The organism is Flavobacterium poyangense (assembly GCF_011751075.1).
Taxonomy (GTDB): Bacteria; Bacteroidota; Bacteroidia; order Flavobacteriales; family Flavobacteriaceae; genus Flavobacterium; species Flavobacterium poyangense.
In genome coordinates, this window is record NZ_JAALLN010000009.1 from 1 (window position 1) to 115,343 (window position 115,343).

The window sequence follows — 115,343 nt, forward strand, 5'->3', positions numbered from 1 at the left end:
TCGCTCTAAAGTGGAATCCTGACTATTATTTCTCATCGTAACAAAATTTATTAAAATTAAATTTTGTTACCGAAATAAGTAACCTTTACAATTTCGACGCAAGAAGAAATTACATCCAATATTCGGCAAAGTTTATGTGCTCAACTATTGCGATTTCTTCTTGCGTTGAAATGACAAGAGTACGGAAAACTTGAAACTTGAAACTTGAAATTTGAAATTTGAAATTTGAAACCTTGTTTTCCCAAACCTCTAAGATAAAAAAATAATGTTTTGCTTTTAGTTAATGCACCGTATTGTTTTTTAGCAGGCAACTAATAATTAGGAGTAAAAAAGAAAGTAGAGAAGCTCCGATTCTGATAAGATGCAGATTGTTCCATTTTACTTCAAATTTATCTCGTAAAACAGTGGCTTCCTGAAGCGTTATCGAGGTCAGATCTGTTTTGTCGAGCATATTGTTAAGTGGAATATTGCCCAAAAGAGTCACAAGAAAAACACCAGCAAAGTAAATAAGTGCGGCGCTAATGGTAAGCCAAAAGAGCGTAGTATCTGATTTGTGAAAATAAGCTGTTATAAAAGACAACAACATCGAACCGAAAATAATCAGAAAGAATGAGGGATTTAAAATGGTGCGATTCATATGTTGGAAAGCTCTGAGGTAATTTATAGCATCAAGTCTTCCAATTCCGGGTGTTATGGCATTGCCCCAGGTAAAAAAGATACCTGCCAGTAGTCCGGTAAGCAATGTTGCCAGTAGCAGAGTAATTGTTTTAGTATCAATGATTAGAGTGTCCATGATTTTTGCTTTTTAGTTAACAATGTAAATGTAGACCTATTATTTAAAAACTATTTGTTTGAGAAGGAATTGGATTTGTCTGAAAAGAATTTCTGGAGAAAGGAACTCTGTTTTTTTGTGAAATGATATTGGTGAGATGTTAGATGTGGGTTATGGGTTGTGAGACTTGATTTTGGGAGTCTTTTTTTTAATTTTATGGAAATTATTTTATGGTTTTTATGTTGTGTTTTGTAGTTGAATGTTAGTCCGAATAAAGTTAAATGTTATTCTGGTCGAAGTTGAAGGCTGCTCAGAGCGAAGCCGAATGTTACCCTGAGCGGAGTCGAAGGCTACGTAAGAAACTGCACTATTTTTTAGTTTAACAGATTATCCTTTAGGAACATCTAACTATTCAATTCCTTTAGTGATAAACGAGATTTAAACATTCTCCTTATTGATCCATTTTCCAACAGTTGGAGGTGTATAGTTCCTCATTTTATGCAACAGATCATCAATGGTATCGCTTACTAAAAGCATTTCCTGATTTTCGTTTTTTAAGAAACCTTTCTCAACCATAGTATGCGATAACTCTAAGAGAGAATCATAAAAACCATTGGTGTTTAATAGGGCAATTGGCTTTTTATGCAGTCCTAATTGTGCCCAGGTCAGCATTTCGAAAAGCTCGTCCAGTGTCCCGAAACCGCCCGGAAGTGCTATAACACCATCGCATAAATCATCCATTTTTGTTTTTCTTTCGTGCATGCTTTCTACTAAAATTAATTCGGTTAAGCCTTGATGTGCAATTTCTTTTGAGCGTAGAAAGTCTGGAAGTACACCAATTACTTTTCCGCCTTCATTCAGAACACCATCAGCAAGGGCCCCCATTAAACCTACATTTGCACCACCGTAAACCAATTCTATGTTTTGTTTGGCTAAGGTTTGTCCCAACAAAGTTGCTTGTTCTTTATAAATTGCTTCCGTTCCAAAACTGGAACCGCAGAAAACGCTTATTCTTTTCATACTGTATTTGTTTATTTTTTTAGTTCGTACACAAAATTATGACGGGAAGGTTCGTTGTAATAAGCTACGTTGAGTTCTTCTACTTTGATGGCACCCAGTTTTTCTATTGCTTTTTGTGAACGGTAATTTTCTGCTCCAATATGAAATTGAACCTTATCTACCACTTTAAAAACATAATCTAACATCATTTTTTTTACTTGTGAATTAAATCCCGTTCCCCAAAATTTTCTTCCGTAAAAAGTATAACCAATAAAAACACTTTTATTTTCAGGTTCATATTCATAAAAACGAGTGCTTCCGGCTATTTCATTGGTGCTTTTATCGATGATCAGAAAAGCGCCTTTGCTTTCCATTGCTCCTTCGAAAAAGTTTTCAAAAACGGCTCTCTCATAACGGTTTTTATTGGGGTGTTGCTCCCAGATTAAGGGATCAGAAGCGACTTTATAAAGGCGTTCAAAATCGGTTTGCTGTAGCGGTACTAATTTTACAAATTCGTTTTCTAATACTTCAGGCTGTAAATTTAAAAGTGATGTACTCATAATTATGATGTAATTTTTAAACTGTATTTTTTTGATTTGAACGGGCTAAGTTTTTTACTATTTCTTTTGGTTTTCTGTTTTTATGATTTGTTTAATGTACCTACTTTAAAGCATATCGAAATCCAAAAACGGCAAGATCTCCCTGCATAAAATCCAGATCTTCGGATCGTTTGAAACCTAAATTTTCATACATCTTCCAAGCTGTTTTCATGGCCAAAGTGCTGTGAATAATAAGTTGATTCAATTGGTTTGATTTGGCTTTGTTGATGCATGCTTCAGTCAGAAATTTGCCGATTCCTTTTCCGCGGGCTTTTGTGTCTACGCCCAATAATCTGAAACCTGCCGTATTTTGTTCCTGGGTTGCAATACCTCCCGAACCGTAATATTTCATGTTATTGAAATAAACCACAGCACCCAGAATGGCATCTTGATCGTCGGTGGCAACTAAAAGTTCTGTTTCGGGATGATTGGTAAAATCACCAATATTCGCTAGCATTTTGTAATAGTTAGGCTGCTCATTTTCTTTCGGGAAACCATCGAGTTGTGAATATACAAGAATAAGGAGTTTTCCTATCTCGTCAAATTCTGAAGGATGTGCATTTCGGATGGTACAGTTTGAAGGATTCATATATTGGTTTTTTATTTGAGATTTTTCCACCATTGTTGGAATTTTTGTTCTTCGTTTTTTAACTCAACGAATTCCCCAATCATTGGCGTTACTAAAGGAATCGGATTTATTTCGTTTTGATTCAATTCGGTTACTCTTTTCAAAGGTTCATCCCAGGGATGATTGGCCAAAGGGAATTTTGAAGAGTGTATCGGAAACAATCGCTTGGTTTTTAGGTCTTTTGCGGCTTGAATTACATTTTCGGGTAGGTTGTGAATGTATTTCCATTTTACATCATATTGACCATTATCAATCAAAGCAAGATCAAAAGGACCGTATTTTTCTCCAATAGCAGCAAAATGGGTATCATAACCACTGTCTCCTCCCAAATACATTTTAAAAGCTGGTGTTTGTAAAATAAAAGAGAGCCAAAGTGTATTGCAGCGTTTAAAAGCACGACCGGAGAAATGTCTTGTGGGTGCTGTGTAAAGTGTAATATTGGCATCAAGCTCTATTTTTTCATGCCAGTCTTTTTCAATAATGATTCCGGGAGAAAATCCCCAAAATTCAAAGTGAGAACCAACACCAAGACCACACACAATTTGTTTTGTTTTTGGCTTTAGTTTTTGAATCGTTTTATAATCCAAATGATCATAGTGATCGTGTGTAATCAAGAGATAATCAATTTCCGGAAGGTCATCAACAGTATAAATGTCGGTTCCTTTGAATGCTTTTGTAGTACCGGCAATAGGGGAGGCGTTACCGCTAAAAACCGGATCGACCAAAATTCGTTTTCTGTCGATCTGAATAAAATAAGAAGAATGCCCGAACCAGACCAAAACATCTTTATCAAGTGAGAGGTTTACCAAATCTGTTTTTATCGATGGTATTGGATTGACAGGGATTCGGTGTTCTTTTCTTTTAAATAAAAATTCGTATAATACTCCTGCCATTGTATATCCTTCGGTAAGATCCGGAGTAAAATGTTCATTTTCGAACTTTCCGTTTTTATAATTCGGTGATTTTTGAATTATTGAGAGCCTTTCGCCAGTTGGAGCTTTACCAAATCGTGCATCTTGTAAAAAAAGATAAACGGCTAAAAATAGCAGTAGTATAAGAGTGATAGTCATAGATTATTTAGGAGGGTATAATTTATTTAGGTATTCAACTGAAAGTGAAATCATTTCTTTAAGCACTTCAACATCAATATCTGTTAACTTTTTAATGTAGATGCAACCTTTTCCTGTTTTGTGCTTTCCAAACTTTGTCAGTAGTGTTTCTTTGTCATCAAAGGAAGAATAGAGATAAAGTGATATTGCCTCTTTTCTCGGTGAGAATGCAACCAGTGGAGCATCACCTTCACGACCGCTGGCATATTTATAATGATAGCTTCCAAAGCCAATAATGGCAGGACCCCACATTTTGGGTTCAAAACCGGTTTGTTCCTGCATTAATTTGACAAGTTCAAACGAATCATTTCGTTTCGTCATATCTTGAACAGCCGTAATAAAATCGTTAACACTGCCTTCCGTTTCTATTGTTTTGTTGGTAGCCATGACAGATTATTTTTCAGTTAATAAATCACTTTTTAATAATAAGGTTTTGATTTTAGTTTCAGTATGGTAAAATAAATCAGCATTCGTATTCATCTGATTCTCTAAAATGATCAAACTGACATCGCTCTTTGGGAAGTATAAATTTACGGAAGAAAAACCATCACCGAGACCAGAATGACCAATATATTTTTGGTTTGCCTGATCGACGATTCGGATTCCATAACCATAACCTTCTTTTTCTTTCCCGAAAAGATTATGTTGTGATTTGACACTATAGTGTATCATTAATTGATAGGTCTCCGGCTTCAGGATTTTTCCTTTGTGGAGATTATTGTTCCAAATTGAGAGATCGGTTACTGTTGAAATAATTCCATCGGCGGGAACGTTTTCGGGAGTAATTTTAGTTTTTTCAACTTTATTAAAGACGTTTTTATCATTTATATATCCCGTAACCAAATGTCGATTTTTGTTTTCATCATAACAGAAGGTATTTTTCATTTTCAATTCTTTAAACAAAGCATTTGCTACTTCGGAATACTTCTTTTTGGTGCTAAATGCTACGATTTGTCCGGCCAAAGAAAAACTTAAATCACCATATTTAAAATCGGTTCCGGGTTTAAAAAGTAATGGCTTTTGTAAATTGATAATACCATGTGTGTGATTTAGCAATTGATGAACCGTAACAGAATCTGCCCATGTTTGTGTTAGATTTGGAAGGTATTTTTTAATGGGGGCTTGTAAATCAACACGCCCTTTTTCAACTTCTTTTAAAAGTAAAACAGCTGTAATTTGCTTGCTGTTGGACATGATTTCAAATTGGCTGTTAAGGGTCAATGGCTTTTTTTTATCAAAATCAGCATAACCATACGCTTTAGAATAAACCGGTTTTCCCTTTTTTGAAATAAGAATTACACCATTAAATTTTGGTTCTGTAACTTTTATTAAACTATCTGTCTGAGTGAATAAAGGATCTCTTTTTTGTGAAAAGGAGTTGCAGCTTGAAAGTAAAAATAGAAAGGATAATAGAATTGAAGTTTTTAGGAGTTGAAGCATTTTTTAGGTCGGAGTTGTTTTTTTGTTTTAGTATTGGTCTCAGTGTCAGTCTCAGTTTCAGTTACAGTGTTTGCCTAACTGTTGGTAGTAGTTTTTGTTTTGTTTGTTTTTAAAACATTCCATTTTCATTAATCATTTTGGCGGGTACACTTTGTCCCAGATCCCAAAGTTCGACTATTTTTCCGGATTCAAATCTAAAGAGATGAATGACGGCCACACCCGAATCATTGGCGTTTTGTTTGATATGTGAATGTACGGCAACTAAATCTTTATCTGCTATTGCGTGATGAATTTCAATAGTTTTATTGGGATTCTGTCTGGATGATTCTTCCATTGCCAGCATCAGTGTATTAGCGTCTCCTTTAAAATAAACATTATGATGCTTAAAATTTTTGCCCACATAAAGACGAAATGCCTCATGCGAATGCCCTTTTGCAGCGAGTTTTAAAAAGTCTTTTGCAATATATTTCTTAGTCATGATTTCAAAGATTAAAAAGCTAACTAAGTTATGAAATAACTGTTTAAGAATTTAAAAAATTATCGCTTTATTAACTTTGCGTTTAAGCTTTTTAACCGCAAAGCACGCAAGGTTTTTTGCTGGTGTTAACCGCAATGCTCGCAAAGTTTTATGTGAAAAGTTGTCTTTCTCTAATCTTCGTGAGCTCCTATGTTTGCAGTGAAATTTTTTCACGCAGATTTGCTTCGCCAGTTCGCTATCGCTCGGGTAGCAGATTTATTCAGATTGTTTTTATCTGAGCACAAAACAAATATCGGCTTAATCTGCAAAATCTGCGGGCAAAAGACTTTGCTTTGTGTTAATGCTTTGTGGGCGTAAATCTTCGCGGGCTTTGCGTAAATCTTTGCGAACATTGCGGTTAAGCTTTTTATCCGCAAAAAACTTCAAAGAATAAGCAGAACTGACAAATCTGAATTAAAAGCTTTAGTTATAGAATTATTTTTCCGATAATCTTTTTTCGTTTTCGGTCTGTGGTTTGTCTTTACCGTTTGGTTGGCCTTTTCCGGTTGTAATTAGATTTTTTAGACTGTTTTGAATGTAATTGGTCCAGGAATCTCTGCAGATCTCAAAACATTCATAATCCGGAACCAAACCAACGTGCGTAAACCGCAGCTCTGTTTTATCCTCTTTTTTGTTGATTTCAAAAGTAGGTTTTGTGCCGGTCCATTCTTTTTTATCTTCGGTAAATTTGAAATAGTTTTCTTCTATCAGCCAGACTATTTTTTGGTTTGGAATCACTTCGATCAATTTTATTTTGCAGCGATGTACATCCTCGTAATGATAGTTAAACACCTCATTCAGTTGAGTTGTATTTCCTTCGATTTCTTCTGACCACCAGCCGCGAACATTTGTAATGGCATTAAAAACAGCTTCAGGGGAATGGTCCATTAGTAACGTTGTGGTAAAATCTTTTGCACTCATTTGGTATGATTTAGAAATTAGTCTTACAAATATACGTTCTAAAAATCAATGCGTTAGGGATGTGAAAAGACAATTTTGAGGTGGGAATCGGACAAAGAGAATTTTAGATTTTAGATTTTAGATTGTGGAGTGTAGATCTTAGATTTTGAACTATGTGCCAAAGACTAAATACTAAAAATCGAGGGACTAAGGATTCTAAAATTTAAAAAAGCAATTTTTCAATCCAAAATCCGATTAAAAACCGGATTTTGGATTGAAGCAACAGTTAGAATCTACTGTTTGAACTTGTGAAGTCAACTATTAAAGAAAGCTGATTCAGTTTTTTATTTTTTCATATTCGTGTTGATAACAGTCAGTACATTCGTCGAAGAGGTATAATTTGTTGTTTTTTATTTCAAATACTATGTTAGCAGGAGGGTAACCAATAATCATTTTTCTTAGGTCTCCATAACGCATTGATTTTTTGACTTCGATTGAATATGGGAATTCTGAAACTAGTTTTCCGTTTTCGTAATGTTTAATAACACAATTGCAAAATTCTAAAACAACTTTTTTATTTTCAGATTCGGGTGTCAGTACATGGCCTACGAACCCACCGGAAGCTTTTATCCAATTCCATTTTCCAATTAGTTGTGTATCAGTTGTGTGTTCCGTATTATTTGTTTTGTTCCCTCTCTCATTCAGTTTCGTTGTAGCAGTGTCGTCATTGTCGCAAGATAAACTGAGCAGTAGTGTGATAAATGCATAAGTTACTTTTTTCATTTCTTTAGGTTTTTGGTAAGATTTAACTTTGATTTTTTTATTCAAGTGGTTGATACATAGATGTTAGTTTTTCCGAATGGTTGCTTGGTAATTTTATATTTCCTTAATTTTAATCTTAATAGATAGTGATTGTTTTAAATCAAAAATCCGACCTGTTTTCACAAATCGGATTTAATAGTAAAAATTGAAATCAATTATTTTTTTGGACTTTTTGTGTTTTTTTCGGTGTCCATCATTTCCATGAGTTTCAGGCCAAGAAGTCCGCTTATAGAGCCATCAGAACCACCGTTACCGGTAATTAAAACATCCGGAATTACTTTGATGTTTCCTTTGCCAATTTCTTCGGTTACTTTGTATTTGGTGAAATTATCACCGCCCATAGCCGTAACTTGTAGCTGGTAAGATTCAGCTGTCGATTTACCAATCGCCATAATTTTTTCTGCCTCGGCTAAACCGGTTTTAGAAATTCTTTCGGCTTCGGCACTTGCGTTCAGTTTTGTGGCTTCGGCTTGTGCTCCGGCTCTGGCTTTGGTTGCTTCTGCTTCTGCATTCGCACGCATTTTTGTCGCTTCGGCTTCGGCATTTACATTTAATTTTAAACTGGTCGCATCTCCTTCTGCTTTTTTAACCGTTGCGTCTGCAGTACGCTGTGCGATTTCAACACTTTGCGAAGCGCGTACAATTTCTTTTTGCATATCGGCAATTGCCGTTTCTTTCTCCATTCCCTGACGCTGTTCTTGCGCCATTCTTTGGGTTTGATAGGTTTTTTGTTCTTCTTCCGCCAGTTTTCTGTCCGTAAGGGTTTTCATCAATGAATCCGGTGGAACGATATCTCCAATTAAGGTATCAACCGCATTTACGTTGTACTCATCTAATACCAATTTGATATGATTTTTGGCAGATTCCTGACGCTCTTTTCTGGTAGATAAAAATGAAATTACATCACTGTCCTGAGCAGAGTTTCTAAAATAGTTACCAATAGTGGGTTCTAAAACCTGAGAAACCAGATTGTTCATGCTTCCGAATCGGGCAATTACTTTTGGAGCTTCATTAGCGGGCACGTGAATAATCTGAGCAACATCCAGATTAAATGGGAAACCATCTTTTGAACGTACGGTAATGGTCGATAAATTTTTATCTAAATCATGAGATTCACTTCTTGCGTTTGCCCAGTTTAAAACCAGATTCGTTGTCGGAACCGGTTCCAGTTTTGTCGTGTATTTATTAAGGGCATATTTTCCGGGACCAAAAGGTTCCATCCAAACACCACGCTGTCCTTTAGAAACAATATTCCCGTGTTTGAAAGTGTCTCCTGTTACGTCCTGTCCGTCTTCACCAATATAGGAAATTACAACGCCAACATAACCAATTGGTACATCGGTCATCGGGTTTTGTTCGATCAGAATTCCCCAGGTATTGATGTAATAAGATCCGGCAAGCATTACCTGAGGTTGCAAACCACGATTTCCACCTTTGTCAAGGAAATGATCAAAATCCTGAAAGTTATTGTGTCCGTCGATAAATTTACCTGCAATTTGCCCTTGTGGAATTGGTTCGCCATCAAGGGCTGTCACAATACCGATCATGTTTTCGTAAATCTTAATCTGATCTGCAATAACAATTTCAAATAAGAAAGTATTAATACGATACGAACCAGTAGTAATAAAAGCGGTCTGACGTCCTTTTTGTCCTCCATTGTTTAAGAAAGCGGTGGCATCCTGAAAATTGTCGCTGTCTACTTTTCGGGCCAGAATTCGTCCGGTTGGGATTTCTTTTCCGTCTTTACTCAAAACGAGTCCGATTTTACCTTCAGGGATCAGGGTAAAACTTGTCATGTCAACGGTATATTGCCAAATCCACATTCCCCAGTACAATCCGGGAGCTAAGGTTTGTGCCTGAAAACCGGCTTCGCCTTTTGTGGCAATAATTCTGCCGTCGGGAAGTGATTTGTCGGTGCCAAACAGAACAAATTTCTTGGTTACAAGACCAATTTTATCTTCAGGAACAATCACCATTCCGAAGAAAACGCGAAGTACAAATTTGTAAAACAAGATGGAAAGTACAATCAGTAGAATCCACCAATAAGAAGTAATTTCAGTCATAATTATTTATAGTTTAGACTACAAACGTACTGCAAATGTTTCCTGTTAAAATGAAATTTTTTTAAAATTAACATTTACTTATTTTTAAGTAAAAATGTTTAAAAAAGGTCGATTTTATATCGTTGGAATTGTCAATTTGTGACACGATTTTTTGCCGTGTCAACTATGATTGGTATTTTGAGTTTTAACAATTTAAAAGGGCAATTGTTTTATTTTGGATAAGGTTGGATGAGGAATGGTTTAAATGGATTTTGAAATAAAAAAATCCGACTTGTTTTGCACAGATCGGATTTACTAATTAATTCAAGTTGCAGGTTTAGAAGTGTAAAATGTATATTGTAAAATGTATATTGTAAAATGTATATTGTAAAATGTATATTGTAAAATGTAAAATGTAAGCTTGGAAGCGTTACATATTGTTTAATCGCTGTTTCTACTTAATAATATTGTCTTTATGAGCGTTTGCCTACTATAAACAAAACTTACGGTGTTCCGCGTCTCACAACTCACATCTCACAACTCATAACTCAGAACTCATAACTCAGAACTCACAACTTGAATTAATTATTCCAGTTTTTTTATAATTTGAATCGCTCCTTCTTGTAGTCCTTTGAAATAATCTCCTTTTTTTAGTTCAGGAATTACAAAGGAAGTCAGGATGCTCTCTACTTCTTTGTCGCTAAGTTTGTTTCGTAATTTGTCTACTCCACGAATTTGTATTTGCCTTAATTGTTTGCTTATCACAAGTAGAATAGAAGCATCTATTTTTAGATTGGCATTCAGGTATTTGTCTAGTTCTAACGAATAATCGGCCAGTTCTGTGTAAGGACCCAATGTGGGCGTGGTCACAATAAGCATTTTATTGTTTGTTTTGGTCTCGCAGGATTTTAAGGCTTCTTGTAAGGTTTCAATCTGTTTTGGAGTCAGAATCTTTTCGAAGTCGTTTACATAATCGTATGATTTTGCGAAAATATTTTGGGCTTCTGTTTTGGCCTGTGCAAAAGAATTGGTAGAAAAAAGAACAGTAAGCGCAAGGATGAAAACTATTTTTTTCATAATTAGGATTGTTTTTTTCGGGTTATTCTAATTTCTTTAATATTTGCGTTACGCCATTTTCAAGGCCTTTGTAATAGTTTCCTTTTTTTAATTCCGGAACGACAAAAAGCGCTGCGATTTCCTCTATTTCCTTGTCGGAAATTTTACTGTGTAGTTTGTTAACACCCTGAATTCGCATCTGCCTCAATTTCTCACTCATAATAATTAAAATAGAAGCGTTTATCTTTAGGTCATTGATCAGATATTGATCTAAATCCAGCGTGTAGTCAGAAATATTGGGGTAGGGTTGTAGAGAAGAAGTGGTTACAATTATAATTTTATGAGTTGACTTTGTCTCGCCAGATTTTAATACAGTGTTTAAACCTTCTATTTGCTTTGGAGTGAGTATTTTTTCAAAGTCATTTACATAACTGTATGCTTTTGCAAAAACATTTTGATTTTTGGTCTGAGCAAATAAAATAAAAGGGAAAACTAAAGAAATTACAATAAGGAAAACTTTTTTTTTCATGAGGAAAAGGTTTGATTTGGGTGCGGCAAAATTAGCATTTTATTATTGTAAATCAGTTTATCAATTGGAGTTAAAAGTTAATTTTTAATGAATTTTTTATGGGTATTAAAAATAAAAAAATCCGATTTGCGTGGACAAACCGGATTTTAGGATAAAAATAATAACAAACGTCTGTAGAGACGCACAGCAAACGTTCGTAGAGACGCACAATAAATGTTTGTAGAGACGCACTGCAGTGCGTCTCTACAGCGGTGTTTTTATTGCAATAGGGACACACCATGAATTGATATTTCGGCTATTGAAATTGGGGCATTTTTCAGATTGTTTTTTAGAAACTGTGATGATTTCCTCCTTTTTTAATCCTGAATTGTAATAATAATTATTGTAATCTTCTGCATAAATCCATGCATCACTAGAGCCATTTTGCATAACGGCAGTATTGAAAATAAATAGGTTGGATTGTTTTGGGATGTAATAATTGGGATCGATTAGACAGCCCCAGAGATTTCCGAAGAATGTAGTAGTGAAGAGTAGGCAAAGTATAACAAACAAGAATGTTGTTACTATATATTTTCTGTATTTCATTAGATAAGATTTGGGTGTCAGGAAGGTATAAAAAAATCCGATTTGTGAAAACAAACCGGATTTTTAAATTGAAAAATTATATAACATTTTGTCGTGGAGACGCACTGCTGTGCTTCTCTACAATGCGTTTCTACCGTACATTCGTACGGCACTATTTTTTACAAGTGAATTACTTCGCCGTAAGCATCAGCAACAGCTTCCATAACAGCCTCGCTCATTGTTGGGTGAGGGTGAATTGCTTTTAGGATTTCATGACCTGTAGTTTCCAGTTTACGAGCTACAACTGCCTCAGCAATCATATCTGTAACACCTGCACCGATCATATGGCATCCTAACCATTCTCCATATTTAGCATCGAAGATTACTTTTACGAATCCGTCTGAATTACCTGCCGCTTTTGCTTTTCCTGAAGCTGAGAATGGGAATTTACCAATTTTTAATTCGTATCCTTTTTCTTTCGCTTGTTTTTCAGTTAAACCAACAGAAGCGATTTCAGGAGTTGCGTAAGTACAACCCGGAACGTTTCCGTAATCGATCGGATCTACATGTAAACCTTTAATTTTTTCTACACAGTTAATTCCTTCAGCAGAAGCAACGTGCGCTAAAGCTTGCCCTGGAGTTACGTCTCCAATTGCATAATAACCAGGGATATTTGTTTGGTTGTATGCGTTTACCAAGATTTTATCACGGTCTACTGCAATACCAACTTCTTCTAATCCGATGTTTTCAATGTTTGTTTTGATCCCAACTGCAGAAAGTACGATGTCAGCTTCAAGGATTTCTTCTCCTTTAGCTGTTTTTACAGTTGCTTTTACACCAGCACCAGTAGTATCTAATTTTTCTACAGAAGAATTAGTCATTACTTTGATACCTGCTTTTTTCAAAGATCTTTCAAATTGTTTTGAGATATCTTCGTCTTCTACCGGTACAACATTTGGCATAAATTCTACAATAGTAACATCAGTTCCCATTGAGTTGTAGAAATGTGCGAATTCAACACCAATTGCTCCTGAACCTACAATAATCATAGATTTTGGTTGTGTTGGTAATGTCATTGCCTGACGGTATCCAATTACCTTTACACCATCCTGTGGTAAGTTTGGTAACTCACGAGAACGTGCTCCTGTAGCAATGATAATATGGTCTGCACTATATTCAGTAACTTTATTGTCTTTGTCTGTAACGTCCAGTTTTTTTCCTGGTTTTAGTTTTCCAAAACCTTCGATAACGTCAATTTTGTTCTTTTTCATTAAAAACTGAACTCCTTTGCTCATTCCTTCTGCAACGTTACGGCTACGTTGTACCACTGCCGGGAAATCTTTGTCAAATTCAGTAACTTTTAATCCGTAGTCTGAAGCATGTTTCAAATAATCAAAAACCTGAGCCGATTTTAATAATGCTTTTGTTGGGATACATCCCCAGTTTAAACATACACCACCTAAGTTTTCTTTTTCAACTATCGCTACTTTAAAACCTAATTGTGAAGCTCTAATAGCTGTTACATATCCACCAGGACCACTTCCTAAAACAATAACGTCGTATTTCATTTTTTTTGCTTTTAGTATTACTACCGAAAATGAAGTTTTTTAGATCCGAAACTCATTTTCAATTTCTTTGTTATTTGTGCTTGCGAATTTAAGGAATTATTTTAAAAAATGTGAGAAGTAAGATGTGAAAAGTAAAATGTGAAAATGGGAGGTGTAAAAAGGTGGTTTCGCGGGATATTAAAAAGATTGGGTTGTGAGTTGTGAGATGTGAGTTGTGAGATGTGAGTTATGAGTTATGAGTTTTGCGTTGTATTAATAGAAAAAAGTAAAATGTGAGATGGCTTTTTTTAATTTTGTATCCCACATTTTACTTTTTACATCTCACATCTCACAACTCACAACTTCATAATTAAACCTGAATATGTCCCCAATTTTCTCCGCTGGCGATTCTTCTGATTTGCATTTCGCTTACGCCAAATTGTTTGGCAATCATTTTAAGACGTGTTTTTTGCTCGGGTCTGGCGAGTATTTTTTTGATTAACATTACCTTAGTAGTCGTCAGTTTTCTTCCATCGGCTTTGAGATTGTGCTCGATCAGATTTTTTTTGGCCTGGATTACACGTGGACTTTTACGACTGTGCGCCATCATTTCGGTTTTTGTCGCCCAACATAAGTTGTTGATGTCGTCGTTACTCCTGTTATAATCTAAATGTAAAACATAGGTTTGCTCTTCAGATTCTTTTGGGATGAAATAATGGGCAACCAGTTTGTATAAAAACAGGTATTTATTGATAATTTTGTCGTCTTTTTTGACTTTAAATCTAAAAGTTGGATAACCGTCGCTCAGGCCTCCCTTTAAGAGACGGCCATTTTCCATTTCGTCTGTAAAGCTGATTAAGCGGCCTCTGTTCGAAATGGCATATCTAAGTTGTAATGAGGCGTTTATTTCTATTTCTTTGAATTCTTCGTTTGGATAAAATCTTATTTGCGGCATTTTTTTTATCATTAAAATTTGTGTCTCAAATATAAATAATAAAGAAAAATGAAGAGCTATTGTGCTGGTTGTGAGACTCAGTTTTATGATTCCTATAACGCTATTTTAACTTTTTTAAGAATTTTTTTAGGAATTAGAACTTGCTTTGATTGTGCCGGATTTTGAATAACAACTATTTTCTAAGAAAAAAGGGTTTAGAGTGTTTTACTGATTGAGCCAGTTTTTAAAATTATTGATTTCTTTTTTGCTGATTAGTATAGGATCAGATTCTAAAGGAGAGGTCGTAAGTTTTAATTCGATTTTTTGATTCGAATGCTTGATCACTTCTTTTATAGTATTTCTGCTCACGATATATTTACGGTTAACTTTAAAGAACGTAACCGAATCCAGATTGTGAATAATATCGGTAAGTGTATTGTTGTACAAATAGCTGTTTCCTGAATTTACATAAATAAAAAGATGTTTACCCGAGGCTGCAAAATAGGTAATGTCATTTTCGTTGATAGAAACAAGTTTGTAACCGTGATTGACCAAAAAGTGACGTTGTACTTTATTGGTTTCAGGGTTTTCGATGGCAACAAGAGATTGTATGGTGGCATCGCTATTGAAAGTACTTTTTATTTTTTTGAACTTTTCGAGTGCTTCCAATAGATCTTCTTCCTCAAAAGGTTTTAAGAGATAGTCGATTGTGAAATGTTTGAAGACCGTTATCGCATAAGAATCATAGGCGGTAACAAAAATAACAGGGCAGGAGATTGTGGTTTTTTCGAAAATTTCAAGACTTTTTCCGTCGCCGAGATGAATGTCCATAAAGGCCAGGTCGACAGTGTTTTTGGCAAAAAAAAGAACAGCTTCTTTTACCGATTTCAGAATGGTGATTTCCGCGATCTGTAGAATATCTTGTTGCTCTAAAATAGATTTCAGATAACTCGACGCAAGATATTCATCTTCAACAATGGCAATTTTCATCTTCTTTTTCGAATATTAGGTTAGTTATACTTCTAAGATAGAAGCGGGTATTTTGGCTCTGCAAATATATTAGTTACGCTTAATAATTAATAAAATCGGATTGTTTTTTTATTGAATTTTTGTGAGATTCCGATTTGTTTTCGCATGATAAAAGTGAATCAACTGATTTATTTCTTTAATTATGGCGCAAAAAAAAAGTCCAGCGGTAAAGCTGGACTCTTTAAAAAACAAATAGGCATTATAGATTGGGGTTGTTCAATCTCGCGTTTGCCGGATAAATAATGGTGTAACGCGGATCATTTTGTATTAGAGTGTGAGTCTCTCCAGTGAAAGTATGAATGATTTGTTTTTGAGAGGTTCTTCTCAAGTCAAACCAACGTTGTCCTTCTACTGCAAACTCACGCTGTCTTTCGTCTAAGATAAAGTTGTTTAAACTAGTTGCATTCATTGCATTGATTGTACTTTCAAGCTGTGTGTATCCAGCCGGAGTATATCTGTTTTTGATAAAACTTAGTACGATTGTTTTAGCATCGGCAAGTTTGTCTAATTTTAATGAAGTCTCAGCTTTTGTCAGATACAATTCAGATGTTCTGAAAGTACATTTTTGGTTGATATTAGCTCCTTTTTGAATTTTGAAAAGGCTTCCGCTTTTTACAAAATATAGAGGGAAACGTAAATCTTCTGTTCTGTTGTAGGCTGCAAGTAGGTCAGTCGAAGCAAAAGAAGCACGTTGAAGACCGGTCATGTATCCTTCTTCCAAAGCTAAAATAGATTCTTTTGAATCGTATTTATTTGCAAGGACCGGAGTTGCTTTTAAGTCAACAAGATTGTTGTTAATTGCCAACGCTTTATTAGCAGCATCCAAGGATTTCTGCCATTGTTGCAGGTATAAATAGATACGGCTTTCGAAAGAGTACAAAGCAACTTTAGAAAAACGATAATTAAGACCTGTTGCCTGAGTGTCTTTGTTGATTAATTGTCCAGCCTTATCAGTATCTGAAATAATTTGATTGTAAATTACTTCAACGCTTTGAGGCATAAAAACCTGCTCTAAATCAATCTCAAGAGCTAATGGTACTCCTTTGTCTGATGCAGCAGTTGCTGGGTTGTAAGGTTTTCCGAAAAGGTTAATCAAATCAAAGTAAGCCATCGCTCTTAAAGCATAAGCTTCTCCCAATAATTGACTTTTTTCCGGAGAATCAGCTAGTTTAGATGACGCGTCATTGATAATTACATTCGTATAAAAAATTGCAGTATATAAATCCTGATATTGAAAAGCTTGCGTAAAACGATCCGGGTTAGCATCTTTCCAGGTATAAATGTCTTTGTAGAGATTAATTTCATCTCCATATTCATCCATACTTAATTCGTCAGTACGAACTGCAGTTAATGATTTATGCTCCGGATATGCGTCATATCCTCTTGTTAAAACAGCACGATATTGATCTAATGTTTCTGGAATTACTCGGCCCATAGGGGTAACATCGAGATAATTATCACAGCTTGTTATTGCAATTGCAGCAACAAAAAGTAGTATGTATTTTGAGAATTTTTTCATCTTTAATTTTGTTAGAAAGTTACATTACATCCTAAAGTGAATGATTTAGGAACAGGTTGCGCATAAATATTTCCGAAAGTTTCCGGGTCAAAGTAACCTTTATAATCAGAGCTGATTACGAATAGGTTTCTTGCCTCTACATTAAGTCTAATACTTTGAATGTTGATTTGATCTGTAAACGCTTTAGGGAATGTATATCCTAAACGTACACTGCTCAATCTCATATAGCTCATTTCACTAGTCCATGTGTCTAAATAGTTCATTGTTGGTATTGGATTTCTTGTCGAAAAATATTGATAAGCCATCCAAGAATCTCCTGTACCGGATGTCTTGCTTGTAATTCCAGGTAAGTTAGAAGACGTGTTTGTTGGAGACCATGCATCTAAGATATCTCTGGTGTAATTTTGCCCTCTGTCAACTAGTGTTCCGTTATATGGAGGAGTTCTTGTAACGGTTTGCTTGATATTAAAAGAAGCCGCGATAGCAAGATCAAAATCACCTACTTTAAATGTATTTGTTAAACCTCCTGTAAACTTAGGATCTCTGTCTCCTAAATAAACAAACAAGTCTCTAAATTCAGTCGGTGTTAATTTTGAGTCAGCAAATTCTCCAGGTAAGAATTCAGCCCAAGCGTCATATAAACCAAAGAAAGTTTGAGCATTTACAGTTTCTCCTTTTTTATTTACAAATAATGGATAACCATTTTCGTCAATACCGTTTGTTTTAAATCCAAATACAGCATTTACTGCGTAACCTTCCTGATTTGGTAAAAAACTGTTGTCTCTTACTGCAAGACGATCTACGTTACTTTTGTTGTGAGAGAAGTTAATACTTGTATTCCATTTAAAGTTTGGACGGTCGATATTTCTTGTAGACAAAGTAATTTCGAAACCTTTATTGGTTACTTGCGCCCAGTTCATGTTAGTGAATTCAAAACCATTTTCTAATGGAAGTGCTTTTAGACCAATTAAGTCTGTACTTTTTCTTCCATATACATCAGTTACAATGCTGATACGGTTATTAAATAAACCAAGATCCATACCTAAGTTGGTATTTTCTGTTTTTTCCCAACGTAATTTATCATTTGGAGGGCTCACAACATTAATAGTAGGTTCTGCTTGTCCCGGAAGGATAACTGCTGTACTGTTTGTACCAACTACATAAGGCGAAGTATTTTTGTCAATATTTCCTTGTAAACCATAAGAAGCACGAAGTCTTAAGTTAGAAATCGTTAGATTGTCTTTTAAGAAATCTTCTTCAGATACTGCCCAAGAAGCAGACGTTGACCAAAGTGGTAAATATTTGTATTTTGGATCTACACCAAATAAATCAGAACCATCATATCTAACACTTCCAAAGAAGCTGTATTTTCTGTTGTAAGTATAAGCAGCTGTTGCGAAGAATGATGCAAAAGCATTCTCATTTTTAGATTTAGCGTATGTTCTGTAATCAGATTCTTTAGCAAGACCGGCATTTGGGAAAACAATTTGCTGTGTAGTTAAATTATTCTCGTCAAAACCAAACCCTTTAGTGGCAATAGTTGTGTTGTAATTTCTTCTTAATTCATTACCAACCATTGCTTCAATTTCGTGTTTTTCTCCTATGGTTTTAGAGTAATTCACCATTGTTTTCAAGTTGTATTGAAAAAAGTCTGAGTTTGTATTTTGGATTACACCACCAACCGGAAGAAAGTAAAGTTGCTTACCACCGCTAAAGTAACTTGTTTTTTCTTTTAGGTTTCTTGTGTAATAAGTGTCTTTACCGGCGAATTTCTCACTAGCTGTATTATCTAACTGTAAACCTAATTGACTTGTTATTTTTAAATTTTTGGTAAATTTATATTCAGCATCAAACAACGCTTTTAAGGCTCTTGTTTTTAATTCGTGTGAAGTATTTGCTCTTTCTTCCAAGAAATTAAAAGGTACCTGACGCTCTGAATATCCTGTAATATCTTTATCGTATTTGTAACTTCCATCGGCATTGTATGGAGTTAAATATGGATTTACGTTTCTAGAGTACGTTGACGGACTTGTAAAAGCGTAAGAATCTGTTAAATAAGAAGAAGTTATATTTTGAGAGCCAAAAAGACTGATACCAACTTTAAATTTGTCAGTCATTTGGTAATTGTTTTTTAAGGTTACGTTGTAACGCTTGAAACCAGTTCCGATAGTTGTTCCTTTTTCATCATAGTAACCTAAAGAGAAGTAGTAATCAGACTTTTCTCCACCACCGGCTAAGCTTAAACCATGTTGTGTATTGATCGCCGTTTGGTATAACAGGTTACCCCAGTTGGTATTGTTACCTCTTAAACTGTTGATAGCTTGTTGTGTATTTGGACGCAAAGAAGAGAATCCACCGGTTCTGAAAGCATCTAATTCATTCGATCCGTTAAGGATACGAGCTATATCACCACCGGTGTCTCTATAGGTTAAGTCTGAACGTCCTGCCATATAAAGTTCTAAATCTACTTTTTCAGAAGAATTCATTAGGTTCAATTTAGAAAATTCAGGTCTTTGTGTAATAAAAGTATTGGTGTTAAAACTTACCACCATTTTACCGGCTTTACCTTTTTTAGTCGTTACTACGATTACACCATTTGCAGCACGTGCTCCATAAATAGCTGTTGCAGCAGCATCTTTTAAGATGGTAATATCTTTAATATCATCCGGGTTTAAGCCCGCAATAGAGTAGTTGTTTAAGACGTCGATATTGTCTTTGTCAAAGTTTTTAGGGATATCGTTTCCTTCTAATGGTAAACCGTCAAGTACCCATAACGGATCTTGTGCACCACTTAGAGAGGCAGTACCCCTGATTCTGATTTTTGCAGGTGCTCCCGGTGCTCCGGATGGTGTACTAACAGCAACCCCGGCAATTTGTCCAACTAACAATTGGTCAATACTCGAAACCCCTGTTTGCTGGATAGCAGCCATATCAATTTTTGTAATGGCAGAAGTAAGCTTTCTTTTCTCAATTTTTTGGTATCCTGTTACTACTACCTCTTGAAGTTTGGCAGTCTCAGATCTTAAAGTGATCGTATAATCTTTTTGAGATGTTGATAGCTCTAAAGTATAAGAAGTATATCCCATAAAGGTAACCCTAAGGGAAGTAACGTTTTTTGCTATTTTTAATTGAAACTTACCATCAAAATCGGTAGTAGTTCCAATAGTCTCACTTTGAATAATTCCGGCCATTGATGTTTTGCTGGAAATAGAATTGCTTTCGACAAAAATGGAAGCTCCGGGAATTGGAGATTTATCATTTTCGTCCAGAATGATTCCCGAGATAGTTCGGGTTTCCTGCGAGTATCCTGCGATGGCCAGGAGCAGCAGAAGAGCATGTAAAAATTTTCTCATGTTTTTGGGGGTTATTTATTAAAAGGTTGTGTTACTTAATGCTTTTTCGATTCTTTGTATTAAATCTGTATAATGGTTTTGAGTCGATTGATCTCCGGTATTCTTTTTTGTTTTTAGAAGTTGAAGTACTTTTGCAAGTTCTCCTTTTTTGTCAGAGGTCACTTCTGTAACTCTTTTTAAAGACGACTGATTGATGTTTCTTGCCATTTTTCCCTCATGCGCAGCAGTACACAAATGTGGCATGCTTAAGGTTTGTTGTATTTCAATTGTTTTTTTAGCGTCTGTTTTTTCAAATAATTTGCCGGTCGAAACAATCAGAACATCCACATAATTCTTTTGCGTCATACGTTCCAGAATAGATAACGGTTTGTTTAAGATTGTTGGAGCAAAAACCTGTTGATGCATTTTTCTGAATAACTCATTTACGGTAAAAACCTTTTCTTTGGTTTCATTACGCTGATACAATTCGTTTTCAGTTATTCTCAATAAACGGTCATCACTAAATAAATCGTACATAATACCATATTGTAATTCTCTTGATAAGGTATACGGAGTGTATTCGTAAGGTCCTAGAGGAGAATCTTTCAATGGATTTGTTTTATCTAAAATTGGATTGAAAAATAACCATTGTGGAATCGTAAGTACATTTTTAACCAGGTAGTCTGCTGCTCTTTTCTGCATCAAAGCAGGAACAGGAACATAACTCTGTTTGTTGTCACCGTGAACGGTTACATTTAAGTAAACACCTCCAATATTGTTTAATACATGACGGTTGTACATTTGCCACTGACCAATAGTTCCGATGTATAATTTGGCAGTTTCGTAGTACGACTGATCTTTATCGTAAGTCCAGTTTAAAACATTATCAACAACACGTTTTAAGTTTTTAATACCGTATTCGCTTGCTTTAACAGCATCATTTCCTAAATCTTCAGACTGAGAACGTGGATCTATTAAATTAGCTCCATCTTGTTGCTCACCATAAAAATAAATCGGATCGTTTTGGTGTGCCGTGATTAAAGCATTCTGTTTTAATTTTTCGTTCTCATTAGGAGCATACCATCTGTATCCCCATTCGATTGCATATTTATCATATTCACCAATTTTAGGAGTGATAGCGGTAACGTTATCTTCCGGCTGTGCTACGTAGTTGTAACGAGCGTAGTCCATAATTGAAGGAGCTGTTCCACCCATTTTTGCAGTAAATTCTTTAGAACGCAATGATTCAACATCATAAGCAAATGAAGAGCCCATATTGTGTTTCAATCCAAAAGTATGACCTACTTCGTGAGAAGATACAAATCGAATTGCTTCTCCCATATGCTCATCGCTAAACGTATTTCCTCTGGCTTTCGGATCAATTGGCCCGGTCTGAATACGCATCCAGCTTTGTAAAGAAGTCATTACATTGTGCCACCAGATAATATCAGCTTCAATAATTTCACCACTTCTTGGGTCAACCACAGAAGGTCCCATCGCGTTTGATTTTTGCGAAGCAGCATACGTGATAACAGAATAGCGCACATCATCAACATCAAAATCTAAGTCGGCAGCTGTTGGTTCTTTAGCAATAATGGCATTTTTAAATCCGGCTCTTTCAAAGGCAATCTGCCAGTCATGAACACCGTCAATAATATATTTTCTCCATTGTTTAGGAGTCGATGGATCGATATAATAAACGATAGGTTTTTTGGGTTCAACCAATTCTCCTTTTAAATAACGTTCTTCATCTTCCTTTTTAGGCTCTAATCTCCAACGGGTAATTAATTCTTTTTCAAGCATTGCCTGTTGGGCATCGGCAAAATACCAGTGTTTTTCTGTAAAATATCCAATACGGTCATCAGAGAAACGAGCTTTCATCGGAACTTTATCCAACAAAACAATATTACTTGTTACTCCAAGTGTTACAGATAATGAGGCTCCTCCTTCATTAACAGAAGTTGTTAACTGTGATTTTACTACCACATTTTTAGGAAACGATTTTAAACTTTCAATATAAGATAAGTCAGATTTTACAGAACCGCCAAAGCTAATGTTGCTTAAAACATCATTAAAGCTTTTTTGTTTTCCGTCAAAAATTTTGTTGACTTTAATAACGATAGAAGTAGAGTCATTGTTTTTGGTTTCAATGTCAAATACTTCTATGATAGATTCAGAAAAATTATCTTTAACTGAAGCTGTGATCGCATCATCTTTTGGAGAAGAAACTTGCGGAACATATGATTTTACCCAGACTTTCTTTGCGATGGTATCTTTATAGAAACTAATTACTTTATTTTCGTAATTCATTCCTTTGTTTAATCCCGCATCGTTTACCTGAAAAGGAACCTGAGATAATTTGTTTACAACCAGAAATTCTCTTTGGAATAAACTATCCTGAATTTCAAAATAGACATCAGTTTTAACCTGAATGATATTAAAGAGTCCTTTTTTTACGGTTCCCTTTTTTACAAGATCATTATACTTTTTTCCTTTTTTAGAAGAAGTTGTGTCTTTTGCTGTTTCGGTAGTGTTTTCTTTTTTCTTATTCTTTTGCGAATAAGCAGAAATCGGGCCTAATAAAAATAAAACTAATACGCAGATTACTTTTAAGTCAAACAGGATTGCCTTTTCCCTCATTTTGGTGTTAATTTTAGGTTAATTTTGTTCGAAAATATTTGTTTTCCTAACAAAAAAAAAAGGAATGGGAGTGAATGGCTTGTTTTTAGGAGTGAATGTCGATTAAAGGCAAAATACATACGAAATTATCCTCTTTTTCTGAGGCTTTGAAATCATTTTTAGAATAGTGGTTGTAAATACTTCTGAGGTAGTTTAATCCAAAATTAGTGCTTGGTTCTGCGTGCTGTTTTTTCTGAAGGTTATTGGTAATAATAACTTTATCTGTCTTAATAACAATAGTGGTACGCAACGGAATTTCCTCCGTAGCCATATTGTGTTTGATTGCATTTTCTACCACAATCTGAAGTGCTAAATAAGGTAGGCTTTTGGTTAAAGCCGATTCGTCTTCAACTTCGACAGAAAAAAACAGCTCATCTTTAAAACGGGTTTGTTGCAGGAAAATATATTTCTCGATAAACAATAATTCATCCTTGAGAAGGACAATGTTCTTTTCGGGCGGATCAATTAGGTAACGATAAATACGGGACAGGTTTAAGGTGAATTTCTGAGCCGTTTTTATATCATTGCCAATTAACATATAAAGAGAATTGAGCGAATTAAATAAAAAATGCGGATTGATCTGCTCCTTTAATTGTTGCAGTTGAATAAGGGCTTTCTCTTTGATTATTTTTTCATTCTCTACAAGTAATGTATTCTTTTCCTGAATGGCAATTTCTTTTTCTTTATAAGCTTTTCTGTTTGCATAAGTAAACAGATAGAAAATAAAGAGAAGCATTATTGTCGTAATCGAATATATTGCTGTTGTATATTTTTTTATGGAAGTAACATCTTCGTCATAAACATCTTCGGGGAAACTTACGCAAATAAACCATTTGACTCCTTTTATATCCATTTTTTTAGTAAAACGAATAACATCGAGTTTCAGATATTCCGACAGTGTAGTACGTTGAACATAATCCTTTTTTTTGGTGAAAATGGTATCAGAAGGTTGAATCGAAGAGATATCATAAACATTTTTGCCTATAAAAGTAGTTTCGGGATGATAAATACATCTCCCTTTTTGGTCAAATACAAAAGCATAATTTAGTGCGGTGGCATCTATCGTGGAAAAATAATTATGCAGTGCTTTTAAATTGATGTCATAGCCATAGCGAACAATGGTTTGGTTGGGAGTAACAGCTCTGAAATAAATTCTCCAAACCCATTCTTTTCCCTGCGGAATAATGATACTTATATATTGTGAAGATTTATTGTTTTTTGTGAAATCGCGAATGTCATTTTTTAAAACGTTGGAAGCTGTATCATTTCCGAAGTTAATTTCGCTTTCATTGATCTGAAACCAGTTATTGCTAATCAGCGGACTTGTGCTCTGAATTGAACTTAGTACTTCAAGATTCGATGACAGGTTTTTAGAAGGACTTATTTTTAAAACATGTTCGATTTGTCTTTCATGTTCCAGAAGTTTCGAAAATTCCTGAGTCATGAATTCCTGTTTTTTAATAAAATTCCGACGCGCATTCGATTCGTTCATTTTATCACTAAGATCCGTAATCATATTACTGATAAAATAAACCGAAATCACGGTAAGCACAATAGACATCGTGCCATAAATTAAAAAGGCTCGTCTGGAAGTGGTATTGCTAAAACTGAATTTCAAAGAAAAAGAATAGTTTGTGTATTAGTGAAAAAATTAATTCGCGACGGCAAATTGCGAATCGTACAGATTTTTGTAATAACCGTCGGTTTTGGTAAGGAGTTCCTGGTGCGTTCCTTCTTCAACAATCAGACCTTTATCCATTACGACGATTTTGTCCGCATTTACGATGGTGGCCAATCGGTGTGCAATAATAATCGAAGTTCGTCCTTTGGTAATGGTTTCCGTAGCGCGCTGAATCAATTCTTCGGAATAGGTATCAATCGACGAAGTGGCCTCATCTAAAATCAAGATACTCGGATTACTTACATACGAACGTAAAAAAGCGATTAACTGACGTTGCCCTGACGAAAGCATAACCCCACGTTCTTTAACATCAAAATCGTAATTGTCGGGAAGGCTCATAATAAAATCGTGTACACCAATTTTTTTGGCAGCATCTAGAACCTTTTCACGGGTGATTTCCGGATTGTGTAAGGTAATGTTGTTGTAAATGGTATCAGCAAACAAAAACACATCCTGTAAAACGACTGCTATTTGTTTTCGCAAAGAAGCCAGTGTGTAACTTTCAATATTGTGTCCGTCAATGCAGATTGTACCACTGTTAATTTCGTAAAAACGATTCAGAAGATTGATGATAGTTGATTTTCCGGCTCCCGTTGATCCTACAATAGCTACGGTCTGTCCTGAAGCTACCGATAAATCGATTCCTTTTATAACTTCTTCTTCCGGAATATAACCAAAACGCACTTCTTTAAACTCAATGCTACCATCAAAGACAGGTGCTTCAAGCGTTCCGGTATCCTGAATATGATCCTGGGTGTCTATAATATCAAAAACACGATTGGCGGCAATCATTCCTAATTGCATCTCGTTGAATTTATCCGCAATCTGGCGCAATGGGTTAAACAACATACCAATAAACATGGTGTATGAAAACAAATCTCCAAAAGTGGTGAAATGATCACCGTTTAAAATTCGGAAACCGCCATAAACAACCACTAATCCTAAAGTGATAGATGAAATAATATCGGCAATAGGGAAGAAGATGGAGTTGTATAAAATGGTTTTAATCCAGGCTACTTTGTGTTTGTTGTTGATTTCTTTAAAGTTTTCGGCTTCGATTTTTTCACGGTTAAAAAGCTGTACAATTTTCATCCCGGTAACACGTTCCTGAACAAAAGAGTTCATGTTGGCAATCTGCGTACGAACTTCTTCAAAAGCAACCTGCATTTTACGTTGAAAAATTCTGGTGACGTAGACCAAAATCGGCATGGCAACCACTACGATCCAGGTTAATTTCCAGTTCATGTAAAACATAAAGATCAAGACTACGATCATTTTCATCAGATCACTTATGATCATAAAAAGTCCCTGGCTGAAAATACGGGCAATAGATTCAATGTCAGAAACAGATCGCGTTACCAGTTGACCCACCGGAACCAAATCAAAATATTTCATTCTGAAACTCAAAATATGTTTGAAGAGTTTAGTTCGGATATCTTTTACAATATCCTGTCCAAGCCAGTTGGCCCAGTAGACAAAATAAAACTGAGAGAAAACTTCCATCAGTAAAACGACTCCCATTAATAGGATATATAGCAACAAACCATATTGGTCATGTGTCTTGATATAGCCGTCGACCGTTTGTTTTAATAAGTAGGGGCGGAGTGCTGCAAAAACAGACAGCGAAACAGCAAATATAATAACGCCGTAATAGCGCCATTTGTAAGGTTTGGTATATTTTAGAATTCGTTTGAATAAACGGGTATCAAATGCTTTTGCTTTCATTGTATGTTGGAGCTATTTACTTCGCTTGTTTCCTGCCTTTAGTTTCAGTTTTTTTAATTTCGGCACTATTTTTTAATATAATCATACGTTATATCGGTTAAGTACAGTCCGTGTGCCGGTACTGAAAATCCGGCTTTTTCCCTGCTTTTACTGGCGATAATCTTCTCAAAATCATCCAGCGTAATTTTGTGTAAACCAATATTAATTAAAGTACCTACAATAGATCGAACCATATTTCGCAAAAAGCGATTCGCAGAAATTGTAAAAACTAATTTGTCGTTTTCATTTTTCCAGTATGCTTCAAAAATCGTGCAATCAAAAGTGTTCACATCTGTGTTCACTTTTGAAAAACATTGAAAATCGGTATGATTCAGTAAGATTTTTGCAGCATCATTCATCAAAGCTACATCTAATTTTTGATTAAAGTACCAGCTCAACTCTTCCAAAAATGGATTTTTAACAGTGTTGATGTGATATTCGTACGTTCTTTTGGTCGCATCAAATCGACAGTGTGCATCATCATGAACCACAATAAGATCAAATATGGCAATACTCTTGGGTAAATACGAATTGAGTTTATGAACCAGAACCGGAATATCTATTGGAGTTTCAAGATCAAAATGAGCATACATTTCCTGAGCATGTACACCGCTATCCGTACGCCCGGCTCCCATAATATTTATAGTTGAATTTAATAAAACAGAAAGTGCCTTGTTTAAAGTTTCCTGTACAGAAGAAGCGTTTGGCTGAATCTGCCAGCCGTGGTAATGTGTTCCGTTATAGGCGAATTGAATAAAATATCTCAAAGTAAAGGTGCAAAGGTTTTGAGGTACAAAGGTACAAAGGTTTTTTTTAATGTAGAGACGCACAGCAGTGCGTCTAACCAAAACATGTTTAAAATGCGGTATACGTTTGTAAACCGCAGGTAATGACGTAGAGACGCACAGCAATGCGTCTAACCAAAACATGTTTAAAATACAGTATACGTTTGTAAACCACAGGTAATGACATAGAGACGCACAGCAGTGCGTCTAATACCAGCCGCTAATAAAAGACGCACTACGGTGCGTCTCTACAGAGAAAACCTTTGTACCTTTGTACCTTTGTACCTTTGCGCCTTTGCACCTCTGAACCTTTTAAATAAAAAATGAAAAAAATCCTCCTTCTTTCCGATACCCACAGTCATATTGATGATGTTATTTTAAAATATGTGGCTCAGGCTGATGAGGTTTGGCATGCGGGAGATATTGGTGATCTGAATGTTACAGATACTATTAAAAAATTGAAACCGTTGCGTTGTGTTTACGGAAACATAGACGATGCAAAGGCGAGATTAGAATTTCCGTTGCACAATCGTTTTATGTGTGAGAATGTTTCCGTTTGGATTACTCATATCGGAGGTTATCCCGGAAAATACAATCCGAATATAAGAGAAGAAATGGCTTCAAATCCCCCGAAGTTATTTATTTGCGGACATTCTCATATTCTGAAAGTTATGTTTGATAAAAAGAATAATTTGTTGCATATGAATCCCGGTGCTGCAGGTAAAAGCGGATTTCATCAAATGCGAACGATGTTGCGATTCGTGATTGATGATGACAAAATAAAAGATTTGGAGATTGTGGAAATAGGTAAAAAATAAAGTTTATGAAATAGGCACTTCTATTTTTACTTTGGTGCCTGTAGTTTCATTTTCTTTAGAACTAATATTGAAATTTCCCTTTAGTTTTTTAATCCGTGCTCTGATTCGGTTAAGGCCAAAGCCTTCTGTTTTGCTTGGTTTTCCGGCGATGAAACCCTTTCCATTATCTTGAATAGTGATCATTAGCCGGTCTTTTTTTTCATGTAATGCGATTTCGGCTTTTGTTGCGTTGCTATGTTTTGTTATGTTGTTAAGGAGTTCGGATACAATAAAATAAATATTCATTTCGAATTTTTCGGGATACCTTTTTTCGGTTGATATTGAACTTGAAAACTGAAAATGAAGATTTGAATTTGAGTTTTTTTCGCATAAATCTTCCAAAGCATATAAAAGTCCAAAGCGAACTAAAAGAGCGGGAATCAATTCATGAGAAATATCGCGTAAACGATCGTGAACCTCTTCGAGTATCGTTTTTGCTTTAGTGATTTCTTCAGATTGAATGTTGTTTTGAGCTGTAAATGTATTGAGATGCAAACCAACAGAGGAAAGCAAGGAATTGATATCATCATGAAGAAAAGAAGCTATTTTTTTTCGTCCGTTTTCCATGCTGTCAATCGCAGAGTTAATGATTTCGAGCTGTATTTTTTGCTTGATGTTTTTTTGTTTATTTTTTCGTTTTAGCTCGTTGTTTTGGTAGTAGAAATAAAATAAAAACAATAACAGCACCACAAGAATAATCAACAAACTGGCTATTATTTTATTGGTGGTGTAATGAGGATGAAGCAGGGAGCTGTTGGGTGAGTTTTTAGTAATTATTGTATTCTTTTGGTTGTTATTAGAGTGATCAACGGCAATGGTTGAACTAAAGATCCAAAAAAGGAAAAAGAGTAGGGACGTCCTGATAATTGGCATATTGGTGATGTAATTAAGGTTTTATCAAATTGTTCTTTAAAGCATATTTCACCAAACCGATAACGTTTTTCACTTTTAATTTTTTCATGATATTTTTTCGATGTGTTTCAACGGTATTCAGACTTATAAAAAGTTCTTCGCTAATTTCTTTTCCACTGTATTCCAGTGAGATCAGCGTAATGATTTCCAATTCTCTGGGGCTTAATATTTGGTTTTCCTCAAAGGAGTTTTTATTTAATTTTGGATTATTCTGAGTAAAGCCGGCAAATATTTTTTCTCTTACATGATCATCAAAATACTCTTGACCTGCACTAACAACTTTAATGGCTTCCATGATATTTTCGCCGGCACTTTTTTTTGTGAGATAACCTTTTGCCCCCAGTTTCATTACTTCTTTTACAATTTTTAAATCATCGTAACTGGAAAGAATAATGACTTTACAAGGAAAACTTTTTTGACTGAATTCTTTTAGGACTTCGATCCCATCCTTATTTGGCATGCTGATATCCAACAACAGAATAGTGGCATTGTTTTTTGTAACGTCTTCATATATAGTGGTCCCGTTTAAGGAATGGCCTACAACTTCAAAATCGGTTATGGTTTGCAATAAATTGGTTAGGCCGTCTATGAGTACCTGATGGTCATCGGCAAGATGTATTCTTATTTTTTTGGTCATTGTTGTTTTTCAGAAAAACTCAAACTTATGGAAAATACCTTAGGATAAGGTAATCTTTTTTATGGGCGGGCGGAACCATTTGAGGATGGTATAATTTTTAGCACAAAAAAACCCGGATAATAAAATCCGGGTTTTTTCACACAAATAAATTAAGTTTATAGGTTTACCTCAAACGATCTACAGATTTTACAAGATCTTCATCCTTTTTGATGGCCTTATTAGCTAAAACTAATAACACGATAGCGACAATCGGTAGAAACATCCCAATACCTTTCTCAGAAACCAAAACGGTTTCTCCAGATAAATTTAGTGATCGATATACAAATAATCCTAATAAAATTAAGTTTAATATTATATTCAGTCTGCCCATGACAAACTGGTTTTGTCTTTTTTTGTATGAAATAATGCTGACAATCGTAAGCATTGTACTTAGACCTAATAAAATGGTGTACACCTGGTCTTGCATAAAATAGAACGCTTTCCCGTTGTTTAATGTCCAAAGCGGAATAAAAAACAGTAATACTCCCGTTACGATAAAGGTAAGAATTAAATATATGGTTTGAATTCGTTGTATCATGGTCTAAAATTGTTTTACAAAAATATATTTTCTTTTTTATAAATACTATTGTATGATAAAATTTTATTCGTATTATTGCATCATAATACCGTAAGCACTTCATACTGCGGTCAATTCAAAACAATTATCTACCTATTCTTTTTACAGTATTTCCGTTAAAATAATTAAATTCATAGAACATTCATGTTTGATATTTCTGCATTAAAAGAAATGAAGCTTGCTGAGCTTCAAGAAATAGCTAAGTTAGCTAAAACTATAAAGTTTAATGGTGTTAAAAAAGAGACTTTAATCAGTCAGATTTTAGCGCACCAAGAAGCGACTGTAGCGCCGCCTGTTACTACTGTGGCTGATGCGGAAGTAGTGGAAGACAAACCTAAAAGAGCAAGAATTGTTCCAGCCAAGAAAGCACCGATTGAAAAAAAGGCAGCAGCTAGCAAAAATGCACCGGTTCTGGAATTTGATAAAGTAGAGGAAGCACCTGTAATAGCAGCAATTCCGGAGGCTCCAAGCGAAACGCCAAAAACGGAAGAAGCTACAGAGAATAAAGCAGTAGAGAAAAAAGGCCCGAAAATAGTAAAGTTTAATAAATCAGCTTACGAGAAAAAGGTCGCTCAGCAAAAAGAAAAAGAAGCTGCAAAGGAAGTTGCCAATGAGGAAGTTAATGAAAATGTTGATGCTCCGGCTCCAATAGTCGAAAAAAAGAAAACTCCCGCCATAACAGCTGAAAAAACGGAAACTCCTGCTCCGGTCAAAAAAATAAATCCGAATCAGAATAAAAACCAGAATCCGAATCAAAATCAAAACCCGAATCAGAATCCAAATCAAAACGGGAACGGAAATGGAAATGGAAATAACGCGAATCAAAATCCAAATCATAAAAATAAAAAGAATAATTTCAGAGATTCAGACTTTGAATTCGACGGAATTATAGAAAGTGAAGGTGTTCTTGAGATGATGCCCGACGGATACGGATTCTTACGTTCATCAGATTATAATTATTTAGCCTCTCCGGATGATATTTATTTATCAACTTCACAAATCAGATTATTCGGTTTAAAAACCGGTGATACTGTAAAAGGAGTGGTTCGCCCACCAAAAGAAGGCGAGAAATTTTTCCCTTTGGTTCGTGTACTTAAAATTAATGGTCACGATCCGCAAGTAGTTCGCGACAGAGTATCTTTCGAACACTTAACTCCGGTTTTTCCTTCAGAAAAATTCAAATTAGCCGAAAAAGGCAGTTCCGTTTCAACCCGTATTATCGATTTGTTTTCTCCAATTGGAAAAGGACAACGTGGTATGATTGTGGCACAACCGAAAACGGGTAAAACAATGTTACTAAAAGACATTGCCAATGCAATTGCAGCCAATCACCCTGAAGTTTATCTGATCGTTCTTCTTATCGACGAGCGCCCTGAGGAGGTTACAGATATGCAACGCAGTGTTCGTGGAGAAGTAATCGCTTCAACTTTCGACAGAGAGCCACAAGAACACGTGAAAATTGCCAATATCGTACTTGAAAAAGCAAAACGTCTGGTAGAATGCGGACATGATGTTGTTATTTTGTTAGATTCGATTACTCGTTTGGCCAGAGCTTACAATACGGTTCAGCCTGCGTCAGGAAAAGTTTTAAGTGGTGGTGTTGATGCCAATGCCTTGCAAAAACCAAAACGTTTCTTTGGTGCTGCCAGAAATGTAGAAAATGGAGGTTCGTTAAGTATCATTGCAACTGCATTGACGGAAACAGGTTCTAAAATGGATGAGGTGATCTTTGAAGAATTTAAAGGAACCGGTAATATGGAGCTGCAATTGGATCGTAAAATTGCGAACAAACGTATCTTCCCTGCTATTGATCTTACCTCTTCAAGTACACGTCGTGATGATTTATTATTAGACGAAAAAACACTGCAAAGAATGTGGATCATGCGCAAATATCTATCGGATATGAACCCGGTAGAATCTATGGATTTTGTAAACGATCGTTTCAAGAAAACCAGAAATAATGAGGAGTTTTTGATTTCTATGAATGACTAAAAAGGGGGTTCTGAGTTTTTAAGTTCCTAAGTTTTTTTGGATACCTAAAAAAAAGAAATATAAATAAAATAAGAAGCCGTCTCAAAGTAAATTTGAGGCGGTTTTTTGTTTTATTGATCTTTCCTTGAATAGCTTTTTGCTCGTTTGCAATGGGGAACAGATATGAAATAGAGATTAGCAATTATAACTTATGATTCTGTTACCTCTACCAATAAAACTATCTTTATGCTAAATATTTGTATTTAAGTGGTTTAATTGTTTAATTGATATTAAAAGTTATTAAAAATGAAAGTAGAAAAAGAGTTATTAGAGAAATTTCAAGTTGAAGAACTGGAAAGAAGATATGAGTTCAGAAGTTGGACGAGTGGAAAAAAATTTGAAGGACTTAGTTCGTATCCGTATTTGTAAAATGATTTATTCTGAAGGAATAAAGTGGTAGTAAACATTGATTAATAGAGGAGAATATTTTATTCTCCTCTATTTTTTTCTTGAATATCTGTGTGTCCATCTGAAAAAAGGAACAGATATGAAGCAGTGCTTTGCGATTATAACTTATGGTGCTGTTGCTTCTACCAATAAATTTATCTTTAAGTTAAATCTTTAGTTTTTAAGGTTTTTAAATATTTATTAATACTAAAAATTATTACAAATGAAAACAGAAAAAGAGTTATTAGAGAAATTTCAAGTCGAAGAACTTGAAAAAAGATACGAGTTCAGAGATTGGACGAATGAATTTGCTGAAATTAGGCTTCCTGTTTAGTAAAATGAATTATTCTGAAGGAATAAGTCGCAGTTAACATTGATTAATAAAGGAGAATGTTTTGTTCTCCTTTATTTTTACTCTCTATAAATTTATAATAGTGATAAAATTTAAAACTTACATTGAGCAGCTTGATATTTCAGATATTTTTAAAAGCCAAATTTTAGATTATAAATTCATAAATAATAATCCTCTTTATTATCAAAACTATCCCTCACTTTTTGCGGATGCTTTTACTGTAGATCAATCGCAACTCGATTTACTTGATATTGCAGGTTATTTATATTATCAGGCAACGATACTTACAGATTGTTTAATTGATGAAAAGAAAGTAGAAGTTTTTTCTTTAATGTCTGTTTGTCAGGAAGAAAGCGTGAAGATATTAATACATATTTTTGGGATAGATCATGTTTTTTGGAAATTATGGAATTCCAGAAAAATGGAATATTTCGAAGCCGTTTATCTGGAAAAAGAATTATTTAAGAAAGAAGTTGTAGCCATAGAGGAATATGAAGCTCTGTCAGATAAAAAGTCTGCGTTTGGAAAAGTTGCTATAGATTGTTTGTATAGTCTTGACGATTATAGCGGAAGTTTATGTCGGGACTTACATCTTTCACATAAATATTTTTCTGTTGCATTTCAATTAAGTGATGACGTAAAAGATTTGAAAGAAGATTTGGTAAATGGGCAGTTTAACTGGGCGATACATCTTCTTAAAAAAGAAAGGATTTCTGAAAGTGATCCTATCCTGTTAGAAAAGTACTTATATATAAGAGGAATTGCAAAGCAAATTTTTCAATTGGGAATTGAATATTGTGAGAAAGCATTAAAGGCAGTTAAAGACATAGATGTACCAAAATGGAAAGATATGGTGACAGATACAAAAAAGACATTTGCTAAAGCAATTTTTGAATTTGACAATTATTTGGAAATCTTAAATACTGAAATGAGCTTGTCAAATAAAATTGTACTTATAAACACTATCGATCAGTGTATTACAAATGGGGTCGAATTTATAAAAACAAATCAAAAACAAAATGGCGCTTGGCATGATTATATCAATCAGGGAGGTATCAGTACTGTTTGGTCTACAGCTTTTATCTTGTCTAAATTGTCGGAAGATACAGCTTTAAAGTTAATTTTTGAGTACGAGATATCAAGAGCGTTGTTCTTTTTGGATGGAAATTCTGTAAATGGATTATGGGATTATAACACTAATTGGACTGAGGATGCCGATTCTACAAATTTTGTTTTTTTATCTTATTTATTTAATGAAAAACCCATACCTGTAGAACTTTTAAAAAAATGGGAACAGCTATTCCAAAAAGAAGAGGGCGGATTTTCTACATATTCCGTACATACAAATATACTTGATGTACTTAACTTGAGTGAGGTAACAGCTATTGAAGGATGGTTGTCAACCCATAATTGTGTTAGCGCAGTAAGTTTTTATTTTTTGGCAAATCAAAATCAAAGAGGAGATGCTTTTAGAAAAGTAAAATTGTATTTTGACAGAAAAATCAATGAAAACTTAAGTTCATATTGGTGGACAAGTGATATTTACACATATTACTACTTAGCCAAAGTTTATCATTTGTTAAACGATAACGATAAATGGACTTTTATTCGCAATAAAATAAAAGCAAAACAAAATGAAAATGGAAGCTTTTCTGATAAATACGGAGAAAATTTATTTTATACCGGCTTAGCCTTAGAGATTTTATTGTTAGGAGTAGGGGATAATGCTGCAAGTCCGGAGATAAAAAAAACAATTGAATATCTTCTTAAAAATCAATATGAAGATGGTTCCTGGAAAGGATCCGATTCGTTGCAGTTACCGTATACAAATGATATAATTCCTGCAGATAAACATTTTCCGGTAGGAAATATAGGAATGAATGTTCGTGCAAATGAATTTGGCAGATTATTCACTACATCGACAATTTTAAAATCATTATCAAAATATGCACACAGATAGAATCCCTGTTCTTTCTAAGGATATTATCATCAATGGGTTCAATAAAAATGATTTTTTTATTCATCAGGTTGTTTATGATCACAGAATAAAAATTTCGGGTCAGTTTTATAATTTTATAAAATTAATTGATAATAAGAAAAAATTGCATGTTATAGTTTCAGAATACAATGTGAAATATAATACTTCAATTACGATTGATTTTGCATATGATTTTTTATATAATAAATTGGCAAAATTTGGAATTATTGAAAGTGATATTGCAGTTGTACAACAAAATCCGAAACCTAATTATTTAAAATTAAGTTTTGTTTTACTTAATGAAAAAGGGGTTTCTGTATTTACTGATTCTTTGCAAATGTTTTTCCAGCGAGAAGTTTTAAATACTATTATAGGTATATTTTTTTTAGCGGTAGGGGTCTGTTTTTATTTATTTGACAGCCAAATATTTCATGTCGGTATTTCTAAATCAGAGTGGTTTCTCTATTTTGTATTGAGTTTTATTGGGGTTATTTTTCATGAGTTGGGACATGCTTCTGCTGCACATTATTATGGTGCGAAACATGGCGGTATAGGTGCTGGCTTCTACTTGTTTATGCCGGTGTTTTTTTCTGACGTTACGGATATTTGGAAATTATCAGTAAGACAAAGAATTGTCGTAAATATAGCCGGAATATATTTTGAACTTATATATGCTGTTTTTTTATTCCTAATTGGTTTATTGACGAATTATGAGCATCTGGTCACTTTTTTCTTTATTTTCTCAATTTCATCATTTCGTAATTTAAATCCCTTTGCAAGAAGTGATGGATATTGGATTTTATCCGATACGATGGAAATACCGAATTTAATGGCTCAGGCACTATTAAAAATAAAACAGTTTCTTAGGTTTAAAAATAATAATTGGGGAATAAAAGATTATTTTCTACTAGTTTACGGGTTACTTAATTATACCCTGATACTGTTTTTCTTTTATTTTTTGGTTGTAGAAAATCCGGATTCAATTTTATATTTTCCCTATAATGTAGTGAAATTTATTCAGAATTTGTTTGCTGACAGTGGCACTTTTTCAATTACAGATTTTGCTAAATTATTGATGCCAATGTTCTTTTTTTACTTAGTAATCGGTTTAGTAAAAAAAATAGTCACTATGTTGTTTTTCAAAATTAAAGAGAGACTCCATACTTCTGTGAAAGATTAAGAAGGGGGGAGAAAGGTTCAAAGTGGCAAAGGTTCAAAGGTTCAAAGGGTTGGTGTCGTTTGATTTGGAATAATTTAAATTGAAAAATATAAAAGGGATGAAATTTTAAACTTCATCCCTTTTTTGTGTCTTAACTTAAAGTGTAAAACCTCTGAATTTTTGCTACTTTGAGCCTCTGCACCTTTATTTAATCGGTTTATCAACCACAGGTCTGTGCTCTCTATTCGCTAAATCCCAGGCAACAACAAATGCCAGTTGTGTTCTTTTGGTCAAAGCATCGTATTCGATTTTTTCAGGTTCATCGCCTTTGCCGTGGTAATCTTCGTGAACTCCATTAAAGAAGAATACGGAAGGAACACCATATTTAGCAAAGTTATAGTGGTCAGAACGCTCGTAAAAATGATTTGGATCTTTTGGGTCGTTAAATTTAAAATCCAAGTCTACCTTTGTGTATTTTTCGTTTTGACTTACCACCGCATTGTGCAAATCTGTCGATAAACGATCGGCTCCAATTACGTAAACATAATTGTTGGATTGTGCGTGTTCTATATCACGACGACCAATCATATCAATATTGATGTCAGCAACTGTATTGGCAAGTGGGAATAACGGATTTTCAGAATAGTAGCGTGAACCGTGTAAACCGTGTTCTTCCCCTGTAACATGCAGGAATAAAATAGAACGTTTTGGTCCGTGTCCTTCTTTTTTCGCTTTTGCAAAGGCTTTTGCAATCTCGATAAGGGCAACAGTTCCCGATCCGTCGTCATCGGCACCGTTGTAAACATCTCCGTTTTTGATTCCAACGTGGTCATAATGCGCTGAGATTACTAATACTTCGTCCGGTTTTTCTGAGCCCTCAATGTAAGCCCAGATATTTTCAGAATCAGGTAAGTTTTCGTTGCGTCTCGCATTTAAGAATGCTGCCGGAACGGGTTGGTAGAAATCACTTGCTCCTTTAGGAAACGAAACTCCGATTTTTTTGTATTGTTCAATCATGTAAAGACCGGCTTTTTTCTGTCCTTTTGAACCCGTCTCACGGCCTTCCATTTCATCGGAGGCTACCGTATACAACATCGTTTTTAAATCTTTTTCGGTGATAACCTTGATGTACTTCGTTGGATCTGAATTGTCTTTAGAGGCAACAGAATGCGCATTTTTACAAGAAAATGCTGAAGCAATTAATAATAAGAGAACAATTTTTTTCATTTTTGGTTTAGTGTAAATTGATAAATATGTAAAAAACATAGAATAGAAGTAAAAATAGAATAAAAATAAAGTTTATGATAGATAAGAATACACTTTTAACAAATGAGACGATTCTGGATTCTCCATAAAAACGATGGTGTGCCGGAAAGAAATAATAAAACATCCAAACAGTACCAATAAAACTTGTAATATCTGATACGTAACTTAGCGGACTATCTGACCCCAGCAAACCAATTGACCTTTCTATAATAAATAAAATCAGAAAGATCAGCAGGAGAAAAGAAAAGTAATGTAAAGTAAAGATGCCGTGATCAAAATAGTACCATTTCTTTTTGTTGTGAAAAAGCCATAAGAAAAAGGCAAAGAACGGCATGATGATGAACAGAATTTTGGGAATGTTGTGAAAAAACGATTCTATAAACTTGTCAATAATCTCTTTTTTGGTATAGTGGCTCGTAGTGGCATACACTTTTTCGTAAGCCCAGTACTCAAAATCAGTAAGTTTTTCTCCCTCTTTTCCATATTTTTGAATGGAGTCCATTTCCTTGACAGGCCTTAAGTTGAAATACTTGCTGGAAATTTTCATTTTTTCCAGTTTATCTTTTTGATTTGTTTTGGCCATTTCGGCGGAAATCACTTCTTCACTTTTATTGATTCCTTCGCTGACTTTGCTTGGAAATAAGGCAATTAAAAGAAAAGTAATAAAACTGATAAAAATATATAAACGAACAGGAGCAAGATAGGACAGTCTTTTTCCTGAAAGATATTCTTTGGTTAAGGTTGCAGGTTTAAAGAGCAAGTTGCGGATTGTTTTCCAAAAAGCGTTTTCATAATGCGTTAAATCTTCAAAAAAATGAATGAATAGGTGGTGAAATGTTTTTCGGGTATCACTGTTCTCCTGCCCGCAATTAGGACAAAATTTTTGTTCTACAACGTGTCTGCAATTTAGGCAGGTTTTGTCTTTTCTAATGGTGTTTTTTGACATTGGTTATTTTGAATGATTTGGTTTTGTTGGTATTGAAATTAGTGTTTAGTATGTTTCAGGTTTCAAGTTTCAAGTTTTACTTTTAACATTTCACATTTCACATTTCACTTCTCACAATACCTGTTATTTATTATTTTTTTAAAACGTCATCAAGAAAAAGTTGCAAGTGTGCGAAAGCTCTTTTTGTAGCGATCGGATTGTAAGCTGCTCCTTTTGAATTGTCATTTCCGGCTTCAGGATTTGTAAATGCATGAACCGCATTTGCATAGTAAATCATTTGCCAATCAGCTTTAGCATCGCGCATTTCTTGTTGGAAAGTGGCTATTTCTTCAGCAGATACATACGGGTCATCTCCACCGTGGCAAATTAAAACTTTAGCTGTGGTTGGTTCAGTAGGCCTTGCAGGATCTTTGCTTAAACCTCCGTGAAAAGAAGCAACCCCTTTAACGTTCAGATGTCCGCGGACTATTTCAAGAACCCCGCTTCCTCCAAAACAATAGCCAATTGCAACAATATTATCGGCCTTTGCACCGGATTTTACTAATTCTTGTAGAGCCAGATTGATTCTTTTTTGATATTCCGCATAGTTGGTTTTGTAATGCCCTGCTATTTTCGAGGCTTCAGTAGTGTTTTTTGGATAATTTCCTTCGCCGTAAATATCCGCTATAAAAACATGATATCCTAATTTGGATAAATTTTCTGCAATTCCTTTTGAAGCAGTATCAATTCCGAGCCATGCGGGCAAAAGCAAAATTCCGGGATTGTTTGGACTTTTTTTAGCCGATTTTATAAATAGACCATTTAGTGTCTGATTGTTGTCAGCATATTTTACAGGTTTTAACTGAGCGATTATGCTGCTGGAAAATAGGATAGTAGCAAAAAGCAGGAAGGTGTGGTTTTTCATGAATTTACAATTTTTAACAAATATCAGAAATATTATGTTACAAAATTACCTCGGAAGATATTTCCTCCAAGGTTTGTTTTTAAGTTGCTACTTTAAAGATTTGAGTTGTGAGTTGTGAGTTGTGAGTTGTGAGTTGTGAGATGTGAGATGTGAGTTGTAAAATGTGAGATGTAAAAAGTGAGGGTGAGAAATTATCCGTTCTTTTGTAGAAACCAAATCTTAAAGAATAATTACTATACTTCAACAACAACTATAAATTCTATTATCTTCTATGTTTATCATGTAGCATTAAACAGCAAAACAAAACGCAACAAATTTCAGACTCACATCTCACAACTCACATCTCACAACCCACATTTTACATTCCATTATTAGCAACTAGAGTTAGGTTTAAAAAAAAATAATTAGTGAAAATTCGTGTAATTTGTGACTAACTATTTTTGCCATCTATTTCACGAATTTCCAAGAATTATTTTTAAGCCTTTAGCGGCTAAGAATTATTCCCCCGGGTGATAAGTTCGTTCTGCATTTTTTAAGACATCTTCTTTGTAGAAAGAAACCTCTTTAAATTTTCCTTTCTGATACATTTCTGACTGATCGGAAAAATGTTTTGAAGTTTCGTCGCCGCTATTGCCTCCGGCTAACAATGATTTTGCTTTTATTTTTGGGCCAAATTCTACAGCACAAACAAAACTGTTCCCATTATAGCCGTATCGTTTTTTGGAATTGTTTTGATAACTGCTTTTGAAAGCCGGCAAGCTTCCCCAGGTAGAAGGCCCGAATGCAATCGGTAAACTTGGTTTTGTATCATCGTATTTTAAATCAATGGCTCCGCTGGTACGCTGAAAACGGTTGATTTCGCCCCATGTAACTTGCCAGGTTCCCCATTTGGTTTTTAGTTCCTGCAGAGTCGACAGCAATTGTGGAATCAGTTGCTTGACTGTAGCATTTTTAGCAAATTGTTTGGTGTTTTCTACCTGATCCATTTCGCCTTCGTCGATATAGGCTTTTTGGATAATTGGGTCCAGTTTGTATGCCCATTCAACTGCGAGGGCAGTGGCAACAGAATTTTCGGAAGCATAATAATCCCAATTTTTTAATAAAGTAATCGGCTCAATTAAATCGGAATATTCCGGATCAGTAGGTTTTATGTTTTTTTCAAATACCGTAATCAAACTGGGAAGAAGGATTTCAAAAGCAGATAATTTACTGTCATAACCATCGGAGATTACTTTATCCAGCGTGTATTTTTCGCCTTTGCTAAAAATTCGAACCGCATTGATGCCTCTAAAATTTTCACCATCGGGGGCCATATAAGGCAAATAGTTTTCTTTTTTCGGACTGTTTTCGGCTGCTGCAGTGTAAGGTGTTGAATTACAGTTTTGAATCCAACCGTTTGAAGGGTTGTACAAATGAACCGTTTCGTTAACGTCATGTAAACCTTTCCATTGTGTAGCTGATGATGAGCCGTCTATCACTTTAGACCAGTTAAGTGCTTTGTCTCTAACCGGAACAAAATTGCCGTGCCAATAGGCAATATTTCCTTTGTTATCAGCATAAACTGTGTTGTTGGATGTATTGGCTTTTAAATTCATTGCCTTTTTGTAATCCTCAAAATTCTTGGATTTTGTTCTTACCCAACTTTGAATGAGACTGTTCATGGAGCGGTTCATTGATTTTAAACTAATCCATTTTCCATCACGTTTGGCCATGATCGGACCGTTATTAGTAAAATAGGTTTTGAATTTTTTAGCAATTAATTTCCCTTTTTCAGTGTAGTTTATTGTGATTTCTTTTTCAATTACCGGCAGTAGCTTATTATCAAATTCATAAAAAAGTTTTCCGTTTTTATTGGTGATTTTTTCTGCGTACATATCTGCTACATCTACATTAGATGAGGTGTGCATCCAACCGCAATTTTCGTTGAAACCCTGGTAAACAAAAAATTGTCCCCAGGTTACTGCACCATACACATTGAGCCCCTCTTCACTAGTGACCTGAACTTCGGGTCTGAAATAGAAGGTAGTATGCGGATTGATATACAAAATTGAATTTCCGTCAGCCGTTTTAGAAGGGGCAAAAGCAAAACCATTTGAACCGGTTTGTACATTTTTCTCTCTTTCAACATAAGCTACTTTGTCATTGTTTCCGGAATAAAAAGCTTTAAGCTCTGCAGTTGAGAGATCAGCAGTGCTGATGGCTCCAATACTGCCATCTGTCCATAAAAGCGGATACCAGGGCTCAAAATGCGTTAAAAGGGCAGGTTTAACCTCAGGGTGTTTGTGCAAATAAAAATTGATGGCGTCGGCATAACTATTCAGCAATTTTTTAAGCCAAAGTGGTGCCTTTTTATAATCTGATTTTGCGTCTTCAGCATCAATTAAAAGGCGAATTTCTAAATCATTGTATAAAACAGATTGCCCTTTAATTTCAGAAAGACGACCCAGTTTTTCAATATAATTCATTTCGATTCTTTTAAAATCGTCCTCACATTGTGCATAAAGTAAACCAAAAACGGCATCGGCATCTGTTTTTCCATAAATATGGGGAATTCCCCAATTGTCTCTGATAATGGTTACCTGTTGTGCCAGTTTTTCAAGACGATTGGCTTCTTTTGTATTGATTTTTTGTGCCAAAGCAGTAAAGGTTGTACAAGAAACCAAAACGATAAGTTTTATTTTATTAAGAGGCTGCAACATAATTATTTGATGTTAAATTTTTGTCCTGCGGTATAAATTCCCATTTGTAAATTCTCAATCGAAATGAGATTGTTTTTTTTGGATTTTATAATTCCTTTTGGATTTTTAATTACGATTACTTCGCTGTCTCCGGCAACTTCAATTTGGTTGTTTCTCACAATGATTGCGGTTGCCTCGTCGATTCCGATTCCGGTTAAAGCCGGAAATTCAACCATTGCCGAAAGCAATCTGTTGTAACGGTTTCTTTTTAGGAAATGTTGGTCAATAATGGCTGTTTTCAATAAACCCAAACCTGTTGTGGTTTCTAAATTGTCGTGTCGGATATTGTCAAAAGTGCCCGAGTATTCCTTTTCCAGTTTTTGATTCCCGGTAATCATTTTTTCAGACATCACGGCCGCTCCGGCGCTAGTTCCTGAAATGGTGCTTCCGTTTTCGTAGGCTTTTTGTATAGCTGTTTTTATTGGAGTGTTGTGTACCACTTTCATAAAACGCGTCTGATCACCACCGCTGATGAAAATTAACTTTGCTTTTTGAACCGAATCTGCCAGGGCTTTATTTTGTGCTGTTTCTGAATTGAAATTCAGCATCACAATCGGATTTTTGGTGAGTTTTACCATTTGATCTTTAAAAAACAGAAACGAGCTGTCCGGTTCTTCGCTTGACATAGGTAAAACTACAATATAGTCTTTTGATTTTAGATCAGCGACTTGTAATACTTGTTTCATCAAAGCATCAGAACGGTCACCACCGCCAATTATAAATAATTTTCCTTTTGCAGTTTGAGCTTGCATAGAAGTGCAAAAAAAGCTGAGAAGGGTTATGAATACAATACACGCAAACGAATAGAGTGAAGAAAGTGGTTTTTTCATAGCGGTTATTTTTGATGGTTATTTGGTTGTTGAATGTGTTTCTATGAATTTTAAAATGCTGGTATTAACGATAGAAAGAACGTCTTTTTCTTTGTTTAAATCCACGCTTTCGGCTCGATCCCTTGGACTATGATAATCCTTATGAAATCCGCTGAAAAAAGTCATTATCGGAATTCCTTTTGCTGTAAAAGAAGCATAATCGCTCCCAGTATGTCCGTTGGTTTCCCAAAGATCGAGCTCAAACGGATTTGGAAGATTTTGATTACACGCAGTAGCAATTTTTCTTAGATTCTCGTCTTCTTTTTGGGTACCGATACTTAAAATTCGTTGCTTTTGATCCTCGGGAGCGCTTCTTGAAATCATATCCATATTTACGCAAAGAAGTATTTTCTGTTTGCTTAAATCAAAATGATCAACAAAGTATTCGCTTCCTAAAAGTCCCATTTCTTCGGCAGTCCACGAAGCAAAAACCATGTTGTAGGGTGGTTGTATTTTTGATTCTGACCAGTTTTTAGCCAGAGCCAGCATGCCGGAAGCTCCTGAAGCATTATCGTCTGCGCCATTGTAAATAGAGTCGTTTTTGATGCCTAAATGATCGTAATGTGCGCCAATTATGATAGTTTTTGAAGTGTCTTTTCCCGGAATCATTCCGATAACATTTCGAACCGGAAGCGTTTCGGACTTTAATTCAATTGAAAAATGGCATTTTTTATTTGGTAATAAAGAAGAACTGGTTTCTAATTTCTGTGCTGCTTTTTTTTCTGTTTCGGATAATCGAATAGAGGTTCCTGCTAAAAAAAATTGGGTTGCGGAGGCTGATAATCTAAAAATTGGAACAGAAAGCGATGTTGGCTTTTCTAAGGAATGGAAAATAGCATCATCGGTTGAATTGGGTTTGAAATCTCCATCGGCATCCAGGAAAAGTATGGCAGTAGCACCTTGCTGTATGGCATTTTGGATTTTTGTTTCCTCTAAATTGTTTTCTTCGGGAAATCTTTTTTTGAATTTTTTGTAACCAATAGAAGTAGTGTCTTTATAACCCGGATATCCTTTCAGAATTAAAACTACTTTGTCTTTTACTGTAATTTTTTTATAGTCGTCATAGTTTTCTTTTGGAAGACTTAAGCCATAACCGGCAAATACAATTGAAGTTTCCTTTTTTAAAGATTCGTTAACCGGTGTTACCTGGTATTCGGTTTTTGGAGAAAGTACAATGGTAGTAGTAGTTCCGTTGTTTATTGTTAAAGAAACAGCTTCAACGGTATGTCTCCTGATTTTGAAATCCTGAAAAAAAGTTTTGTTTTTGGTTTGCGATTGATTGTTGTAGGACGTTAACTGGTATAACTCCATCATGGATGCAATGTAATCTGCGGCTTTAAATCCTCCCTTACTTGTGGCTTCACGGCCTTCCATCCAGTCGGACGCTAAAAAAGAGAGTGTTCCCGAAAAATCATTTTTCACAGGATTGGGAACAGGGGTTTGCGAAAACAAAATTGATTTACAGAAGATTAAAACAACTAAAGAAAATTTTTGTAAACGCATACCTTTTTATTTTTTAAGTATTACAAGCTAACATTTCGTTTAAAAGCACAGCCTAATTCTACCATAGAATCTGTTTTGGCAATTCCGGGAATATTATCGACTTTCTCGTATAATATTTTACGCATATGTTCGTGGTTTTTTGCTGTAATCTTGAGGTATAGGGTATAGGAGCCGGTAACGAAATAACATTCTGTAATTTCGGGAATTTCTTTTAAGGCTTCAATAATTCTTTCGGAATCGGAATCCTTGTTTAATGTGATTCCGGTAAAAGAGGCCCAATCGTAACCAATAAGCTTCTCGTTTAGTATGGGTTTGATACCCGTAATAATTCCCTGTTCAAATAAACGATTAATGCGTTGGTGCACCATGGTATTTGAAATTTTGAGATTAGTAGCGATTGTGGAATAGGCGATTCTTCCGTCTTTTTCTAATTCCTTTATAATTTTTACATCAAATTCATCTAAAATATCCATGGAACTTTTTTTGCGTTTAGTTTTTGTAAAGATAAAAATAAGTCTAATTTACCTGAGGAAATACTAAATTATAAAATGACTTAATTATGTGTTAAAATAAGTTATTTTTGTTTTGTGAAACCTATTATTGAGTTAAAAATAACTATTTGTTCGAAATAAATCAATAAATTTTATATTTTTGCTTTAACATAAAGAAAGTATCATGGGACATAAACTAGAATTACTTTCATCAAAATCTGAGGTTTTGATTGAAAAAGAGAATAAATACGGAGCACATAATTACCACCCGCTTCCGGTTGTTTTAGAAAAAGGAGAAGGTGTATATGTGTGGGATGTAGACGGTAAAAAGTACTATGACTTTTTATCAGCTTATTCGGCCGTAAATCAGGGGCACTGTCACCCGAAAATTGTGGGAGCAATGGTAAAACAGGCGCAAACGCTTACCTTGACCTCTCGTGCTTTTTACAATGATCAATTAGGAAACTATGAAGAATATGTGACCAATTATTTTGGTTTTGATAAAGTATTGCCAATGAATACAGGGGCAGAAGCGGTAGAAACTGCTCTTAAACTGTGTAGAAAATGGGCCTACGAAGTAAAAGGAATTCATGAAAATCTGGCACAGATTATTGTGTGTGAGAATAATTTTCACGGAAGAACAACAACCATTATTTCTTTTTCGAATGACGAAGGTGCCCGTAAAAACTTTGGACCTTTTACAGACGGATTTATAAAAATTGAATACGATAATTTGGCGGCTCTTGAAAAAGCGCTTGAATCCTCTAAAAATATAGCCGGATTTTTGGTAGAACCTATTCAGGGTGAAGCCGGAGTATATGTTCCTTCTGAAGGATATCTGGCGAAAGCAAAAGCGCTTTGCGAAAAACATAATGTGCTGTTTATTGCTGATGAGGTTCAGACAGGGATTGCCCGTACCGGTAAACTGTTAGCGGTGCATCATGAAAATGTACAACCTGATATCTTAATTTTAGGAAAAGCTATTTCAGGAGGTGTTTATCCGGTTTCTGCGGTTTTGGCTAATAACGAAATCATGAACGTAATCAGACCGGGACAACACGGATCTACTTTTGGAGGAAATCCTGTTGCTGCTGCTGTTGCAATTGCTGCTCTTGAAGTGGTTAAAGAGGAGAAACTGGCAGAAAACGCCGAACATTTAGGTATCCTTTTGAGAAAAGGATTAAACGAAATTGCAGAACGCAACGATTTAATCACCTTGGTTCGCGGAAAAGGATTGTTGAATGCAATCGTAATTAATTGCGGAGAAGATTCTGATTTGGCTTGGGAAATCTGTCTGAAATTCAGAGACAACGGATTATTGGCAAAACCAACTCACGGTAACAAAATCAGATTAGCACCACCATTGGTGATGACCGAAGCTCAGATTCAGGAATGTCTTGAGATTATCGAGAAATCTTTGGACGCATTTAAAAATTAAAAATTAGAGATTAATTATTAGTTCATATATAAAAACCATTTGCTGCGGCAAATGGTTTTTTTGTTAAAACTGCCGTTTGTGTATGTTCAAGACTTGTTTTTTTATCAAGATAATAGGGCTATTGTCTATCTGGTGGAAAAATCTAAGTTTTCACGTTTAGAAAACTCAATCGCAAGAATAAGAATTTGATTTATGTTTTCGAGAATCAGGTAATGTATATGATAGGGGAATTGTCTAATAGTATGCATTCTGATTTCCTTATAGTTTATATCGTCTCCATAAGGATTTTGAGTAATATAATTTTTGCCTTCAACTATGCGAGCAATAAAGTCTTTAGCTAGTTTGGATGAGATATTTTTGTAATAATTAATTGCTTTTTTTAAATCGTCTTTGGCAGCAGGGATATAAACGGTCCTAAATTTCATCGCCCAATTCCTTTAATAATTGGTCAAAATCAGAAACATCATTTGGATTTTTGCGGTATTGTTCTAATCTTTCTTCTAATATTTTTTGAGTACTTTCAGGAAGCTCAAAAGTATCATTTTGTAAGGGTAGAATAATTACTTCAACTCTATTCGCTGTAAAATCATTAGGTAGGGTTACTTGAAAAGAGTGATCTTTTACTTCTATAAATTGTCTGATAGCATCCATAAGTATCGTGTTAGACAGAAAAAAACAGTTTGATTTTTTGCGAGATCGTCTTCCAAAAGGTCAAACGGTTTGCAGAGTTGTATAATTAGTTCTGCAAGTGTTTAACTGCTATTAAGTTAACGGGTTAATTTTATACAAAAATAGGTAAATTAAGATTACAAAAGAAATCAATGCTTGATTGAATAAAAGAGAAGTAATGTGTGCATTTTCGATAATGTTAAAATTTCCTATAAGTTACCAGTTCATAAAAAAACCATTCGTTATTCAACGAATGGTTTTTTAGTTTAAAAGACCGATTAAGATTACTGACCGTAACCGGGATTCTGAGTAATTAATTTATTAGCATCCATTTCTGATATTGGAATAGGAAACACCAATTCATTTGCGTCGAAAGTTAATGGTTTTGGATCCCCATTATCGTCTTGAGCAAGAATTGTTTGTTTCGTTCTTTTGATATCATGAATCAAAAATCCTTCCATTGCCAGCTCAAATTCACGCTCTAGCAAAATGTCATCCAAAGTTACAGCAGTCAGATTTTCGGCATTGGCTCTTGTTCGGATTATGTTGATATCGTCAAGAGGTGTGTTTCCGATGGCAGTTCCGGTACGAAAATTGGCTTCGGCTCTTATGAGATACATTTCTGCCAGACGAATAATTCCAACATTAGCAAATTGATCGGTATATTTAGAGGTTAGGATTCGGCCATTTGCGTCATTTTCATAATTAAAATGCGCTCGGTCATCATTTGGGTCCGTAAATTTTTCTAAATAAGCATCTCGGATAGAAAAATCACCACCACGACCTCCTTTGTCTTCAGAAGCATAAAAAGTAACAGCATCATTTACACCGGTCTGTTTTGTAATCTGAATAGCAAATACATCTTCTTTCTGATCTGTATCGTGATTAAAAGCATCGGCATATTTATTCGATAAACCATGACCGCTATTTTCGATGACATCATGTGCAGCATCTCTTGCCGCGGCATAGTTGCCTTGTTGCAAATATACTCTCGCTAATAGTGCTTTTGCTGCATATTTATCGGCATAGAAACCATTTTCTTCGGGAAGATTAGCATAAGCCAGATTTAGACCGTCAATGATCACTTTGTATACTTCATCAACAGTGCTTCTTTGTTTGGAAAGATCAACATTGAAATTATAAATTGCATTTGGACGTATAACCACTCCTAGTTGTGAATTGGCTGCACCGCTTACATAAGGTTTTGCAAATAAACGAACCAGATCAAAATAGGCCAGAGATCTCAAAAAGTTAGCTTCACCAATCATTACAGCTCGTCGATCCGGATCTTTGACTTTGTCGATGTTTTCAATAACCGTATTAGAGGCATTTATAATTTGATAAAAGCGACCATATGTACCTTCAATAATAACATTGTTGGCCAACATCAATTTGTCATACATTTGTCTGAGTTCTCCAAAACTTCCTCTCCATCTAAAATCAGTTGTAGCGGTAACACCGGTAACGCCAAGCAAATCGGCATAAAGTAAAATTCTTCCACCATAGGCATTTCCGTTTGCGGCTAATGCATAGGTTCCGGTAAGAACATTTGTGACACCGGCTTCTGTTCCCAATGTAATAGTGGCATCTTCTCTTTGTCTCGGTTCAATATCCAGTTCGTTTTCGCAACTTGCAAAAAACAAGGCAAAAAGCATAAATATGATAAGTTTATTTGATTTCATCTTTTTTAATTTTAAAAATTAATATTTACTCCTAAAGCCATTGTTCTTGCCGGTGGTGCTGAATAAAAATCTTCTCCGACACCAGAGTCGTCTCTTCTTGCTTCCGGATCAAATCCTTTGTAATTTGTGAACGTAAGTAAATTTACAGCAGTAAAATACAATCTCAAACTGCTCAGTCCCGTATCTTTTATAGCCTGCTTAGGTAAGGTATAGCCCAATGTCAGGTTTCTTAAACGCACGAAATCTGATTTGTCTAAATAACGAGTTGATTCCTGGGTTCCGTTTTGTCCTCCAAATCGGGCTTGCGGTACATCAGTAATATCTCCGGGTTTTTGCCAACGATTTAACTGATCCGCCGTTTGATTGTCAAAATAATCAGCAGCAGTTGATTGGAAAGTACCTGCAGAATTGTAAATACTGGCTCCCCATTCTCCCTGAAAGGTAAAGGTAAAATCAAAACCTTTGTAAATAATGGTATTGGTCATTCCTGACATTAAAGTTGGGAATGGATTGCCTACAATTACTCTCCTGGCTTCAGAATAGTTACTTGTTAGATCTTTATTAAGAGTACCATCAGGATTTACAGTGTTTTTGAAAAAGAGAGCGTCTCCATTTTCTGAATTCACACCGGCATATTCAACCAAATAAAAAGAGGAGATATTAGCACCGGTTCTGTTAATTGTATAACTGGAAACAATGTCAGCATTATTATTCGGTAATGATTGTACTTTTGATTTGTTGGTGGTCAGGTTAAAACTGGTGTTCCATTTGAAATTTTCATTTTCAATGTTTTTAGTATTCAGCGTAAACTCAAAACCATTGCTTCTGATTTCTCCAATATTTCTATTTACAAAGGTGGCACCGGAACTTCTTGGCACCGGAACTTCAAATAGTAAACCATCCGTGTCTTTTTGATAATAATCAACTTCCAAAGAAATTCTGTCTAAAAAGCCTACTTCAAAACCAAAATCAATTTGTGTAGATTTTTCCCAGGTTAAATTATCATTACCGGCCTGATCAAAAGTTAAACCTGATTTTAGATTGTACGGGTTTGGTCGATACAACTGACGTGAGGCAAAATTACCAAGTTCGGCATTTCCTAATTTTCCCCAGCTTCCTTTTAATTTTAAATAGGTTAGGACAGAATTGTCTTTGAGGAAACTTTCCTGAGAAACGATCCAACCCGCAGATAAAGCAGGGAAATAACCAAAACGGTTGTTTTTTCCAAATCGGGAAGAACCATCACGACGTATACTGGCTTTAAAAAGATATTTGTTATTAAAAGTATAATTAAGCCTTCCGAATTGTGAAACAAAAACATAATCTGTTTCGCTGCCATGGCCTTCATTTACTTCTGCACCACCATCAACAGTATTAAAATCATCATTTGGAAAATAAATACTGTTTACATCCTGATACCTTCTGTGGTATTTGTTAAATTCCATACCGATTACGGCATTAAAACTGTGTTTCTCTGCAAAAGTTTTGTCAAAGGTAAAGTAGTTACTCGAAATGTAATTTTCGGAGTTTACCGAAGAGGCAAAAACAGCCCCGTCAGTTGCCATAAAGGGAGCATCTTTTCCTTGCCAGTAATCTTCTGTTTGTGAAAGAAGATCATAAGAAAAATCGGAATTGAATTTTAAAGAAGGTATGAATTTATATTCTCCAAAAACTTTTCCCGTTAGTCTTCGCATGATAGTTTTCCAGAAGGTGTTGTCTTTAGCCAAAAGGTAATTGGAATATTCGGTATTCGGATTGGCGCTACCGTCTGCTAATCGCGCAGGTGAAATCGGTGATTGTGCTACCGATTGCAATGGACTTGAAAAGGAATTATCGTCCTGAACTCTGTTGATTAAAGATCTTGAAAAACTTAGGTTCATACCTAGTGTAAAATTGTCAAAAACTTTATGGGACAGATTTACTCTGGCGGTTAGTCTTTCCAGATCATTGCTGTCTATAATACCTGTTGTATTGTTATAAGCCCCCGAAGCGAAGTATTTTGTTTTTGAATCTCCGCCCGAAAGTGAAAAATCGGCATCGGTGGTATAACCTGTCTGAAGGGCAATGTCTTGCCAGTCTGTGTTTACTTCCCCATTTCTCCAGTCGGTTCCTTGAGATAAATAGTCTAATTCTTCTTCTACAGATTCCAGATCATTTACATTTCGACCTGCTTCCTGTATTAATTCTACATATTGTTTAGCATTTAGCCATTTCTTTTTGTGTGTAGGTTCGCTTACTCCTTGTGAAAGATTTATACTAAAAGTTCCTTTTCCTTCTTTCCCTTTTTTGGTTGTAATAATTACGACTCCATTGGCACCACGAGCCCCATAGATAGCGGCAGACGAGGCATCTTTTAAAACGTCTATAGATTCAATTTCATTCGTACTTAATGTAAGTAATGGGTTGGTTGGTGCACCATTGCTTGATTCATCATCGGTAATCAACGGAATGCCATCTAATACATACAGAGGCTGTGTTCCTGCACTAATACTGGCTGCTCCACGAACTCTGATGTTGATTCCTCCATCGACTTTACCATTGGTTTGCGTAATTTGCACACCGGCTAATTTACCCACCAATGCATTTTGTACGTTGGCCACCGGCACTTGTTGAATGTCTTTTGCTGTTACGCGGGCAATATTGTCAGTTAGATTTCTTTTAGATTGTGTTCCGTATCCTACAACTAAAACAGCTTCAAGTTCATTTGATGCGTCCTTAAGTGTTATTTTCATTGATTTTGATGCCGGTATTTCTAACTTTTCCATTCCGACATAAGAAATGACTAAAGTTTGTCCTTCTCTCGCATTAATGATAAATTCCCCGTCAAAGTTGGTTTGGGTAACAGTATTGGTTCCTTTTAAGACCACGTTTGCTCCGGGTATTGGTAATCCTGCTTTGTCAAGAACCAGACCGGTTATCTTGATTTCCTGAGCGATTGCTATTTGTACAAAGAGTAAAAATAGCAGCATCGCAAACCTTGTAAAATTTTGATCAATTTTCATTTTTCATTTCTTTTTAAGATTAATTATCTCAAATGTCTTAAAAAAATGTTAATTAATAGCAATTGTAATATGTTAAAAATCACAAATATTTATATTTTTGTTTGATTTTTAACATTTGAATCAAAATAAAAGGCGTTTGATAAATTAAAACCGACTTTTTTAATTATAATGAAATAGAAAATAGGGTATAAGGATATCTGGTTCTTTAATTTAAAAAAGGTGATTGTGGTAAAACAACCACCTTTTGTTCATAATTGTTTAAAATATCAAAAAAAAACAATTATTTCTTTAGCGCTGCCCCTCCGGGCATCAACTCTGTTTTTAGTTTGAATTTGCTGTATTCTACAACTCCTGTCTGATCTGCCCATTTAAAATAAGCCTCAGAAAGTTGGTTTACGATTCCGGCATTTTGTGAGGCAACATTTGTAGTTTCTCCTCTGTCGGTTTCTATGTTGTAAAGTTCCCATTCGTAAGACGGATAGGTAGAAACCAGTTTCCATTTACCGTCTCTTACGGCTCTGTTTCCTGCTCTTTCCCAGAACAATGGTGTGCCTCTATCGACCTGCGAAACATCATTAAATAAAACAGGTAACAAACTGCTTCCAACCAAAGGATTTGTTGTCACACCATTATATGTCTTGGGATATTCAATGCCGGCCAGTTCGTAAAAAGTAGGAGCCAGGTCAATAATGTGCCCGGTTCCTTTATCGATTCTTCCTGCTTTGATTTTTGAGGGATACCAGGCAATAAAAGGAGAACTGAAACCGCCTTCGTGCATATTGTTTTTATATTGTTGTAATGGCGTGTTGGATAAATAAGCCCAGTTTTGTTCCTGATAATCAAAAGAGCCCGAAGTTCCAATCGGACCGTCATTTCTCACTAAACCTCTCCCCAATGGGTTGTAGGTATTGAAACCACCCTGTGCTCCATTATCAGAAATGAAAATAATCAATGTGTTTTTGTCTTTTTTAAGCGCTTTAATTTTCTCTAAAACTTTACCAACATTCTGATCCATATTATCGACCATAGCAGCGTATACTTCCATTTTTGCTTTCCAGAATTGTTTTTCGTCGTAGGTCAATTTGTTCCATTCCGGAATTTCGGGATCTCTGGGCGCTACTGTCTGATCTGTGGGTAAAATACCATTTTCTTTTAGTTTTTGAATTCTTCGATCTCTTAGAACATCCCAGCCTTCATCAAATTTTCCTCTGTATTTGGCAATATCAACGGGTTTTGCCTGCAAAGGCCAATGCGGAGCGGTAAAAGCCAGATACAAAAAGAAGGGTTTGTTTTCTTTGTTTTGTTCGTCTAAGAAGGTAACCGCATTATTTCCGATCTCATCTGTAAAATAGTAGGAGTCGTCTTTCGGATGTAGTTCCTCATTATTTCGAAGTAGTTTTACCGGATAAGGTTTTTTCCCAAAAGGCAGCGGTTTGGTGTCAAAGTAGCTGGCAGCGCCTTTTAAGATACCGTAAAATTTGTCAAATCCTCTTTGATTAGGCCATTGTGCCTGATCTTCGGAACCTACGTGCCATTTTCCTGATAGTAGGGTGCTGTAACCTCCCGAACGAAAAACCTCTCCCAAAGTAAGCGACTCTTTGTTTAAGTAACCCTGATAGGCAGGTAATCCTAAATTTACATCAAAAAAACCGATACCTGCTTTGTGTTGGTATTGTCCGGTTAATAAGGATGCCCGGGTTGGAGCACAAATGGAGTTGTTGTAAAATTCACGCAGTCTCGTTCCTTCTTTTGCCAGTTTGTCAAGGTTTGGTGTTTTTATTTCAGAACCGTAATTCCCTAAGTCAGAATACCCCATATCATCGACCATGATCAGGACAATGTTGGGTTTTGAAGAAGCAGTTTTACTTTGAGCCTGAACTAAAACTATCGATAAAAGAAGCAATGGTACTACTAATGCTGTTTTTTTCATTCTGTTTTTGTTTAAAATTTTAATCTAATTTACTTATTGAAAAGTAAAAATGCAATCAAGAGTGTAATGATAATATTGAATAATTGTGCAATCAAAAAAGCGTACAAAGGTTTTTTACTGCTGTGGTTTAGTAGATCTTTAAAGTTGGTTTCCAGACCAATACTGGTGAAAGCCAAAGCAAACCAAAGTCCCTGAAGATTTTTTAAACTGTCCTTTACCTCATTTCGAATTTCCGGTGCAACAAAGAAGGAAAAAAAGAGGGAAGCGAAGACAAAACCAATTACGAATTTTGGGAAACGTTGCCAGATTACGCTTAAAGTAGGTTTTGTTATTTCTGCGTCTAAAGTGCTGGCATCGTTATACGTCCAGTAAATAGAAATAGCAAAAGCAGCCAGTCCCAATAATACATTTTGTGAGAATTTCACAATGGTACTGATTTTTAAAGCAGTTTCGCCAACAAGCGTTCCCGAAGCCGCAACTGCTCCAGAGGTATCAATACTTCCGCCTAACCAGGCTCCGGTTACTTCCTCCGGAAAATCGAAATATCTAGCGATAAGAGGCATAAGAATCATCATTGGAACGGCGGTTACCAACACAATCGAAATAACATACGACAGTTTTTTAGAATCTCCCTTTATTGCACCGGAAGTGGCAATGGCAGCTGAAACGCCACAAATAGAAACGGCACTTGAAATCATCAGGGCGAGTTCATCATCTATTTTAAATTTTTTACAAAGCCAAAAGGCAAAATACCAAACCGATAAGACTACTACTAAAGCCTGAAATAACCCTAATGAACCAGCTTTAAGAATATCAGAAAAGATAACGGTGGTACCTAATAAAACCAATCCGATTTTCACAAAAACTTCTGTAGAAAGAGCAGCGCGAAACCAATCCGGAAGTTTGAAGAAATTACCAATCGCCAAGCCGATAATCAAACTGAAAATCACAGCTTCTAAATTATAGTTTTTTACAACCGTATTTCCGGCAATAAGCAAGGCAATAACAGTCAGTAGATACACCACAGGAAAAACAACTACAAAACTTTTGACTGATTTTCCAACCAAAAAAGTGCCTATGATACCTATTGAAATGAAATATAGAAACTGTACTACAAGTATCTGAACATTTCTGAATTCAAAAACATCGTTTTGTAAATCGGTAAAAGTTGACCATTTGAAAACAGGTACTAAAGGAAGAAAGATAAAAAGAGAGAGCCCGATTATTATAAAGCCTAATATGACTACCGCCCAGTCTTCGTGAATTGTAAATTGTTTTGTTTCTATTGACATGTTATTATTTTTGTTTATCTCGCTTTTGTGTTTAATTTTTTTACCACAGATTAAAAGATTAGAATGATTTAATTCAAGATGGTAATTGTGAAATGTGAAATGTGAAATGTGAAATGTAAAATGTAAAATGTGAAAAGTAAATGGTTTTGTTTAATTAATATATGGCTTTGTACAAACATATATTTGCTACATATCACCGAAACGGTAACAATTCATCTAAATCCCATTGCCTTGTCTAAAGACAAGAAAAATCAGTTAAATAAAGCACAAGCCTTTTTAGTATAGCATCTCACATCTCACATTTTACAACTTTAGTTATTCAATAATTCACAAAGTAATTAGTGAAAATTCGTGTAATTCGTGGCAAAAAAAAATAATAGTTCTAATTGAAATTTGGTTAATTTAAATTGCTTGCTAAAGCTACATCAACTTCGTTTTTTAAATCGGCAGCACCTTCTTTTTTGAGGATGATTTTTCCGTTTTTGTATAAGATTAGTGTAGGGAAAACTTTTATTGTTTTTAAATCGGCAATTACCTGAGGACTGTCTTCGAGTTCAATTTCTACAATTTTTAAATTTTCGCCGTATTGGGCTTTTATGGTTTCGAGCGTGGGCTTTACTTTTTTGCAAGCACCACAATATTTTGAGCCGATATCGACTAAAACGGTAGCATTGTCAGCGATGACTTTCTGGTATTCAGCTAGGGATAATTTACTTTTTGAATTGGTATAAAAAGGTTTTCCCGCACCAATCCAACTGGCAATTCCGCCTTCTAAACTGTAGGCTTCCGTAAAGCCATTTTTTAATAATTCATCAGCCAGAAAAACACTTCTTCCGGCTCCGATAGAATAAATAAATACCGGTTTTGATTTATCTAATGCGGCCACAGATTTGGCGTAATTTTGAGATTGAAGGTTAAAATTAACAGCCCCTTCAATATGGTTCAAAGCAAATTCTTCAGGGCCTCGTGCATCAATTAACTGTGGATTTTTTTGACTCTTAATTTTGCTGTAAAACAAATCCAATGGTATCGTATTTGGACTCTTGCCTTGCGAAAATCCTACAATTGTAAAAAGCAGGATCAGGCTTGAGATATGGTTTATAAATGGGTTCTTTTTCATATTTTCTGTTTTTAAGATTCAACGTGCTCATAATAAGCAGGGCTCGCAGGTGCAGGAACATTAGAAGGAATATTAACATTTATGTTGTTGTTTACTCTTTGTGTTAGTTGAGTAGCAAAAACACCTTCAGCCAAAGCACTTCCTTCTTTTTTGGATTTGAATATCGGCCAAAGAAATTGGGCATACCATTCTTCTTGTTTGTAGGATTTCATTCCGTAAGATTTTGGAAATTTGCGGGTGATTAAACCCGTTCCGAAGATTACATCCCAAAGGAAAAACATATTACCAAAGTTGCCTTTGAAATGACCAACACCATCGCCGCTGGTATCCGCATGATGCGCGTGATGCGTTGCAGGAGTCGAAATTAAACGTTCTAAAACCCAGGCAATCGGATGCAGTATTCTGTATTTGTAAAAAGGTTTGTCCCAAGCGATGCTGGAGTGCGCTCCCAAAGTGATAAAACTTTTTATAACCGTAACAAACAAAGCCGGTAATCCTAAACCCAAATAGGTTAAGGTCGCAGTCAGATAAATTTGAGAAAATAAAACAGTATAGATAAAATTCTGTCTCGATGCCATTGCCATTCCCATATAAGGTGCTGAATGGTGTGTTCTGTGAAAACGCCATAAAAAAGGTACCTGATGGTGTAAGCGATGGTACCAGTATTGCGTTAAATCATCGGCTACGGCAATCAGAAAAAATCCACCCCAAAATGGAACCCAGGAAAGTGTATTGGCCAAATTTGGAATTAAAAAAGGCAAAGCAGTTAAACTGAAAAAGGCAATGACAGGTGGTAAAAGCAATTTTGGAGCGAGGAAACAAACGATGTCTATTTTGCGTTCTTCTCCTGTCCATTGATCGTCATACAGACCAGCAGCGAATTCTATAACGCCCAGAATAAGCATGAATACAATTAAACCCCAACTACGGATGTTGGTAAATGCGGGTTTTGCGAATTCCAGAAACGAAGGCAATGTAAGGTGTGACTCTGCAATTATGCCATTGTTTAGTTTGAAATACAGGTATATAGCCAATACCGGTAAGCTGTATATAAAAAGACTTATCCCAAAGTCTCTTGCTAAGTTTTTTTGTGGATTGTGAAGAACTCCCATGATTTTTTATTTTAAAAGTTGATTTACTAAGGCCAAACCTCCTGCTAATATGACCAGTGGTACTAGAAAAACGATTGCTCCCACGAGAATCTTTTTTCCAATAATTTCATAGTCTACTCTTTTCATATTGATTTATTTTTAGATGATTCAAAAAGATTCAGGTCTTTTAGGTTTTTCAAAAAGACCTGAATTTTAATGCGTTAGATGCAATTGTTTTTTAACACATAGAAACATAGATTTGAAAATCGAAAAAAGGCGTTTCACTTATTTAAAACCTCATAGTTTGACTATGTGATAGAAATGAGTTTCTTTTTTATGCTCTTTATTCATAAGTAAAGTCTATGTTTCTATGTGTTAAGTATAATTTTTGGCCCGAGTGAAGTGAATTGCCGAAGTAATTGCGCGCAACGGGTTGAATTTTAGTTGTAATAAATTAATGTGATCCTCCTCCGGGTTGTGTTGCTTTTTTAATAAGCTCCTGAAGATTTTTGTCTTTATCCGGTCCTGAATTATGGATTCTTCTGCTGAAAACATCCTGCCAGTCAATAAGAGGATAGACGTTGTTTTCTTTTGCCTGCTCGTCAAACAGTTTTTTAAGCTCGGCCAATTTTTCAGGGTATTTTTTAGCCAGGTTAACGCGCTCGTTAAAATCTTCGTTTAAGTTGTACAATTCCCAAACATCGGTATCAAAATTGCTTTTTACTGGAGCTTCATTTTTACCTAAACTATTTTTTAAAGCAAAGGAATCCGGAAGATGGGCAGCGGCAGCTTTCCAACCGTCTTTGTAAATGGCTCTGTTTCCAAAAATATAATAGTACTGTACTTTGTGTAAGGATTCTGCTTTTGGATCACTTAAAGAAGCATATAAAGAAGAACCCTGTATTTTATCCTGCTTGATTTCTTTAATGTATTCCGGAGCTTTAACTCCAATAATGTCTAAAGTAGTCGGAAGTATATCGGTCACATGGCTGTATTGGTTTCTGATTCCTCCTTTGTCTTTAATTCCATTCGGATAAAAAATAATCAACGGATTGCGGGTTCCTCCTTCAGAATGCGCATCTTGCTTCCAGTTTTTAAAAGGTACGTTGGTTGCCTGTGCCCAGCCTAACGGATAGTTGGTATTCAGACCTTTTGCGGTACCGATTTCTCCAATATGATCTAAGTTGGCCTGTAGATTTTTTTCGTCAGAAACACCCTGAGCAAAAAGATTTTGGTTGATCGTTCCTTGTAGAGTCCCTTCTTTACTGGCTCCGTTATCCCCAATTGAAACAATAATTAATGTGTTGTCCAATTGGTTTGTTTCTTTCAGATGTTTTACGACTCTTCCGATTTCGTGATCTGTATACGTAAGATATCCGGCATAAACTTCCATAAATCGGGCGTAGACTTTCTTTTCGCTTGGACTTAGTTTTTTCCAATCTGTAATAAGCGGATTGCGTTCCGGTAATACAGCATTGGCAGGAACAACTCCTAATTTCTTTTGATTGGCAAGTACTTTTTCGCGATAAGCGTCCCAGCCTTCATCAAATTTGCCTTTGTATTGATCGCTCCATGATTCTGCAACCTGATGAGGTGCATGAACGGCTCCCGGTGCATAATACAAAAAGAACGGTTTTCCGGGAGCTGCTTTTTGTTGTTTGGTAATATAGCTGATCGCTTTGTCGGTGATTTGGTCTGTTAAATGTCTTCCGTCGGGAGTTACGTGTGCCTGATCTTCTACCAAATCCGGTTTGTACTGATCGGTTTGTGAACCTAAGAAACCAAAAAAGTGATCAAAGCCTTTTCCGGTTGGCCATCTGTCAAACGGACCTGCATCTGTTGCTTCTTCGTCGGGAGTGATCCCGTATTTACCAACGGCAAAAGTATTGTATCCGTTGGCACGTAAAATTTCGGCAACGGTTCCTTTATCAGCAGGGATTTTTCCGTCCCAACCAGGGAAACCGGCAGACAAAACAGTGTGTGAAAAACCGCTTACATGTACTTTTCCTGAATTTCTTCCGGTTAATAAAGCAGCACGTGTTGGAGCACAAATTGCCGTGGTATGAAAGTTCGTGTATCGCAGACCGTTGTTGGCGAGATTATCAAAAGTAGGTGTTTGTATTAAACCTCCAAAAGCACTTGCAGCACCAAATCCAACATCATCAAGGAGGATCCATACTACGTTTGGTGCGCCTTTTGGAGCCGTTACGGGCTCGGGCCAATACTCTTTAGAGTCGGCTAAAGTTTTGCCGATCACTCCTTTAAATTCGTTATCCGGATTTAATTGTGCAAATCCGAATTGTGCAGCTAGTAAAGCCGTAATCAAAAGTCCTTTTTGTGGACTTTTGATGGTACTGTTGTGTTTCATTTTTTTCATTGGTGTAGTTTATCTGGGTTAATTAATAGCCTGGGTTTTGTGGTAATCCAACCGGGTTGATGCTTCTTTCGCTTTGTGGAATAGGGTATAAATTGTTTCTTTCGGAGACCGAGTTTTTGGCCGTTACTTTTTTTACTTCGGTAACCAGCGTTCCCCAGCGGACCAAGTCAAACCATCTTTGGCCTTCCTGAACGAATTCTTTTTTACGTTCTTCCTGAAGTACTGCTCTGAAAGAAGCCTGTGTTAATCCGGAATAGTCAATCGTAGCATCGGGAGTACCTATCGGTTTTCCGTAAGCTCTTCTTTTTACTTGATTTAAGTATTCGTAAGCTTCGGTTGTTGGTCCGTTTTTTTCGTTGATTGCTTCGGCATAAGAAAGTAAAATATCAGCGTAGCGAATCAGCGGGAAATTGATGGCCACATTACCGGGAGATGCCAGATTGGTAAGATCCAGGTATTTTTTAAAAATAGGTTTCGGGAAGGTATATAACGATCCGGTCGCCGGATTAAACAATTGTTTGGCATAACTAACATCTCTTCGCGTGTCTTCTGTGGCATATATATCGTAAAACAGAGCCACATCTGAGATAATATCTGCGGGTTCAGTTGCTGTAAATCCGGTAAAAGAAGTCGCCTGAAAAGTACTGCCACTCGAACCATTTCCGGCTTGGTTGGGCTCGAATTGAACAGAGAAAATATGTTCCTTTCCATTCTTTTTAGCTTTGTTGAATACATCGGCAAAGTTTTCAAAGAGAGCGTATCCATAACCTCCGTTAATTACTTCTTGTGATTTTGAGATAGTTTTGTCCCAGTCTTTTTGGGTGATATATACTTTTACTAATAGCGATTTTGCTGCTCCGGATGTAGCACGACCCACATCGTTTGCGGCATAAGACGCAGGCAAATTTTCCGCTGCTGTTAAATCGGAGATAATCTGCGTGTAAACTTCGGCTACTGTTGCTCTTTTTTCCTTTAAATTTTCAACATTAATAGATGTTGGCTCATGTAAAACAATCGGAACTCCTCCCCAAAGGCGTACTGCCTGAAAATACAGTAGTCCTCTAATGAATTTAGCTTCATTGATCAATCGGGTTTTGATTACTTCTGAGCCTGAGACTTTCGGAATATTGTCAATAGCCACATTGGCTCTGTTGATTCCGGAATAAATCTGACGCCAGGCTACCTGAACACGATCTGTCGTAGCATCGTGTGTTAAACTGCTCAGGGCTCGTACCTGCGGGTTTGTTGCCGAAACTCCGGCAGCAGCATAATCGGAAGCCATATCGGTAAGGAAATACAGATTTCTGCCAAATAAACTTTGTTCGCCGGGATCATTATTCAAAGAGGCATAAACAGCCGTTACACTTGCAATGGCATCATCCTGTGTGATAAAGTATTTGTCTTCGGTAACAAAAGAAATAGGTGTTACCTCCAGATCTGTGCACGATAGCAGCAGAGTTGTACTGAATAGAATCGTTAGTAGTATTTTTTTCATCGTTTTATTTTTTTTCTTAGAAAGTTAAGTTCAGACCGGAAACAAATGTTTTGGAGTTTGGATAAGCGCCAAAGTCAATTCCGGGGTATAAATTGTTTTGTTCGTAGGAACTTACTTCAGGATCATAACCTTTGTATTTGGTCCAGGTAATCAGGTTTTCTGCAGAAACATAGAATTTCACGCTGTTGGCTCTTAATTTTTTAGCCACGCTTTTGGGTAATGTATAACCTAAAGTGATTAGCTTTAATCTTAAAAAAGAAGCATCTTCAACATAACGTTCCGAAACGATTGCCAGTGGAGAGCTGGATGCCCTTGGGATTTCAGTATTCGGGTTAGTCGGTGTCCAGCGATCTTCAAGAGCAGTTGAAGCATTGGTTCCAAGAGTGGAAATCTCTAATTGTTGATTTAAAGCATTAAAAACTTTTCCACCGTAAGAGCCTTGAAAGTTGACTTGCAAATCAAAATCCTTATAAGAGATGGTGTTACTGAAACTCCCTACAAATTTGGGTTGTGAGCTTCCAAGATCTCCTTTGTCAGCTGCTGAAATTATTCCATCTCCATTAGTGTCGACATATTTGCGGTCTCCGACTTTGGTATTGGCGAGACTGTTTATTTTAGGCTGCGTATTAATTTCTTCCTGAGTCTGAAAAATTCCATTGGTTCTGTATCCCCAGAAAGTTCCCAGAGGTTTTCCGACTTTTACAATTACAGGTTGTTGTTGCAGTAAAGCTCCGTTAGGAACGATTGGAAAAAATTGAGTAACTCCGTTTCCTATTTCAAGAACTTTGTTGGTATTGGCCGAAAACACGATATTAGAGTTCCAGGAGAAGTTATCCGTTTTTAAGTTTTCTGTGATCAGACCAATCTCGATACCTTTGTTTTCAACTCCTCCAATGTTTTGAAGTACAGTCGCATATCCCGAAGTAAGCGGCACTGGTACATTGATGAGCAAATCATTTGTTTTTTTGTAATACACATCAAAAACAAAATTTATTTTTCGATCTAATAAGGATAAATCTAAACCGATGTTGTACTGATTTGTTTTTTCCCATTTTAGATCCGGATTTGCCAGTCGGGTAGGGGCTAATCCCGTGTTGATAGTACCTCCGAAAGCATAATTAACAGAGCCCATTGAGGCCAGAGAAAGATAATTTCCAATTTCCTGATTTCCGGTTGTTCCGGCACTTAATCTCAGTTTTGCTTCTGTGATACCTTTTAAGTTTTTGGCAAAATCTTCTTCTGTAATATTCCAGGAGAATCCCGCAGATGGGAAATACCCCCAAAGTGATTCCGATCCAAATCTTGAGGATCCGTCGGCGCGGGCAGAGAGCGTAAAATTGTAACGGTCTTTATAAGAGTAATTTACTCGTGTTAACCATGATTTCAATACACTTTCGAAAGCATCGCTGTACGGCTTTGCAGGCACACCATCTTGTAGAGCATTGTAAAGATTGTGGTCATTTACAAAGGTATTCGCTCCTGCAGTTACGACTTCACCTTTGGTGTATTGAAGGGTATATCCCGCCAAAGCCGAGAATTTATGATGGTCTCCAAAACGAGTCGTGTAATTCAGTGTGTTTTCATTCAAGACAGAACTTACCAGTCTGTTACCCACAGAAGCCAATCCTTTGTTTGCTGCTCCGGTTGTAGTATACGACGGCGCATAATAATTTTGTTTGGTATGGATCACATCACCGCTTACAGCTACTTTAGCAATAAGGGCTTTGGTTATTTTATATTCTCCAAATAAACTGCTTAAAATTCTATTGATTTTGGTCTCATTAACTGTATTCACAAGATCATTAATCGGATTGGAGATGTAACCGTTTGTTGAGGTCGCATAAGGGTTTTTGGTTACATTGTAACTTCCGTCAGGGTTTCTGATCGGAACTACAGGAGCAATTAGCAAAGCACTCACTAACGGGCTCGGCTCGCGTCCTGAATTGGAAGAACCAATTCCATTTGAAGCTGAATTAGTGTAGTTGATATTGACACCAAATTTAAAGGCCTGAGAATAATTTTTTTCGTAATTTGTTCTTAGCGAAATTCTTTTGAAGTCCGTTCCGATTACAACACCATCCTGGTCAAAATAACTGGCCGAAATAGAGTATCTCGAGCGGTCATCACCCCCTGAAAAAGTCAATTGATGATTCTGAATGGGTGCCGCTGTTCTAAAAGCCGCAGACTGCCAATCATAATTTCCGGAAGTTTTAAAATCCTCAATTTGTGCGGGAGTAAAAGAAGGTGCCTGACCGATGCTTGCCTGAACATCATTGCGCAAACTTGCCCATTGCGAGGCATTCATTACACTTAGCTTTTTTGACACAGATTGCACGCCGAAGTAACCTTGATAGGAGATGCGATCGATACCTTTTGTACCCTTTTTTGTTGTAATAAGTATAACTCCATTTGCTCCTCTTGAACCGTAGATGGCGGTAGCAGAGGCGTCTTTTAATACTTCGATAGATTCAATATCACCCGGATTGATAGTAGATAATACATTAACTCCGGCTCCGGCCAGAGCGACTCCGGCGGTACCATTAGAATTGTCATTGTAAACCAGTATGCCATCTATAACGTAAAGTGGTTCGTTACCGGCAGTGATTGAATTTCCTCCTCGGATACGGACACTTGATGAGGCACCGGGACGTCCTGAACTTTGTGTTACCACTACACCCGGAACAGCTCCTCTTAATAGATTATCTGCCGATGAAGTAACCTGAGCAAGATTGGCTTTTGGAATAGAAGCTACAGAACCTGTAATGTCTTTTCTTTTTTGTGTACCATAACCAACAACGATTAGCTCGTCCAGTTCCTGACGTTCTTCTTTAAGATTGATGGTAACAGGATTTCCTTCAACAATTACTTCTGCTTTTTGATATCCGATATAACTTACGATCAGGGTATACGGAAATTTTTGACCGGTTTGAAAATAAAATTTTCCTTCTGCATCTGTTACAACGCCATGTGTTGTTCCTTTGATGGTTACAGAGGCTCCGATAATAGGCTGATTGGTAACGTTATCTACTACTGTACCATCAAGTTTAGATTGTATGAGTGGTGTGGTGTTTTGGGCATTAATTCCTGCCGAAAGCAGCAAGATCAAAAGTAATGAGTATATCTTTACTATTTTTTTCATTTCTTTGTATTGGTTTTAAGTAATTAACAAGGAGCCTTGAAAGTTGATTTTTCAACTCTCTGATGGTTTCCTTTATTTCACGATAAATGTTGTTCTTAAGCCTCGCCATTTCTGTTGCCGCAGAAATGGCTTTTTTTTTAGTTACAGCAGCAGCTACGCATTTTTTTCATTTTTGTTTGTTTAGTTATTAATTTTTTTTGGATTGTAGGTATGGTGTCAATAATCGGTTTCTTGCAAATCAATGCAGTAGACAGATCATTGTAATTTTAGTAAATAGTTCAAGTTGACGGTTGTAAAATGTAAGTTTGAGAGGTGTTATGTTTTGATTGATTATTTCTGATTGAAATATCATATGCATAAACGTTTGCCTATATCTATTTATAAACAAAACTTACCGTATTCAACATCTCACAACTCACAACTTGAATTAAATAGTCTTGTGATGATTCGTTTGCTAAATCAGATTGATTTTTGTGATTAAAGAATAATCAGCGGTAACGAATTAATGGCGAAGTTTAGCAACAGAAGCACATATAACAAAAAATGTTAGATGTATATTTTTTAGGTAAAATGTAGTACGAAGTGCTTTCAGTTGTTTTCAAAATATAGTTTTTTGGGTTTTAAATATGATTTTAAACTCTACTAATTCTATAGACAAAGTTAATTTTAATATAATAATATCCAAAAAAAAGTTTAATTATTTTTTTTTATTGTTAAAAGGGACTGGCTTTTTAGCTGTTGGTTTAGCTGTAATGTGTTGTTTTATATGGTGTTGTGGTTTGTTTGTCTTTGAATTTCTTGCAATGGGTTATTTTTATGTGTATATAGAAATGTAGTATTTTTTATTCAATTTTAAGGTCTTTGTTTTCTTGATTAGCCTTGAAGAAGAAGTTAAAATGTCAGATAAATAACAATTACAGTTATAGAAAATGATTTTAGTTTCAAACTAGATTCGATTTAAATGGTGATTCTGAATAAATTAGACTAATTTTATAGACATTAAAAAACGACTGATCTTTTTACACCATCTATTGCAAAGACGCTACTGTTTTTTTAGCTGTATTTGGCGTAGTATATATTTATAAGAATGATAAAAGTTAATAAAGTTTTAACCGATGGTGCCGCAATTAGTTTGAAATCACCAATACAAAAAATTGGTTTGGAAAATACGCTTGATTGTGTTTTGGGAGAAACAATTTATGCACCAATTTCAACCTCGGCTTTTAGACTGTCAACAACAGCCGGTTATGCTTTTATTCATAGTGAAAGACATCAGTACGATCTGATTCGTGATGTGTCGATTGCAGATCGTCTTGGTTTAAACTTAAAAAGTACAGAAGCGTTATGGGTTGAGGCGGGTACTTTTATGCCGGAGCATGCTGATACAATTGTAACGGAAGATTATGTTATGGCCAATGATAAATCGATTTTGATTACCATTATGCCCGAACAGTTTGCAGGTGTTTCTGACAATTTGAAACCAATCGCAAAAGGGGATATCGTTTTTGAAGCTGGCATTCTGATTACTCAGGAGGTAATTGGTTTTTTGACTTCTTTGGGAGTTATGGAGGTTGGTGTTTGTGAGTTGTGAGTTGTTAGATGTTAGATGTGAAATCGACTTCGCTCAGGTTTACAAATGAAATTTTGAATGGGTAAAATACCTTTTTATCGTTTTTAAAACTATGTTCCTATGTGTTAAAATAATTACGTCCAGTAGGCATAATTAATGTTTTTCGGAAGAATCTAAAATAAAAATTCTTTGCTATGAAACCGTTAACTGTATTTATTCTTTGTGGTGGTAAAAGTGCCGATTTGCAATCGGATAGAGGCTTGGTTTTGTTTCAGGGTAAGCCTTTTATTGAACATATTATTCGGGCAGTTTTGCCAATTACAAAAAAGATAAAACTTGTTACGACCACAAAAGAATACAATTATTTAACTTGTAAAAAGATACCAGACATTATTACCGACAAAGGACCATTGGGTGGAATTTACACGGCATTAATGAATTCTAAAACCGAGTTTAATCTGATCCTGAGCTGCGATATTCCATTGATCTCAACTCAATTATTATTGGAGTTGATTTCAAAACATACGGAAGAAGCCGGAATTACGATTTTCGAATCTTCCAGTAAGATGCATCCGCTAATTGGAATTTATTCTAAAAAGATACTGCCTGCCATAAAAGAGGCAATCGATAGTAATCAATTGAAAGTGATGGATTTGATTGCCAGAACGCCACATCAGGTTATTGCGATTGGAGAAAGTGAAAACTTTCATTTAAGCAATACTAATTCGGCTGATGAATTAAATGACTTTAATATCAATATTTGTTAAAAGAAATGCAAAAAATAAAAACACCAAAATTAACGGTTGTAGGAGCCGGCCCCGGTGATGCTGAATTGATTACACTTAAAGGCATAAAAGTCTTAGAAAGCGCCAATGTAGTGCTTTATGATGCATTAGTTAACGAAGAATTGTTGCAGTATACAAAAAATGCTGAGGTAATTTTTGTTGGGAAACGTTCCGGTTGTCATGCTTATACACAAGATCAAATTAATGAACTGATTGTTGTAATGGCTAATCGTCATGGACATGTGGTGCGTTTAAAAGGTGGTGATCCTTTTATTTTTGGAAGAGGAAGTGAAGAAATTGACTATGTGGAAAAGTACGGTTTAGAAACAGATATTGTTCCCGGAATTTCGTCAGCTTTAGGTGTTCCGGCTTCGGCAGGAATCAGTTTGACGCAGCGTAGGATCGCAGACAGTTTTTGGGTAATTACCGGAACTACTTCTAATCATGAACTATCTAAAGACATACATTTGGCTTCAAAATCGGCAGCAACAGTGGTGATTTTGATGGGCATGCACAAGCTGCAAGAAATCATCGCGATTTATAAAGAAAACAGAACAGATGACCTTCCCATTGCCATAATCCAAAACGGAACGAAAGCAACAGAGCAAAAAGTGGTTGGTACGATACATACAATTGCGCAATTAGTTGCAGATCATAAAATTGAATCACCGGCGATTATTGTGATTGGTGAGGTGGTTCGAAACAACTCAAAGTTAATATCTTATTTTAAAGCACATTTTGATGATGAATTTATATTGCAGAATCTGGATTTGGAGTGAGTTATGAGTTGTGAGATGTGAGATGTGAGTTGTGAGATGTGAGAAATTGATGCTGAAAAAATGGATTGTTTAGGTAAATTAAGAAGTAAGAGCCCGAAACCCGGGGCATGATTGGCTTTGTCTTATCCCTAATGTACCTGCTTATGATGAAATGGCAGCCCCGGAGGGGCGTTATATTTATAGATAGAGTGTGAAATAATGGTGTTAAGCTCCGGAGGAGCGGCATATACAATTTGTATGTCGCTCCTCTGAAGCTTAAGAAATGCAACAGTGAGTCAAAAAATATTCTAAATTCTTGTGTTGGATTTATTTATTATTGCACAGCAACAATCGATTCATAATAAAAAAAACAATTCGTGCAAATTCGTGCAATTTGTGGCAAAAAAGAGGATAAATTCAGAAGAAAGAGCCTGAAAAGCATGCTGTAATAGACTTTGTTTTATGCTGTATACGCCTGTTTAATTTTATTTTTGGTCATAAAAAAGGGCTTAACTTTTAGAGTTAAACCCTTTTTGCGTGTTATTTCTTTTTTGACTTTGATTTTTTTGCTTTTTTCTTGGCTATTTTTTTTGCTTTCGCTTTATCCTTTGCTTTTTTAGCTTTTTCTTTCTTTTTGGCCTTAGCTTTTTGTTTTGCCTTTTTAGCCTTTTCTTTCTTTTTATCGTTTTTGGCTTTTTCTTTTTTCTTGGCTAATTTCTTTTTCTCTTTTTCCTTGTCTTTCATCTTTTTCTTCTTCTCTTTTGATTTATCCTTTTTAATAGTTTCTTCCTTGTTTATAACAGAATCTTCACTTGATGTATAAGCTTTTACTTCTTTTACTTCATTATTTAAAGGAACTGTAGGAGCTATTTGTACTTTTGGAGTAACAACTTTTTTGATTGGAGCTTTTGTAGCAATGGTTTTAACAGTAGGTGTTGCAGGAGTGGCTTTTGGCTGTGCTTTTACAACCGGTTTTGCTGCTGCGGTTTTTACTGTTGCAGTTTTTGTTGTTGTAGCATTAGCAGTTGTAGTTTTAGCTGCTGTAGTTTTAGCTGTGCCGGTGGTCGCTTTTACCGTAGTTTTAGTTGCCGGTTTTGCGGTTGTAGTTTTTCTGGCTGCCGCTGTACGTGGGGCTTTTGGCGCTGCAGGAGAAGCTGGAGCAGTTGGTTCTTTTTCTACGGTAGGTTGTACGCTATCTGTTTGTGGTAAATCAGAATTTTGTGGGTTGCTTTCGTCGTTCTTTTGTTCCATGGGATATATGTTTTATAATTGAGAAATAGTAAACTGACTAAGAATGAAAGAATTACGAATGTTTCTAAAAGGTTAATTCCTAGTTAAGTAAATATAATCAATTTAAGAATACACCAATGTTAAGTTTTATCGGAATGAAGGAAAAATAGGATTATTTAGGTGTAATACCACTTTAATGACTCTAAATATTTGAATATAGGGATAATAAAGAGAGTAAATTACTGTGATTTTGTAGTGACAAAAAGTAAAGTGATTGTAAGAAGCATGGGAAGCCCAATTTTAAGGGCTTCGTTTAGAAAAAAATGGCAGAGAAAATATATTAAAATTACAAGCCCAGAGATGCTTTTATCAATTCGAGATTGGCGGGCGTATAGTTTATTTTTAAAGCCTCCTGATGTCCTTTGTCAGACATTTTATCCCAGGTTTTTTTGATGATGTTTTTTAGTTTTTCCTCATCGTGTTTGTGCACAAACGGATCCAGATAGTATTCTAAAAAGACAAGACATATCACATCTTCCAAGAGTTGTGTTTCAGCGTCTTTTTTGAGTAGTTTTTTTTCGATTAAAAAAGAAACGCGGTCAATAAAGGTACTTTCATAACCTGCTTTTTCTAAAATGGTGGCAGCCGTTTTTGCATGGAATTTTTTTAGTTCTTCTCTCCATTTTAAATACCCTACACGATCCATTGGGTACGACTCGCGGGCAACTTTCCATCGGCAGATATGTTGCGCTTTTGCAGCAATTTGAACTTCTTCTGAGGCTTCAGGACTAAACTGCATAAGTTTTTTGTACATCCTGTTCGAATACAATAATTCCTTCGGATATTCGATATTTTGGTCTGTTTCGATGTTCGGATCTTGCGCGTTTTCAGCATCAATCCATTCGCTTGCTTTTTGAAAAGGTGTACTCATTTTGGTTGTAAAAATAGATGTCAAATATACATAATTATTCTGTAAGGAAAAGGAATACTTCATAACCAATGGTCTTTGGTTCTGTTGTGAGACGAAAGAGGTAAGCTGTTTTTTTTTGTTGTGTCAGTTGTAAATTTTAAATGTAAAAGACATTAAAAAAGTAAGAATTGTTTCGTTTTTTTATATCGGAGATTCTTTTTGAAACGGACTGTTTTTCTTAAATTTGATTAAAATCCACTTAAAAAAATCATAAAAAAGAGACCCGGCTGATCTTTGGCCCGGTTTTTTCAAGTGTGAGGACATAATAAAAAAATTAAATGATATGAGAAAAGTACTTTTACTATGTGTAGTAATGTCTGTGATGTTAAGCTGTAAGTCAACTGCGGTTAAAAATTCGAATACAAAAGAAACAACTTCTGCAACAAGTTCAGAAGAAGAATTGGGTTCTGTTTATTTTAAAGCGACCGGAAATGAGCCGTTTTGGGGATTGAAAATAGGAAATGAGAAAATTGTTTTTACCTCGCTGATTGAAGGCATGGAAGCTATTAGTTTTGATGCTGTAGAGCCTATCAGAGCTATGGATGCTAATGTCAAGATGTATAAAGTAAATAACGGAAAAATTACCGCTACAATTACAATTCAACAGTTGGATTGTCAGGATACGATGGCAGACGTGGTTTCGCCTTACACCGTTAAAATAGAAATCAATGGTAAGACCTTAAATGGTTGTGGTAAATACATTACTGATTATCGTTTGCACGATATCTGGGTATTGGAAGAATTAAATGGTAAAAAAGTAACGCTTTCCGATTTTCAGAAAGAATTGCCACGTATCGAGATTAATTCAACGGAGAATAAATTTATGGGCTTTGGAGGTTGTAATTCTATAGGAGGAACAATCTTTTTTGAAAAAGGAGTACTTCGCTTTTCTGATGTAGTTTCGACTCTAATGGCTTGTGCACCTGGAAATAAAGAAGGCGAATTTGTAAAAGCTTTACAAAGCACTACAACTTATTCGATTGGAAATCTTAGACTGACACTTTCTAATCCTGATGGAACATTATTGGTGTTCAAAAAAGTAGATTAAATACAGTCTTTTAAATAAAACTAAATTTTGCCATTCCGAGTCTGATGATTTTCTGAAGTTTAATGCTGATAAAATGCCGGCATAACCAAGAAAAATTCCAGAATTGGAATGGCAAAATACGTTTTAAGTATAAACAAGTGTGTAAATAGTAAACATATTGTATACTTAACATTTGGTTGAAACAGAGATTTTACCTGAAAAAGTGTTCAAAGAAAAAAACATTTCTATCAGAAAGTAAAACTCTATTACCTCTATGTTTACTGAGATTTTTTTTCGCGCAGATTTATTCAGATTGTTTTTTAGAAACAACAGAATAAAAGTATCTGCGTTATCTGTAAAATCGGCGTGTATAAAAAACTTTGCAGGCAGGGTTTTGTGTAAACCTTTGCGAGTTAAGTGTTAAAAAATGGCTGCACCCAATGTGCTATAATTATTCTATTTCTTTTGTTTGCTCTTCTTCGCTATCTTCAATAAAATCAAGTTCTAAAGCTCTTACGGTCTGAACGGCATTTCCGGCAATACCACGAATTGATCCGTACATTCCCAAAGTATTATGAACCACTTTTTCAATTTGTTTTTCACGCTGTTTCCAAATACGTTGCATGGCTCTTTTTTCAGAATCCAGATCGCTTTGCATTTGGGTAAAGCCTTCCACAATTCCTTCTACCTGCAAACGAAATTCATTGCTTGTCAGGAAATCATACAACATCGACATTTTGTCTCCTTTGTTTTCCTGCGCCTGAACGGCCTGACTAACTTGTATTAATGATTGGCGTAAAACAGCACTTAAGCCTTTAAATTCTTCGTAGGTACAAATCCAGATTCCGTCTCGCATGCCCATTCGATCCATTCCGGCGGGCATCACTTCGGTAACTAAAACTCCGATATTGGCTTTTTTGGTTCTAATATCATTTTTAAACTTCTCGATCCACGCAGGTTGAAAAGCTTTGGTTCTTTTGCTTTCGTAATAAATTGAACCACAATTTTGTAATTCACGGGTGTTTACAATTTGTAGACAATCGGCTCCGTTTGCGCCTTTTTTTACTTCGTCGATTGTGTCTAAAGGGAAATTACTGGCCAGCCATTCTTCAATTGCCAATTCCATTACTTCACCTTGCAATTGCATAGAACCTTGTTCTTGTTTGCGTTTCATTTCTTCGATCAGCTTTTTCTGATCGTCAGATTGTTTTTGGTATTCCTTTATTTTTAATTCGTTTTTTTCCTCTTCCTGCTTTCTGATTTTATCTCTTTCTAAAATTAAAGTGGCGTTGAGCTGTTTCTGTGCTTCCGCTTCAATGGCTTCTTTCATTTCGAGTTTTTCCCGTTGAAGTTTGGCAATTTCACCTTCCATTTTGTTAAGTTCACGGAGTTTTTCTGATTTCTCGGAAAGTTCTTTTTCCATGGCAAGCAAACGATCTTTGTTTTCCTCGTTGAGTTTGGTTTTTAGCTTTTCTGTAATTTCTTTTTCAGCCGTTTTTTTCTCGCGTTCGAGACGTTCTGCAAAAAGTTCATTTTCCTGCTTCTTTTTAGCCTCAAATTCTAATTTGGCTTTTTCCAATTGCTCGTTTTTAAGCTCTAATTCTTTGGCCTGAGCAGTAGCTTTTTGCTGGTATTCTTTACGAATACTGTCTTCTAATTGATGTTTCAGAATGTCGTTGACATCGATAGTTGTTCCGCAGTTTGGACACTGAATTGAAGATTGCTCGGCCATTTTTATTGATTTTATTGAGGTACTGTAATTTTTTGCTAAGGTATTTAAAAGTTGAGGCTTTTTTGCCACGAATTGCGCGAATTGCCCGAATTTTTTTGAATCCTTTTTTTCGGAATTCAATTTTAAAAGGGCAATTTAAATATTTCTTAAAAGTAATTATTATGGATTACCATAATTAATTTAAGTTGCTAGTTATTAGTTATAAAATGTAAAATGTAAAATGTAAAATGTAAAATGTAAAATGTAAAATGTAAAATGTATACTGTAAAATGCGAAGTGATAACCTGAAAGGGTAAATGTTTTAATTGACGGATTTTCTTGCCTTTAAGCGTATTGTTGTTGTATTTTAGCGATTTGACACAACTATATGTTCGTACAATGTAAAATATAAATCAATTAAACAAAACTTTTTACATTTTACAGTATACACTATACATTATTATTCAACTAGCAATTTGAATTAATTAAGTAAATTCGTGGAATTCGTGAAGTTCACGGCAAACCATTTAACACCAACTAAAAAGAAAACTATGGAAAAATCAACTATTGAAGAAATCAGGGAACGTTTTGATAATGATGTCGAGCGATTCTCTAATTTAGAAACGGGACAAGTCGCTACTATTGATGCTGTCATTTCTTTAGAATTAATTACCGAGGCCTCGAAGAGAATTGTTCCGAACGCGATAAATGTTTTGGACATTGGCTGTGGTGCCGGAAATTATACTTTAAAAATGCTTTCAAAAGTACCGAATCTGAATTGCACTTTAGTTGATTTGAGTTTGCCAATGTTAGAACGGGCTTTCGAAAGAGTATCAAAAGAAACAACTGGTAGCGTTGAAGTAAAACATGGCGATATCAGAGTGGTAGATTTACCTCAAAACCATTTTGATATTATTTTGGCAGGGGCTGTTTTGCATCACCTAAGAGATGATCGGGATTGGGAAACTACCTTCAAAAAGATATTTGATTTGTTAAAACCGGGAGGTTGTTTTATGATTTCAGATTTAATTACGCAAGACACAGAGTTGTTGAATACCTATACCTGGCAGCGTTACGGCGATTATCTGGAAGGAATCGGTGGAGCCGAGTACCGCCAGAAGGTTTTAGATTATGTAGAAAAAGAAGATTCTCCAAGATCAATGAATTATCAATTGGATCTGATGAAAGAAATAGGCTTTAGTAAAGTGGAAATTCTACATAAAAATATGTGTTTCGGGGCCTTTGGTGGAATTAAATAATACAAGCTGTTTAAGGAACGAGACGGAAAACAAATTTTGGAAATTAAAAAAGTAGATGATTCGGAAATAATGAATCAATTTTTCTAATTCTCGGAAAAAAAGAAATAAAAAAATCCGTTTAACCCGCGTAAAAAACAGCGCTCCAATATTCATTTTTAAATCAAACAAAAAAATAGGGTTTCATCAATAAGAACCCGAGTAAATTTCTAAGATAAGCTGTCTCAAAAGGACAGCTTTTTTTGTGGTTTATGTTTTTTAGAATATGCAGCAGAGGTTAAAACTAGATAATATACAATTGTTTTACAGTAAGATAATATATATTATATGTATATCAATTAAATATTTTTATGAAAAAAAAATATCATGTAGAAGAGATTAAAAAAGGAGGCGATTTTGAAGCTGAATTTTTTAATCGATTTTATGATAGGATGCTATTTAAAAAACCACTAACCTAAAAAGAACCATTATTTTGAAAAAAAACTACTTTTTTGCTGCAGTTTTTCTGTTTCAGTTCTTCATTTCCTTTGGTCAAAACCCAATCGGATGCGGAACCAAATTATCACCAAAGGAAGAAGCTGCCTTTCTCAAATCGTTATCTAAAATTAAAACATGGAAAAAATCGGGTACCCGGAAAACCGTTGCTACACCTTATATTGTTCCGGTGGTGTTTCATATTCTTGCAGATGGGACTAACATCAACAATGTTTTTACCAAAGAGCAGATGAAATGTAGAATTGATGATGCATTGCTTACGGTAAACAAAGACTTTAACGGGCTGTTTCCGGAATACGCTACTACCGATCCCCGCTTTGATGCGGTCAAAAGTAAATTAAACATTCAGTTTGTTTTGGCTACTGTTGATCCGGAGGGAAATCCGTTGGATATTCCAGGTTTAGACTGGCATCCTGAAGCGCATGTGGTAGATGGCTACGATGCTAAAATTTATGATTATATCTGGTACGGTAAAAACAATAAATATTATTTGGATGTTTTAGTTGTAGACGAACCCAATACAGGGCAGGGATCAGTGGGTTCGGGACATGCCTTTTTACCGATTCAGGATGCTATTCCGCGTGTTGCTTACAATCACAGATATATTGGGAGTACATGTGGTTCCCATGCGAGCGCTACTTTTGCAAAAGTAATGACACATGAGTTTGGGCATTATTTTGGTTTAAAACATACTTTTCAGGATGATTGTGATGCTGTTAATGATGGTATGGCCGACACTCCGCCAACCAAAGTTGCAGAAGGTTGTGCCCGAAATGTACTAAATAGCTGCGGCGTTTACCCCAATGCCGAAAACCATATGGATTACAATACAGATTGTCAGAACATGTATACCAGAGACCAGACCAATGCCATGACGTATTGGTTAGATGATCTGACTGTTGCTAAATACCCACGTGGACTATTGTGGCAGCAAAGCAATCTTAGTTCTGTTGGGGTAATTGAAACAGCTCCTATTGCTAATTTCAACAGCAATACAACCGCTATTTGTTCCGGTAAGACAATCTTTTTTAAAGATCGTTCTTTGGGACTACCGAGTTCCAGAGTCTGGACTTTTGAAGGGGGGACTCCGGCAACATCTACAGATCCCAATCCGGTTGTGATGTACAATGCGTCAGGAAAATACAAAGTGACATTAGAGGTGACAAACGCTCTTGGAACGAATACTAAACAAGTGTTGAATTATATCGAAGTAGATCAAAAATCGGGGGTAAATTTAGCAGAAAATTTCACCGGTGTTTTCCCTCCTTCAGGTTGGGAGGTTACGAATCCGGACAATGGTCTAACCTGGGAAAAACGAAAAGATGTAGGGCATAATGATGGTTCATGTATGATTATGAACAATGCAGATAATGCGGCGGTAGGGGCTTTGGACTACATCAGATTGCCTTATCTTGATTTTACGGCGGGGCAAAACAGTCAGTTGTTTTTTGATGTGGCCTACACCAAATTTGATGATGCAAGTCCAGATGTTTTAAAAGTACAGGTTTCTACAGATTGCGGCCTTAGCTGGAACGATGTGTATTCGAAAACACATACACTTCTAGAGACCACAGCAGTTCCAACGGCTTTGGCAAATAATTGGATCCCGCTTACCGATGCCAACTGGCGAAAAGAAATCGTAGATCTTTCTGCTTATCAGGGAAATAATAATGTCTCTATTCGTTTTGCAAATGTATCAGGTTACGGAACGAGAATCTGGATAGACAATGTAAATGTTGCTGTTACTCAGGCTACGACTCCCGTTTCTGATTTTACATCTAATGTCAGAGGAACGCGCTGTTCTAGCGTTACGACTCCATTTTTAGATGTTTCAACAGGAAATCCAACTTCATGGGAATGGTCTTTCCCGGGAGGAACACCAGCGAGTTCTACTGAGAAGAACCCAATAGTTACATATGCTACACCAGGATCGTATGGAGTGACACTTGTTACCAAAAATGCAAACGGAACAGGAACAACGATAACTAAAAGTAATTTTATAACGGTTGTAGATCCTGACAGGGTTTCTTATACGGAAGGTTTTGAAAATACTTTTCCTCCGGCAGAGTGGGAAATCAGTAATCCGGATCATAAATTAACATGGGAAAAAAGAGCCGACGTTGGGCATAATTCCCTGTCTTGTATGGTAATGAATAATGCTGATAATGGAACAGTGGGTGAGATTGACGAAATTATTCTGAAACCGGTTGATTTATCGGTTGGAATAACTGACTTCTCCTTTGATGTTGCTTATGCTAAATTTGATGCAGTGAGCCCTGATGTTCTTGAAATTCTGGCATCAAAAGATTGCGGTCTTACCTGGGAAAGTGTTTATTTAAAAACACATATGGAACTGGAAACTTTTGTTAGCACAGATCCAAATAACTGGATTCCAAGTTCGGATTCGCATTGGAGAACAGAAAGAGTGTTGTTGTCCAATTTTAAAGGAGTACCAAATGTTTTGTTTAAGTTTAAAAATACTTCCGGATACGGTTCAAGAATATGGATTGATAATTTGAAATTTACTTTTGACAGTAAAGCAACGCCATTTTCAGAATTTGTAATCGAGAGTCAAAGGCAGTGTAGTGATTTGCCGATTGTTTTTAAAGATAATTCAACTGGGGAGCCTACCGCATGGTCCTGGTCATTTCCGGGTGGTACACCGGCTACTTCTACAAGCGAAACACCTGCTGTAGTTTACGATAGTCCGGGAACGTATAATGTTACTTTGACAGCTTCTAATTCTTACGGTACAGGATCAGTTATGTCAAAAACGGGAGTTGTAGTTGTAAAAGGTAAAAATAGTATTCCTTTCTCAGAAAATTTTGAAGGAAACTTTCCTATTGAGGATTGGGAAATCAGTAATCTGGATAAAGACGTTATTACATGGGAAAAACGTTCGGATGCCGGTAAAGGGGATTTGTCTTGTATGGTCATTAATAATGCCGATAACCCTACTGGTATGATAGACGAGTTAGTTCTAAAAGCAATGGATTTTTCTTCTGCTACGAGTCCGTTTTTATACTTTGATCTGGCTTATACGCAGTACTTAAATGCTTTTGATCCTACTCCGGCTCCCGATCAAATAGATATTACAGTATCTTCAGATTGTGGCGTTACGTGGACAAATGTGTATTCTAGAAATCAATTGCAGTTGCAGACCGTTTCGCCTCCAATTCAGGACGATCCTGCAACAACGGGCGCAAATGAAACCAACGATTGGATTCCGACTAAAGATTCTGATTGGAGAAAGGAAAAGATTGATTTAAGTGTCGTGAAAAATCAAAAGAATGTTTTGATTAAAATAAAAAACACTTCCGGTTATGGAACCCGAATCTGGTTTGATAATTTAAAAATAGATAACGGCTCTAATTTGGCTGTAACAAAACCAAAAGGATTAAATAATCTGGCAGGAGTTCAGGTGTATCCAAATCCGTCCAATAATGTGTTTCATTTGATAACGCCTGCTGCGGATCAATATACGGTTACTGTTCACGATGTGGGAGGCAGGACGATTTATAAAGAAACTTTCCAGGGAGAGTATAACAATGATAAAAGTATTAATCTTTCCGGGAAGACAAAAGGGGTGTATTTTCTAAATGTGACTTCTTCGACAAAGAAGTCGTACACACAGAAAATAATCAAGCAATAATTTTTAGAAATTTAGTTGCCACAACCCGAGCGATAGCGAACTGGCGAAGCAATTGCACTAATTTGCACGAATTAAATTTTAAAAAGTTTTATAAATAATCAGTTTAATCCTTTTAATCTGTGGCAGACCTAAAAAAAAACTGCCACAGATTTCACAGATTAGAAGGATTATTTTTTTATTTATAGTTGTGACGCAGCAATTGAGTTCGGAGTAAAAGCATAATAATTAGTAAAAAATATTGCCACAAATTGCACTAATTTTTACGAATTAAATTTTAAAAAGTTTTTATAAATAATCAGTTTAATCCTTTTAATCTGTGGCAAAAAACAACAGCTACAAGTTAAAAGGATTTTTTTATTTATTGTTGTGATGCAGCAATTGAATTCAGAGTAAAAACAAAAACAATTCGTGTAAATTCGTGCAATTGCTTCGTCAGTTCGCTATCGCTCGGGTTGTGACAAAAAAAAGTTATGAATCTGATGCAGGAAAATTGATCTTTAGTGTTTTACAACAGTTGAGTCGTTTTGTAAACCTGAACCGGTGCTGATAAAAAAGGTTCGCTTTTAGAAATAAAATCCAGTAAATAAGATTGATTGTTGTGTAAATCAAGTCCGGTTTGATCTTGCCATTCTTCCCAAATGATAAATACATTTGCTGTGGTATGAAGATCGTATCGGATACAGGCCGCTTCTTTTCTGGTTTCATTCACCAGATGAGAGATCATATTTTGAATTTCGGCTATGTGTTCTTTATTACTTTTTATGATAGCTGTTATGGAGATCATGGTTGTAGGTTTTTAAAAGTTTCTTCTAAATGGTTGGTATAGTCGTGTTTAAAGATAGCAATATTTTCTGTTGTAGCACCTTTTTCAACATCGTGAAAATGAAAACTGTTTACAGGCTCCATTCCGGTAAACTTATTCATTTTATGAAAACCAAACATTACACCATCATCAACGCTGGTTTCGTCAAAGAATTCGCCGGGTAAGGTGAAAGCCGTTTTTGGTGCATTCCAACTTGTGGTAAGCATGTATTTGCGACCGTGCAGAAGCCCTCCGGTTCCGTAATTCAGGTCCGGATTTACGCGGCTTCTTCCGTCACTTTTGTAGATCCCGTTTTCATGTCCCTCAGTAAAAACATCGTCGATGTATTTTTTGAAAAGATTTGGTATGTGAAACCACCAAACCGGTGTATGGTAGATAATTAAATCGGCCCAAACGAATTTTTCTACTTCTTCGCGTAGATTGATATCGTCTTCAACATGGGTTGTTTTTATTTCGTATTTGTTATTTTGAGAAAGAAATTCAATGGTCCAGTCCTGAACGGTTTGATTGAATTTTCCGCCTGAGTGTGCAAATTTTTGCCCACCGTTTATTATAAATATTTTTTTCATTTCTTATTGTTTTATTTTATTAAGAGTATCGTGTGAGGGGCAGGAGCGATATCCTTTTGTTTTTTTCTTTAAAAAGCAAAAGATAAAGCGGATGACCCGACCCGCTTTTTCTGCGGGGCACACCCAAATTAATGTTATGGTTCTATTTTAGGATCTTTATTTTATTTTTGAAATAGCCTGACTGATAAATTCTAATTCTGAAGCATCAAGATCAAAATGCATTGTTTTTGCATTTGAGATGGCTTGTTTTGCATTTCTTGCTCCGGCCAGAACTATTGTAATTCCTTTTTGTAAAGTCGTCCATCGTAAAACCAACTGCGCTAAACTGACTTCTTTTGCGTGTGCTAAGGCACTCAATTCTTCAATTAAGGTTTTTACTTGTTGAAGATCAAACTGACCAAAATAACCGTTTCTATGGTCGTTGTCTTTTAGTTTGGTGTCGGTAAAGTATTTTCCGGTCAGCAAACCTCTTTCCATTGGACTGTAAGCTATGATTCCGATGTTCTCCGCAACGCTAAGCGGAATTAAATCGGCTTCTATTTTGCGATTCAGCATGCTGTAGGGAACCTGATTTGAGGCCAACGAAATTGTTTTTTGAGCTTCTGCTAATTGCGAAACATCATAATTTGAAACTCCGGCAGCTCTGATTTTCCCTTCTTTAATTAATAAATCCATGGTTTCCATAGTTTCCTGAATTGGAGTAGTGGAATCAGGCCAGTGAATTTGCAGTAAATCAATATAATCGGTTTTTAGTCTTTTTAGACTTTCTTCTACTTCTTTGATTATATTTTCTCTGGATGCGAATTTGTAAACCGGTATTTTTTTTCCGTTGTCGTCTGCATCAAAGAAAAAATCTCCTTTGCCTTTATTGCTTCCGTCCCATACCAGACCAAATTTGGTTAACAATTGTACTTTTGATCGGTCTTGTGATTGTAAGGCTTCACCAATCATTTCTTCGCTTAAGCCAAATCCGTAGAAAGGAGCAGTGTCTATTGTGGTAACGCCGTTGTCGATTGATGCATGAATGGAGTCGATTGAATCTTTCTTTTCGTTTCCGCCCCACATAGTGCCTCCAATTGCAAAGGCACCATAGGTTATTGCTGATAATTCGAGTTCAGTATTGCCTAGTTTTCTATATTCCATAATCGTTTTGTTTTGTGCTTTAAAAATTATGAAGCAAAATTATACTGTTTTTATGACTTGTAATTTGTATAATTTTGTCTTTTTTAGGTATATTTGCAACTTGAATCAAATTAGCTGCAAAATGGGAAAAGAAAACTTATACGAGCCTTTTACGGTTTCATTCGAAACTCTGGACGAATATCCTGATGTTGGAGACCGTCATAATTTTTTTGAATTGGTCTACATTCTAGGTGGAACGGGCTCACAATGTATCAACAAAAATATCTTTGAGTATGATGCCGGACATTTGTTTTTACTGACCCCCGAAGATTGTCATAATTTTACAATTGAGACCAAAACGACATTTTTCTTTTTGAGATTCAATGATATTTATTTGAAAAATTCGAGTTTACAGAATGAAAATATTCAGCGATTGGAATATATTCTTCAAAACGCCAATCATCAGCCGGGGTGTATTCTAAAGAATGATTCCGATAAGTGTTTGGTGAAAGTAATGACCGAAGCGATTATTCGGGAACATGTGGATAAAGATGTTTACAATCAGGAATTGATTCAGCAATTGGTCAATACGCTGATTATTATTGTGGCTCGAAATATTGCGAAATACTTACCGGAACAGGTAAATATTGGTTGTGAGGCCAAGGCTATAGATATATTGCAGTATATTCAGAATAATATTTATTATCCCGAGAAAATAAAAGCCGAATCGATTAGTGCGCATTTTGGAATTTCAAATACCTATTTGGGGCGTTATTTCAAAAAACATGCTAACGAAACGATGCAGCAATACATCAGTAATTATAAAACGAAATTGATTGAACACCGTTTGCAGTTTAGTGAAAAAAGAATCAATGAAATTGCCTATGAATTCGGATTTACCGACGAAAGCCATTTTAATAAATTCTTTAAAAAGCAAAGAGGAAATAGTCCTTCAGAATACAGAAGAACAATCCGGATTAGCGCTTAAAAAAAAGTTAGACACGAATTACACGAATTTTCACTAATTATTAATTTTCTTAGTGTAGCGTTTTTTTGCCACTGATTAAAGGATTAGAATGATTAGTGCCTAAAGAGAGTTTTTTGCCGCTAATTGCACGAATTTTTACTAATTATTAATTTTCTTAGTGCAGTGTTTTTTTGCCACTGATTAAAGGATTAGAATGATTAGTGCTTAAAGAGAGTTAAACACGAATTACACGAATTTGCACTAATTATTAATTTTCTTAGTGCAGCGTTTTTTTGCCACTGATTAAAGGATTAAAATGATTTTACTTCTTAACCACCCGCAAAAAAAAATTAGTGGAAATTCGTGTAATTCGTGTTTAATTTTTTTCTGCAAGTGTTTTATCTGCTTTTAATCTGGAATCAAAAAACATTTTGATAGTGCTTAAAAAAAAGTTTTTGCCACTAATTGCGCGAATTTCTACGAATTAATTATTTGCTATTCTTAGTGCTGAGTTTTTTGCCACTGATTAAAGGATTAAAATGATTTTACTTCTTAACCGCCTGCAAAAAAAAAATTAGTGGAAATTCGTGTAATTCGTGTTTAATTTTTTTTGTATGTGTTTTATTTGTTTTTAAATCTGGAATCAAAAACCATTTTGGTCGTGCTTAAAACTTTGATTTTTTGTGCGTCATTGTGATTTGGATTGATTAGATAATTAAATTCCTGAGGCACAATGCTGCTGGGAACTTTTAATATGGCTGCCTCATTGTAGTTTACAAAATCATCCCCAATGGTTTGTGTTATTAAAGTTGGTGGTTTCGAGTTCCATTCTGGAGGTAAATCGTTTATGTTTACTTCCTGGATCGTTATGTCGTCCGGTATTTCGATTTCTACATAAAAACGATCATCCGGTAAATCTTCGCTTAAATCCAAATGAACAGCAACTTCCAGTGTTGCTAATGCTCTGCTTTCAGCAGTGTAGGTCATTCTGGTGTTGAAGCTATTCCAGCGAAAACCATGGGACATTGACGCTCCAATCCCTTTTAAAGTGGTAGACAGGTATTTTTCTCTTTCGATTCTGTAGACAATCATCAGGCTAAATTTCCAAATTCCAGACGGTTTAAGCTAAATTTAACCTCATTGATTCCGGTGATGGTATCGAGCATGTTTTCGGGTGTGTTTCCGCCAATTGAGAGGTTTGGCTTTTTTAGCCATCGTTGAAATTTTTCCTCTTCGTTATTGAAAACTTCGAGACCGTAATCGATTAATTCGTTGATTAAGATTACCAATTCACTGTCTCTGCTGTCTAATAAAAGATGTTCGCTTTTCTTTTTGTTATAAGTAGTTTGTGGGATTCCGACTATGGTTAAAATTGATTTTACAGGATTGTTTAGTCTTCTGCTTATCACTTCAATTGAATCGTATGGAATTCCCGACCTTATCACTTCAACACGCTCCAGTTGATTCCCCCAGCTGTATACTTTTCCATCAGAGTTTAAAGTAGATCTTTTAATTGAGATTACTTTTCCGGATGCATTTTGTATACTTCTTTTAGTATCAAAAGGTTCTGTTTTTTGCTTTGCATTTTTCATGATACAACTGATTTGCTGTAAATATAAAACAATTTTGCTGTTTTAATTGTTAAAGTTGTGAAAAATGTATTTCAAACGGGGGTAGAGAGAATTAAATAATCTTTTTTATCACACGTAGTTTATGCGTGTGTTTGTTAATTTCCGGATTGTAAATTCCTAAGTGATCTAAACGGTCAATGCGTACTTTTCCACTGGCGTGAATAATGTAGTTGTTTTCCATAATGATGCCTACGTGAGTGATGTTTCCTTCGTCATTATCAAAAAAGGCTAAGTCACCGGCTTCACTTTCTTCAATAAAACTTAAAGGTTGTCCTTCAAGGGCTTGTTGTGAAGCATCGCGATGTATTTTGTAACCGTTGAGTTTGTATACCATTTGTGTAAACCCTGAGCAATCAATGCCAAAGGGTGTTTTTCCGCCCCAAAGATAAGGTGCGTTGAGGTACATAAAGGCGGTATTTATTAAAGCGCTTTTGGGTTTGATGCCACTTGTTTTAGTGCCTTCAAAATCGAAATTGCTGGTATTAATTTCGCTGTTATTTAAAAATGACAAAGAAGCCCCAATCGGAATTGGAAGCAATAAATTGCTGTCGGGAGAAGTAATATAATCAATCAGATCTGCATTTAGTATAATGGCTTCACTGCTTAATTGATTAAAATTAGCTTCAGAAATAACCTGATATTGTTTCGAATCTACCCAGCCTTCGTAATCATCAAATTGAATTCTTATTCGGGCCCATTGATTTTGACGTTCTAAGATTTCGAGGTGCTCACCAAACAAAAGTTGTGTGACGATTTCACTTCTGTCACTTGGTTCAGATCGAACGGGTACTATAGCTAGATTGCAAATTCCGAACATTTAAGGTCATTTATAAGTTGAAAATTAGGAGTTATTTTGGTTGTAAATAACTCCTAATGTAATATGTTTTAAGCTCTTTCGATAACAATTGCCGAAGCACCGCCACCACCGTTGCAAATTGCTGCGGCACCGGTTTTAGCATTGTTCTGTTCTAAGACATTCAATAAAGTTACAATAATTCGGGCTCCCGAACAACCTAGAGGATGTCCTAATGAAACTGCACCACCATTTACGTTTACTTTGTCGTTAGCAAGTCCAAGAATTTGTGAGTTGGCTAAACCAACAACAGCAAAAGCTTCGTTAAATTCGAAATAGTCAACATCGCTAAGTGCAATTCCTGCTTTGTCTAAGGCTTTTGGCAATGCTTTTGCAGGACTAGTTGTGAACCATTTAGGTTCCTGAGCCGCATCTGCGTAACCTTTTACGAAAGCAAGTGGTTTTAATCCAAGTGCGATTGCTTTTTCTTCCGACATCAAAATTAAGGCAGCAGCTCCGTCATTGATTGTTGAAGCATTGGCAGCAGTAACCGTTCCGTCTTTGGTGAAAACAGCGCTTAGAGAAGGTATTTTATCTAATTTTACATTAGTGTATTCTTCGTCTTTAGAAACGATAATCGGTTCTCCGCGTCTTTGAGGTACTTCTACAGGTACGATTTCGGCATCAAATTTTCCGGCATCCCAGGCTTTTGCACTTCTTTCATACGATTGAATAGCGTAATTGTCCTGATCTTCACGGGTGATTTTGTATTCAGATGCACATAAGTCAGCGCAAACTCCCATTGCGTTGTTATCGTAAGCATCAGTCAAACCATCTTTTTGCATTCCGTCCAGCATTGTCGCAGGGCCAAATTTGTTTCCGTTACGCATTTGTACGTAGTGTGGAATCAAACTCATGTTTTCCATTCCTCCGGCCACTACAATTTCAGCATCGCCACAAGCAATTGCCTGAGCAGCGAACATTACAGCTTTCATTCCCGAGGCACAAACTTTGTTTATAGTTGTACAGGCAACGTTTTCAGATAAACCGGCAAAAAGTGCTGCCTGACGCGCTGGCGCTTGTCCAACTCCGGCTTGTACCACATTGCCCATGAAAACTTCATCAACTAATTTTGGATCCAGGTTAATTTTTTGAAGTGCTCCTTTTATAGCGGCAGCACCCAGTTTTGGTGCGGGTACGGTAGATAAACCTCCCATGAAACTTCCGATAGGTGTTCTAACGGCAGAAACGATAACAACTCTTTTGTTCATTTTCTGTGTGATATTAGTTAATCAAGCAAATTTAATCTTTATTTAAACAAATTCAAATTTTGAGTGAATTGGATTGGATTTTAAATTTTAGGTGAAATTTTTGTTAATTCTATTTGTTTGATTGTGAAGTGTTTTGAAAAAAAGATTAAAAAAAATCAAAAAAAAGCGTCGAAATACTTGTGAGATATCTAATGTTGTCATACCTTTGCCACCGCAAAACAGGACACGTTTCCTTGAGCTTGGAGAGGTGCCAGAGCGGTAATGGAGCAGATTGCTAATCTGTCGACGGGTAACCGTCGCCAGGGTTCGAGTCCCTGTCTCTCCGCTTAAATTTTGCCTCGGGGTGTAGCGTAGCCCGGTTATCGCGCCTGCTTTGGGAGCAGGAGGCCGCAGGTTCGAATCCTGCCACCCCGACTACGTTTACATTATGGACGCATAGCTCAGCTGGATAGAGCACCTGCCTTCTAAGCAGGCGGTCGAAGGTTCGAATCCTTCTGCGTTCACATTCAAAACCACTCGATAGAGTGGTTTTTTTGTTACTATCACCGCAGATAGAGCAACTACCTCCTAAACAGGCGGTTAAAAAAATGACATTATGGACGCATAGCTCAGCTGGATAGAGCACCTGCCTTCTAAGCAGGCGGTCGAAGGTTCGAATCCTTCTGCGTTCACAAAAAGCCACTCAATTGAGTGGCTTTTTTGGTTTTTGTTGTTCACGTTTTTTTTGCAATATTGAAAATATCTGTGGATTAAATTAGCTTGTGAATGGAAAGTACTTAGAGGTGAAAATTTAGAAATTTCAAAATTAATCAAGTGGTGGATGAATAATCTAAAATAAAAAGCCAATAGACTTGATACAAGAGATCTGGGTAATTGGCTTAGTTTAAAAATGGTCTTGTGTTTAAAAAATTTAGGTAAATCCGATAATAAGGCTTAATTTAACACTAAATCTCTTCTGGCAAGGGAACGTTAGCAGTCAATATCGAGCACGGTAGCAGAAAAGGAACTTTAAAACTAAAAATATGAAGACAAAAATTACTTTATTTTTATTGATTTATTTGACAATTTGTAGCTTCACTTATTCTCAATCGTCCGAACATTTGATTTTTAAAGGCGTTCCAATAGATGGAACACTTGATGAATATGTTTCTAAAATGAAGCAAGAAGATTTTACTAATTTGGGGACAGAAAATGAAACCGCAATATTAAACGGAGATTTTGCTGGATATAAAGATTGTATGATTGTTGTTTCTACTTTAAAACAAAAAGATTTGGTTTATAAAATCGGAGTTATATTTCCCAATAAAGAAACTTGGTCAACTCTATCAGGAAACTATTTTGACTTAAAAGATATGCTAACTGAAAAATATGGCAAACCTACAGACGTTACTGAAAAATTTGATGGTTCTTCATATACCCAACCAAATGATGATAATAGCAAAATGTATAAAGTTAAATTTGATAATTGTAAATATTTTTCAGTTTGGAAAACAGACAAAGGCGATATTCAATTATCTATAGAACACGAAAGTGTAACACGATGTTATGTTGCTTTAGTTTATTTTGATAAAATAAATGGAAATATTATTAAAACTAAAGCAAAACGTGACTTATAAATTAAATAGCGAACCGCTAAATAACGGTTTAAAGAAATGCCTAAAAATGTGGTAAATTAACGTTTTTCTTTCGCAAGAATTTTTTTTAGAGGAAAAGATGCGATTACGAAGTTCACCACTTCTTGAAGCCACGAAATGTTAGTGACATCGAAAATAGGAAAAGAATTGATTTCCGAAACATTCAGCTAAGAATGTTTATTCCGAAAGATTTATCTTAGAAGACCTATTGCTCCAGTATTTATATCAAAGGCATTAATTATGATATTTTTTTTTAATATTCTTCTCTTATTTTAAGCAGATTTTGAATTATGAGATATCTGTAGTTCTCATTATATACTTGTATATAAGATACAAATTGATAGAATGTACCTATTGTGATAAAAAGAGGCAAAACTTGGGGATCATGATTTTGTGAAATGTTGCTAAATGCATTGGATAAAATTCTTCCGTCATTGTAAAAAATGCATATTTTTAAAAGCGCGTCAAAATTTGACAGTTTTTCGTTTAGAGTAGGATTATCGATTAATTCGGGATGTTCTAATGCTGTTTTTTCTGCCGTATCAAGCTGTTTTACTGCTTTACTGATGGCTTTGTTAAATATCGTCTGCTCAAGTTCGATGTTAACGATTGGAGCAAGTACTCCTTTATATTTAAATAATGGAGTTAGTAGTTCAATACCTTTTTTAGCTGTTTAAGTCAAACTAATACTTAGTAACGACAATGTTTTATTAAAAAAAAGGCCGGAATTTAAATTCCGACCTTATTATTTAGCAATTACTTATAAATTGTTTATTTGTTTAATCTTGAAATCCAGTTTACATAATCTAAACCTTTTACTTCAATACCCTTTGTTAAATTGCCTGAATTTATATCATAAGTGTATACAAATTTTCCATTTGTTTTGGATGATACTAGAATGTAAGCTTTACCATTTTCTACCAGAACAGGAGTAGAGCTTACGTAATGGCTTAACGGTAAATTTAATTTTGTTTTAGTTTTAGCAACTACGTCAACAACATAGTATTCAAATACGTCTGTGCTGTTGTAATCATCAAAAGTTAATAGAAGGTCTTTTCTTCCAAGACGTGTAATTCCTTTTCCGTTTCCTAGATCATAAAGACCGTAAAATTCTTTGTTTCCATCGCTGATCGCAGATAAATCAAAAAAGTAATCCGTGTTAATTTCTGTTGCGCCATTGTTTACTTTGAAAATAGCACTTGGTTTATCTGCGACAGATCCCCAACGGTCTCCACAGTCTGTAATAATATAAAGATCGTTATTGTATTTTATTGTACCACCCATTAAAGTAGAAAATGTACCTAAAGCACCGGAACGAGTATCAGTGTCAATTTTTAAATTGCTCATAGAAGGATAGTCTACAGAGGCTAAATAAGCAACAGAAGTACTAGTCCATCCTGAATGATATACTGTATACGGTAAGTATAATTTACCGTTATTTAAAACGCATCCTGAAAGATAAATAGATTTGTCTGTAGCTTGTAAACCTGTAACAGTCAAAGTTCCTGATTTTGTTACTGATAAATCATCAGTATTGACAATGTTATAAGTAAGATCTGCGTTTGGTGCCGATGTTGTACCGTTCCATACAATAAGTGTAGTATCATTTAACCAATATGACCATAAAGCGTTTCCGGCCAATGTGATTTCTTTTGATAAATTAAGTAAGTTTTTTTCAAACTTATACTTAGAAAGTTTTCCGTTAGCCAGTTTGTAGTAAAATCCATTTTTAAACAATCTGCCGTTTCCTGTTAGTTCCGCTCCATTACCATTTGCTGAAACAAAACCACTGCTTAAAGTTCCGGAGGTAAGCATATAAGCTGCAGAAGGATTTTCAACACCTCCGGCAAAAACAAATTCTTCTCCGGTTGTCGTTGGGTCATTTTCTTTTTTATCATCATTGCTGCAAGAAGTAAGAGCTAGTAGAGCAATACTCAATAAGCTTAGAAATTTTAATTTGGTATTCATTATTATTAATTTAAGTTATTTATTATTCGTTATTATTTGATGAAGTATCTCAGTTTTATATAAAAACCTCTTCCGGCTTTTTGTAATTTGTAATTGTCATATGCTTCTGAATCGAAGATATTTGTACAGTCTAATGCAATATTATAGGTTCCGTTCTTCAATGAATAACTGATACTTGCATTTTGAATAAACTGAGTTGGAATTCTGCTTTTACCGGCTTCAAAGGCTTTGCTTGGCCATGTTAAGTAAAACCAGTGGATGTATTGTGAGTACCAGTTAAATTGAATTTTCGTATCTTTTCCTAACCAGTTTTCTTTTCCATATCCTACATTTCCGTTAGCAAAGAGCCAAGGCTGATTTGGTAATCTGTCTAAATAGGCAGATGATGTCATGTCTTTATTTATAGAATTGTTATAACTTGCATTAAAGGAAGCGTTAAATGCTTTATAGTTGTACTTAATATCAGCATCTATACCGGTAATATCTACTTTTCCAATATTGGTATAGGTAGAAAAAATGCCACCTGGAAGTAAGAGAATAAAATCCTGAGCCTTTCTTATAAATCCATTTGCTTCAATTGAAACAGATTGATAATCCTGGAAAATAAAGTTATAGTAAGCACCCAGATTAAAATTATCACTGCTTTCGGGTTTTAATTTGGGATTGGCAAGAACATTAATTCCGTCTCCCAATAATTCTTCAACTTCCGGAATTCTATAAGTATGTTCAAAAGAAGCTTTTATTCCGCTGACATCATTAAATTTGTATCTCAATGCTGTTCCATACCCGAAATAAGTATTGGTAAGTTCGGATTCTTCTTTTTTATAGCCAGTCGTATTATAAAATACCGCTTCCCTGATATAAGTATGTAAGCGATAATTTTTTACGAATACAGAGGTACTTAAGCGATTGTTAAAAGATTGATTTTCCCAGCCCAATCCTGCAATAGATTTATTTAATTTGTTGGGTATATCCAATGCATTTGATTCCTGATTGCTTAAGTTATAATGATTGACACCTTCTCTTGTGCTGTTACTCAAATTGTAATTGAAGCTAAATGTATTGTTATCATTGAGTTGGTAACCAAAGTTTGCCCGACCGGTTGTAAATTTATTTTTATATTTAAATATTTGAAAAGGTCCCTGCTCTGAAAAGTTTGGATCCTTACGTATCACTTCGCCGTTCCAGTCGTATTTATTGATTGAGATATCTGTATTTGTACTCTCGTCCACGGCATAAGAGGCATATAAATTGGCACTTAGTCCGTCAATTAAAAAATTATCCTTTTTATATTTTATACTCGGCATTAAAAAATCTCCGGAAGAGTGCACTTCTCCAAAAACATGCTCCTGAGTTGCACCTGTTTGGCGTTCTTTATGACGATCGGCATATTGAAAACCAATTAGGAAAATATCTGCCCATTTTCTATTTCTAAAACCGGTTTCAACTTGTACCATGGTTGACTTAAAACCATCATTGAATCTTCTGAAATTGCGTAGCGTACTTTCACCGGTTAAAGTGACATTTTTCATGATGTAATTATTATCTGAAAAATTATAGAAACCATTTACTCCTATTGTAAATCCGGTTTTCTCATTGGTGTATCTGCTTGATACTGCCGCTCGGTGTGTATTGAATGATCCGTAGCTGTAACTGGCATCCAGATAATTATTGATATTTTGGTTGGTAACAATGTTTACCGCACCTCCTAATGCATCTGCTCCCAATGAAACAGGAACAACACCTTTGTAAACCTCGATACGTTCCGCTAAATTTATAGGTATATTATTCAAAGACATGGTGCTTCCAAAGTTTTCCATTGGAATGCCGTCGATGAAAAATTTGATTTGCTTGCCTGATAATCCATTAATAGAAAAGTTAAAATCACCTCCCAAACCACTTGTTTCACGAATTCTAATTCCTGAAGTACGGTTTAATATCTGATTTAAATCTGCTGAGGTATTATACAGTTTTTTGAGTTCAATAGAATTTAAGTTTAATGCCTGTTCACGGACATGTTGTTCTTTAGATTTTCCTATCACTTTAACTTCATCTAAAGAGGCGGTATCTTCTTCTATGCTTATTTGCTTAATTTTTTGATCTGACTGCCCTAAAGTTATTTCTATTTCTTTTGGTTTAAAACCTACCGAGCTGATTACTAAAGTATAGTTACCCGGTGCTGCAGTAATTTCATACTCTCCTTTTTCGTTAGTAAAGTCACTGTAAGAAGTTCCCTTTATCGAGACTGAAACACCTTCGGCTGGTTTGTTAGTATTGGTTACTACAATTCCGGAGATTTTGATTTTATTGTTTTGACTGTAAATATTGGCTGTTATTAAAAAAAAGGCTAATAAAAATTTGATTCCTTGTGCGCACATTATTTTAAAATTCTATAAATTAATTGTTTGCAAATATATTATTAAAGCTTTGTTAAAACAAAACAATTTTTAATTGTTCTAAATAAAAATAATTTAAGCTTAAGTAATTGGTAATTAGTTGGTTTAGCTTGCTAAAGAAGTCGTTAATCTTACTCTAACGACATAAGGGGCTTTGAATATTGGTTACTTCATGCTATTAAAAAGGGTAATAATACTCGATGTAATCACCAAAATTGGATTTATTAATTATTAAGAATAAATAAAAATAATATATTTTTGCGCCCAATTTAAAAGCCAAAAATAGTTATGAAAAAAATAGCTTTAAACAACATTTTATGTTTTATAAGCAGTTTAATATTTGCACAGACCGTCAGTTTGACCGGTAAACTAAGAACTTCACATAATAGTACAGATTCTGTTACTATTAAAATAAAGGAAATCTCTACGTCGACCACCATAGATGAAACCGGTGAATATCAAATTTCCTTGTAAAGGATTGCACACAACTTTTAAATTCTGATAAAAAAATATGAGGAAAATTTTAAATAAGATACATCTATGGCTTGGTCTTGCGACCGGATTAGTTGTATTGATAAGCATGCTTGCGGCCAGTATTTTTGTGTGGGAAAAAGAACTTTCTTTATGGTATCATAATGAAAAGTATTTTGTGCCTGAAGTTAAAAATACGATTCTGCCTTTAGACACACTTGTTTCAATTGTCAGGCAAAAACATCCCGATGCAGATTACGTTGATATCAGTAATGATCCGCAAAGAAGTTATTGTTTAACCAGTTATGTAGAAAATACTAAACCGCATTGGACAGCGGCAGGTGATACCGAAATTTACAGCCAAATTTTTATAGACCAATATACAGGAAAAGTGTTGGGGGAAGTAGATCTAAGATATGATTGGATATTTAACCTAAAGGTATTGCATCAAAATCTGTTGCTGACCCATGATATTGGACATTATGTGGTTGGTTTTTCGACTTTGTTTATCTTTATTTTGGTCCTTACAGGGATCTATTTATGGTGGCCAAAAAATAAAGCAGCGCTTAAACAGCGAGTTTGGTTTCGTTGGAAAAACACAACCAAATGGAAACGTAAAAACTATGATATTCACAATATCGGAGGGATTTATACTTTTTTGTTTATTTTAATTTTTGCCGTTACAGGACTTGTCTGGACTTTTGAATGGTGGACAAATGGAATTTATGTTCTTCTGGGAAATGATCCTGAAATGGTGTGGAGTAAAACACCTGAAATTAGTAAAGAGAATTCTAATAAAACTGCTGATCCATTGCAGTATATTGTAGCTGATATTAAAGTAAAGGTTCCAAATTGGACGTATATGGGGCTTTCAATTCCGGAAAAATCTGAAGGAGGAGTTTCAGTACCTGTTAATTCATTTATAAAACATGAAGGAAGTTCAGGATGGGATGAGTCGGATGTTTACACTTACAACAGTCGAACAGCCGAAAATTATTATACAGTTAAACATCAGGATAAAACGCTAGGAGCAAAGTGGAGAAACAGTAATTACGCCATTCATACAGGTAGCATTTATGGATTACCAACTAAAATTTTAGCTTCATTTGTCTCCTTATTTTGCGCTTTTCTTCCTGTAAGCGGATTTTTAATTTGGTGGGGAAGGAATAATAAAAAGAAAAAGTAAATAAGATCTTAAGTCTATAAGAATTCCAATTTATCCAATCTTATTGATACAGAGTTTTTTATTTTGTGATTTCCTTATGAGCCAAATGTATTGTAAGGAGAATAATAATTATATGGAATTGGCTAAAATCTTCTAATAAACGATTTAAATTTTCTCCTAATAAAGGCTACTAAAAGTCACTCAATTGAGTGACTTTTTTGTTTTTGCATCAAATTTTAAGCAAAAAATCAATTCAAAAAGCTGCAGAACAGTAAAAATTAAACATAAACAGCAGCATTTCCAAAGAGAAAAAACGTTTTAATTTTAATAATCTGTCACTACTTTTTATGTTGTGTCTAATTAAATAGACCAAAAGTCTTAATCTCTCATTTTTGATTTCGATTTCATAATCTTACCCTTCAGACCAAGAAGAAATTTCCAAAAGAAAATCGAACTTTTGAACTTGATCCTTACTTGTTTTGAAAGTTTTTTATTACTTAATCATTCTTTGTCTTTTAAGTGTGAAATTTTCCCTTTTATCTAATCTTGGTGTTTGACGGGAAAAGTAATCCTTTTGACAGATTAATTTGCTTTTTGTCGATTATTTAGGTCCGGTATTTTATTATTAATACATATATTCGCAAAAATTTTTTGAATGAAAGTAATACTATACGTACCAATTTTTTTTTGTTTATTTACTACAGCGCTCTATAGCCAAAATGAGACCAATATAACCTACGGTTTGAAGTTTGGCGCACTACACTCTAAAATAAGTAATCTGCCGGAAAGCATTAAGGGAAGGGACAATTCTTTTGATAACAGTGTTATGGAAAGCAAAGGGACCTACGGTTTTGAAGGTGGCTTTTTTCTAAACTTTAAACTTTCGGATACCCGTGTTGCGATTCAGCCCGAAATCTTGTTCAGACAGTCGGGGGAGAAAGTTTCTTATCGCGATGTGGTAGGAAAAAAGTTTGAACTAGGACTCAATTATTCCTATTTAGAAGTTGGTGCTTTGTACAAAGTTTACCCTTACGAAGGATTAAATTTAGGTTTTGGTGCTTTTTATGGCATTAGTTTATCTCCCAATAATGTTACTTATTCTTCAAATGTAGCAGAAGGAATGTACGATGTTGCGACCAGACAGTTTTATCAGGACGGCCTTAACGGAGCTGATGATTTCTCGCTGTGTTTTGCCGTAGGATACGAATTGCATAAGAGCATACATTTTGATATGCGTTATTATTTAGGCGTAAAAGATGTAGTAAACAGTAACCCATCTTCTTTTCAGTTTATCGAAAATCAAAACAAAAGCAGTGTCTTTTGTTTTTCGTTAGGCTATAGTTTTCATCAATGGTAATTTCAATAAAAAAATGAAAAAATTTATTCTGCTTCTTTTTTTAGTAAGCACAAAAACTTTGTTTGCACAAGGTGACAGAGAGATCACTTACGGTGTTTTTGCCGGAGGTATACATTCTACAATGTCTAATCTTCCCGATGTGGTTGTTCCTAAAGGAATCTATCAGGGTTATACTTTGGAGGAAGAAGGAAAGTTTGGCGCTACGGCCGGATTTTTTATTAATTGGAAATATCCGTACGCAAAAGTCAGCATCCAGACAGAAGTTTCGTATGCAGGTCAGGGTACCGATTTAAATTATAAAGATGTAAAAGGACTTCAGTATAAAATGAATTTCGGATACAGCTATCTAAATGTAGGAGCGTCTTTTAAATATTATCCGATGGAAGGTTTTTACGTGGGTGTCGGGCCTTATGTAGGATTTAATCTGGCCAGTAATAATGTAACATATACTTCTAACAGTCAGGAAGTATTTGGTAATTCAGGGGTTTATTTTGAGCCTGATGCAAATGTTCAAAAGGTATTGAAAGAATCACTTACAGGAAATAATTATTTCTACGGAATGTTGTCAGCCGGATACGAATTCAGTTCTAATTTATCTGTTGGAGCGCGTTATACTTTAGGGCTTACAGATGCCTTAACAACCGAAGAAAACGGACACCGCTACAGGGAAAACAAAAACAAAATCAACAGTATCTCATTGATTATCGGATACTCATTTGATTTTGACGACCTGGGGAATTTTTAATAAACGATCATCCTGAAAATCAGTGGATATGAATAAGAAGATTTTTTTATTGCTAATGCTCCTATCGATATCGGCAGGTAATTTGGTTTTTGCACAGCAGAAAAAGCTACCCGGAAATGTTCAGGAGCCTATTTTTTGGATAAAAGCGAGAGCCAATAGCGATGCTTATTATTGGGAAAGCCTTACTAAAACAGAAGCAAAAGTCCCAACGAATACACAAAAAGGAGCGGCTTTTAATTTTAACCCAAGTATTGTTTTTGATACGGCTCAGGATTCTTTAGTCCTGCCTTTGGGGGTTAACAGCAAAAAAAAGCAGACCGTTTTTATGGTTTATAAAGTAAAAGACAGCTTGAAGGAGCAACTTTTATGGACGATAAACGATACCAAAAAAACAGTTTCTGTGGCAACCAATAAACGTCTTGTTGATCTAAAAAAATACAATTATCGTTCGTATAACGAAAAAGTAAAACTTCAAAAGGCGAATATTCATTTTTTTCAGCAAAACATAACCGATAGTGTGGCGAAACCTTCTTCGCTGACGATTGGTTTAAAGCCTAAGTTTGAAAAATTACCGCCGGAAGAATTCAACGGAAATATAAGCGAAATTTTAGTTTATAACCGTGTTTTATCGGGTGCAGAAACGCAGAAAGTAGCCAGTTATCTGGCTGTTAAATATGGTATTTCGCTTTCACAATTTGAAATCAAAAACTATCTCAACAGTTCGGGTCTGACGATCTGGGATAATGATAAACACAAAGGTTTTCAATCTTCGATTACCGCTGTCGGAAGAGACGATATAAGCGGATTGTTGCAGCTAAAAAGCAGCAATATGGCTGAAGAAGGTTTGCTGACTATGGAACTTAAAAGTAAAACCAACAAAATCCCGAATAATTATTTTGTTTTCTGGAGTGATAATGCAAAAAATCTACTGGTAAAAAAACAAGAGCAAGGAGAACCTGTTGGTATTGACAGACAATGGCAACTGGACTTTACCGGTACTTCAGATTTAAGTCTTGATTGGACTTTTGATCCAAAATTTATAAAAGGAACTTTACCTAAAGACAGTTATTACTGGTTGTTGGTAGATCATTCCGGAAAAGGAACTTACGATGAGAATAATTCCGAGTATATTAAATTAGGAAGCACATCGAGTAAAGAAAAACTGGTTTTAAAAGATTTTAATTGGGATCAGCAAAAATCCGGCAGTGTTAAATTTACCTTGAAAGTAGCGCCTCAAATGTTCAGCCGTGTATGGATTACTCAGGCCAATTGTGGAGCAAATGCTTCGGGAGGATTAAATTATACGATTGAGGGTGGAGAAGGCCCCTTTACAGTAACGGTTAAAAAACAAGGAACCGAAACCATTTTAAAACAATGGAGTCAGACTGCAAAAAGCAGCACAGGAGTACAGCTTTCCTCAGGTAATTATGATTATATCGTAAGAGACTCGAAAGGGAATTTATATTCGGAAACTGTTTTTGTGGCAGACAAACAAGGAACGGTACCCAACTTAAAATCAGAATACCAATTAACAAACGGAAATGCCATAACACTCGATGCAAGTCTTGGTTTGCCAACTGGAAATTATGAGTACGAATGGTATTACGAAGGAGATTTCATAGACAATAATCCTAAAATTCTCGTAGATCAGCCGGGTAATTATGAACTAAGATTGTCGAATGAGCAGGGATGTAAAACGTCAAGTAAAATTGGGATTGCAACAGATGGAAAAGAAAATACAGATTCAAGTGTGTTGATTTTATATCCAAATCCAACTGTTGATGGTCATTTTACCATTGCGATGCAGTTTGCTAAAAAAACAAATGCCACTGTTAGTATTTATAGTGCAACCGGTACTTTGATACAAGAGAAACAGTTTTCTCAGATTGAAAATTATATTTACGATGATGCGATTAAAGCCTCGTCGGGAATGTATCTCGTTACGGTAAATTCAGATTTTGGAACAAAGACTTTTAAAGTTATTGTAAGATAGTACAGCTGTCTAAATTTAAATGTTTTATACGAATAAATAAAAATAAACGATTGGCCCCAGTCGATTACTATATGAAAAATAAAATTATAATTCTTGTCCTTTTAGTAAGCTCTTTTTTGTTTGCAGTAAATTTTAAGAACCATTCTGTAGTTTCTTCCTTTACGAATCATTTTTTTGAAAACAAAAGTGAAAGTAAGGATGTTGCACCAGCAGATTCAATTGATAGTGCTCCAAAAGCTGTTAAAACAACAAAGGTATTTGATGCCGACATCAAAGAAGGTTTTATTGGTGTAAAAGACGAATCTGATATTGATGATGCCTATGATAATGTTTTTCATTTTGCGATAAATGAAAAGCCTACTGTGTACGAAAGTGCTTATTTGGAGTATGAATTATATGGTTTTGATCAGTCGGCTTCGATTTCAAGAAGTTTAAATAATCAGGCCAGTATTGGAGGGCAGTTTTTGTCTAAGAATGCAAAATGGAGCTTACAATCCGAATTGCTTTCAGAAAAGTCACTTAGACAAGGAGATAACGTGGTATTGTTTACCGCTCCGGATGGAATTTCTAATACTTATAAAGTTAAAAATGTACGTATTGTATATCGACCATTCAAACTTTCGAGTGCCTATACTTTATTAAGATCAGATAATAAGTTTTATATCAAGGGAACTAATTTTCCTTCGCATATCAAAAAAATGAGCATTGCCGGTACTGTTATTGATGTACAACAGCCGGAGTTTGAATTGATTTTAGACCGTAAAGATTTAAATTCAGATGGATACGTTACTGTTTATAAAGAAACGACAACAGGAGTTAGTACCAATGAAAAAATTAAAATCACCGACTTCTTAAAAGTTGACGGTTTTAGAGCATTGGAAAACGCAAAAGAAAGTTTTGCTAAGACTATAGATTTTAAAACAGTAAATACACTTTCGTATAAAGATTTCTTAGCGGTTTTCCCATTGGGCGCGCTAAAATCAGATGTTCGCGTTTCCGTAAGTGGTTTGCGTAAAATAGATATTGCACCTTTAAATGCTGCAATGGTCAATGTTACTGGAGCCAATGCCGGATTTAGATTATTACCACACGGAACTGTTTTTGAAAAAGCAGTGCGTTTATCCCTTCCGTTTGATAAAAAAGCAATACCGGATGGCTATACCGAAAAAGATATCAATGTATTTTATTTTGATGAAAACAAACGTCTTTGGCAGGAGGTAAGCAAAGATTCGCTGGACATCAAAAAAGGAATTATCATTGCCAAAACAACACACTTTACTGATTTTATTGCCGGAATTATAAAAATGCCGGAATCACCGGAAACTTCAGGATATACTCCGACAAGCATAAAAGATTTAAAAGCGGCAAGCCCGTTGGTGGGAATTCAGTCTATAGCACCGCCATCAGCAAATGGAAGAGGAACGGCAAATACCGGATTTGGAATCGTTTTACCAAACGGAAGAGGAGGAATGCAGCCTTCGTTTAATTTGCAATATGACAGTGACGGTAATCACAGCTGGGCAGGAACGGGCTGGGATATTTCGGCTCCGGCAGTAACTATAGAAACCCGTTGGGGAGCACCACGTTATGATGCTCAAAACGAAACAGAAAGTTATTCGATTGCGGGAGAGCAGTTAATTCCTAATTCACATCGAGCTGCGTGGGTCGGGAGAACAGCAGACAAACAGTTTTACCCAAGAAAAGAAGGTGCTTTTCAACAGATCATCAGAAAAGGATCTTCGCCTAAAGAGTATTACTGGGTGGTAAGAGATAAAAGTGGTGTTGCCAGTTATTACGGAGGAAATGTATCCGATTTAGCGGCAAATGCCATATTGCAGGATGCTTCCGGAAATATTGGACATTGGGCACTTTGTCTTCAAGTCGATTTGAAAGGAAACACAGTGAGTTATGAGTACGACAAAAAAGACGGAGAACTGTACCTTAAAAATGTCTATTACACCGGTTTTGGATCAGAGAAAGGAAATTACAGTGTCTCTTTTGTTAAAAACAGTGATTTAGGAGAAGTCAACAGACCCGATGTTCAGGTTTCGGCCAGACTTGGTTTTAAACAGGTAAACAATCAGTTATTGCGAAAAATTGAAGTTCGCTATAAAAATCAAATGATTCGCAGTTATGAGCTGAATTACAAAGAGGGGGCTTTTAAGAAAACCTTGCTTAAATCGATTTCAGAATACGATTCGGAATCGAAACTATTTTACACGAATACTTTAGATTATTTTGACGATGTACGTGATGCTTCAGGCAAGTACAACCCATTTGGACCGGAGCAGGTTTGGAATGTTCCAAGTGATAATATCAAACAAGGATTTACCGGAATTAAAGACTTCGAAAGTAATCATACTTTGGCTGGAAGTACCAACGGAACTTCAACCGGAATCAATTACAGATTAGGAATTGGTCTGCCTACTTTAGGGACTTTTAAATCGAATACTTTAGGACCACACGGAGGAAACAGCTGGGGATCATCAGATGTTTCGGTTGTTTTACAGGACTTAGACGGGGATTCGTTTCCGGATAAAATTTTTAAGGTTGGTAACGATGTGTATTATCGTAAAAATTTATACGGTTCAGGGCAAAATGCATTTGGAGAAGCAATCCGTATTGATAATCTGGGGAATTTAGGTTTTACCAAATCAAAAACATTCAACTGGGGAGTTGACGCTACCGTAGGTTTCGGATCGGCTTCTGTAAACGTGGGTTATGATGAACAACGCTCGACCAATAAAACCCAAAGTTATTTTATGGACTTTAACGGGGATGGACTGGTTGATTTTGCTGATGGCGGGAAAGTGTATTACAATCGTATTATCAATGGTGTACCTCATTTTATACCGAACAGTTCGGGGACTCCTTCTCCGGTTTCGGGAGATGGAAACCTGATTTTAACGACTCCTGATCGCACTCAGGAATTACAGGAATTATTAGAGAAAAACCCGTTGCATGATGTTGTCAGAGTATGGCAGGCTCCAGCAACGGGTGAAATTACCGTGACACAGAGTTTTGCATTGATAGAAGATCTTTCTGTAGAACGTCAGCAATATAAAACACGTGACGGACAGGGGAAAGCAGATGGTGTGCATTTGTATTTTCAGAAAAACAACAATTTGATATGGGATCAGGTTATTGCGGCTGATGATTATGCATTAAAAGTAAAACCGGCAACAACGTTAACGGTTCAAAAAGGAGAGCGACTTTATTTTAGGGTAAGTTCTATAAAAGATGGTAATTATGATAAAGTGGTATGGGATCCGAAAATAGAATATACCAAAACAATAGACTATTATAATGAGGGCGGGATTGTAAAAAATAAATTGATTACTGTTGCTAATGTTACGGATGCCAATTTATTATCCTTAAAAAATTATCAGGCTTCGAATGACTTTTTTGTAAGCTCATCCAATCCGATAATAGTGCCAAAAGCAGGAACTATTCGTTTTTCTGGACAATTTAAAAAACCGTTAACCTCAGATCACGTTACTTTAAAAGTCGTTAAAACGGTGATTGGTTCAGTAACCCAAACGGTATTGTACGAAAAGCGATTTTTGGCTTCAGAAATTGTTGATTTAGATTTAACGACACTTAGTTTTAATATTGCAGAAGACAATGCCTTTGTGAGAATGCAAATTGAAACGCTTACCAATATTGATTTGAAAGCATTGGTGCTTAATCCGACCCTTACGATTCCCGGAGTAGCAGGAACAAAACCGGAAGACAATATTAAAAAGGTAGATGTTTCACATTCGTTTTACAACAAGATCGATGGAAACTATACTATTGCAGGAAAGAAACCCACTATTAATGGTAAACTAAATCTAACTATAAATCCAATAGATTACCAGTTAATTGCTGGTCCAACAGCTTCAAGATACAATGGTAAAGTGGTAATTTCGGCCAAGCAGAATGCCAATTTAGTGGCCAGAAAGACTTTTGATGTGGTGAACGGGACATTGGTAGAAACAACTTCCGCTTTTGATAGTACCTATGGATATGCAGAGGCTAAAAAAGACCTTCCAATTGAATTGGAGATTTATGTAAGCGATGCTAATTTAAAGGATATTATAAGAGCTTATCCAAAAAATAATGCCCTAAATATTGCTTACAATATAGTTGATGCCATCACAGATCCATTATTGCCTGTGGTTTGGAATGAAACAACAACCGAGTTTTCTATGTATAGCAATCTGCCATCGGAAGCCATTACTTTAGGGTTGTTGTACCGCAATTGGGGAAGTTTTATTATAAATGGAAATCTTGCCAGCAATACAATTGATCAGACGAGATTAAAACCGGAAACCACCAATGTAGATCCAAACAATTTCCCTGATTTAAACAATCTGGATCCAGATGTAATGCCTCCGGGATTTGATAGTTACAAGGAATATTTTACTCAGGCCACACAGGTTTATTCAGAAAATATAGTATTTGGTGCAGAGAAGGCATCCTTTATTCAAAATGAATTTATCGGAAGTTCGCGTTTAGGTGAGGACGACATAGCAGAATATGTCGATTTCTCTTTGCCTCCAAACAATTTAGCAGGAGGAGCAACAGCTGCATTTGATATGATTACCGAAAGTAAAAGCAAAAGTTTTGCTGCCGGAGCAAGTGCAGGTCCTGTTGGTGGAGGTCTGAGTACTTCAAAAGGAGATTCTTATGTCGTGCAAACCATGAGTGATTTTAACGGTGATGGTTTCCCGGATTATATCAGAGATGGTCAGGTTCAGTTTACCTCACCTACAGGAGGACTTACGGGTAACAAAGCTTCAATAGGTGATTTTAGCCACTCCAAAAATACGGCACAGGGAGGTAGTTTGTCCGGTAGCTATAGTCATGGTTCACCAGCAAACTCGCTACAGTTAAGTGTCAGTAAAGCGGCGGTTACAAAAAATTACATGCAAACCGGAGCTTCGGGAGATGCAGAAAAAGGAGGAAAGTCAGTTTCCTTGGGTGGAAATATTGGAAAAGGAGAAGACTATTCAGAGCAAGTATTTTCAGATGTAAACGGTGACGGACTGGCAGATAAAATCATAGCTGACGGACGTGTATCTTTAAACAGCGGTTATGGCTTTTTACCGGAAGAAAACTGGACGAATCTTAACTTTATTAATAAAGGAAAATCAAAAGATTATAGTGCCAGTTTAGGATATAGCATTTATAACGGATCTTTCTCCGGCGGTTTAAATTATGGAAGCTCTGTTTCTGATGGGACAAATACATTTATGGATGTAAACTCAGACGGATTAGCAGACAAAATTACCTATCGTGACAATGATGTTTTGGTAGAATTGAATATGGGTAACTATTTTGCTGCGGCAATTACTTATCCAAAATATTCGGCAATGTCAAGAAACAAATCCGTTAGTTATGGAGCCAGTATTGGTGTTTCGTATGATATTCCGTTGATTCCGCCTATTATCGTTTTAAAATTAACACCAAGTATCGGTGGTAGTTTTGGAGCCAGTACATCACGTTCAGAAGCTTCATTTTCTGATGTAGACGGTGATGGTAACGTTGATTACATTGTGTCTAAAGATCAGAATAATTTGGTTGTACGTCTTTCCAATATAAAAAGAACCAACAAATTAAAAAGCGTTACCAATGCAGCGGGTAATAGCTATGTGGTCGATTATGAATTATTGAAACCAACTTACGAAAACCCTTCGTCTAAATGGGTCTTGCAATCAGTTGACATTTTTGATGGGCATATTGGGGATGGTATCGATCATTCTATTGTAAAATTCAGATACGAAGACAGTTATTTTGATCGTCGCGAAAGAGAATTTTATGGCTTCGGGAAAATAATCCAGGAACAAATTGACGCAGCCGATAATTCGGTGTTTTTAACTTCTGTAGAAGAATTTTACAATCAGGATTATTTCAGAAAAAACCTTCTGAAGCGAAGCTATAAGTTAGACAAAAATAATAAAGTCCGCGAGGAGTCAGAAAACGAATACAGTTTGATTGATGTGGCTACGCAGGCCAGTGTTTCGGTTTCTGATTTGAATTTACCGCTATGTGATGGGAAACGTATTTTTGCGGGATTGATACATACGAATCATAAAATGTATGAAGGAGGAAGTGATTACCTGGAAACAAACATTTTTAACACCTATGATGCTAACGGAAATATTATACAATATGAAGACTTAGGAAATGGTTCTGCCGATGATAAAGTAACCGCTAAGATTACCTATCACGAAAGCACCGCACCTTATTACGGGGGAATTGCGAAACAATTAGAAGTATTTACAACTGAAGGTTTACGTCGTAAAAGAGTAACAGCTATAAAGGCTGCAACAGCCGAAGTTACTCAAATAAGAAACTACAGTGCAGCTGATAAAATTGCTGTTACAGATATTGCCTACGATACCTATGGGAATCTTCAAAAAGTAACAGGAGCTGAAAATCATAAAGGACAGCGTATGACGCTTGAATATACTTATGATGCAGAAAATCATAGTTTCTTAACCGAAATAAAAGATGCCTTTGGATATCATAATAAAATGGAATATGATTATCGTTTTGGAGATTTACTAAAAACAACCGATCGTAATGACCAGAGCACAGAATATACGGTGGACTCTAAAGGGCGCACAGCTTCTATTCGTGGGCCTTATGAAATTGCGAGCGGAAAACCGTACACCATTTTTTATGAGTATTTTCCGGAAGCAAAAGTACGGTACGCTAAAACAAGAAATTATGACCCGGAGTTAGATAAAGATATTGAAACTTATACCTATACGGATGGATTGGGAAGAGCTTTGCAGGTTAAAAAAACAGCAAGTTTATTTACACAAGCCGGAAGTCCTGATCAGGAGGCACAAATTATATCAGGGAAAATTATTTATGATGGTTTAGGGCGCCCGACAACGAGTTATTATCCAACAACAAGCATTACAATAGATAATAATTTTAGTACTGGGATCTCTAATTTAATGCCGACTAAAACGGAGTATGATGAAATGGGACGTTCCGTTAAGGTAACTTTACCGGACGGAAGTACAAATACAACCAGCTTTGCTCTGGATAATTTCGATGGCTTGCCGGTATTACGCACCACACAAACAGATGCTTTAAATAACACGATTCAAATTTTTACAGATGCTAAAGAAGGGAATATAGCCAGTCAACAAAATGATTTGATAACTAAATTTGATATTAATGCGCTGGGCGAGACTACAAAAGTAACCGATGCAATGAATCATGTTACCAAAAGTAGTTATGATTGGTTGGGCAGACGAGTAGAGTTTACAAATCCTGATGCAGGAACAACAATTACACAATATGATTTGGCGGGTAATATGACTTCCCGAATCACACAGGATATTAAAAATACAGTGCCAAACGGCGGTGCCATACAGTATGAATACAACTTCACGCGTCTTGAAAGTATTAAATATCCTAAAAATCCACAGAATAATGTACAGTATAATTTCGGTAAAGCCGATGGTACAGCATCTCGAAGAGGTAGGTTGTGGTTTGTTCAGGATGCCAGTGGAGGGCAAGAATTTTTTTATGGAAAGCTAGGAGAAGTCGAAAAAGAAATTCGTACTCTTCGTATTACTCCTACTGATGTACAGACTTACATTTCAGAATTCCAATACGATACCTGGAATCGTATTCAAAAAATGATTTACCCTGATGGGGAGACAATGGATTATTCCTATAATCGTGCAGGGAACTTGCTGAGTATGCGTGGTAAAAAAGAAAACCATACTTATGAGTATATTAAACAGCTATCTTATGATGAGTTTGAGCAGCGTAAGTATCTAAAATACGGAAATGATACGGAAACAAATTATACTTATGACCCAGCGATGCGAAGGTTACAGCAACTACAGGTTAAGAGTGGTTCACGACAGGTATTTAACAATTCGTATAGTTATGATTTGGAGGGTAATGTATTAAGTATAAAAAATACCGCACCAATTGTAAACAACACTCTTGGAGGTACTGCTTCACACGAATATCAGTACGATGATTTTTACAGATTAAAAAACGCCAAAGCGATATATAAAGGAGAATTTACCGAAGCTAGGTATGAGCTGAATATGAGCTATAATAAAATGCATAATATTACCAGCAAAAACTTAGTTCATACTTTAAATAATGAGCAAAAAGGGTATGTACTTGATTATAATTATGATAATGAATTGCATCCTAATGCACCTAGTAAAATTGTTGAAGCAGGAAAATCCGAACCAAGAGAATATGCGTACGATGGCAACGGAAACCCAACAAGTTATTCTGAATCACAGAATTTCAGAAAGATGACGTGGGATGAAGAAAATCGTTTAATGGGAATTAATGACAACGGACGTATACATCAATATACCTACGATGCAGATGGTGAAAGGGTTATAAAAAGCAGTGGCGATAGTCAGAACATAGCCATTAATGGGCAAGTAGCTGCTACGATAGTACATACGGATGATTACACGGGTTACGTAAGTCCTAATTTTGTAATAAGCAAAGGGAAATTTACCAAGCATTATTTTGAAGGTACAAGACGTATCGTAAGTAAGCTCGGTAATGGTACTTTTGCACAACCATTAGGCATAACAGCAGGAGGTGTAAATTATACCAAGTTAACAGCAGAGCAACAAAAAGCAATGGATACTTATGTGAAAAGTTTAGGTGTGCCTCCGGGGCCACCGACGCAACAAGGTATTTATGCAACACCTGAATTTACCGGTGATCCCTATCCAAGCCAGGTGATGAAGCCAGTAGAAGAGAATCAGGAACCACCTGAAGGTTGGCCAAGAAATCCTGTTTTTAATGCTCCTGGGGATGTTCCTGGATCACCAGTTCAGTTTGGACCTCCAATAAAACCTGAAACTGTAAAATCAGGAGAAGGATTTACAGGAATTGGTTTGCCGGAGAATGATATTTTTTATTACCATCCTGACCATTTAGGAAGTACGTCATATATTACCGTTAAAAACGGAAGCATAAGTCAGCATGTCGAGTATATTGCTTTCGGAGAAATTTTGTTTGAAGAACATAATTCGTCATTCTCTTCTCCTTATTTATTTAATGGAAAAGAATTAGACAGGGAAACGAATTTATCCTATTATGGGGCGAGATATCTGGATATGAAAACCAGTATATGGTTGTCGGTGGATCCTTTGATTTTAAGAGAAGATTTTTTTGAAGAAGATGAGGATAACCAATCGTCTACCGTTTTTAATCCGCGTAATCTTTCTTCTTATGCCTATTGCTATCAATCACCGGTAAAATTTAATGATCCTGATGGGGAAAACCCTATATTAGGAGCTGTTTTAGGAGCTGCGGTTGATTATGGTATCCAGGTTGCTTCTAATTATGCTCAGGGTAAAAGAGGAATGGATGCCTTTACAAAAAATATTAATTTATCTTCTATAGCTCTTTCTGCTGTCGAAGGAGGACTTACTTCGGGAGGAAGTGTTATAAAAAAGATAGCTGTTAAAAGTGCCGTTTTAGTGGTCAATAATGTTGTTGAAATTAAAACAAATGATAAAGGAGGTTTTGAAGCAAAAGTTGATAAAAATCCTAGGAACATTATCAAAAATGTAGCTATTGATGCAACCGTAAATTCAGTAGCTAAAGGAATAGGCACAAAAGGCGTTAAATTGCTTTCAAAAGGTGGCGTTAATAAAGGCGCAATTGCTAAAACAATTAAAAAAGCTATAAGAGCAAGTGGTGGAAGAGTAACTCGTAATGTAAACAATAAAGTTAAGAAGTTTTCAACGAAGCTTATAGAACAAACAGCAAAGACATTAGAAAATACAGCAAAAGCTGCTACATTAAAACCTGTTAATGATGCAAAAGACAAAACAAATGAACAATAAAAAAGGGAATAAAAGCTTTTTAGAAAAATTTAAAAAGAAGATGTATTTATTAATTGCCCTAAGTCCAATCTTATATTTGGCTTTTAGCATACTTAAATGGCCAGTTTATAATTCTTTGCTGGATAATTATGCTGTGGTAAAAGAGGCAACAATTATTAACGAGAAAAACATTCTTGGTAAGGGAGTAATAACGCAAATGTTTACCTACTCCTATGAGTTTTCTGCAAATGGAAAAGTATACACCGGGGATTCTAAAAAAAGAGGTTACAAAATCGGTAATAAAATTGAGATCGAATATTTAGAATCTTTTCCAAGCATTAATAGGGCCAAGGAAAAAAAAGATGTGAAAGAATAAAATTATTGTTTGTATAATAGTCAATATTGCATTCTTTAGTTTAGCCGCTACTGGTTATTCAAATATGCCTGGCAGTAGTGGTATTAAAAGCAAAATAGAATAAGAATCCTCATAATGCAATATAAAAGGTACAGCAAAATATTTGACTGTACCTTTTGTTTTTTGACTGCGAAAGAAGAACAGTTTAATCCCCATGCGAAAAGAAGCTGCAGTATTTTTTACCTTTAAGCGAAGCATTAGAATTAAGTGTATTGTTACTGTATTTCAGCAATCTGACACAACTATATGTTCGTACATTGCAAGATAGTGATCAATTAAAGAAAACTTTTTACATTTTACAGTATACATTTTACAATATACATTATACATTATTATTCAACTAGCAACTTGAGTTATTTAGTCAAATATTTTGGGTTTATTTTTTTAAAGCGTTGCGGTTACACTTTTTTTTGTAATATTGTTAAATGTACGAATAAGTTCATAAAAGAGATACTAACGTTCAGTGTGAAAATGGTTTACCGGAAATATAAAAATATATACAAAATTCTTGTGAGAGGATAGACATAAATTCCAAGTGTCTTTAAATGATTGGGGTATTAACTAAATTCTTTAAACTTTATTTTATGTTAAAAAACATTTTAAAATTAGAAGGCACTCAGGAACTGACCAAAACTGAAAAAATTAATATTTTAGGAGGGCAACCAATATGCCCGGGACCTGATGCACATTGTTATTCTGCAGATGCCCCTTGTCCAAATTTTTATAATCTTCCGATATGTGTTAAAAACCCACATGAGAATTAATATAGCAGTGAAGTTTAAAAAATGAGAGGGAGTAAAATCCCTCTTTTTTTTGGTTTGATAAATAGGTGTTTTGCTTGTTTTTAACCGCCAGGTGCGCAAAGGGTTTTCGCAAAGGGTGCTATTTTTTGCTCGCAGAGTCGCAAAGCCGCAAAAGTCTTTTTCACGCAGATTACGCAGATTAAGCCAATATTTTTGTTTTGTTACTTCGATAAAAACAATCTGAATAAATCTGCCAGATCTGCGTGGAAATTTAATTGCTAGGTGCGCAAAGGGTTTTCGCAAAGGGCACTATTTTTTGCTCGCAGAGTCGCAAAGCCGCAAAAGTCTTTTTCACGCAGATTAAGCCAATATTTTTGTTTTGTTACTTCGATAAAAAACAATCTGAATAAATCTGCCAGATCTGCGTGAACAAATTTCATTGTAAACATAGGAGTCGCAAAGCCGCGAAGTTTTTCCTCTTTTATTCATGCGAGAAGAAATCAGCAAAATCTGCCCGATCTGCGTGAAAACTTAACCGCAAAGTATACAAAGGTTTCGCTAGAGGCATAAAAGAAAATATCCGAGAGTTTTTGTGTTTAGTGAGTTCTTTATTAGTTGTTTGCCTATCGTTCGCAGATGCCCGTAATTTTTATACCGAAAGTCCGTAATTTTTAGTGGAGTGTTGCTTTTATTTTCGCTTAGGATCGCTTATGCGATCTGCATTCTGACTTGAATTGCAAGATTACGAAAGTAGATAACTGGTACAAGATCATCTGTTACAGAGTATTTTTTCTGTAACAGATAAAAGAGAGTGTACTGCTTAACTCCTTGTATAACAAATTAATGGTATAAAAGAATTACACTAAAATGGATCACATCAACCACAAAATTGCTAAAGACTATTGGAATAAAAAAATCAATCGACTTGCTTCTTCTAAAGGAAATTTTCCGGACAATTCTTCAACAGATTTTATTACAGTTACAGCCTCTGAGCTTTCTTATTTCTATAAATTAACCGCTGAAAATACTATTGTAGAATTTACCGTATTGATAGCACTTTATAATATGATGCTTCAGCGATATTTTGACGAATGTAATTTTGTGTCTTCCAATATGTTCCTGAGTACCGAAAATGCAGTATCGTTTTATGCCTTTCAAGGTATAGCTCAAAAAACGGTAAAAGAGTTTATACAGGAAGTCAAAGGAGAAGTTCAGGAGGTTTATAAGTATACCGACTATTACGAAGAACATCTTATTACACCAACATCAAGTGTAAATGATATTACTTTTCAGTTTAATTATGGAGCATCAAAAGAGGGAAAGCTACTAAATCATGGAATGTCTTTTCAAATTGAAAAGCAGGAAAATAAAGATTTTATCATTTCATTAAATTACTCGGATGCATTTGTAGAAAGTACTGTTGCTTTGCATTTTTTAGCGAATTTTAAAAATTTACTGGAAACATTAGAAGAGAATATTTCTGTAACAATTGCTCAGTTGCCTTTGGTTTTTAAGGAAGAAAGAGAGTTACTCTTACACAGCTTTAATGCGACAAGTAGTGCCTATGATAAAGCTATAACACTAGCTGAAATTGTAGAAAACCAAGCGCAAAAAGCACCCCAAAATAGTGCAGTTATTTGTAAAGACACTGTACTTACTTATGAGTCACTTAATGAACAGGCGAATCAGGTTTCAGATTACCTGATTAAAGAGTATGCGATTTCAGAAGGTGATTTTGTTGGGGTTAAAATGGAGAGAAGCGAAAAACTTCTTATCTCCATATTAGCGGTTTTAAAGGCGGGGGCTACTTATGTGCCCATAGATGTTAATTATCCGGAGGAAAGAATCGCTTTTATTGAGAAAGACAGCAATTGCAAGCTTGTTATTGATGCTTCCCTTTATAGTGATTTTGAGGAGAAACAACTTAAGTATTCCAAAGAAAATCGATCTGTAGAGAGAAAGACAGCTGAGGTTGCCTACATAATTTATACCTCGGGAACTACCGGGAATCCAAAAGGGGTGATGATAACGCATCAAAATGCTGTTGCTTTAATTCATTGGGCTCAAAAGGAATTTGATACAGAAAGTTTTGATGTAGTATATGCCGCTACCTCACATTGTTTTGACCTCTCAGTATTTGAAATGTTTTACACACTTTCTGTCGGGAAAAAGATAAAAATTCTAAATAATGCTTTAGAGATTGGTGCCGAATTGGCCAAGGATCAGAAGATTTTATTAAACACTGTACCTTCCAGTATCCGAAAGGTGTTGGAGGAGGGGTATAGTCTCGAAAATGTAAGTGTGATTAATCTTGCCGGAGAGCCTTTTCCGGTTGATATCGCAAATAAGCTGTTGCAGACCAATGCCGAAATAAGAAACTTATACGGCCCTTCAGAAGACACGACTTATAGTACTTGTTATAAATTATCTTCAGAAAATGCATACACAGGTATTCCTATTGGTAAGCCTATTACCAATACACAGGCTTATATTCTCGATGACGCATTACAATTAGTACCGGCCGGTATTGTCGGGAAATTATATCTTTCGGGGGATGGTGTGGCAAAAGGATATCTCAATCAGCCCGAACTGACTTCGGCAAAATTTATAGACAATCCTTTTGATGAAGGAGGCAAGATGTATGATACCGGTGACTTAGCAAAATGGAGATCTGATGGGAATCTTATTTTCCTCGGAAGAAAAGACCATCAAATAAAACTTAGAGGTTATCGTATCGAACTCGGAGAAATTGAGAATGCGATTTCTTCGTTTTCAGAAAACATATTGCAAGCCGTTGTGGCTGTTAAAAAGAATAAAGGAGAAGATGTTTTAGTCGGATATTATGTAGAAGATAACACTATAGATAAAACGGTTTTAAGAGGACATCTGGAAAAACTAATCCCTGCTTATATGATTCCTGCTTATTTTATAAAGTTGGAGTCGATTCCGTTAACGCCTAACGGTAAAGTAGACAAACAGGCGCTCTCAGAAATCACGGAGACAGCAGTTGTTAAAAGAGAGTATGTCGCAGCGGTTGATGTGCTTGAAAAAACGCTGGTTGAGATTTGGGAACAAGCTTTGGGAGTTTCGCCTATTGGTATGAACGATCATTTTTTTGAAATGGGAGGGCATAGTTTAATGATTTCACAAATTATTAATGCGATCTATAAGAAACTTGAAAAGAGCGTACCGTATAAAATGTTTTATACCAATCCGACCATCGGAGACTTAAAAAAAGTGCTGAAAAATAAGGAGTATCTGCCAATTCCTCGGGCTGCCTCTTCAGCATCTTATCCATTAACACACTCACAAAACCGATTGTGGTTGCTAAGTCAACTCGATGGCGGGAATGACGCTTATGAAATTTCAGGAGCGGTGGTGTTGAAAGGAGCTGTTGATCAAGCTAAATTTATTGAGGCATTTAGCGAGGTTGCAGCACATCACGAAATTTTAAGGACTTCTTTTAAGAAGGATGAAAATGGTGTAGTGAACCAATATATTCTGCCAAAGGAAAAGTTTCATTTTGCGGTAGACACCAAAGATTTTTCTAATGAGGAGTCACCTTACGATGAGGTAAAGTGTTATATTGAGGAAAAAAATAAAGGATCGTATGACCTGACCGAAACACCTTTGTTCAGAGCTTCGTTATTGAAGACTGCTTCTGACAATTTTGTGTTTTATTTATCCATGCATCATCTTATAAGTGACGGATGGTCACTGGAAGTACTAACGGCACAAGTTTTAGCTTGTTATACTGCTTTGCATACCGAAGAGACAATGCAATGGTCTCCGGAAGCTGTTCAATTTAAAGATTATGCCGTATGGTTGCTCGGAGAACAGCAAAAGGAAAGTTACCAGACGGCCCGACAATATTGGCTTAAGCAATTTGAAGAAACAGTTCCCGTACTTCAATTGCCTGTTTATGCCAGCCGTCCGGCAGTAAAAACATATGGAGGAAAACAGTTGTATCATATTTTATCTGCAGAATTGCTTACAGAGCTAAAAAATCTTTCCAAAAGCTACCAGGTAACGCTGTTTACGGTATTAATGGCCGGAATAAAAACGCTACTGTCCAGATACAGCAATCAGGATGACATTGTCATCGGAACGCCTATAGCCGGACGTGAACATCCCGATTTAGAAGATCAGATTGGTTTGTTTACCAATACACTGGCGATTCGAAATTCAGTAAATCAGAAAGAAGCATTTTCAACTTTACTTCAAAGAGAAGGAAAACTGCTTTTAGAAGCTTATGAGCATCAGAATTTTCCATTTGATGTATTGGTGGAAGAACTTAAAATGGCAAGAGACACCACAAGATCCCCTTTGTTTGATGTGATGGTTGTGCTGCAAAATCAGCAGCAATTGTCGAACTTTAAGAACGCTGTTTCTTCTGCCGTAACGATTGAAGAATTTGAAATCAACAGGACAATAGCCCCTTTTGATATTGTATTTACTTTCACTGAAAAAGAGGCGCTTAGTTTAGAAATTCTCTATAATACGGATCTTTATACCGAAAATTTTATTGAAGGACTGAGTCAGCATTTGGAGAATTTGTTTGTTCAGGTGGTAAAAAGTCCCGAAATGGTATTGGGAGAAATAGACTTGGTTTCCGAAAGGGAGAAAGAAACTTTGCTACAGGTTTTTAACGATACTGATGTGGCTTTTGATACCGAGAAAACCATAATAGATTTGTTTGTAGAGCAGGTAGAAAAGACACCAAATCATATTGCTGTCCGATCAGATAATCAGACTTTAACTTATGCCGAATTAGATGAGTTATCGAATAAATTAGCCCATTACCTGATTCAGAATTATCAGATTGTTCCGCAGGATTTGATAGCAGTTACATTAGAAAGAAATGAGCATTTGTTAGTTTCCTTATTAGCGATTCTAAAAACGGGTGCCGCCTATGTACCTATAGATCTGAACTATCCTGCTAACAGAATTAAAGATATTTTAGAAGATGTTGCCGGTAAAGTGGTAGTAGATAATACTTTTTTGGATGGTTTTTACAAACAAAAACAATTGTCTGCGGTCCTACCGAATATAAAAACCCAAAGCACAGACCTGGCTTATGTGATCTACACTTCCGGATCTACCGGAAAACCAAAAGGCGTTATGATTGCACATCAGGGTCTCGTCAATTTATGTTTCTGGCATAAAAGCGTGTATAACGTCACAGAAACCAGCAAAGGGACTTTGTTTTCAGGAGTTGCCTTTGATGCATCAGTCTGGGAAATTTATCCGTATCTGATTTCGGGAGCGACGCTTTACCCGATTCAAAACGAAGAAATACGTTTGCAAACAAAATTATTAACCTCTTTTCTAAAAGAAAATGAGATTACTCATGCGTATCTGCCTTCTAAAATCTGTCAGGATATCATGTCAGATAGCCGTTTAACGTTATCGACTACGATACTTACAGGAGGGGAAAGTTTAAATTATGACTTGAATACTTCTTTACAAGTATATAATAACTATGGACCAACAGAAAACACAGTGGTAACCACTTATTATGATTGTAAAGAGGCCTTAAAAGAAAAGGTATCTATCGGAAAACCTATAGCTAATACAAAGGTTTATATACTGTCTGATCATTTAAAATTACAACCAATTGGTATTATTGGAGAATTGTGTATTTCAGGAATTGGACTTTCTAAAGGGTATTTACATCAACCGGAACTCACAGCTGAGAAATTTATTCAGAATCCTTTTGCGGCAGCAGAAAAATTATACAAAACCGGAGATTTAGCCCGATGGTTGCCTGACGGAAATCTTGAATTCGTAGAGAGAAAAGACAATCAGGTAAAAATACGAGGCAACAGGGTTGAATTGGCAGAAATAGAACATGTGATCAGAAGCTATGAGCCTACAATCTCAAATGTTATTGTATTGGTCAAAGAAATAAACAAAGAACAGGCCATCATAGCCTATTATACTGCGGCGGTAGCTATAGACAGAAAATCGCTTAGAGCCTATTTGAAAGAACAGTTGGCGGATTATATGGTGCCCTCTTATTATATTGCATTGGAAACATTTCCATTAAATGCAAACGGTAAAATTGACAGGACAAAACTGCCAGCCATCACCGAGGCTGATGTGCTGAAAAAAGAATATGTAGCACCGGCTAACGAGACCGAAAGAAAAATTGCAATCATCTGGCAAGAACTTTTAGGACATCAGACCATAGGGAGTACCGACGATTTCTTTGAACTCGGAGGACATAGTTTACTCCTGACAAAATTGCTAAGCGAATATCAAAAAACGTTTAAGATATCGGTTCCGCTTAAAACGCTCTATGCCAATACGAGCCTGAAGAGCCATGCAGCGCTTTTAAATAATTCGGTTGAAGAAGTAAAGGAGATTGCTGTCTTGCCTTCTCAGGAATACTATGATTTATCACCTTCGCAAATGCGATATTGGTTGCTGTATAAGATCAAAGGAAAATCGAGAGAATTCAATATATACAGTACGCTGGAGCTACCGGACAATTTTGATTTAGTTGCTTTTAAAGCAGCGTTTGCTCTTCTTTTAGAACGCCATGAGATTTTACGAAGTGTGTTTGTGGAAGATGCCGGGATTCCGAAACAAAAAATCCTGTCGCATTTGGCAGTAGAGATTCCGTGTTTTGAATTGGAATTGCATGCTAAAAACGAGGTATTCGAACAGGAGTTTGATCTGGAAGCCGACACCTTGTTTAAAGTGGCTATTTTAAAAGAAGGTTCAAGACATCGTTTGTATTTTAATATCCATCACAGTATAAGTGACGGCTGGTCTATGGGAATTATTTCCAGAGATTTAATGGAGATTTATGAGGCTACAATAGCCGGGAAGACTGTAGAACTTCCGGAATTGTCCATTCAATATAAAGAATATGCGCAATGGCAAAATGAGCTGTTGCAATCGCCGGATGTCAATGTTGCTGAAGCGTATTGGAAAGAACAATTTTCCGGACCATTATCATATCTACAACTACCAACGGATTATACGGCCAAAGTAAAAACAAATCAAGGAACCTCTTCTTCTTATACCGTTTACATTTCTGAAGAACAGAAGAAAAAGATCGAAGAATTATCGGGAGAAAAAAAGACCAGTGTTTTTGCGATTTTTGTGGCTACGTTAAAAGTATTGTTGTTTAGACTTACTTCCGAAGAAGATATTACACTGGGGATTCCGGTGGCCAACCGAAATCATTATCAATTAAAAGACTTAGTAGGTTGTTTTATAAACACGCTCATGTTGCGTGATAGAGTAAGCGAGGAGGAATCTTTTCATACATGGTTACAGCGTGTCAATGAAACTTTAATAAATGCTCTGGCGCATCAGAACTATCCTTTTGAACAGTTATTAGAACTGATTGATGCCCCGCAGAACGACAATGGTTTTCCGCTGAGTCCCGTGTTTTTAAACATGGTTGATTTTGATGCAGAAGTGCTGGAAAGGATAACAGATTTCAGTCCGAATCACGAAGTGGTGAAAGCGACACCAAAGTTTGATATAGAATGTTATGTAAAAAGTTTTGCAAACGGATATAGCATCAATTGTGTATACGATCATGAGCTCTTTAAAAAAGAAACCATTGCCTATTGGATAAACGCTTATTTATCGATCATTGATCAGGTCGTGGAAGATGACACAAAAGCATTGCACACCATTAAAATATTTGAAAACTATATTTTTGAGGAAGACGATTTAAAACCAACTAACGATTTTGAGTATTTTGAGGCGAGCGAAATTGAACAAAGTATAACACAACGATTTGAAAAACAAGTGTTACGATTTCCGGATCATTCTGCCGTATATGCCAATGAAACGGTACTCACTTACAAAATGCTGAACAATTGTGCCAATCATTTGGCACTGGAAAT

At 35.7% G+C, this 115,343-nt stretch carries 78 protein-coding genes, 4 tRNA genes and 3 pseudogenes (1 of these 85 running past the window's edge); 29 read left to right on the plus strand and 56 right to left on the minus strand.

Features of this window, described 5'->3' with window-relative positions:
* Nucleotides 1–280: 280 nt before the first annotated feature.
* The 23 genes from G3A47_RS14595 to truA form a co-directional block, all read right to left on the minus strand.
* Entirely contained in the window at nucleotides 281–793 is a 513-nt protein-coding gene (locus G3A47_RS14595; protein ID WP_166923575.1) for an anthrone oxygenase family protein, read from the minus strand.
* Nucleotides 794–1,210: 417 nt separating this feature from the next.
* Complete coding sequence (locus G3A47_RS14600) at nucleotides 1,211–1,792, minus strand: LOG family protein (protein ID WP_166923577.1); 582 nt, start codon at nucleotides 1,790–1,792, stop codon at nucleotides 1,211–1,213.
* Between the two features lie 11 nt (nucleotides 1,793–1,803).
* On the minus strand, nucleotides 1,804–2,331 hold the full coding sequence (locus tag G3A47_RS14605; protein WP_166923579.1) for a GNAT family N-acetyltransferase: 528 nt from the start codon (nucleotides 2,329–2,331) through the stop codon (nucleotides 1,804–1,806).
* A 100-nt stretch (nucleotides 2,332–2,431) separates the two neighbouring features.
* Nucleotides 2,432–2,959 (minus strand): GNAT family N-acetyltransferase, encoded by a 528-nt coding sequence (locus G3A47_RS14610; protein ID WP_166923581.1) that lies wholly within the window; start codon nucleotides 2,957–2,959, stop codon nucleotides 2,432–2,434.
* An 11-nt stretch (nucleotides 2,960–2,970) separates the two neighbouring features.
* Complete coding sequence (locus G3A47_RS14615; RefSeq protein WP_166923583.1) at nucleotides 2,971–4,068, minus strand: MBL fold metallo-hydrolase; 1,098 nt, start codon at nucleotides 4,066–4,068, stop codon at nucleotides 2,971–2,973.
* A 3-nt stretch (nucleotides 4,069–4,071) separates the two neighbouring features.
* Nucleotides 4,072–4,494 carry a DUF1801 domain-containing protein gene (locus tag G3A47_RS14620; protein ID WP_166923585.1) on the minus strand — a complete coding sequence of 141 codons (423 nt, stop codon included), beginning with the start codon at nucleotides 4,492–4,494 and terminating at the stop codon, nucleotides 4,072–4,074.
* A 6-nt stretch (nucleotides 4,495–4,500) separates the two neighbouring features.
* Nucleotides 4,501–5,547, minus strand: a complete 1,047-nt coding sequence (locus tag G3A47_RS14625) for a serine hydrolase domain-containing protein (protein WP_166923587.1) — start codon at nucleotides 5,545–5,547, stop codon at nucleotides 4,501–4,503.
* Between the two features lie 109 nt (nucleotides 5,548–5,656).
* On the minus strand, nucleotides 5,657–6,025 hold the full coding sequence (locus tag G3A47_RS14630) for a nuclear transport factor 2 family protein (protein ID WP_166923589.1): 369 nt from the start codon (nucleotides 6,023–6,025) through the stop codon (nucleotides 5,657–5,659).
* A gap of 474 nt (nucleotides 6,026–6,499) precedes the next feature.
* A complete protein-coding gene (locus G3A47_RS14635; RefSeq protein WP_166923591.1) occupies nucleotides 6,500–6,985 on the minus strand; it encodes an SRPBCC family protein in 486 nt (161 codons plus the stop codon).
* 315 nt (nucleotides 6,986–7,300) lie between these two features.
* The gene (locus G3A47_RS14640) at nucleotides 7,301–7,747 is read right to left on the minus strand and encodes a hypothetical protein (RefSeq protein WP_166923593.1); all 447 of its coding nucleotides are present in this window, start codon (nucleotides 7,745–7,747) and stop codon (nucleotides 7,301–7,303) included.
* Nucleotides 7,748–7,941: 194 nt separating this feature from the next.
* Nucleotides 7,942–9,849, minus strand: a complete 1,908-nt coding sequence (locus tag G3A47_RS14645) for an SPFH domain-containing protein (protein ID WP_166923594.1) — start codon at nucleotides 9,847–9,849, stop codon at nucleotides 7,942–7,944.
* Between the two features lie 564 nt (nucleotides 9,850–10,413).
* Nucleotides 10,414–10,905, minus strand: a complete 492-nt coding sequence (locus tag G3A47_RS14650; protein WP_166923596.1) for a TPM domain-containing protein — start codon at nucleotides 10,903–10,905, stop codon at nucleotides 10,414–10,416.
* A 22-nt stretch (nucleotides 10,906–10,927) separates the two neighbouring features.
* The gene (locus tag G3A47_RS14655) at nucleotides 10,928–11,413 is read right to left on the minus strand and encodes a TPM domain-containing protein (protein ID WP_166923598.1); all 486 of its coding nucleotides are present in this window, start codon (nucleotides 11,411–11,413) and stop codon (nucleotides 10,928–10,930) included.
* Nucleotides 11,414–11,656: 243 nt separating this feature from the next.
* Entirely contained in the window at nucleotides 11,657–11,998 is a 342-nt protein-coding gene (locus G3A47_RS14660) for a hypothetical protein (RefSeq protein ID WP_166923600.1), read from the minus strand.
* 158 nt (nucleotides 11,999–12,156) lie between these two features.
* Nucleotides 12,157–13,545, minus strand: coding sequence for a dihydrolipoyl dehydrogenase (lpdA, locus tag G3A47_RS14665; protein ID WP_166923602.1), 1,389 nt, complete (start codon nucleotides 13,543–13,545; stop codon nucleotides 12,157–12,159).
* Nucleotides 13,546–13,894: 349 nt separating this feature from the next.
* Nucleotides 13,895–14,479, minus strand: coding sequence for an NUMOD4 domain-containing protein (locus G3A47_RS14670; RefSeq protein WP_166923604.1), 585 nt, complete (start codon nucleotides 14,477–14,479; stop codon nucleotides 13,895–13,897).
* A 204-nt stretch (nucleotides 14,480–14,683) separates the two neighbouring features.
* Nucleotides 14,684–15,448: a LytR/AlgR family response regulator transcription factor gene (locus tag G3A47_RS14675; RefSeq protein ID WP_166923606.1), complete on the minus strand. Its 765-nt coding sequence runs from the start codon at nucleotides 15,446–15,448 to the stop codon at nucleotides 14,684–14,686.
* 238 nt (nucleotides 15,449–15,686) lie between these two features.
* On the minus strand, nucleotides 15,687–17,006 hold the full coding sequence (locus G3A47_RS14680) for a RagB/SusD family nutrient uptake outer membrane protein (protein ID WP_166923608.1): 1,320 nt from the start codon (nucleotides 17,004–17,006) through the stop codon (nucleotides 15,687–15,689).
* A gap of 11 nt (nucleotides 17,007–17,017) precedes the next feature.
* Complete coding sequence (locus G3A47_RS14685; RefSeq protein ID WP_166923609.1) at nucleotides 17,018–20,359, minus strand: SusC/RagA family TonB-linked outer membrane protein; 3,342 nt, start codon at nucleotides 20,357–20,359, stop codon at nucleotides 17,018–17,020.
* 18 nt (nucleotides 20,360–20,377) lie between these two features.
* Entirely contained in the window at nucleotides 20,378–22,978 is a 2,601-nt protein-coding gene (locus G3A47_RS14690; protein ID WP_166923611.1) for a zinc-dependent metalloprotease, read from the minus strand.
* Between the two features lie 85 nt (nucleotides 22,979–23,063).
* Nucleotides 23,064–24,635 carry a histidine kinase gene (locus G3A47_RS14695; RefSeq protein WP_166923613.1) on the minus strand — a complete coding sequence of 524 codons (1,572 nt, stop codon included), beginning with the start codon at nucleotides 24,633–24,635 and terminating at the stop codon, nucleotides 23,064–23,066.
* A 33-nt stretch (nucleotides 24,636–24,668) separates the two neighbouring features.
* Complete coding sequence (locus tag G3A47_RS14700; protein WP_166923615.1) at nucleotides 24,669–26,423, minus strand: ABC transporter ATP-binding protein; 1,755 nt, start codon at nucleotides 26,421–26,423, stop codon at nucleotides 24,669–24,671.
* Nucleotides 26,424–26,488: 65 nt separating this feature from the next.
* The gene (gene truA, locus G3A47_RS14705) at nucleotides 26,489–27,229 is read right to left on the minus strand and encodes a tRNA pseudouridine(38-40) synthase TruA (protein WP_166923617.1); all 741 of its coding nucleotides are present in this window, start codon (nucleotides 27,227–27,229) and stop codon (nucleotides 26,489–26,491) included.
* A gap of 341 nt (nucleotides 27,230–27,570) precedes the next feature.
* Between truA and G3A47_RS14710 the strand changes: the two genes are divergently transcribed.
* Nucleotides 27,571–28,065, plus strand: a complete 495-nt coding sequence (locus G3A47_RS14710) for a metallophosphoesterase family protein (RefSeq protein WP_166923619.1) — start codon at nucleotides 27,571–27,573, stop codon at nucleotides 28,063–28,065.
* Nucleotides 28,066–28,068: 3 nt separating this feature from the next.
* Here G3A47_RS14710 and G3A47_RS14715 read toward each other — a convergent pair whose 3' ends face one another.
* The 3 genes from G3A47_RS14715 to G3A47_RS14725 all read right to left on the minus strand — a co-directional run bounded on the left by G3A47_RS14715 (nucleotide 28,069) and on the right by G3A47_RS14725 (nucleotide 30,230).
* The gene (locus G3A47_RS14715; protein ID WP_166923621.1) at nucleotides 28,069–28,977 is read right to left on the minus strand and encodes a sensor histidine kinase; all 909 of its coding nucleotides are present in this window, start codon (nucleotides 28,975–28,977) and stop codon (nucleotides 28,069–28,071) included.
* Nucleotides 28,978–28,990: 13 nt separating this feature from the next.
* Nucleotides 28,991–29,653 carry a response regulator gene (locus G3A47_RS14720; protein WP_166923623.1) on the minus strand — a complete coding sequence of 221 codons (663 nt, stop codon included), beginning with the start codon at nucleotides 29,651–29,653 and terminating at the stop codon, nucleotides 28,991–28,993.
* A gap of 163 nt (nucleotides 29,654–29,816) precedes the next feature.
* Entirely contained in the window at nucleotides 29,817–30,230 is a 414-nt protein-coding gene (locus G3A47_RS14725) for a DUF4293 domain-containing protein (protein WP_166923625.1), read from the minus strand.
* A gap of 183 nt (nucleotides 30,231–30,413) precedes the next feature.
* On the opposite strand from G3A47_RS14725, the gene rho reads away from it, so the two are divergent.
* The 4 genes from rho (at nucleotide 30,414) to G3A47_RS14740 (ending at nucleotide 36,197) form a co-directional block, all read left to right on the plus strand.
* Complete coding sequence (gene rho / locus G3A47_RS14730) at nucleotides 30,414–32,261, plus strand: transcription termination factor Rho (protein ID WP_166923627.1); 1,848 nt, start codon at nucleotides 30,414–30,416, stop codon at nucleotides 32,259–32,261.
* Between the two features lie 285 nt (nucleotides 32,262–32,546).
* Complete coding sequence (locus G3A47_RS23955; RefSeq protein WP_256371223.1) at nucleotides 32,547–32,669, plus strand: hypothetical protein; 123 nt, start codon at nucleotides 32,547–32,549, stop codon at nucleotides 32,667–32,669.
* Between the two features lie 452 nt (nucleotides 32,670–33,121).
* On the plus strand, nucleotides 33,122–34,999 hold the full coding sequence (locus G3A47_RS14735) for a prenyltransferase/squalene oxidase repeat-containing protein (protein ID WP_166923629.1): 1,878 nt from the start codon (nucleotides 33,122–33,124) through the stop codon (nucleotides 34,997–34,999).
* Nucleotides 35,000–35,168: 169 nt separating this feature from the next.
* Nucleotides 35,169–36,197, plus strand: coding sequence for a site-2 protease family protein (locus tag G3A47_RS14740; protein WP_208328372.1), 1,029 nt, complete (start codon nucleotides 35,169–35,171; stop codon nucleotides 36,195–36,197).
* A gap of 183 nt (nucleotides 36,198–36,380) precedes the next feature.
* Here G3A47_RS14740 and G3A47_RS14745 read toward each other — a convergent pair whose 3' ends face one another.
* The 7 genes from G3A47_RS14745 to G3A47_RS14775 all read right to left on the minus strand — a co-directional run bounded on the left by G3A47_RS14745 (nucleotide 36,381) and on the right by G3A47_RS14775 (nucleotide 44,875).
* The gene (locus G3A47_RS14745; RefSeq protein ID WP_166923633.1) at nucleotides 36,381–37,403 is read right to left on the minus strand and encodes a M28 family peptidase; all 1,023 of its coding nucleotides are present in this window, start codon (nucleotides 37,401–37,403) and stop codon (nucleotides 36,381–36,383) included.
* A 7-nt stretch (nucleotides 37,404–37,410) separates the two neighbouring features.
* Nucleotides 37,411–38,388, minus strand: a complete 978-nt coding sequence (locus G3A47_RS14750; protein ID WP_166923635.1) for a DUF3667 domain-containing protein — start codon at nucleotides 38,386–38,388, stop codon at nucleotides 37,411–37,413.
* 130 nt (nucleotides 38,389–38,518) lie between these two features.
* Entirely contained in the window at nucleotides 38,519–39,292 is a 774-nt protein-coding gene (locus tag G3A47_RS14755) for a dienelactone hydrolase family protein (RefSeq protein ID WP_166923637.1), read from the minus strand.
* Between the two features lie 497 nt (nucleotides 39,293–39,789).
* Nucleotides 39,790–41,991 carry a penicillin acylase family protein gene (locus G3A47_RS14760; RefSeq protein WP_166923638.1) on the minus strand — a complete coding sequence of 734 codons (2,202 nt, stop codon included), beginning with the start codon at nucleotides 41,989–41,991 and terminating at the stop codon, nucleotides 39,790–39,792.
* A gap of 2 nt (nucleotides 41,992–41,993) precedes the next feature.
* Nucleotides 41,994–42,860 (minus strand): cyanophycinase, encoded by an 867-nt coding sequence (locus tag G3A47_RS14765; RefSeq protein ID WP_166923640.1) that lies wholly within the window; start codon nucleotides 42,858–42,860, stop codon nucleotides 41,994–41,996.
* 18 nt (nucleotides 42,861–42,878) lie between these two features.
* Nucleotides 42,879–44,402, minus strand: a complete 1,524-nt coding sequence (locus G3A47_RS14770) for a M20/M25/M40 family metallo-hydrolase (RefSeq protein ID WP_166923642.1) — start codon at nucleotides 44,400–44,402, stop codon at nucleotides 42,879–42,881.
* 20 nt (nucleotides 44,403–44,422) lie between these two features.
* On the minus strand, nucleotides 44,423–44,875 hold the full coding sequence (locus G3A47_RS14775) for an Lrp/AsnC family transcriptional regulator (RefSeq protein WP_166923644.1): 453 nt from the start codon (nucleotides 44,873–44,875) through the stop codon (nucleotides 44,423–44,425).
* 202 nt (nucleotides 44,876–45,077) lie between these two features.
* On the opposite strand from G3A47_RS14775, the gene rocD reads away from it, so the two are divergent.
* Nucleotides 45,078–46,331: an ornithine--oxo-acid transaminase gene (rocD, locus tag G3A47_RS14780; protein ID WP_166923646.1), complete on the plus strand. Its 1,254-nt coding sequence runs from the start codon at nucleotides 45,078–45,080 to the stop codon at nucleotides 46,329–46,331.
* Between the two features lie 125 nt (nucleotides 46,332–46,456).
* Here the strand turns inward: rocD and G3A47_RS14785 are convergent, their stop codons facing one another.
* The 11 genes from G3A47_RS14785 to G3A47_RS14835 form a co-directional block, all read right to left on the minus strand.
* Nucleotides 46,457–46,756: a type II toxin-antitoxin system RelE/ParE family toxin gene (locus G3A47_RS14785; protein ID WP_166923648.1), complete on the minus strand. Its 300-nt coding sequence runs from the start codon at nucleotides 46,754–46,756 to the stop codon at nucleotides 46,457–46,459.
* Complete coding sequence (locus G3A47_RS14790) at nucleotides 46,746–46,982, minus strand: hypothetical protein (protein ID WP_166923650.1); 237 nt, start codon at nucleotides 46,980–46,982, stop codon at nucleotides 46,746–46,748. The genes G3A47_RS14785 and G3A47_RS14790 overlap by 11 nt, the downstream gene beginning before the upstream one ends.
* A 302-nt stretch (nucleotides 46,983–47,284) precedes the next feature.
* The gene (locus tag G3A47_RS14795; protein ID WP_166923652.1) at nucleotides 47,285–48,682 is read right to left on the minus strand and encodes a RagB/SusD family nutrient uptake outer membrane protein; all 1,398 of its coding nucleotides are present in this window, start codon (nucleotides 48,680–48,682) and stop codon (nucleotides 47,285–47,287) included.
* 11 nt (nucleotides 48,683–48,693) lie between these two features.
* Nucleotides 48,694–51,684 (minus strand): SusC/RagA family TonB-linked outer membrane protein, encoded by a 2,991-nt coding sequence (locus G3A47_RS14800; protein ID WP_166923654.1) that lies wholly within the window; start codon nucleotides 51,682–51,684, stop codon nucleotides 48,694–48,696.
* Nucleotides 51,685–51,964: 280 nt separating this feature from the next.
* Nucleotides 51,965–53,614, minus strand: coding sequence for an arylsulfatase (locus G3A47_RS14805; protein ID WP_166923656.1), 1,650 nt, complete (start codon nucleotides 53,612–53,614; stop codon nucleotides 51,965–51,967).
* Between the two features lie 29 nt (nucleotides 53,615–53,643).
* Entirely contained in the window at nucleotides 53,644–54,906 is a 1,263-nt protein-coding gene (locus G3A47_RS14810) for a YeiH family protein (RefSeq protein ID WP_166923658.1), read from the minus strand.
* Nucleotides 54,907–55,303: 397 nt separating this feature from the next.
* Entirely contained in the window at nucleotides 55,304–56,026 is a 723-nt protein-coding gene (locus G3A47_RS14815; RefSeq protein ID WP_166923660.1) for a thioredoxin domain-containing protein, read from the minus strand.
* An 11-nt stretch (nucleotides 56,027–56,037) separates the two neighbouring features.
* Entirely contained in the window at nucleotides 56,038–57,138 is a 1,101-nt protein-coding gene (locus G3A47_RS14820) for a sterol desaturase family protein (RefSeq protein WP_243860470.1), read from the minus strand.
* Nucleotides 57,139–57,571: 433 nt separating this feature from the next.
* Nucleotides 57,572–59,494 (minus strand): arylsulfatase, encoded by a 1,923-nt coding sequence (locus tag G3A47_RS14825; RefSeq protein ID WP_166923662.1) that lies wholly within the window; start codon nucleotides 59,492–59,494, stop codon nucleotides 57,572–57,574.
* A 22-nt stretch (nucleotides 59,495–59,516) separates the two neighbouring features.
* Nucleotides 59,517–60,989, minus strand: a complete 1,473-nt coding sequence (locus G3A47_RS14830; RefSeq protein WP_166923664.1) for a RagB/SusD family nutrient uptake outer membrane protein — start codon at nucleotides 60,987–60,989, stop codon at nucleotides 59,517–59,519.
* Between the two features lie 16 nt (nucleotides 60,990–61,005).
* Nucleotides 61,006–64,128: a SusC/RagA family TonB-linked outer membrane protein gene (locus G3A47_RS14835; protein WP_166923666.1), complete on the minus strand. Its 3,123-nt coding sequence runs from the start codon at nucleotides 64,126–64,128 to the stop codon at nucleotides 61,006–61,008.
* 1,087 nt (nucleotides 64,129–65,215) lie between these two features.
* On the opposite strand from G3A47_RS14835, the gene G3A47_RS14840 reads away from it, so the two are divergent.
* The 3 genes from G3A47_RS14840 to cobA all read left to right on the plus strand — a co-directional run bounded on the left by G3A47_RS14840 (nucleotide 65,216) and on the right by cobA (nucleotide 67,262).
* Entirely contained in the window at nucleotides 65,216–65,719 is a 504-nt protein-coding gene (locus tag G3A47_RS14840; RefSeq protein WP_166923668.1) for a molybdopterin-binding domain-containing protein, read from the plus strand.
* Between the two features lie 173 nt (nucleotides 65,720–65,892).
* Nucleotides 65,893–66,465, plus strand: a complete 573-nt coding sequence (locus tag G3A47_RS14845; protein WP_166923669.1) for a molybdenum cofactor guanylyltransferase — start codon at nucleotides 65,893–65,895, stop codon at nucleotides 66,463–66,465.
* 5 nt (nucleotides 66,466–66,470) lie between these two features.
* Nucleotides 66,471–67,262, plus strand: coding sequence for a uroporphyrinogen-III C-methyltransferase (gene cobA / locus G3A47_RS14850; RefSeq protein WP_166923671.1), 792 nt, complete (start codon nucleotides 66,471–66,473; stop codon nucleotides 67,260–67,262).
* Nucleotides 67,263–67,781: 519 nt separating this feature from the next.
* Here the strand turns inward: cobA and G3A47_RS14855 are convergent.
* Complete coding sequence (locus G3A47_RS14855) at nucleotides 67,782–68,492, minus strand: hypothetical protein (protein ID WP_166923673.1); 711 nt, start codon at nucleotides 68,490–68,492, stop codon at nucleotides 67,782–67,784.
* Nucleotides 68,493–68,817: 325 nt separating this feature from the next.
* A complete protein-coding gene (locus tag G3A47_RS14860) occupies nucleotides 68,818–69,402 on the minus strand; it encodes a DUF4202 domain-containing protein (RefSeq protein WP_166923860.1) in 585 nt (194 codons plus the stop codon).
* 322 nt (nucleotides 69,403–69,724) lie between these two features.
* Between G3A47_RS14860 and G3A47_RS14865 the strand changes: the two genes are divergently transcribed.
* A complete protein-coding gene (locus G3A47_RS14865) occupies nucleotides 69,725–70,489 on the plus strand; it encodes an META domain-containing protein (RefSeq protein ID WP_166923675.1) in 765 nt (254 codons plus the stop codon).
* Between the two features lie 430 nt (nucleotides 70,490–70,919).
* Here the strand turns inward: G3A47_RS14865 and G3A47_RS14870 are convergent, their stop codons facing one another.
* Entirely contained in the window at nucleotides 70,920–72,200 is a 1,281-nt protein-coding gene (locus G3A47_RS14870) for a DUF2130 domain-containing protein (protein WP_166923677.1), read from the minus strand.
* Nucleotides 72,201–72,730: 530 nt separating this feature from the next.
* Here G3A47_RS14870 and G3A47_RS14875 point away from each other — a divergent pair.
* Together G3A47_RS14875 and G3A47_RS14880 are read left to right on the plus strand one after the other, a co-directional pair.
* Entirely contained in the window at nucleotides 72,731–73,438 is a 708-nt protein-coding gene (locus G3A47_RS14875; RefSeq protein WP_166923679.1) for a class I SAM-dependent methyltransferase, read from the plus strand.
* Nucleotides 73,439–73,907: 469 nt separating this feature from the next.
* Nucleotides 73,908–77,582, plus strand: coding sequence for a PKD domain-containing protein (locus tag G3A47_RS14880; RefSeq protein WP_166923681.1), 3,675 nt, complete (start codon nucleotides 73,908–73,910; stop codon nucleotides 77,580–77,582).
* A 505-nt stretch (nucleotides 77,583–78,087) separates the two neighbouring features.
* Here G3A47_RS14880 and G3A47_RS14885 read toward each other — a convergent pair.
* The 3 genes from G3A47_RS14885 to G3A47_RS14895 form a co-directional block, all read right to left on the minus strand.
* Nucleotides 78,088–78,366: a putative quinol monooxygenase gene (locus G3A47_RS14885; protein WP_166923683.1), complete on the minus strand. Its 279-nt coding sequence runs from the start codon at nucleotides 78,364–78,366 to the stop codon at nucleotides 78,088–78,090.
* Entirely contained in the window at nucleotides 78,363–78,974 is a 612-nt protein-coding gene (locus G3A47_RS14890) for an NAD(P)H-dependent oxidoreductase (RefSeq protein WP_166923685.1), read from the minus strand. The genes G3A47_RS14885 and G3A47_RS14890 overlap by 4 nt, the downstream gene beginning before the upstream one ends.
* A 156-nt stretch (nucleotides 78,975–79,130) precedes the next feature.
* Nucleotides 79,131–80,117: an aldo/keto reductase gene (locus G3A47_RS14895; protein WP_166923687.1), complete on the minus strand. Its 987-nt coding sequence runs from the start codon at nucleotides 80,115–80,117 to the stop codon at nucleotides 79,131–79,133.
* 121 nt (nucleotides 80,118–80,238) lie between these two features.
* Here G3A47_RS14895 and G3A47_RS14900 point away from each other — a divergent pair, with 121 nt between their 5' ends.
* On the plus strand, nucleotides 80,239–81,084 hold the full coding sequence (locus G3A47_RS14900) for an AraC family transcriptional regulator (protein ID WP_166923689.1): 846 nt from the start codon (nucleotides 80,239–80,241) through the stop codon (nucleotides 81,082–81,084).
* 600 nt (nucleotides 81,085–81,684) lie between these two features.
* Here G3A47_RS14900 and G3A47_RS14905 read toward each other — a convergent pair.
* The 4 genes from G3A47_RS14905 to G3A47_RS14920 all read right to left on the minus strand — a co-directional run bounded on the left by G3A47_RS14905 (nucleotide 81,685) and on the right by G3A47_RS14920 (nucleotide 84,758).
* On the minus strand, nucleotides 81,685–82,155 hold the full coding sequence (locus G3A47_RS14905) for an RES family NAD+ phosphorylase (protein ID WP_166923691.1): 471 nt from the start codon (nucleotides 82,153–82,155) through the stop codon (nucleotides 81,685–81,687).
* Entirely contained in the window at nucleotides 82,155–82,655 is a 501-nt protein-coding gene (gene parS, locus G3A47_RS14910; RefSeq protein ID WP_166923693.1) for a type II RES/Xre toxin-antitoxin system antitoxin, read from the minus strand. Before parS ends, G3A47_RS14905 begins: the two co-directional genes overlap by 1 nt.
* A 91-nt stretch (nucleotides 82,656–82,746) precedes the next feature.
* Nucleotides 82,747–83,511 carry a C40 family peptidase gene (locus G3A47_RS14915; RefSeq protein WP_166923695.1) on the minus strand — a complete coding sequence of 255 codons (765 nt, stop codon included), beginning with the start codon at nucleotides 83,509–83,511 and terminating at the stop codon, nucleotides 82,747–82,749.
* 68 nt (nucleotides 83,512–83,579) lie between these two features.
* On the minus strand, nucleotides 83,580–84,758 hold the full coding sequence (locus G3A47_RS14920) for an acetyl-CoA C-acyltransferase (protein WP_166923697.1): 1,179 nt from the start codon (nucleotides 84,756–84,758) through the stop codon (nucleotides 83,580–83,582).
* Nucleotides 84,759–84,999: 241 nt separating this feature from the next.
* Between G3A47_RS14920 and G3A47_RS14925 the strand changes: the two genes are divergently transcribed.
* From G3A47_RS14925 to G3A47_RS14950, 6 genes are all read left to right on the plus strand, one after another.
* A tRNA-Ser gene (locus G3A47_RS14925) sits at nucleotides 85,000–85,083 on the plus strand.
* Nucleotides 85,084–85,097: 14 nt separating this feature from the next.
* Nucleotides 85,098–85,172: transfer RNA gene (locus tag G3A47_RS14930), tRNA-Pro, on the plus strand.
* Between the two features lie 15 nt (nucleotides 85,173–85,187).
* Nucleotides 85,188–85,261: transfer RNA gene (locus tag G3A47_RS14935), tRNA-Arg, on the plus strand.
* A 94-nt stretch (nucleotides 85,262–85,355) separates the two neighbouring features.
* A tRNA-Arg gene (locus G3A47_RS14940) sits at nucleotides 85,356–85,429 on the plus strand.
* Between the two features lie 351 nt (nucleotides 85,430–85,780).
* Complete coding sequence (locus G3A47_RS14945) at nucleotides 85,781–86,374, plus strand: hypothetical protein (protein WP_166923699.1); 594 nt, start codon at nucleotides 85,781–85,783, stop codon at nucleotides 86,372–86,374.
* Nucleotides 86,375–86,835: 461 nt separating this feature from the next.
* Entirely contained in the window at nucleotides 86,836–87,069 is a 234-nt protein-coding gene (locus G3A47_RS14950) for a hypothetical protein (RefSeq protein ID WP_166923701.1), read from the plus strand.
* Nucleotides 87,070–87,163: 94 nt separating this feature from the next.
* On the opposite strand, the gene G3A47_RS14955 is transcribed toward G3A47_RS14950, so the two are convergent.
* The gene (locus G3A47_RS14955; RefSeq protein ID WP_166923703.1) at nucleotides 87,164–88,360 is read right to left on the minus strand and encodes a hypothetical protein; all 1,197 of its coding nucleotides are present in this window, start codon (nucleotides 88,358–88,360) and stop codon (nucleotides 87,164–87,166) included.
* A gap of 32 nt (nucleotides 88,361–88,392) precedes the next feature.
* A complete protein-coding gene (locus tag G3A47_RS14960; protein WP_166923705.1) occupies nucleotides 88,393–90,738 on the minus strand; it encodes a TonB-dependent receptor in 2,346 nt (781 codons plus the stop codon).
* A 529-nt stretch (nucleotides 90,739–91,267) separates the two neighbouring features.
* On the opposite strand from G3A47_RS14960, the gene G3A47_RS14965 reads away from it, so the two are divergent.
* The 10 genes and pseudogenes from G3A47_RS14965 to G3A47_RS24755 all read left to right on the plus strand — a co-directional run.
* Nucleotides 91,268–92,413: a PepSY-associated TM helix domain-containing protein gene (locus tag G3A47_RS14965; protein ID WP_166923707.1), complete on the plus strand. Its 1,146-nt coding sequence runs from the start codon at nucleotides 91,268–91,270 to the stop codon at nucleotides 92,411–92,413.
* 634 nt (nucleotides 92,414–93,047) lie between these two features.
* Nucleotides 93,048–93,749, plus strand: a complete 702-nt coding sequence (locus tag G3A47_RS14970) for an outer membrane beta-barrel protein (RefSeq protein ID WP_166923709.1) — start codon at nucleotides 93,048–93,050, stop codon at nucleotides 93,747–93,749.
* A gap of 13 nt (nucleotides 93,750–93,762) precedes the next feature.
* Nucleotides 93,763–94,494, plus strand: coding sequence for an outer membrane beta-barrel protein (locus G3A47_RS14975; protein WP_166923711.1), 732 nt, complete (start codon nucleotides 93,763–93,765; stop codon nucleotides 94,492–94,494).
* Nucleotides 94,495–94,522: 28 nt separating this feature from the next.
* Nucleotides 94,523–96,487 (plus strand): T9SS type A sorting domain-containing protein, encoded by a 1,965-nt coding sequence (locus G3A47_RS14980; protein WP_166923713.1) that lies wholly within the window; start codon nucleotides 94,523–94,525, stop codon nucleotides 96,485–96,487.
* A gap of 71 nt (nucleotides 96,488–96,558) precedes the next feature.
* On the plus strand, nucleotides 96,559–106,335 hold the full coding sequence (locus tag G3A47_RS14985; RefSeq protein ID WP_166923715.1) for a SpvB/TcaC N-terminal domain-containing protein: 9,777 nt from the start codon (nucleotides 96,559–96,561) through the stop codon (nucleotides 106,333–106,335).
* The gene (locus tag G3A47_RS14990) at nucleotides 106,325–106,690 is read left to right on the plus strand and encodes a hypothetical protein (RefSeq protein WP_166923717.1); all 366 of its coding nucleotides are present in this window, start codon (nucleotides 106,325–106,327) and stop codon (nucleotides 106,688–106,690) included. Before G3A47_RS14985 ends, G3A47_RS14990 begins: the two co-directional genes overlap by 11 nt.
* Before the next feature lie 623 nt (nucleotides 106,691–107,313).
* Nucleotides 107,314–107,493 (plus strand): hypothetical protein, encoded by a 180-nt coding sequence (locus G3A47_RS14995; RefSeq protein ID WP_166923718.1) that lies wholly within the window; start codon nucleotides 107,314–107,316, stop codon nucleotides 107,491–107,493.
* A gap of 1,317 nt (nucleotides 107,494–108,810) precedes the next feature.
* Nucleotides 108,811–112,098 (plus strand): annotated as a pseudogene (locus tag G3A47_RS24745) (amino acid adenylation domain-containing protein); the annotation flags it as partial.
* A gap of 114 nt (nucleotides 112,099–112,212) precedes the next feature.
* Nucleotides 112,213–113,493 (plus strand): annotated as a pseudogene (locus G3A47_RS24750) (amino acid adenylation domain-containing protein); the annotation flags it as partial.
* Between the two features lie 138 nt (nucleotides 113,494–113,631).
* Nucleotides 113,632–115,343, plus strand: a pseudogene (locus G3A47_RS24755) (non-ribosomal peptide synthetase) (its annotated part continues 1,696 nt past the right edge of the window); the annotation flags it as partial.

Bases quoted from the DNA above. Each gene is read 5' to 3' on its own strand.
- G3A47_RS14775 (WP_166923644.1), bottom strand. From the start codon at position 44,875: ATGGATATTTTAGATGAATTTGATGTAAAAATTATAAAGGAATTAGAA.
- G3A47_RS14625 (WP_166923587.1), bottom strand. From the start codon at position 5,547: ATGCTTCAACTCCTAAAAACTTCAATTCTATTATCCTTTCTATTTTTA.
- G3A47_RS14710 (WP_166923619.1), top strand. From the start codon at position 27,571: ATGAAAAAAATCCTCCTTCTTTCCGATACCCACAGTCATATTGATGAT.
- G3A47_RS14755 (WP_166923637.1), bottom strand. From the start codon at position 39,292: ATGAAAAACCACACCTTCCTGCTTTTTGCTACTATCCTATTTTCCAGC.
- G3A47_RS14715 (WP_166923621.1), bottom strand. From the start codon at position 28,977: ATGCCAATTATCAGGACGTCCCTACTCTTTTTCCTTTTTTGGATCTTT.
- G3A47_RS14610 (WP_166923581.1), bottom strand. From the start codon at position 2,959: ATGAATCCTTCAAACTGTACCATCCGAAATGCACATCCTTCAGAATTT.
- G3A47_RS14660 (WP_166923600.1), bottom strand. From the start codon at position 11,998: ATGAAATACAGAAAATATATAGTAACAACATTCTTGTTTGTTATACTT.
- G3A47_RS14815 (WP_166923660.1), bottom strand. From the start codon at position 56,026: ATGAAAAAGAACCCATTTATAAACCATATCTCAAGCCTGATCCTGCTT.
- G3A47_RS14890 (WP_166923685.1), bottom strand. From the start codon at position 78,974: ATGAAAAAAATATTTATAATAAACGGTGGGCAAAAATTTGCACACTCA.
- G3A47_RS14685 (WP_166923609.1), bottom strand. From the start codon at position 20,359: ATGAGAAAATTTTTACATGCTCTTCTGCTGCTCCTGGCCATCGCAGGA.
- G3A47_RS14855 (WP_166923673.1), bottom strand. From the start codon at position 68,492: ATGGAACAAAAGAACGACGAAAGCAACCCACAAAATTCTGATTTACCA.
- G3A47_RS14765 (WP_166923640.1), bottom strand. From the start codon at position 42,860: ATGAAAAAACCACTTTCTTCACTCTATTCGTTTGCGTGTATTGTATTC.
- G3A47_RS14965 (WP_166923707.1), top strand. From the start codon at position 91,268: ATGAGGAAAATTTTAAATAAGATACATCTATGGCTTGGTCTTGCGACC.
- cobA (WP_166923671.1), top strand. From the start codon at position 66,471: ATGCAAAAAATAAAAACACCAAAATTAACGGTTGTAGGAGCCGGCCCC.
- G3A47_RS14645 (WP_166923594.1), bottom strand. From the start codon at position 9,849: ATGACTGAAATTACTTCTTATTGGTGGATTCTACTGATTGTACTTTCC.
- G3A47_RS14655 (WP_166923598.1), bottom strand. From the start codon at position 11,413: ATGAAAAAAAAAGTTTTCCTTATTGTAATTTCTTTAGTTTTCCCTTTT.
- G3A47_RS14905 (WP_166923691.1), bottom strand. From the start codon at position 82,155: ATGATTGTCTACAGAATCGAAAGAGAAAAATACCTGTCTACCACTTTA.
- G3A47_RS14845 (WP_166923669.1), top strand. From the start codon at position 65,893: ATGAAACCGTTAACTGTATTTATTCTTTGTGGTGGTAAAAGTGCCGAT.
- G3A47_RS14670 (WP_166923604.1), bottom strand. From the start codon at position 14,479: ATGCCGCAAATAAGATTTTATCCAAACGAAGAATTCAAAGAAATAGAA.
- G3A47_RS14675 (WP_166923606.1), bottom strand. From the start codon at position 15,448: ATGAAAATTGCCATTGTTGAAGATGAATATCTTGCGTCGAGTTATCTG.
- G3A47_RS14690 (WP_166923611.1), bottom strand. From the start codon at position 22,978: ATGAGGGAAAAGGCAATCCTGTTTGACTTAAAAGTAATCTGCGTATTA.
- G3A47_RS14840 (WP_166923668.1), top strand. From the start codon at position 65,216: ATGATAAAAGTTAATAAAGTTTTAACCGATGGTGCCGCAATTAGTTTG.
- G3A47_RS14770 (WP_166923642.1), bottom strand. From the start codon at position 44,402: ATGCGTTTACAAAAATTTTCTTTAGTTGTTTTAATCTTCTGTAAATCA.
- G3A47_RS14960 (WP_166923705.1), bottom strand. From the start codon at position 90,738: ATGTGCGCACAAGGAATCAAATTTTTATTAGCCTTTTTTTTAATAACA.
- G3A47_RS14760 (WP_166923638.1), bottom strand. From the start codon at position 41,991: ATGTTGCAGCCTCTTAATAAAATAAAACTTATCGTTTTGGTTTCTTGT.
- G3A47_RS14860 (WP_166923860.1), bottom strand. From the start codon at position 69,402: ATGAGTACACCTTTTCAAAAAGCAAGCGAATGGATTGATGCTGAAAAC.
- G3A47_RS14790 (WP_166923650.1), bottom strand. From the start codon at position 46,982: ATGGATGCTATCAGACAATTTATAGAAGTAAAAGATCACTCTTTTCAA.
- G3A47_RS14885 (WP_166923683.1), bottom strand. From the start codon at position 78,366: ATGATCTCCATAACAGCTATCATAAAAAGTAATAAAGAACACATAGCC.
- G3A47_RS14970 (WP_166923709.1), top strand. From the start codon at position 93,048: ATGAAAGTAATACTATACGTACCAATTTTTTTTTGTTTATTTACTACA.
- G3A47_RS14810 (WP_166923658.1), bottom strand. From the start codon at position 54,906: ATGTCAATAGAAACAAAACAATTTACAATTCACGAAGACTGGGCGGTA.
- G3A47_RS14830 (WP_166923664.1), bottom strand. From the start codon at position 60,989: ATGAAAAAAATACTACTAACGATTCTATTCAGTACAACTCTGCTGCTA.
- G3A47_RS14615 (WP_166923583.1), bottom strand. From the start codon at position 4,068: ATGACTATCACTCTTATACTACTGCTATTTTTAGCCGTTTATCTTTTT.
- G3A47_RS14900 (WP_166923689.1), top strand. From the start codon at position 80,239: ATGGGAAAAGAAAACTTATACGAGCCTTTTACGGTTTCATTCGAAACT.
- G3A47_RS14995 (WP_166923718.1), top strand. From the start codon at position 107,314: ATGTTAAAAAACATTTTAAAATTAGAAGGCACTCAGGAACTGACCAAA.
- rocD (WP_166923646.1), top strand. From the start codon at position 45,078: ATGGGACATAAACTAGAATTACTTTCATCAAAATCTGAGGTTTTGATT.
- G3A47_RS14820 (WP_243860470.1), bottom strand. From the start codon at position 57,138: ATGGGAGTTCTTCACAATCCACAAAAAAACTTAGCAAGAGACTTTGGG.
- G3A47_RS23955 (WP_256371223.1), top strand. From the start codon at position 32,547: ATGAAAGTAGAAAAAGAGTTATTAGAGAAATTTCAAGTTGAAGAACTG.
- G3A47_RS14785 (WP_166923648.1), bottom strand. From the start codon at position 46,756: ATGAAATTTAGGACCGTTTATATCCCTGCTGCCAAAGACGATTTAAAA.
- G3A47_RS14950 (WP_166923701.1), top strand. From the start codon at position 86,836: ATGCATATTTTTAAAAGCGCGTCAAAATTTGACAGTTTTTCGTTTAGA.
- G3A47_RS14620 (WP_166923585.1), bottom strand. From the start codon at position 4,494: ATGGCTACCAACAAAACAATAGAAACGGAAGGCAGTGTTAACGATTTT.
- G3A47_RS14985 (WP_166923715.1), top strand. From the start codon at position 96,559: ATGAAAAATAAAATTATAATTCTTGTCCTTTTAGTAAGCTCTTTTTTG.
- G3A47_RS14650 (WP_166923596.1), bottom strand. From the start codon at position 10,905: ATGAAAAAAATAGTTTTCATCCTTGCGCTTACTGTTCTTTTTTCTACC.
- G3A47_RS14725 (WP_166923625.1), bottom strand. From the start codon at position 30,230: ATGATACAACGAATTCAAACCATATATTTAATTCTTACCTTTATCGTA.
- G3A47_RS14640 (WP_166923593.1), bottom strand. From the start codon at position 7,747: ATGAAAAAAGTAACTTATGCATTTATCACACTACTGCTCAGTTTATCT.
- G3A47_RS14795 (WP_166923652.1), bottom strand. From the start codon at position 48,682: ATGAAATCAAATAAACTTATCATATTTATGCTTTTTGCCTTGTTTTTT.
- G3A47_RS14635 (WP_166923591.1), bottom strand. From the start codon at position 6,985: ATGAGTGCAAAAGATTTTACCACAACGTTACTAATGGACCATTCCCCT.
- G3A47_RS14895 (WP_166923687.1), bottom strand. From the start codon at position 80,117: ATGGAATATAGAAAACTAGGCAATACTGAACTCGAATTATCAGCAATA.
- G3A47_RS14915 (WP_166923695.1), bottom strand. From the start codon at position 83,511: ATGTTCGGAATTTGCAATCTAGCTATAGTACCCGTTCGATCTGAACCA.
- G3A47_RS14750 (WP_166923635.1), bottom strand. From the start codon at position 38,388: ATGTCAAAAAACACCATTAGAAAAGACAAAACCTGCCTAAATTGCAGA.
- G3A47_RS14975 (WP_166923711.1), top strand. From the start codon at position 93,763: ATGAAAAAATTTATTCTGCTTCTTTTTTTAGTAAGCACAAAAACTTTG.
- G3A47_RS14700 (WP_166923615.1), bottom strand. From the start codon at position 26,423: ATGAAAGCAAAAGCATTTGATACCCGTTTATTCAAACGAATTCTAAAA.
- G3A47_RS14875 (WP_166923679.1), top strand. From the start codon at position 72,731: ATGGAAAAATCAACTATTGAAGAAATCAGGGAACGTTTTGATAATGAT.
- G3A47_RS14630 (WP_166923589.1), bottom strand. From the start codon at position 6,025: ATGACTAAGAAATATATTGCAAAAGACTTTTTAAAACTCGCTGCAAAA.
- lpdA (WP_166923602.1), bottom strand. From the start codon at position 13,545: ATGAAATACGACGTTATTGTTTTAGGAAGTGGTCCTGGTGGATATGTA.
- G3A47_RS14800 (WP_166923654.1), bottom strand. From the start codon at position 51,684: ATGAAAATTGATCAAAATTTTACAAGGTTTGCGATGCTGCTATTTTTA.
- G3A47_RS14865 (WP_166923675.1), top strand. From the start codon at position 69,725: ATGAGAAAAGTACTTTTACTATGTGTAGTAATGTCTGTGATGTTAAGC.
- G3A47_RS14920 (WP_166923697.1), bottom strand. From the start codon at position 84,758: ATGAACAAAAGAGTTGTTATCGTTTCTGCCGTTAGAACACCTATCGGA.
- G3A47_RS14980 (WP_166923713.1), top strand. From the start codon at position 94,523: ATGAATAAGAAGATTTTTTTATTGCTAATGCTCCTATCGATATCGGCA.
- G3A47_RS14945 (WP_166923699.1), top strand. From the start codon at position 85,781: ATGAAGACAAAAATTACTTTATTTTTATTGATTTATTTGACAATTTGT.
- G3A47_RS14835 (WP_166923666.1), bottom strand. From the start codon at position 64,128: ATGAAAAAAATAGTAAAGATATACTCATTACTTTTGATCTTGCTGCTT.
- G3A47_RS14595 (WP_166923575.1), bottom strand. From the start codon at position 793: ATGGACACTCTAATCATTGATACTAAAACAATTACTCTGCTACTGGCA.
- G3A47_RS14955 (WP_166923703.1), bottom strand. From the start codon at position 88,360: ATGAATACCAAATTAAAATTTCTAAGCTTATTGAGTATTGCTCTACTA.
- G3A47_RS14605 (WP_166923579.1), bottom strand. From the start codon at position 2,331: ATGAGTACATCACTTTTAAATTTACAGCCTGAAGTATTAGAAAACGAA.
- parS (WP_166923693.1), bottom strand. From the start codon at position 82,655: ATGAAAAATGCAAAGCAAAAAACAGAACCTTTTGATACTAAAAGAAGT.
- G3A47_RS14720 (WP_166923623.1), bottom strand. From the start codon at position 29,653: ATGACCAAAAAAATAAGAATACATCTTGCCGATGACCATCAGGTACTC.
- G3A47_RS14990 (WP_166923717.1), top strand. From the start codon at position 106,325: ATGAACAATAAAAAAGGGAATAAAAGCTTTTTAGAAAAATTTAAAAAG.
- G3A47_RS14825 (WP_166923662.1), bottom strand. From the start codon at position 59,494: ATGAAAAAAATGAAACACAACAGTACCATCAAAAGTCCACAAAAAGGA.
- G3A47_RS14600 (WP_166923577.1), bottom strand. From the start codon at position 1,792: ATGAAAAGAATAAGCGTTTTCTGCGGTTCCAGTTTTGGAACGGAAGCA.
- G3A47_RS14745 (WP_166923633.1), bottom strand. From the start codon at position 37,403: ATGAAAAAAATTGTTCTCTTATTATTAATTGCTTCAGCATTTTCTTGT.
- rho (WP_166923627.1), top strand. From the start codon at position 30,414: ATGTTTGATATTTCTGCATTAAAAGAAATGAAGCTTGCTGAGCTTCAA.
- G3A47_RS14805 (WP_166923656.1), bottom strand. From the start codon at position 53,614: ATGAAAAAAACAGCATTAGTAGTACCATTGCTTCTTTTATCGATAGTT.
- G3A47_RS14680 (WP_166923608.1), bottom strand. From the start codon at position 17,006: ATGAAAAAATTCTCAAAATACATACTACTTTTTGTTGCTGCAATTGCA.
- G3A47_RS14870 (WP_166923677.1), bottom strand. From the start codon at position 72,200: ATGGCCGAGCAATCTTCAATTCAGTGTCCAAACTGCGGAACAACTATC.